A 112,732-nucleotide genomic window follows, 5' to 3' on the forward strand; every position below is an offset into this window, starting at 1 on the left:
GGCCGTTCCGAAACCGAGCTCGCTCAGAATTTCATGCGTGTGTTCGCCGAGGGCAGGCGCCGGCCCGCCGATGCGGCCGGGCGTTCGCGAAAACTTCACGGGAGGGTTGGGCAGCCTCTGGCGCCCGTCGGCGGTTTCCAGCGTCGACCAGAAGCCGACATCGGCGAGGTGAGCGTCCGTCATCACGTCGTCGACGCTCTGCATCGGCGCCACCGGAATCTCGGCGGCCTCGAAAAGCGCGCACCATTCCGACGCCGGCCGGCGCATCAACTCTGCATCGATAAGAGCGAAATAGTCTTCCAGATTGGACGAGCGTGCGCCGAGCGTGGCAAAGCGCGGATCCGTGAGCAGGTCCGGCCGGTCGATGATCTCGACGAAACGGCGCCAGTGCTTGTCGTTGTAGATCAGCACGCACAGATCGTCGGTGGCGGTGCGGTGCGGCCTGCGCAGGCCGAAAGCGTCGCGGCGACGGCGGGAGAGGTGCAGGGGATGCTGGCGCATGTCGAGCAGGCTTTGCTGGCCTTGGAAGTGCTCGACCCCAACGCGCCGCGCAAACTGCTGCCGAGGTTGCAGCGTCTGGCTTCGCGAGCAGAACTCACGCACGACGAGGTGCAGATTTTGCGCGGGGTGTGCACCGCCGTACTGCGCAAAGTGCCGAAGGGCTGATGCCGCCGCATGGAAAATCAGGGTTCAATACACTGACCTTTCCCTTCACTAGCTGTAAAGCGACCGATCCATGCTGCAACGATTGCGTGAGACCATCCAGATCATCTTGGAGCGCGACCCTGCCGCGCGTTCGACCTGGGAGGTTGTCACCTGTTATCCGGGCCTGCACGCCTTGCTGTTTCACAGCATGGCGCATGCCTGCTGGAAGCGCGGCTGGCACTGGCTCGGGCGGTGGATTTCGCATTGGGGGCGCTGGCTCACCGGCATCGAGATTCATCCCGGCGCCACCATTGGTCGGCGCGTGTTCATCGACCACGGCATGGGCGTGGTCATCGGTGAAACGGCGGAAATCGGCGACGACTGCACCATCTACCAAGGCGTGACGCTGGGCGGCACCTCGCTCTATAAGGGCGCGAAACGGCACCCCACTCTGGAAGCGGGCGTGGTGGTCGGCGCCGGGGCGCAAGTGCTCGGCGGCTTCACCGTGGGCGAGGGCGCGCGCATCGGCTCGAACGCGGTGGTCGTCAAGGCGGTTCCAGCCGGGGCGACCGCTGTGGGCAACCCCGCGCGCATCCTCCAGAAAGAAGTGGATCAGCAGCGCGAGGCCACGGCAGCGCGCATGGGGTTTTCCGCCTATGCCGTCACTCAGAACGGCGACGACCCGCAATCACGCGCGGTGCTCGGGCTGATCGACCATGCCGCGCAGCTCGAACATCAGGTCGCGCTGCTCTGGCAAGCGCTTGAGCGTCACGGCGTTTGCCCGGCCGAAACCTGTCCGCCCGAGGCGCTGCGTACCGAGCATTTCGATAAAGCCAAGCTGGAAAAACTGGTGGAGTGAAGGCGGCAGGGCTGCGCCTTGCGCGCAGGATGATCGCCGCGTCAATGCCGATGAAGAGCGCGACGGTCGCGCAGCATGTGCTCTAGCTCATTCAGGCTGGTGGTACGCACGGCAAAAAGTCGGATCGTTTCGGCAGAGCTGCCGTTTGAGCCGAAGAGGAAATTGAGAATTTGTTTCACTAAGCCCATGATGGCACCGATGTAAGTCTAGGGTTAACCCGTATTCTAAGGGGCGCCTGGCTTTATTGCTGGGCTGCCCCCTCGAGGTGGAAACCGCTCCGTGCGCAATGGGCGATGAAAAGGAACCGACTCATGAGACTTTTGATCTGGCTCACGCTGGCCTGTCTTTGTCTGAGCGCTTGCGCTGCGCCGGGTGCGTCGGCTGATCATCATTCCGGCGTGATCCTTTACGGTGAACTGGACGAGGGCATCCAAATCCATCCGTAGAACCGACCAGCAAATCTCTCAGGCCGTCGCGCAACTCAACACGGTGACCCAGCACAACGCCTCGGCTTCAGAAGAACTGGCCGCGACGGCGGAAGACTTGAGCGAGCAGGCGAAGTTTCTCGAAAAAGCCATGGTGCAGTTCCGCCTGAATGGCGAGCGCGTTCCCGTCGTGCTGTCGCGTGCAGAGCGCAAGCGGCAAGGCGCACAGGAGATGCCGGGCACGGGTTCGCTGGCCAGCGAAGGAGGATTCACCGCGTTCTGATGGGAAGAGTACTGCGGGAAGGGTGCAGTGATGCTGCAACGCAACATGCAATAGCCCTGATCGCGCAGCTTGTTGGCAAGCAGGCTAAGATCAGGGTTATCCCTTATTCTTTTGCGGCTGTTCCCACAAGGAATCACCCGCACCTCATCATGAATCACTTCAAGCATTTTCTCGACACACTCCTGTCCAGCATCGAGACGCACCAGAGCGCGGACGAACACTATCTTGCCCAATCCGTCGACGCCTGTGACTTCGAACGCCGCGTGCGCGAGTTGGAAATGCGCGGCTCTCATACCCAAGATTGGACCTGGGCCGATGTGGCGCGAAACCAAACGGAGCGCCATTCATGGTGACGTCGTTTGCTGCAGCGCAGCACGACTCGGTGTGCGCGTCTGCGGCGTCTGCGCCGTGGCTGGCTCTGTCCGAAGGCTGGGTAGGGTCGGTCCATGCGGTCAGTCGGCAGGTGCTTTACTGGCCGTTCGACGCGCTGCGAGATCAGTACGCCACTGCCGTGCGTGCGGGGCTGATCGAGCGCTCGCTCATCGCGTCTTCCCAGTTCGAGCGCAAAACCGCGGCACTGGAGCAGGCCTTGCTCGGCAGCTATGCCCGGCAGGTCTGATTGCTGAGAGCGCCCCCAGACCTGCCGCGTTCGCGCCAGGCCCCCCGAGGGGGATGAGGCCCGCGGCTCCAAGCTGCCCTGCGGCGGCTTGGACGGAGTCGAATCCGAGCGGCTTGCAAGCCGCGAGGTGGACAAGAAAACTTGGGGCGGCCCTGCGTTTTCTCATGAGCGGCTCACGTAGACAATCAGACTGAAATGCCGGTGAAGGGCTTGACCTCGGTGAGCACGAAGCTGGATTTCACGTCTTCGACGCTTTCGTGTTTGAGCAGGGTTTCGAGCACGAAGTGGGCGTAGTGCTCCATGTCTTGCACATGCACGCGCAGCAGGTAGTCCATCTCGCCGGTCATCGCCAGGCATTCCACCACCTCGGGCCAGCCTTGAACGGCGGCGCGAAAAAGGTCTTGCGGCGAACGCTGGTTGCTGGCACGGTGTTTTTCCAGGCGGACACTGAGCAGGGCGCTCAGGCTGAGGCCGAGTGCGCGCGGGCTGACGATGGCGCGATAGCCCTCGATGACCCCGATCTGCTCCAGCCGCCGGATGCGTCGCTGAACGGCCGAGGCGGAAAGCCCGATCTGCTCGGCCAGCTTTTCCTGCGTCAGTCGTGCATCGGTCTGCAGCAGGGCCAGCAGCTTGCGGTCGATGCGGTCGATGTCTTCAGTCGGGGGTTTGCGCATGACGGGCGGGCTCACAGATCGGTGCGCAGAGTCCACAATTCGGGAAACAGCACGGTGTCGAGCATCTTGCGCAAATAAGGCACGCCGCCGGTGCCGCCGGTGCCACGCTTGAAGCCGATGACGCGTTCGACGGTGGTGACGTGGCGGAAGCGCCAGAGGCGAAACGCATCTTCGAGATCGACCAGTTCTTCGCCGAGCTGGTACAGGTCCCAGTGATCTTCGGGCGAGCGGTATACCGTCAGCCAGGCTTGCTCCACTTCTGCGTGGGCGGAATACGGTTGCGCCCAGTCGCGATCGAGGTGGGTCTGGGGAATGGGCAGGCCGCGGCGGGCGAGCAGGCGCAGGGCTTCGTCGTATAGGCTAGGCGCGCGCCAGGCGGCCTCTACCGTGGCGAGGTGGTCCGGCCGGTGGGCATGCGGGCGCAGCATGGCCGCATTTTTGTTGCCCAGCCGGAATTCGATGCATCGATATTGCCAGCTTTGAAAACCGCTGGAACTGGCCAGATACGGCCGCAGCGCGGTGTATTCGCTGGGCGTCATGGTGGCGAGAACGTCCCAGGCGTGGACGAGTTGCTCCATGATGCGTGACACGCGCGACAGCATCTTGAACGCCGGCTGCAGCGCGTCGGCGCGCACGCAATCGAGCGCGGCGTGCAGCTCATGCAGCATCAGCTTCATCCAGAGTTCGCTGGTCTGGTGCTGAATGATGAACAGCATCTCGTTGTGCGTGGGCGAGAGCGGATGCTGCGCGCCGAGTAGCTCGTCGAGATGCAGGTAGTCGCCATAGCTCATCGACTGCGAAAAATCGAGTTGCGCGCCTTCCTCGCGCACGATCTCCTCGCCTCTGGCTGCTGGCTGAGCGGCGCTCATGTCACTGCTCCCTTGCGGGCGAATCGCGCTTCTCGCCAGACGCCGCTGTCGAGTACTTCGTGCAGCGTCTGCACGGCGTCGAACACATCGACGTAGCGCAGGTAAAGGGGAGTGAAGCCAAAGCGCAGCAGGTCGGGGTCGCCCCGGGTTTTGTCTCCGGCGCGGAAGTCGCCGATCACCCCGCGGGCGATCAGGGCCTGCATCACGGCGTAGCCGTCGCCGTCGAAGGTCAGCGAGACCTGACTGCCGCGCCGGGCGGCGTCGAGCGGGGTGGCGACGCTGAGCGGGTGCGCGCTCAGTTGCTCGTGAACGAGGCGGATGAGCAGGTCGCTGAGCGCCACAGACTTGCGACGCAGCGCCTGCATGCCGCCCATGGGCTCGGCGGCGAGCAGCGTGTCCACGCCGCAATCGAGCGCGGCTAGCGAGAGCAAGGTCGGCGTGCCGCAGAGGTAACGCGCAATGCCCTGAGCGGGCCGGTAGTCGGGGGTGAAAACGAAGGGCGCCGCGTGGCCGTGCCAGCCCGACAGCGGCTGCTCCACCCGGTTGACATGGCGCGCATGCACCCAGACAAAGGCGGGCGCACCCGGGCCGCCGTTGAGGTATTTGTAGCCGCAGCCGATGGCGAAATCGGCTTGCGCGCCGTTGAGATCGACCGGCACCGCCCCGGCGGAATGCGCCAGATCCCACACGGTCAATGCACCCGCCGCATGGGCCGCTGCGGTGACAGTGGCCATGTCGTACAGCGCACCGCTGCGATAGTTCACCTGCGTGAGCAGGAGCACGGCCACGTCGTCGCGCAGGCGGCCGAGGGCCTGCCCCTGCTCCACGAGTTCGAGCTGCATGCCGTGCTGCGCGGCGAGCGACTGGGCCATATAGAGATCGGTCGGAAAATTTTCCCGCTCGGAAACGATGACGCGGCGCTGCGGCGCATCGGCGCGGGCGATGGCCAGCGCGGCGCTGAGCACTTTGTACAGATTGATGGAGGTGGAGTCGGTCACCACCAGTTCGTCGGGCGCGGCGCCCACGAGGCGGGCGATCTTGTTGCCCACGCGTCGGGGCAGATCGATCCAGCCCGCCGTGTTCCAGCTGCGAATCAGGCCTTCGCCCCATTCCTCGGTGAGCACGGTCTGCACCCGCGCGGCGGTTGCCCGGGGCAGGGCGCCGAGCGAATTGCCGTCGAGGTAGATGACGCCGTCGGGCAGGGTGAATTGCTCGCGCAGCGGGGCGAGGGAATCGGCGGCGTCGAGCGCGAGGCTGTCTTGGCGTTGTAGCGTTGTCATAGGCACAGGAAGGAGGGTGAGATCAAAGTTCGCGCAGTACGGCGCGCACCGGCGAGGCGCAGGCGCCTTGCAACTTCAGGGGGAGGGCGATCAGTTCATAGTCGCCTTCGGGAACGTCATCGAGCACGAGGTTTTCGAGCACGCGCAGCTCATGTCGCGAGAGTTGGGCGTGGCTGTCCAGCGTCTTGCTGCTTGCGGGATCGACCGACGGGGTGTCGAGCCCGATGAGGGTCACGCCTTGCGCGGCCAGCCAGCTCACTGTTGCGGGGGCGAACGCAGCAAATTCCTCCGACCAGACCGTCAGCGCGCGGTGGCGAGTGCGCACCAACACGCGCGGGGGCAGGTTTGCTGCGGCATGTTGCAGATGGGCGATGTCGATCAGGGCGCCGCAATTCAGAGCGTGAATCACCCGGCATGGGCCCAGATACGGCGCAAGGCCTACCGCGTCGATGCTCGCGCCGCCGTTCGCGTAGTGCAGCGGCGCGTCCGCATGTGCGCCGACATGGGGCGAAAACCGCACAGCGCTGAGATTGACCGGGCAGCCGGGTCCGAGCCGCGCCGTCCACTCCAGAGAAAACGGCTCGTCGCCCGGAAACACCGGGGCGGAGGGCGAGACGGTCGGGGAGATGTCCCATACGCGGCTCCTGGGCGGGCGGTTCATGGGCGGGCCTTCGCTCGGATTGGATAGTGGGTTGCGGATGTGTGCAGCTTATCGGATCGTACGGGCTAATGCGCGCAGGATTTTCCCGCAATACGCCAAAATGGCGCGAGTTTTGCTGAAACCCTGCGCGAGTGCTGGCCTACAGTTTGTGCATTCCAAAAAAAGGAGACAGCCGCATGAATACCTTGAATACCTCCTCCGCCTCGAACCCCATGGGCACCGACGGCTTCGAGTTTGTCGAGTATGCCGCGCCGGAGCCTGAAAAGCTCGGCGCCCTGTTCGCCCAACTCGGCTTTCGCGCGGTGGCCCGCCATCGTCACAAGAACGTGACCTTGTGGCGCCAGGGCGGCATCAACTTCATCGTCAACGCCGAGCCAGACTCGTTCGCGCAGCGCTTCGCCCGGTTGCACGGACCCAGCATCTGCGCCATTGCCTTCCGTGTGCACGACGCCAACGCCGCCTACAAGCGCGCGCTGGAACTGGGCGCCTGGGGCTTCGACAGCCGCAGCGGCCCGATGGAGCTGAATATCCCGGCGATCAAGGGCATCGGCGACAGCCTGATCTACTTCGTCGATCGCTGGCGCGGCAAGGATGGGCGCGACGGCGGCATCGGCGACATCTCGATTTACGACGTGGACTTCGAGCCAGTGAACGATGCTGCGGCGGAGCACGTGGGCGCTGGCCTGACCACCATCGACCACCTCACCCACAACGTGCACCGCGGCCGCATGGGCGAATGGGCGGATTTCTACACCCGGCTGTTCAACTTCCGCGAAATCCGCTACTTCGACATCGAGGGCCAGGTGACCGGGGTGAAGAGCAAGGCCATGACCAGCCCCTGCGGCAAGATCCGCATCCCCATCAACGAGGAGGGGCAGGAGAAAGCGGGACAAATTCAGGAGTATCTCGACCGCTATCACGGCGAAGGCATCCAGCACATTGCGCTGGCCACCGATGACATCTACGCCACGGTGGAAGGCCTGCGTCGCGCCGGGGTGGAGTTTCTCGGCACGCCCGACACGTACTACGAACTGCTCGACAAACGCCTGCCCGGCCACGGTGAAGCGGTGGAGCGTCTGCGTGCCGATCGCATCCTGCTCGACGGCACGACGCAACCTGAAAAACGCCTGTTGCTGCAAATCTTCACCCAGACCGTCATCGGCCCGATCTTTTTCGAGATCATCCAGCGCAAAGGCGACCAGGGCTTCGGCGAGGGAAACTTCAAGGCGCTGTTCGAAAGCATCGAACTCGACCAGATGCGCCGCGGCGTGCTGGAAACGCAGAACGCCTGAGGATGGGGGCGATCATGTCCAGCGTTCCGGTGACTTACGGCGAAGCCAGCATCACCCCGCGCGGTGACTACGCGCATTGCGATGCCGACTACACCTGCGCGCAGCAATGGGCGCGCTACACCCCGCAAGAGCACGAGTTGTTCGCGCGGCTCTATGCGCGGCAGATGGCGCTGTTGCCGGGGCGGGCTTGCGAGGAGTTTGTGCGGGCTTTGCCGCATCTGCAGGCGCGCAGCAGCATTCCGCGTTTTGACGACATCAACGTCCGTCTGAAAGCGGCGACGGACTGGGAAATCGTGGCCGTGCCGGGGCTGATTCCCGAAGCGGCGTTTTTCAGCCTGCTGGCGGCGAGGCGCTTTCCGGTGACGGTGTGGTTGCGCAAGCCAGAGGAGTTCGACTACATCGTCGAGCCCGATCTGTTTCACGATCTGTTCGGCCATGTGCCGCTGTTGTTCGAGCCCCGGTTTGCCGACTATATGCAGGCGTTCGGTGCGGGCGGGCTCAAGGCGCAGGGGCAGCACGCGCTGCAGTTTCTGGCGCGGCTGTACTGGTACACGGTGGAGTTCGGCTTGATTCGTACACCGCAAGGGTTGCGGATTTATGGTGCGGGTATTCTGTCATCGGGCGGCGAGGTGGAACACAGTCTGCACAGTCCGCAAGCGCGGCGCGTGCGCTTTGATCTGCTGCGGCTGCTGCGCAGCCGCTATCGCATCGATTCGTATCAGGCGACCTATTTCATCATCGACAACTTCCAGCAATTGTTCGATGCGACGGCGCCCGACTTCACCCCGCTCTACGACCAAGCCGCCGCGTTGCCGGAGATCGAGGCTGGGGCGCTGCTGCCCGGCGAGGTGGACGAAAAGGTCAGCGCCGAAACGGTCTGAGGCGGTCTGGCAGGAGGGTCTATTCGGCGTCGGGCTGACGCGCAGGCGCGGCGCGCGCGAAGGCGTCCAACTCGTCGCATTCTGCGCAGATGCGCTCAACGGTACTCAGTCCCGCCAGGCTGCAGCCAAAGCGGCGGGCATTGAACAACTGCGGAACGAGGCAGCAGTCGGCCAGGGTGGGCGTATCGCCGTGGCTGAAGCGGCCGGTGCGCGGGTCGCTTGCGAGCATTTTCTCCACGGCCTGGAGCCCGCGCTCGACCCAGTGGCAATACCACTCGGCTTTCTGCGCCTCGCTCAGATCGAAGGTACGGGTGAGGTGCTGCAGCACGCGCAGATTGTTGATGGGATGGATGTCGCAGGCGATGGTCTGGGCGATGGCGCGAATGCGCGCGCGGTCTGCCGCCGATCCCGGCAGCAGCGGCGGGCTGGGGTGGGTCTCGTCCAGGTACTCGATGATGGCCAGGGACTGGTTCAGGATCTGGCCGTCATCGTCCAGAGTGGGCACGGTTTCGTTGGGGTTGATCGCGGCATAGCCAGCGGCGTGTTGCTGGCCGCCGTCACGCAGCAGATGCACCGGCACCGATTCGAAGGCCAGCCCCTTGAGGTGCAGCGCAATGCGAACCCGATAAGCCGCGGAACTGCGAAAGTAGGTGTAGAGCTTCATTCCGGCAGCGCCTGCACGCGGTTGCGGATGCTGCCGAACAGGCTCAAACCCCGGTCATCGTGCATGCTGATCTCTACCCCATCGCCGTCGCGCAGAAAGGGCGTGACGGCTTCGCCCTGTTCGATGGCCTCGTAGGTGCGCACCTCGGCGATGCAGGCATAGCCCACGCCGCCGTGCTCGACCTTGGAGCCCCACAGCCCGCCCTGCTTGTTCGACACCGTGCCCGAGCCGATGATCGTGCCCGCAGCCAGGCGGCGGGTCTTGGCCGCATGCACGATGAGTTGGGCGAAGTCGAAGGTCATGTCCACCCCGGCATTCGGGTGACCGAAGCGCTGGCCGTTGACCTCCACCCGCAGGGGCAGATGCAGCTTGTGGTCGCGCCACGCCGCGCCGAGTTCGTCGGGCGTGAGCGCCACCGGGCTGAATGCCGACGCGGGTTTGCTCTGGAAGAAGCCAAAGCCCTTGGCCAGTTCCGCCGGAATGAGATGGCGCAGCGACACGTCGTTGACCAGCAGCACCAGGCGGATGGCCAGCGCCGCCTGCGCGGGCGTGGCGCCCAGCGGCACCTCCCCGGTGATGACGGCTACCTCGGCCTCGAAGTCGATGCCCCAGCTCTCCTTGGCCACGATGGGGTCGCAGGGGCCGATGAAGCTGTCGGAGCCGCCTTGGTACATCAGCGGGTCGGTGTAGAAGGTGGCGGGCACCTCGGCTTTGCGCGCCTTGCGCACCAGCTCGACATGGTTGATGTAGGCCGAACCGTCGGCCCATTGGAAGGCGCGGGGCAGGGGCGAGTGGCAGGCGGTAGCCTCGAAGGGCTGGGTGTGCCGTGCTGTTCCGGCTTGCAGGGCCAGCGCCGCATCGCGTAGCAGCGGGGCGCAGCGCGCCCAGTCGTCGAGCGCGGCCTGCAGGGTCGGGGCGATGTCGGGCACCGGCTGGCAGAGCGTCAGGGTGTCGTTGACCACGACGAGTCGGCCGTCCGGGGCCGAAGTTTTCAGCGTGGCCAGCCTCACTGGAACAACTCCTTGTAGCGGCCGTCGTGCATCCAGGCGGCATGCTTCGGGGCTTTGCGGGTCTGGTTCCATTCTTCGAGCATGTCCCACTTCACGGCATCGAGTGCGGCCAGCATTTTGGGACTGGCGGTATTGCACGCTAATTCCAGGCGGTGGCCGTTGGGGTCGAAGAAGTAGATGGACTGGAACAGCGCATGGTCGGTCGGGCCGAGCACGTCGATTCCGGCGTTCTGCAGGCGCTGCTTGGCAGCGAGAAGTTCGTCCATCGAGCCGACTTCCAGCGCGAGGTGCTGGGTCCAGACGGGGGTGTTGGGGTCGCGCCCCATCTCGGGCTGGGTGGGCAGCTCGAAGAAGGCCAGGATATTGCCCTGGCCCGCGTCGAGAAAGATGTGCATGTAGGGATCGGCTTCGCCTGTGGAGGGCACGGTGTCTTCGGCGATGCACAGCACCAGTTTCATGTCCAGATGCTGCTCGTACCAGCGTGCGGTCTGCAGCGCGTCTTTGCAGCGGTAGGCAACATGATGGATCTTTTGGACCAACATGATGAGTCTCCTGTTTTGTTTACTTTCAAACTCTAGTCCCAAAACAGTCGGTTTGCAGGCCCGCGGGAGACTACTGCAGCATGAAGGTCTGATACTCCAGCTTGCGGAACAGGCGCTGCAGCAACATCATGCCCAGCATCAGCGTGAGGAGCAGGGCCACGCCGAAGCCGTAGCCGAAGAAGGCCGGGCCAAGGTGGATGGAGAGCATGCTCAGCGCAAAATTCAGCACGGTGAGCGTGGCGGTGATGACCACCACATCGCGCCTGCGGTCGAGGTAATAGAACACGTTGAGCACGGCCAGCAACATCACCTGAAAGCTCGCCGCCACGGCCTGCACCAGAAACAGCGGGATGTAGAGGCTGCTGATGCCGATCCACGAAAACAGCGCCGGCACGAAGGTGTAGACCGCTAACAACGTGAGCGCCTGTACCTTGAGAATTTGATAGAGCCCTTCGCGCACCACGCCCTGCATGCCGTCGTGATAGCGGGCGATGTCTTGCAGCGCGCCGCCTTCGCGCACGGCGGTGTAGAACTTGTCGTACCACTCGACGAAGTCGGTCTCGAACTTCACCAGAAAAATGCCCATGCCCGGGATGACGCACAGATAGGCGAGAAACACGGGCAGGTCGTAGATGGTCGAGGCGCGCAGCGGCCCGATGACCGGGGTGGACGTGCCGGTGGTGAACCAGAAGGTGAGCTTGTCCGCCCACACGCCCAAGTTGTAAAGCACCCCGCCCGCGATGAGCGAGAGATACATCTGCCGCGGGCGGAAACAGGCCAGCGTGATGGGGCGAACCACGGGAAAGTTGCGGAGCACCAGCCACAGCATCAGCACCCACATGACAAACTGCCCGCCGATAAACCCGAGCAGCAGGCCGTCGAGCCCCCAGGGGCGGGCGAAGTACGACAGCAGCACCGAGATGCCGTAGCCCAGCGCATACAGGCCGACGATGGCGCGGTACTGCTTTAGGCCCGAGAGGAACACGGTGGTGATCCACAGATTCGACAGCAGCGTGAGCCCGACCACGATGAGCACTCGGTACAGATTGCCCACGCCGTCAAACCCCAGCAGCGCCACCAGCCAGCCCAAGGCGCCGCTTACTGCCGTGGTCACGAGCACCACCCCGAAATAGGCCGGAGCGATGTCGTCCTTGCGCTTCTCGAACAGCCGGTCGGCCACCCACCGGGTGAAGCCCAGTTGCAGCCCACCGGTGAGAATGAGCGAGGCCATGATGAGATAGGTCACCGTCACCTGGAACTGGGTGATGAGCGTGTCGGGCGTGACCACGCCGAGCGACAGCACGCCCACCGCGATGAGGCCGATGATGGAAAACACCCACGGCCCGGAGCTGATGATGGACGCATAGGTATAGGCACGCAGCAGCCCGAGGTAGGACTCGGAGCGCAGCAGCTTGCGCAGTTCGAAACCGATGCCGGCCATTTATGTTGCCCCCACGTTCGGGCTGCGCCCTCTCTGCCCCCCGAGGGGGCTGCCGCCGTCTTGAGGCGGCCCGGCGACGGCGGCGGGTTCTCTTTCGGTGTGCAGTGCAGTTTGGGGCGCAGCCGCATCGACCGCGAGGGGCGGCTCGTCCAGCGGCGGCTCGCCGCGCAGCCAGGTGGCGACTGCGCCGACTTCATCGCTCAGCCCTGCGTCGCGGGCGGCGCTGCGTTGCAGGGCGTCGTCGTACACCGCGCGGTAGTTGTCGAACATCATGGGTTGGGTGTAGTAGCGCTCGACCCGGGCGATGCCTGCGGCGCTGGCGGCTTGCCAGCGGGCCGTGTCGCCCAGCAGTTCGGCGCAGGCTTCGCCCAGCGCCTGCGCGTCGGCGATGCCGACCACGGCGCCTGAGGCGCCCAGCGCTTCGTCTTCCGCGCCCAGACCGTAGATGAGCTGACGGCACGAGCCCACGTCGGTAGTGACCGAGGGCACGCCCCCGGCATAGCCTTCGAGCATGACCAGCGGCAGCGCCTCGCTGATGGACGACAGCACCACTAGCCCGATTTTGGGCATGAGCTCGGTGAGTTTCTGGAAGCCGAGGAACTTGAGGGTGTCGCCCAGTTGCAGACTCTCGGCGAGATCGTGGCACTCGCGGGCATATTCCGGGTGCTCGTCCTCCGGCCCGGCGATCCAGCCTTCGAGCCCAGGCAGGCGGTTGCTGGCCACGCGCACCGCGCGGATGAAGGTCTTGATGTCCTTGATCGGCACCACCCGGCCGATGAGGCACATCACCAGCGGGGGCGAAGCAGGGCGCAAGGCGCGGGTCGCGGCGAAGGGCGGCACGTTGATGCCGTTGGCGATGCAGCAGGTGGTGATGGGGTTGGCGCCGTCGGCGATCTGTCGCAGGCGGTTGGTTTCGTATAGCGCAATGACGGGATCGGCGGCGTCGTAGCACATGCGGCCCAGCGACTCGAACAGACGAATCCAGAGCTGGCGGAAGTAGCCGGCCTCGCCCGCGGTACGTTCGAGCACCGGGGTGTTGTCGCTGATCCAGTTGGCCGAGAACAGGTCGATGCGCCGTTCCTTGGTGTAGATGCCGTGCTCAGACAGCACCAGCGGCTTGTTGTAGAGCCGCGCGAGCACCGCGCCCAGATACCCGGCGTAGCCGGTGGAGACGGTGTGATAGATGCGGGCGCGTGGCAGTTCGCGGGCCAGCGTCGCCAGCGTCCAGATGGGGGTGTGCATGGTGCGCACCGTCCAGAAGTAATCGACGAAAGACGGATCGGTGCAGCGAAGTTGGTACTGGGCGGTGAGGTAGCCCCACGATTGATGCGAGTGCAGAAAGTAGTGCAGATCGAGCTTGTCCTGCATGGCCTCAAGGCTGGCGCGCAGCACTTCGGCGCGGCTGGCGGCGTCTTGGCCATCACGAATCAGGGTGTGCAGGTTTTCCACCAGTTCGGCGGTCGCGGCGTCGCCGCGTTCTTCGCGCGCGGCGGGCAGCACCGCGTCGCTGAACAGATAGTGATGGGTGAGCCCGACCACATTGGGCGGCATCTGGTAGCGCGGCTTGCCATAGTCTTCCTCGCGCGAGCCGAGAAACACCAGATGAAAGCGCAGGTGCGGAAATCCGCTGACGATCTGGTGCACCCAGCTCGACACGCCGCCCGAGACATAGGGGTAAGTGCCTTCGAGCAGCAGCATGACGTCGATCTCAAAGGGGGCTTCGCGGCCCTCGGGTTGCGTGTCGGTGAAGTCGGGTTGCGTCATGGGCAGGGAGAAGATCAGCTCAGCAGCAGGCGGTCGGCATCGCTCAGTGGGCCGGGCGCCGGGGTGGGCTCGGCAGGGCGCGGCCTACTTCCAGGGCGCTGCGCGGCGGGCGCGTCGGAGATAACCGGCTCGCTGCGAGTCGGGGTTTCGGTCTGCCAGACCCGCACCACGGGACGCAGCCGGGGGGCCACCTGCCGAGTGCCCAGCGGTTGCAGCACGCCGGTGATGCGGCCGAATCGCCGCTCGATCCATTCCAGCTCCGCGGCGTAAGGGCGCCACAGCGTCGGGCTGGCGCCTTCCGAGGCGAGATGTTCGAGCACCTCGCGGGCCGCATCGGTCTTGCCCGCGGCCAGAGACAGGCGCAGGAACATCATCTGCAGGCCGGTGTCTTGTGGCAGCGCGTCGCGGGCGATCGTGCAGTAGTGCAAGGCCTGCTGCAAGGCGAAGTCGCGCAGATCGCCCTGGGCCAGGCCCTGATAGATGAACTCCATCTGCAACTCGGCCACGCGCTGCGCAGCACGCGCCAGTGCCGCTCCGCTGGGCGCGGTCTGGCGCACAACTTCGACTTCGCGCAGGGCGTCCTGCAGACTGTCGGTCAGCCGCTGCTCCCAAGTATTGCTGATGCCGTAGGCCAGCAAGCGGATTTCTTCATCGGGGTCGGACAGCAGCTTGCGCAGCACCGGCAGGGTCATGCGCGGCGACATTTCGCGCAGCGCCAGCACGGCGCGAATGCGCTGGGCCTGCGGCTGGCTCTGGTCGCGGGCAATGCGCGCGGTCTGGCCTGCGGGCAAGTCGCGGCGCTGGTCGTCGTCGATATGCGAGACGGAGAACACCTGCAGCGATGGCGCTTCGCGCAGGTGCTCGGTGGCCTGGTGGCGCATGGGCAGCCACTGCGCCAGCCGCGCGGCGATCAGCAGGCCGAACACGCCGACGACCGGAAAGAAAAACGCCAGCAAGGTCAAAAGGGCGAGTGACAGCCGCTTGGGTTTGCGCAGCTCGGCGGGCAGCAGCGTCCACAGCAGCAGCCCGACCAGCACGGCCGCAGCACCATGCACCGCCCAGAACAGCAGCAGGTCCGTGTCGTCGCGGCTGACCAGCAGCCAGGCCGCCACCGTCTCCAGCAGGACGATGAGCGAGCCGAGCTTGTAGAACAGGGGATTCATGAGGTCTTGGTTTCCGCGGCGGCGCTGCTCAGCAGGCGGCGCAACTCCAGGAAGCTGGGGGCGCCCGAGACTTCGAGAAAATCCAGGTCGAAGGCCTGATCGGGGCGCTGGTTGCTGCGGCTGAGAATCTGCACGAGCTGGCTCGCCATGTCGCGGCGGTAATTCGCCAGCCCGCCGGAACTCAACAAGGGCAGCAGCACGATCAGCGCGGGTTTGCCGCCCCGGCCCTTGAGCGTCCAGGTGGAGCTCTCCACCGGCTGCAGACCGGCGAACTCGGCCAGCGCGTCGTCGCTCACACGGCCTTGCCCGCTCCACACTGCGCAGTAGCTGCGCAGCTTGAAGTTCTGCCCTAGGTTGCTGAGCTGCGCCCACTCTTGCTGCAGGCCGATGGGCGCCTGCACCCAGGCCGAGCGCACATCTTCCACGCTGAGTTCGAGCTGGCTGAAATCGAGATAGGACGCGCACAGTACCTGCAGGCGCTGCAGATTGTTTTCCTCGAACGACATGAAGGGCATGGTGTGCACCGCCAGCAGGGCATCGACCTCGTCGTATTCGTCGAGCCGCAGCGGGGCGGCGAAGACCCAGGGGTTGCTGCCGTCGGTTTCGTTCAGATGCGCTTGGGCGATGTGCACCGACTGATGCGTTTCCAGAATGCGGTTGATCAGCACCTCGCCGGGATCGAGCGGGGGCAGGGTTTGGCCCAGTGAAGCGGCCAGCCGCCATTGCAGCCCCTGCGGGCCGATTTCGCGCACAAAGATGCCCGCCTCGACCAGGCGGCACGACTGGCTGAGCAGCTGCAGAAAGGCGCGCGGGTCGGGCAGGGGCGCGGGCGTCGGCAGGCCGGGTGTGGCTGCAGGGGCGGCCAGCGCCGGGCGGTTGCCCTGGAAGGTGAAGGTGCGGCGCAGGTCGAGCAGGGCGTCGCGCAGGGTCATGGGACGGTCGGTGAGCTCCTGCTCCAAGGTGGACAGCGCTTCCTTGATGACGAACAGGCGGCGCTTGGTGCGCTCCAGCCGCGCCGTCAGGTCTTTGGTGACTTCGCGGTGCAGCACCTGCCGGTTACGGAAGGCCGCGCCGAACTCACCCAGAATCAGGGTCATCAGCATGCCGCCGAGAAAGAACTCGGCCGGAAATTCCGCGGCGGGGGCGTTATGGAACAGCGCAGGGGAGAACTTCCAGAACGCCGCGTAAAACCCCACGCCGAACAGCCCATACCCGGCGCCGTAGCGCACCGCGATCAGCCAGGGGCCGAACCAGGCCCAGGGAAAACCGGCGTGAGCGCCCAGCGGATCATCCGGTCTGAGCTTGGCGCCCAGCCACAGCACCAGCACCGGCAGCAGCACGGCTTCGAACATCGCCATCAGCCGCCCCGACTGCGTATTCGGCCGCCAGTAGCGCAGCCATTGCCAGCGCATGCGCGCCGACTCGCTGCGCATGCGGCGGCTGACGCGGGTGGAGAGATTGTCGAGTTTCATGCGGCGGTAAGAAAGGCGCTGGGCGCTGAGCGCGTCAGGGCTTGGCGGCGGGTTTTTCGACCGAGGCCGTCACGCGGATGCCGCGCAGCAGCGCTTCGATCTGCGACTGCCCGACCGCGGCCAGCGCCTGATAGCCCCAGCCCGAGCGGCCGCCGCTGGCGCTCCAGATCACCTGGCCTGTTGGCACGTCGGTGACTTGCAGCGTGATGCCCACCGCGGGCTCGCTGTCCACCCCGGTTTTGTAACGCCATTCGGTGACCGTGCCGGAGAGCGCATAGCGTGCACCTTGCTGCTTGGCCCAGGCCAGCGCCTGCGCTGTGGTCACCGCGGGCTCGGCCTCCAGCGGGTTGTCGGTGGATTTCTGCGGATAGACCACCACGTCGCGCAAGCCCTTTTGCTGCAGCAGCGAGACGGTGATGGCCTGCGCCCTGCGCTCGACCAGCGGCAAATCGGTGGCGTTGCTCAGCGGCAGCACGGCGAACTTGGCATCGGCCGGCACCGAGAGCGACTGGCCGGGCAGGGCGGTGACGGCGCAGCCCGCGAGCAGCATCACGGCGGCGCCGGCCAGACCGAGCGCGGCGCGGCGGGCGGGGGAGTGTGGAGTGGGGGATGGGGACATGGAACTCTCCTGCTTCATCGGGGTGAAAAGAACGCGGTCATCGACCGAACCACAAACGGTACTGCAGACTCCACTGCCGGTTCAGGCCCGAGGTGTTCTGCTGGCGCTGGTAACTCAAAGACAGTTGATCGGGCCCGAACACCGGGCCGTGCAGCCCCAGGTTCAGGTTATTGGTCAGCCCCAACCGGCGTGATTGCAGCACATCGACCTCGGCATAGGGCATCCAGCGGCGGGTGTAGGTGTCGTTGTGCGCCATATTGAAGCCGAAACCCAGGCCGTACACATCGTCGCCCGCCGGGATGAAAAACGCGGCATTGGGCGCGGCGCCGCCCGGAACCAGCGGCGCGTAGTCGGGCAGCGGCGGCCCGGCGTTGGCGCTGAATTGATTGGAATAGCCCAGCAGCTTCACACTGAGATCGGGCTCGCTGCGGCGAAACCAAAAGCCCAATTCGAATTGCGTGCTCGCGCCATGCCCCAGCGGATTGCCGCGGCGGGTGTCATACGACATCACCGCGGTGCTGACATTGGCCCACATCCGCCCGAAATCGCGCGACAGTCGCAGCGCCAACCGGTCGCGCGCGCCTGCGATCTGCAGCGGGCCGGATTCATCGGCCACGGCGTTGTGTTCCGCTTCAAGCTGCGCCCGTACCTGACCCGGAAGCTGCGTGCCGCCCTCAATGCGCCAGCCACTCAAGCGACCCACGGCGGTGTTGTGCGTGAGCGTGCCGCCGAGTTGCGAACGCTCGCCCTGCCACTGCAGGCCGAGCTCCGCGTCGCTCCAGGTGGACGGCACGCCGACCAGCGCCGCGGTGTTGTTGCTGTGCATGGACTGGCGGCTGGCTTGCGCCTGCAGCCGCCACTGCCCGCCGAGTTGCAGCGCCAGCCGCAGCACCGGCCCCTGGCGGATCACGTTGTCGATCTGGCGATGCTCCAGCGTAACGGTGGCGCGGTGCGCCAGCGCGAGTTGCTGCTCGGCGGTCTGCCGGGCCAGGGCTCGCAGCGCGGGGTTGTCCTGGCCGCGCTCGGCGGCCGTCTCCAGCACTTTTTCGGCGGTGGCCAGGGCCTGCAGCGGCCGACCGGCAACGCGCTCGGCCTCCGCCCGGTCTTGCGGCAGCAGATGGCGGGCCGCGCCTTGTTGCAACAGCCGATTGACAGCCTCGCGGTCGCCCGCGCGCAAGGCCATCTGCAGCTCGATGGATTGCCGCGCCGCCGGAGTGAGCACGCGCCGCGCCAGCCACCAGCGGGCGGCTGAATTGGTGTCCAGGCGCAGCAGCCAGTCGGCAATCGCGGCGTTGGCTTGCAGGGTTTGCGGGCCGGTCAGATCGCCGCTGCGCAGCTTGTCGCGCAACTGACCGAGCAGCGCCTGTTGACCCGCGCCATCGAGCCGGGCGTGACTCAGGCGCAGACGGGCGAGCAGTGCGTTCAGGTCTTGATCAGTGGTTTTATCCTCGGATTTTTTCCCGCTCGCGGCGGCTTTTTGCAGCAGCGCCCACGATTGGTTATAGGCCGCCTGCGCGCGGCGGCTGTCACCGGCCTGCGCCAGCAGATCACCGTAGTTGAGCAGCCAGAGCGCATCGGTCTTTTTACGGGGGTAGAGCTGTTGACCGTAGCGCACGGCGGCGGCGTTATCGCCCAGGGTTTGCGCCGCGGCGGAAAGCACGTCGAGGCCATCGGGCAGGCCTTGCAGGCTGCGGCTGTAGAGCGCCACGTCTTGCCGCAGGGCGTCGAGCTGGTTGACGTCGATCAGCATCCACAGCAGGGCGATCTGGTTATCGGTATTGCCGGGCGAAAGACGCAGGGCCTCGTGCAGATCGGCCAGCGCCCGGTCGGTACGGCCCAGCGCGCGCCAGACCTGCGCGCGTGCGGCGTACATCTGCGGCTGCTGGCGCAGCGGCGCGCCCGCGGCACTGCCCAGCACGACGCGTTCCCACTCGGCGATGCCTTGGGCGCTGGGCTGACGCACCAGCGATTGCAGCCACAACAGCGCCAGCGCCTCCGACGGGGCCTTGGCCCAGGCCTGCGGCAGCAGACGCAGCGCGGCGGCGTCGCCCTGCGATTTTTGCGTGAGCATGATGAAGCGTTGCAGCTGATAGGGCTTGATGCGGTCGCGCAGTTGTGGGTTGTTCCAGATGCTGCCGTAGGCGCTTTGCGCGCTGCGTTGTTCGCCCATGTCCCAGGCGATGTCGCCCAGCAGCCCCTGGTGCGCAGCGAGCAAATCGACATCGTTGCAACGCGGGGTTTGGGCGGCAGCGCTGCCATCGGTGATGACGGCAGCAGCCGGTGTGCTGCGGCAGGGCGTGTCGTCTGGGAGGTGCTGGGTTTGCTCGAGCGTCTGCCGGGCTTGCTCGAACTGCCCGTTTTGCAGCAGGGCGATGGCGTAGTCGATACTGCCGCGCAGGCTAAGCGCCCCGCGCTTCAGCGCCTCGGCGTACGTCGCCAGCGAAGTGTCCACCTCGCCCATATTGCCCAGCAGCCAAGCCAGGGAGGTGAGCACCTCGGGCTGCTTGACCGCGGCTTGGCGCAGAATGCTCACCGCTTTTTCAGGATGGCCGCGTACCTCCAGCGCCTGGGCGTATTGCAGCCACTCGTCTGTGGTGAGCGTGGTGTGCGCGGCGCGCTGTTCCCAATAGGCGTCCAGGCCGCTGCTCGAATGCAGCGCGAGCGCCAGCCGACGCAGTTCGTCGAGGGCGTGGCGTGTGAACTCGGCGCGCAGCAGGGCGATCCACTGTTGCATGGCGGCGTCGGGCTGGCCGCTCCACTCCAGCACCTGGGCGCGGCGTTCGGCCCAAGTGCGGCTGCCCGGCTGCTGCGCCAGCGCGGCGTCGGCGATGTGCACCGCGCCGCGCAGATCGCCCCCGGCCAGCAGCACTTGCCAGGCCAGTTCGCGCTGCGCCGGGGTGAGGGCCTTGCCCAGCGCGGCGGCGGGCAGGTCGAGATCGACGGCTTTGCGCAGCCAATCACCCGCCTCGGCGGGCTGGTTGGCGCCCAGTGCCAGCTTCACCATGAACCACGCCATCTGCGGCGCAACCGCGCCGCTACCCAGCGCCGCAGCGGTCTGGCGATAGGCCTGCGTCGGATCGCCGGAGGCCAGCAAGGCGCGGGCGGCCTGCTCGATGAGTTGCTCGCGCTCGGCCTCAGTCACCCGGGTCTTGGCGGTGGCGAACAAGACCTGCGCCGCCAGTGGCTCGGCGTGCACGCCCACCAGCAGACGCGCAGCCTGTAGTGCAGCGGCGGGCGGCAGCGGCAGAAAGCGGGTCACCATGCCGGTGAGCCGCTGCACGGCTTGCGGCTCGTCGAGGCCTTGCAGCAGCACCAGGGTGTCGCGCCATTCGTTGAAGTTGGCGGGTTGGGTGCGCTGCAGCAGCGCGGAGAGGGCCTGCCGGGCCTGCGCCTCTTCCGTGGCGTGCCCCAGGGCGCGGGCATCGAACCAGCGGGCCTTCCAGATTTGCAGCCGAAGGGCGTCGGCCTGCGGGGTGTGTACCGAACGCAGGGTGTCGAGGGCTTGTTGCGACTTGCCAATGTGCATATAGCGCTGCGCCAGCATCAGGCGCAGGTCGATATTGCCGCCGCGCAGATCGACGAGATGGCGCAGGTAGTCGATGGCCAGCCCGTCGTCGGCGCTGGTGCTCAGCAGCCGCATCAGGTTCTGCCCCGGATAGACCAGCGCGAGCGTTGCGGCGCACAACAGGCCCAGCCCCAGCAAGGCACCACGCGGAAATAGACGACTGCGCTGCGGATCGTCTGGAGAGATGTGCAGCGGGTCGCGGGTGGCGGGGCGGGTTTTTTCCAGCATTGAGGCGGATTGTCGGTCAGCGCGCGGTCGTTTAGGCCCGCTTCAGCGTGAGATCGACGGTGGCGCCGCTGCTGCTGACCCGCACCGCTGCGGCCGCCTGCTCGACTTTCGCCCCTTTGGCCTCCTGCACGCTCCAGCCGGAGGGCAGTTGAAACAGGGCTTCGACGGGCAGATGCCCTTGCAGGCTGATTTGTACGCTGCGGTCGTTTTGCACGGCCCAGCGGGTGACGTCGGCATTGGCCTCGATCAGACGCGGGACAGTCGCGGCCAGGGACTGACCCGCGGCTTGGCTACGCAGCACGGCCTGTCCAGCCGTCGCGTGCAGATAACGCTGCTGTTCATGCTCGTTCCAGCCGACGATGTTCTGGCAGTTGGCCAGTGCGGGCGTGGCGGCGGTGACGGGCTGGGTCCACTGGCGCATTTCTGCCCCGCTGCGCAGACGCCAGCCACCGGCCAGCAACCGGGCCACCGTCGCTTGCCGCCAGTCGTTCACGCTGCGGAAGTATTGGTGGCCGTAAATCGCATGCAACGGTTGTTTGAGCACCCATTGATAGACCGTATGCAGACTTTTCGCCCCTGCCGCCTTGGTCACGATGTAGGGGTGGTAATACAGATCGATGGGCTTGATGCGGCGCGGCGAGTCGGTCATCTGATAGCTCTCGACCACGCGCTCGAAGCCGAAATAAGGCCCCTGCCAGTTATGCGTAAAAACCTCCTCGTTCGACTGCGCGGCATAGACCTGAAAATACTTGCCCTTGGGAATGCCCATGGGCCAGACATCAGACAGCGTGGGCCGGGTCTTGCTGATGGGGGCGCCGCCGCCGTTGATATTGCCCAGCCCGGTTTCATAGGCCATGGCCACGGCCTCATCGGGCGGATTGCAGTCGCCAGGCCAGAGAATCATGTTGCATTTCTTGCCGGGCGGGCAGAGCTTGTCGTCGATGTATTGCGCAGCGTCGACCACATTGCTCTTGGTGCTGAAGGTGTAGTTGGGCAGCGGCAGGTAATTGCCGTAAGGGAAGTTTTTGGTTTCCTTGCCGCGGCTGTGGGTCTCGCTTGCTGCAACCCAGTTGAACGGGTGCGACCAGGTGTGGCTGCCGACTTCCACCCAAGGCAGGGCGTACATGCGCTTGGCCCATTTCTGCGACTGGTCGGCCAGTTTGGGATACAGCCCGTCGTGGCTGATTTCGCCGACGATCACCGAGGCCAGGGTGGGCACCTTGTATTTTTCGAGGAATTCGCTCACCAGCACTTCGCAGGCCAGCGGCGAGCCGGGCTGGTCGCAGGCGTTGGGCCAACCGTCGCCGTCGAAGTGCACAAAGAAAACGCGGCGACCGGTGCGGGTGGTCACGTCGGGCATGGGGTCTGCGCCCACGCGCAGCGCCGCGCGGAAAAACTCGATCGGCTCGATTGACCAGCGCGTGCCGGTGTTGCCCGGTAGATTGAACACGCCGAACCCGCCCAGCGCATATCCGCCCCAAGGCGTGATGGCGGCGCCGTCCATGCTCCGGCCATCGCCGCCGGTGGCGCGCAGCCAGACCTGCGATCCGGCACTGGCGGTCAGTTGCACCGTGTCTTGCGGGCTGATGAGTGGGATGACTTCGCCGTTGGGCGTGCCGGGTTGGCGCTGTACCTTGATCGGCGCGTTCAGCGGCTCCCCGACGTGTTCGCCGAGATCGTCGAGCACATCGAGATCGGCGTAGCCCAGCACGGCCACGGGCACGCTTTCCTCCTTGGCGCGCTTGAGCAGAGTGCGGATGTCCGGTGGAATCTTGCCGTCATCGGGGTAGAGCACCACGGCGGCATAGCGGCCCGCCAGCGGTTCGGTGATGGCGGGGGCGCCGACATAGCGATATTCAGGAACCAGGCCGAGATATTCCAGCGGCATGGCGCCGTAAAGGTGCGCGCTCTGCGCCTGCAGCTCCGGGCTGTCGCCCTGTTCGCAGGAATGCAGCAACAGCACGCGGCGCGGCACCAGCTCGACTGTGCCCACACCCAGGCTTTCCAGCGTGGGGTCGGCCACCCAGGGAATGAGCCCTTGCGCGGCGATTTGCTGCGCCGTCTGCCGGGCAGCAGCGCGGTCTTGCGGGGCGCAATAGTCGATGGCGATGCACGGCAGCTTGAACTGGCTGCGCATGTCGCCAAAGCGGGCGAGCAGCCACTCGCGGTCGTCGGTCTTCACTTCGACGTAGGCGGATTCGGCTTGATTCCAGCCGCGATAGAGCGATTCGGCGGCCACGGCCAGAATGCTCGGCGCCAGGGTGGCGTCGACCAGCTCGAAGCCGCGGTTGAGCATCAGGCGAATGCCCGGATAGGCGGCAACCAGGCCGCGCAGGGTTTCCGCCAGCGCCTTGGCCTGTTGTTGCTGCGCCTGCGTGCTTTTAGCCAGCAGTTGATAGGAGTCGAGGGTGTCGAGGAAAAAGGCGCGAAAGCCCGCGTCCCACAGCGGTTTGACGATGCGCTCGCGCAGGAATTGCGGCCAGCCGACGGCGGTCTGGTCGACCACCCTCGAACCCCAGGCGGCGTTCGACGTCGGCAGCCAAGCCTTGGGCATGTCGGCGTAGTAGGGCCGATCCGCAGTGACTTCGCCCACCGAGACATAGGCCAGCGCCAGGGTGTGCGGCCCCAGCGCGGAGACCATTTTTGTATCTTGCGCCAGGGCATGCTGCGGTTCGAGCACCACCCAGTCGAAGGCGCGCAGATCGTCCACCGGAATGCGGGCGCCGTAGTAAAAAGCGACTGCGGGCGGCGTGGTGTTGCCGCCCTGCAGGCAGTCGGGGCAATTTCCGCAAGTGCAGGCGGCGTTCTGGGCCAGGGCTCGGCCGGCAGTGGCACCGAGCAAGCCCAAGCCCAACAGGCCTCTGCGGCCCAAAGGGTTGGCAAGCAGGCGGCTTTGCGCAAGAGATTGGAGAAATTGGCGGCGTTGCATGAGGAATTTCAGGGTGGACGACACACGTTCAAAGCGCGCCTTGAAGTGAACCGTTCTGTGATCTATACGGACTATGTCCTCAATTTTCCATGAGTTTTGAGAGCGCTTATAGGGTTTGCCTGGGGATTTGGCCTGGAACTGTGATTTTTTACGCTTACGGCATAGTTTGAAGGAGTTTTGATGGCGGCGTTCCCCATGCAGGCGATGGGCTGGATCGATACCCACGCCCATCTCGATGCCGCCGAGTTTGGCGGACGGGCGCGGGAGGTGGCTGCTCATGCCCGGCAGGCGGGGGTGGTGGGCGGGGTGATTCCGGCCGTCGAGCGCAGCAATTTCGACACAGTGCGCGAGCTTGCGCAGACCTGTGGGTGGGCCTATGCCCTGGGCATTCACCCGCTCTACGTCGACCGGGCGCAAGAGGCCGATCTGGAGGTGCTGCGGCACAGCGTGGGCCAGGCGTTGGTCGATCCGCGTTTTGTCGGTCTGGGCGAGATCGGGCTGGATTTTTTCGTCCCCGGAATCGACCTCGAAAAACAGCAGCGTTTCTATCAGGCGCAGTTGCGCATCGCCCGCGACTTTGATTTGCCGGTGATTCTGCATGTGCGCAAATCGCAGGACGCCTTGCTCGCCGGACTGCGCCGCGCGGGCTTCGGGGCAGGACGGCCCGCAGGCATCGCCCATGCCTTCAACGGCAGCCTGCAGCAGGCGCAGGGCTTCATCAATTTGGGTTTTTCGCTGGGATTCGGCGGCGCCATGACCTTCGAGCGCGCGCTCAACATCCGCCGTCTGGCGGCCGAGGTGCCCGAGACCGCGCCGGTGCTCGAGACCGATGCGCCCGATATCCCGCCGGTCTGGCTTTACCGTCCGCGCGAGGCGCGCGACGACGCGCCTCCGACCCCCAACTCGCCCGAACAGTTGCCCCGCATCGCGCAAACCCTGGCCATGCTGCGCGGCTGGTCGCCGGAACAAACGGCCCGGCAGACCACGGCGAACGCCCTGCGCGCCTTGCCGCGCTTGGCCGTCGCGTTGAACCTCGGGATCGAATCTGGGGCTTGATTTTTGAAGTCTTGACCGTATCTGCTTGCAGGTTTTTTCTTTTCTTTTTCCGCACGCACCATGAGCACTGAACAAACTACTCCTGCCCCTGCCGCCGCGCATACCCACGCCTTTCAGGCTGAAGTGCGGCAACTGCTGCACCTCGTCACCCATTCGCTCTATTCCAACCGCGACATCTTTTTGCGTGAGCTGATTTCCAACGCCTCCGACGCCTGCGACAAACTGCGCTTTCAGGCCATCGACGACGCCTCGTTGATGGAGGGCGATGCCGATCTGCGCATCCGCATTGCGGTGGACCCCGAGCAGCGCACCCTCACCATCAGCGACAACGGCATCGGCCTGAGCCTGGAAGAAGCGGTCGAGCATCTGGGCACCATCGCCAAGTCGGGCACGCGCGAGTTCATGCAAAAACTTGGCGACAAACAAAAGCCCGATACGGCGTTGATCGGACAGTTCGGCGTGGGCTTCTACTCCGGCTTCATGGTGGCCGAGCGCATCACCGTCGAGTCGCGCCGGGCCGGCATGACGGAGGCCGAGGGCGTGCGCTGGGAGTCCGACGGCACGGGCGAGTTCACGGTGGAAACCATCACCCGCGCCAAGCGGGGCACCGATGTCATCCTGCACCTGCGCGCCGATGCCGACGACACGCCGCACGAGGACAAGATTGACAAATACTTGCGGGTGTGGACGCTCAAAGACCTCATCGGCAAATACTCCGACCATATCTCCCTGCCTATCGAAATGCGCAAGGAGAACTGGGACGCCGAGCAGAGCAAATACGTCGCCACTGACGAGTGGGAGCAAATCAACAGCGCTGCGGCGCTGTGGACGCGCAGCAAGTCCGAGATCACCGAAGAACAATATCTCGAGTTCTACAAACAACTCAGCGGCGACAGTCAGCCGCCGCTGCGCTGGACGCATAACCGCGTTGAAGGCCGCAGCGAATACACCCAGTTGCTCTACATCCCGGCCAAGGCGCCGATGGACTTGTGGGACCGGCAGCAGAAAGCCGGGGTCAAGCTGTATGTCAAGCGCGTATTCATTACCGATGACGCCGAAAGTCTGATGCCCACCTATCTGCGCTTCGTGCGCGGGGTGATCGACAGCGCCGATCTGCCGCTGAATGTGTCGCGTGAAATGCTGCAGGAAAGCCGCGATGTGCGCGCCATCCGTGAAGGCTCGGTCAAGCGCGTGTTGTCCATGCTCGAGGACCTGGCGGGCAGCGAAGACCAGGCCGAGCGCGATAAATACGCCGCGTTCTGGACCGAGTTTGGCGCGGTGCTCAAGGAAGGTTTAGGCGAAGATTTCAGCAACCGCGAGCGCCTGGCCAAGCTGTTGCGTGCGGCCTCCACGCACACCGAAGAGGATGCGCCGAGCGTGTCACTGGCCGACTATGTTGCGCGGATGAAAGAGGGCCAGAAAGCCATTTACTACATCACCGCCGAGACGCCGAAAATCGCCCGCTCCAGCCCACAGCTCGAAATTTTCCGCAAGAAGGGCATCGAGGTGCTGCTGCTCACCGACCGGGTGGACGAATGGATGTTGGGTTTCCTCAATGAGTTCGACGGCAAGCCGCTGCAATCGGTAGCGCGCGGGGCCGTCGATCTCAGCGACATCAAAGGCGCAGAGGACAAGGCCGACGAGGCCAAGGACGACAAAGAGCCGTCTGCCGATCATCAGGCCCTGATCGAGCGCTTCAAGCAGGCTTTGGGCGAGCGGGTGAAAGAGGTGCGCATTTCCAAGCGGCTGGTCGATTCTCCGGCCTGTCTGGTCGCCGCCGACGATGGCATGAGCGCGCATCTGGCGCGCTTGCTCAAGCAGGCCGGGCGCGACGAAATGCCCTCGACCCAACCGGTGCTGGAGATCAACCCGGCGCATGTGCTGGTCAAGCGCGTGGCGACTGACGATGCCCATGCCGACGATCTGGCTCAGGTGGTGTTCGATCAGGCCTTGCTGGCCGAAGGGGGCCAACTCGACGATCCGGCGGCTTATGTTCGCCGGGTCAACGCTTTGCTGGCGGGCTGAGCCGGGGTATCCCGGGCTGAACACTTCTCCCGGGTTGGCTGTGGCCCGACCGGGGGTTCTCAGCTTGGTTTCAGCTCACCCAGCTCACCACGCTGAGCATGGCCAGCAGCAGCATCCACAGCAGCACCGAGCGCCACACCAGCCCCACCACATTGCGTAAATGCGCGGGCTGGGGAATGGCACCGGGCATCGTGGCTGCAAGGCCGCTCATGCCCAGATCGCCGTTCTCACCTTCCTGGGTCCAGCCGGGCTCTGTCGGGGCGGCGGGCGCGGCAGCGGCTGTTGCGCCGAGCCGAATGCCTACCGCGCCCGCGGCAGAGGCCAGCATCCCCCCGGTATTGCGATTGGCCCAGAGCTGCGAATAGCCGCGCCAGACATCGACGGCATCCTCGAAATTGCCGACGATGGCGTAACCGCTGGCGGTCAGGCGGGCGGGCGCCCAGTCGAGCAGGTCGAAGGCTTTTTGCGAAAAGCTCTGCAGCGCAGGGCTGGCTTCGCTGTCGGTCTGATTCCATTTGCCCGCTACATAGTCGCTAAGGCGATACAGCACGGCGCCCGCCGGGCCGATGGGCAGAATGAACCAGAAAAACACGCCCAGCACATAGCGTTGCACCGACACCAAGGCATGTTCGATGGTTTGCTGGGTGACATCGCTGGTGCTCATGTCCACGGTATCGAGCGCTTTCCACTGTTTGAGCAGGCTGCGCGCGGTGGCGGCATCGTTGTGATTGAGCGCGTCCTGGATGTCCGTGAAGTAGTGGCTGAACTGGCGAAAACCGAGGGTGAAATACAGCACCGCCACATTCCACGCCAGGGCCAGCAGCAGGCTGTAGTGCAGCGCGACGAGATAAATCGCCAGTGTGATCAAGGCGGGCAGCAACACGGCGATGAACCAAGCCGCGACGCCGTGATGCGGCCGTCCCGCATCGAAGTTGCGCGCGGCAACATCGGCCAGACTCTGGCGCAGCCGATACACGGCGCTGCCGCGGCCCAGGGGTTTGAGTTGCTCGACAAGCAGGGCGATCAGAACGGAGAGAAAAGCCATGCATCTATCCTAAGGCAACCCTGAACAAGCCTTTTGCGCCTCGCAGCTTCGTTGGGCCGTGTCGTTGGGCTGTGCGGGAAGGGCTGGGCTTGGCCTTACGCAACCAGCAAGCGGTACAAATTGCGCAGCATGGCGGCCGTCGCGCCCCAGATGACGTAGCGCTGCCCGTTTGCGACATAGGGCATGACCAGAAAGCGGCGCCGCACGGCAACAGGGTTGGGCGCAACATCGTTGCCCGGCCTCCACTCCCTAAGCTCGTGATGCCGGGGGTTCATCAGGAAAGCCAGCGGTACTTCGAAGACCTCGCTGACCTCGTCGGGTTGAGGCTGCAGGTTTTCAGCGGCGGGAATGAGCGCCACCACGGGGGTGACGGCGTAACGCGATGCAGTGCAATACAGCGGCAGCGTGCCGAGCACTTCGGCCCCCGCCGGGCGCAGGCCGATTTCCTCATGGGCCTCGCGTAGTGCGGTGGCGGCAGGATGAATGTCCTGGCGGTCGCAGCGCCCGCCGGGGAAACTGATCTGGCCGGCATGTTCGTGCAGGTGGAGATTGCGGCGGGTGAGCAGCACCTGCAGGCCTTCGGCGCGTGGTACCAGTGGAATGAGAACGGCGGCGCCTCGCAGCGCTTGGGAACTCAGGCGTAGTGAATCTTCAAACAGCTCCGGTGTCCACGCGGTGGGTGAGGCAAAGCGGCGCCGCAGCCAATCCGGCTCAAGCCGCTCCGGGGCGACGGCGGGCAGACCGTCATCGCGGCCGATCAGGTCAGCGCTTTCGGGGTCGATGGGCGTGAGGCGAAGAGTGGACACGTTTGATGTAGCAAACAAAAAAGCCGACGTGCAGTGCAAGTCGGCTTCGGCGGTGACCCGGCAGGGCCGGTATGACCAGGGACAAACGCTGATTAGGCCTCTGCAGTTGCGTTTGCCTGAGCCGCGGCGGCAGACTTGAGCACCAGTTTTTCCTTGATGCGTGCGGACTTGCCGGAGCGGCTGCGCAGGTAGTACAGCTTGGCGCGGCGCACATCACCACGACGCTTGACTTCGATCGACGCGATCTGCGGCGAATACAGCTGGAACGTACGCTCCACGCCTTCGCCGGCCGAGATTTTGCGCACGATGAAGCTGGAATTCAGCCCACGATTACGCTTGGCGATCACCACGCCCTCGTAGGCCTGGTTACGTTTGCGGTTGCCTTCAACCACCTTGACGGACACGATGACGGTGTCGCCCGGGTTGAACTGCGGAAAAGTTTTGCCAGCGCTGACGCGGGCGATTTCTTCCTGCTCCAGAGTTGCGATCAGATTCATTTCATGCTCTCCAATGATCTTGCCGTGCCGGTGTGGGTCAGTTGTGGTTGCCGCAGCGCTGATGATGCACTAACAAGTGCAGTTAGCCTAGCGGCTAGGCCAGCAGAGGATCAAACCTGAAGAGTATACCCCAGAGCAGCCAGAAATCGCAGATCTTTCTGGCTCAACTGGTTGGCAGCCTGCATCTGCGCGATCAGGTCAGGGCGCCGCTGCAAGGTCAGGCGCAAAGACTGTTCCCTGCGCCATTGAGCGATGCGGGCATGATCGCCGCTGAGCAGGGCTTCGGGCACGCCGTGGCCCTGATAGTGCTCGGGCCGCGTGTAATGCGGACAGTCGAGCAGACCGTTGGAAAAGCTGTCCTGCTGGGCTGAATCGGCGCTGCCCAGCACGCCTGGCAGCAATCGGCAGACGGCATCGAGCAGCGCCAGGGCCGGAATCTCACCGCCCGAGAGCACGAAGTCGCCCAAGCTGATCTCCGCGTCCACCCGGCGGTCGATCAGGCGTTGATCCACACCTTCGTAGCGGGCGCAAAGCAAGGTCACGCCACCGGATTGGGCCAGGTCTTCCACGAGTCGCTGGTCGAAGCGCCGTCCGGTCGGCGAAAACAGCCAAACCGGGGCTTGCGGGTGCGATGCAAGACGCCGGTCGTCGGCGATGGCGTCTAGCGCTTGTTCCAGCGGCTCGGCCAGCATGACCATGCCGGGGCCGCCGCCGTAGGGACGGTCATCGATGGTTCGGTGCGCATCGGTGGTGAAATCGCGCGGATTCCAGCATTGCAGTTGCAACTGTCCCGAGTCGAAGGCGCGGCGCGATACGCCGTGGTACTTCAGCGGCTCGAAATAGGCGGGAAACAGGCTGATGACATCAAAGCGCAGCATGGGGCGGGTCAGTCGTAACTGGCGTCCCACAGGGCGATGATGGTCTTCGCGGGCAGATCGACCGACACGATGTAAGCCTCGACGAAGGGAATCAGCCGTTCGCGCGGTTTGGCGTCCGCGCTGGTCTGCGGAATCTGCACGCGCAAAACGGCGTGGGCGGCGCTTTCCATCAAGCCAATGACGCGGCCGAGATCGGCCCCTTCCGGGCTGCGTACCTCGCAGCCGATCAGGTCGGCCCAATAGAACTCGCCCTCGTCAGGTGGGGGAAAGTCGGCACGTCGCACGGCGATCTGACGCCCGCGCAGCGCTTCGGCGCCGCTACGGTCTTCCGGTCCTTCGAGCAGTGCGACCAGGGCGCTGCCGTGACGCCGAACCAGACGTACCGCAATCGGCGTGGGCTCGTTTTCAAAGCCTGGACGGCTGAGCCACCAGGTCTTGGATTTGAGCAACGCGGTCGCTTGCGGGGCGTCCGGGGCGACCTTCACCCAGCCGCGCACGCCCCAGGCGTCGAGGATATGCCCCACGAGGTAAAGATCGTCTGGAATGGCCACGTTACAAGCCGGTGCGCGAATGAAAAATGCAAGTAAAAAGCGGGACGACTTTTCAGCCGACCCGCTGCAGGCAAAACCCGTCAGGCTGACCGATCAAGCAGACTTCTGCGCGGTTTTCACCAGGCGCTGCACGGTCGGGGAGACCTGTGCGCCCACGCTGGTCCAGTGGTTCAGACGCTCGGTCGCAATGTGCAGGGGCACTTCGGCGCCACGGGCAACCGGGTTGTAATAACCCAGGCGCTCGATGTAGCGACCATCACGACGGCTACGTGAATCGGTGGCGACGATGTGGTAGAAGGGGTGTGCCTTGGCACCGGCACGGGTCAGACGGATCACAACCATTTTGCTTCCTTGTCAAAAGAATGAGAGCCAACGAGGGGGTCGTGGGCCATGTGTTTGGGCATCGCTTGGGTCAAGCGCTGGCAACCAACCGCGTGGAACCAGGCTTTCTGGGTAGGTGCCTTGCAGCAAATACCGGTGTTGTAGGGCAGCCGTCCGTCGGACGAGTATTGCCTTCAAAAACTTGGGGCGCGGCGCTCGAATAAACTCGCCATTATAAACATGCCCATCTCCCATATTGCACTTCATGCCTGAATTCACCATTCGCGCCGCCGCTGCGGCAGATGTACCCGCTGTCACCGCCATTTATGAACACCATGTTCTGCATGGCACAGGCACCTTCGAAACCCTGGCGCCTGACGAGGCCGAGATGCTGCGCCGTCTGCAGGAAGTGCAGTCGCGCGGGCTGCCTTGGTTGGTCGCCGTGCGCGGCCAGGAGATCATCGGCTACGCCTATGCCAACTGGTTTCGAGCGCGCGAGGCTTTCCGGTTTACGGTCGAAGACTCCATCTACATTGCCCCGAACGGCTTGCGTCAAGGGGTTGGCGGCCAGTTGCTTGATGCCTTGATCGACTCATGTACCCGGAGCGGGATGCGGCAGATGCTGGCTGTCATCGGAGATTCCGCAAACGCCGGTTCAATCGGTCTGCACCGGGCGCGTGGGTTCGAGGAACTGGGGCGCATGCCGGCAGTTGGCTGGAAATTTGATCGCTGGCTCGATGTCGTGTTCATGCAATGCGCGCTGGGTGCGGGCGCCGAAACCTCTCCGATTTGACGGCCCGCCATGACTGCTCAGACCGGGTTCAAAAATAAATTCACCGCCGCTTTACTGGCTCTGCTGACCGGCGTGCTTGGCGGTCACCGCTTTTACCTGCGCGGCTTGCGAGATCCGTGGGCCTGGCTGCACGGCCCCTTGTTTCTATTGGGTTTGCTTGGGGTTTGGCGCTTTGTCGCCCATCGTCAAGATGACCCGCTGACTTGGGCTTTGCTGGCGGTTTTTGTTGCCGTGGTGATCGCTGTGGTGGTGCAGACCCTGGTGATCGGCCTCACTCCGGACGCCAAATGGGATGCGCGCTGGAACGCGGCGGCTGACCGTCGCAGTCAGAACGGCTGGGGCCCGGTGCTGATCGTGATCTTTGCGCTGTTCATGAGCGTGGGTTCGCTCACCGGTGGGCTCGCCTATGTGCTGCAGCGATTCTTTGGCGGCAGTTGAGCTCTCACCCCGCTGTGGGGGGGATCAGACGTGGCCGATGTCGGTAGCCCCGCGCCGGCCAATCCAAGCACGGCTTGGATGCGATCTTCCACATTGGCTTCCGCTCCCAGCTGGCCGTCGATGATGAGCATTGCCAAGCCATGTGTAATCGACCACAAATACAGCGCGGCGTCAGGTACTTTCTCGGGGGGCAAGCGCAGGCTCAACCCGGCGCTGAGCTTGTCATAGGTTAGCTGCCTGAGTTGCCTGATCGGCCCAGAGGCGTTTGAGGCCAAGCGAAACCCTTCGCCAAACATGAGTCGATACAGATTGGGGTTTGTGCAGGCAAAACGAATATAGGCCGTGCCAGTCTCGCGCATGCGACCTTTGGCGTTGGTTGGCGCTTCTTTGAGTTGATGCGCAAACTCGGTAAACCCTTGCTCCACGAGAGCAAGCGTGAGGGCATCGAGATTGGCGAAATGGTGATAGACCGAAGGTGCGGCCACGCCCACGCGACGCGCAATCTCGCGAACACTCAGTGACGCCGGACCTGACTCTTCCAGCAGCACTCGTGCGCTGGCCAATAGCGCGGCTCGCAAGTCGCCGTGGTGATAAGAGCGGGCTGGCTTGGAATACGGACGTGTCACATCACAGCTTTCTTTACTTGTAATACTAACGGCGTTAGGATTTGTGGCGCCCATGATGCTTGCCTTTATTTTCTGGATGCCCTGCCATGAACTACCTTCAGCACATACCGACCTATGTCTATGTCGTTTTCATCGTATTGATGTGGATGGGTGTTGCCCGCTGCTATCCCCGCAGCATTCGGGTCGAGCGCTTGACACTCATGCCGACGCTCATCGTCATTCTGGCTGTGCGCGCTTACCTGCAATTGTTTCCTCAACCCGGCCTGATTGACCTGGCTGCTTGCATTTTGGGTACGGCTGTTGGCATTCGGATTGGCTGGCAGCACGCTCGGGGCTGGGTGGTGCAAGTGAATCTGGAGACGCGGCGGCTTGCCGTGCCCGGCGACATCCTGATGTTGGGCATTATTTTCGGGGCATTTGTGTTCGAGTTCGCGCTGCATTTTGGAATTGCGACGCACGCGGCGTGGATTGAGTTGCCGGTTGCGCAACCAGGGGCCGCATTCATCTGGGCATGGTTAGCCGGTATGACTGTGGGGCGCAATGTCAACTTGGGTCTGCGTTATCGTGCCGCCGTGCAGTCGGCTGCAAAATTGTCGGAGGTTCATTGACCATTGCTGCTCGATTTCGCGAAACGAAATGGGGTCTGACCTGCGCCTGAACCTATCTCACAGCGGCCCGAGTTTTTCGATCGCCTGACCTTCGGCGACGCGCTGTTCGGCCAGTTCGGTGACGCGCGTGCCGTCGATGCGGCCTTCCAGCCAGATTTCGGCCAGCGGGGCCAGCACGAAGGCGCGCTGTGCTATACGCGGATGGGGCAAGGTCAGACGTTCGCTTTGGCGTTGCAGACTGCCGTAGAGCAGAAGGTCGAGATCGAGGGTGCGTGGGGCGTTGATTTCGCCGCTGGGGCGCTGGCGGCCGAGGTCGGATTCGATGCGCAGCAGCGCGTCGAGCAAGGCGTCGGGCGATAGGGCGGTGCGCACCAGAATGACGGCGTTCCAGTAATCGGGGCCGCTGGCGTGTTGCGGTGCGGTGCGGTAGAGGCTGGAGCGGGCGGCGACGCGCGTCAGCGGCAGGGCATCGATGGCTTGCACCGCAGCACGCAGGGTGGCTGCGCCGTCGCCCAGATTGGCGCCAAGGGCGACGAACGCTTCGACGTCATCGGCGCAGGACATCGCGTTTCACTCGGAACTGTCGTTGCTGGCGCCGTCGGCAGGGTTCGCTTCAGACGGCTTTTTGCGCCGCCGCCTCCGCCGGGGTTTGCTGGCTGCGCTGGGCTGCGGCGCGGTGGCGAGCATGTCGGCACGGCCCTCGGCGTCGGCGAACTGGAAAGCCTCCCACCATTGCACCAACTCCGGCTCGGCCTGGCCGCTGCGCGCGCGCAGGCTGAGAAAGTCGTAGGCGGCGCGAAACCGTGGGTGTTCGACCAGACTATTGGCATAGCGCGGGGTGCGGCGTTCGAAGCGCGATTGCAGTGACCAGATTTCGCGCATGTCGGTGGCGATGCGCCGCTGGATGGCCAGGCGCTCGGCCTGGGCGGCCAGCACTTCGTCAGCGGCCTGATCGAGCGCCATGAGGGGGGCGATGCCTTCGGCCAGCAACGCGTTCCAGCGTTGCTCCACGTCATGCCAAAGCAGGCAGGCGAAGAGGAAGCTGGGGCTGGCGGTCTTGCCTTGGGCGATGCGCTCGTCGGTGTCTTGCAGCGCATTGGTGATGAAGCGCTCGCCCTCGGGTTTTTCCAGCACGGGATCGAGCAGCGGCAGCAGGCCGTGATGCAGGCCCAGGCGGCGCAGTTGTTGCAGCGAGGCGACCGCATGGCCGGTCTGCAGCAGCTTGATGGTCTCGTCGAACAGGCGAGCGGCCGGCACATTGGCGAGCAAATCGGCGCTGGGGCCGATGGGCGCGAGCGTGGCCGGGTCGATATCGAAGCCGAGTTTGGCGGCGAAGCGGGCGATGCGCAGCATGCGCACCGGGTCTTCGCGGTAGCGGGCAGCGGGGTCGCCGATCATGCGCAGGCGCCGCTCTTTGAGGTCTTTCATGCCCCGGTGGTAGTCGACCACCACGTCGCGGATCGGGTCGTAATAGAGCGCGTTGATGGTGAAGTCGCGGCGCTCGGCATCGTCGTCGAGCGTGCCCCAGACGTTGTCGCGCAGCACGCGGCCGCTGCTGTCTACCGCCAGGGTCTTGTCGGCCAGGGCGCGGCGCGAGGTGCGCTCGTTGCCGTCCACAGACTCGGCGGCTTGCGCATCGTGCAGGGCGCGGTAGGTGGAGACCTCGATGATGTCGCGGCCATACATGACGTGCACGATGCGAAAGCGTCGGCCGATGATGAAAGCGCGCTTGAACAGCGGTTTGACCTGCTCGGGTGTGGCATTGGTGGCGACGTCGAAGTCTTTGGGCTTGAGGCCCAGCAGCAGGTCACGCACCGCGCCGCCGACGATGTAGGCCTCGAAACCCGCCTGCTGCAGGGTCTGCACGGTGTTGCGGGCGTTCTGCGAAAGGCGGCTGGCGTCGATTTGGTGCTGGGAGCGGGGCAGGTCGCGGCGTTGGCCACGGTTTTGCGGGTTGGTTTCGGCTTTGTTCGCGGTGAACAGGCGGCTGATGAATTTACGGATCATGTCAACAACTGAAGTGTGGGCCAGCCTTTTTCCTGGGCGACGGCGGCCAGCAAGGGGTCTGGATGGACGACCACGGGGTGGGTGGCGTGTTCGAGCAGGGGGCGATCATTGATGGAGTCGCTGTAGAACCAGATCTGGTCGAAGTCGTCCCAGCCCAGTCCTTGCGCGGCCAGCCATTGTTCGGTGCGAACGATCTTGCCTTCGCGGAACGAGGGAATGCCCACCCAGTTGCCGGTGTAGCGGCCCTGCGCGTCGCGTTCGAGTTCGACGCCGATGAGGTGCTCGACGCCGAAGGCGTCGGCGATGGGGCGGGTGACGAAGGTATTGGTCGCAGTCACGATGCAGCACAGATCGCCTGCGGCTTTGTGACGGTCGACCAGTTGCTGCGCGGCCGGTTGCATTTGCGGCTGCACGACGTCGCGCATGAAACCGGCATGCGCGGCGTGCAGTTCGTCGAGGTCGCGCCCGGCAATCGGCTGCAGGGCGAAACGCAGATAGGCGGCGAGATCGAGGGTGCCGGCCTTGTACTGCCGATAGAACGCCTCGTTCTGCTGGCGGTGTTGCTCGGCATCGACCCAGCCCAGCTCGGCAACGTACTGCCCGAAGGCATGGTCGGAGTCGAAAGGAATCAGCGTGTTGTCGAGATCGAAGAGGGCGAGCTTGCGCATGGAGTGTGAAGGCTGGGTCTGTAGGGGTCAGCCTGAAACGGATTCGGGCGACGCCGCGTGCAGCAATTGCGGCTGTGCGGCCAGCAGCGATTTGAGCAGAGGCACGGTGGCCGGTCGCTGCGCGGCCAAAGCATAGCGGTCAAACGCGGCCATCAGCACACCCAGCTGTGACAGGTCGCGGCTGAGGTGGGTCAGCATGTAGTGCAGCAATTCGGGGCTGAGTGAGTAGCCGCGTTCGTGCGCCAGGCGCTGAAGCACTCGGGCGCGCACGGCGTCGTCGGGCGCTTGCAGGCGCAGCGCCAGCCCCCAGCTCAGGCGGGTGCGCAGGTCGGTGCGCAGGGGCAGCGCGGCTGGGGCGGCGTTGCCGCAGGCGAGAAAGGCGAGCTCGGCCGAGCGGGCGGCGTTGTATAGGCCGAACAGCCAGTCCTGCTGCCAGTCGGAAAGCTGCTGCGCGTCGTCCACCGCCAGCAGGCCACCGGCATGCTGGGCGAGCAGATCGGTGACATCGGGCCAGGCCGAGGCGGGGGTTTGCGGGGTGAGCAGCAGCGCCCAACGTCCTTGTTTTTGGAGCTCGTGGCAGGCGGCCCACAGCAGGTGGCTTTTGCCGCTGCCGGTCTCGCCCCAGAGATACAGCGCACTGTGGCGGCGCTGTTGCAGCAGATCATGCAGGGCTTGCAGCGCCAGCGCATTTTCGGGCTGAACGCCGGGATCGAAATTGTCGAAGCTGCGTTCATCCTGCCATTCCAGCGGCAGAATCTGCTGGCGCGTGGTTTGCAGCATGGGTCAGACGAACAGCGCGCTCTGCCGGTACCAGGCCAGCAGGCGGCGCACCACGACCAGCAGCACGGCGCCCGCGGGCAGGGCCAGCAAAATGCCCCAGAAGCCGAACAGGGTGCCGAAGGCCAGCAGAATGAAAATCACCAGCAGGGGATGCAGACCAATGCTCTCGCCGACGAACTTCGGGGTGATGTACATGCTTTCGATCAACTGGCCGATGCCATACACGATGGCCACGGCAATCACGCCGTACCAGCTCAGAAATTGCAGCGCCCCGGCCAGCAGTGCTAGCAGCAGGCCCAGGCCGAAGCCTACATAAGGGACGAATACCGCCAGCCCGGTGAAGATGCCCACGGGCAGGGCCAGATTGAACCCGGCAATCACCAGGCCGAGGGAGTAATAAAACGCCAGAATCAGCATGACCAGCAACTGTCCGCGCAGATACTGGCCGAGGATGACGTCGCAGTCGTGAAAAAAACTCAGCACGGCGTCGCGGTGTTTGGGGGGGATCAGACCGCGAATTCGCACCAGCGTTGGCTTCCAGTCGAGCAGCAGATAAAAGGCCACGACCGGAATCAGCGTCAGATTGCCCAACAGGACCAGCAGACTTATGCCGCCAGTGCTGGCTGAGCGCAGCAGCAGCCCGGCCCAGTCTTCTCCGTGCGCGGACAGGTATTTGGACAGGGTCTGCTGCACGCTGGCGGTATCGAACTTCACATGAATGTCGAATCGCGCCAGCAGCGGGGTGCCCCAGTTGATGATGGTCTGGAGCAGCAGCGGGAATTTTTCGCGGATTAAGGGCACGATTTCCGTGACCACAGGCACCAGCAAGAGAAAAAGGCCGACGAAAAGACCAATGGCCACGATGATCGCCGCCGCAGCGCCCAGCGCACGCGGAATGCGTCGCCGCTTGAGTCGCTCGACCAGCGGATGCAGCACGTAGGCCAGCGTCAGCCCGACGAGAAAGGGCATCAGGATGCTGCCGAGCAGCCAGATCAGCCAGAGCGCGACAAGGCCGATGCCCAGCCAGATGAGGGCATTCTTGACGGGAGGGGTCAGGAGCATGGGAGCGGTCGGGGCGTCGGGGAAAAAGGCTTGCGCAACGGCGCCAGCGTCGGAGCGAAGCAGCAGGCGCGGGCGCGCTCTCGATAAAATCTGCGCCTTGGCATTTTATGCGGGGCGGGTGCTGCGCCCCCGTTCCTCTTCCTCTGCTGCCCATCATGCAAAAAACTCCCCTGACTTATCGCGACGCCGGTGTGGATATCGACGCTGGAGATGCGCTGGTCGATGCGATCAAGCCCCTGGCCCGGCGCACGCTGCGCGACGGCGTGCTGGCGGGTATCGGCGGCTTCGGGGCGCTGTTCGAGGTGCCCAAGCGCTATCGCGAGCCGGTGCTGGTGTCGGGCACGGATGGCGTGGGCACCAAGCTCAAACTCGCGTTCGAGTGGAACCGACACGACACGGTGGGTATCGATCTGGTGGCGATGAGCGTCAACGATGTGTTGGTTCAGGGTGCCGAGCCGCTGTTCTTTCTCGACTATTTCGCCTGCGGCAAGCTGGCGGTGCAGACCGCCACGCAAGTAATCGGCGGCGTGGCGCAAGGGTGCGAGCAGGCCGGTTGTGCGCTCATCGGCGGCGAGACCGCGGAAATGCCTGGAATGTATCCGGCGGGCGAATATGACCTGGCGGGTTTTGCCGTGGGCGCGGTGGAGAAGAGCGGCATCATCGACGGCCGCACCATTGGCGCGGGCGACCGGGTCATCGGCCTGGCGTCGAGCGGCGCGCATTCCAACGGCTATTCGCTGGTGCGCAAGATCATCGCTCGCAGCGGGCCAGGTGAGCTGCCGACGACACTGGACGGACAGGATTTCCGCAGCGCGGTGATGGCGCCGACGCGCATTTACTGCAAATCGGTGCTGAAGGCGCTGGCACAGCACACCATCAAGGGCATGGCCCATATCACCGGCGGGGGTTTGAGCGAAAACATTCCGCGCGTGCTGCCCGAAAATGTGCAATGCGTGCTCGACCCTTCCACCTGGGGCCAGACCGAGCTGTTTGCCTGGCTGCAACGCGAAGGCGGCGTGGATGACGCCGAAATGCGCCGCACCTTCAATTGCGGCGTGGGCTTCGTCCTGGTGGTGGCCGCGGCCGAGGCCGAGGCCGTACTCGCCACCCTGCGCGCCGAAGGGGAGACCGGCTGGATCATCGGGGAGATTCAGCCGCGTCCTCATGCCGATGCGCATCAGGTGCGCTACACGGCCTGAATTCAGGCTTTACTGAAACGCGACTTCGTCGAAGCTGCGCAGCTTGCGGCTGTGCAGCCGCCCCATGGTCTGCTGACGCAGCCGCGCGATGGCGCGCAGGCCGATGCGCAGATGCTGCTCGACTTGCTGGCGATAAAACTGGTCGGCCATGCCCGGCAGCTTGAGCTCGCCATGCAGCGGCTTGTCGCTCACACACAGCAAGGTGCCGTAGGGCACGCGGAAGCGAAAACCGTTGGCGGCCACCGTGGCGCTTTCCATGTCGAGCGCAATCGCCCGGCTCTGGCTGAAGCGCCGATCGGGGCCGGGGTAGGGCAGTAGTTCCCAGTTGCGGTTGTCGGTGCTGGCCACGGTGCCAGTGCGCAGCACGCGCTTGAGTTCGTAGCCGTGCAACTGGGTGATGTCGGCCACGGCGCCTTCGAGCGCCTGTTGCACCTCGGCGAGCGGCGGAATGGGCACCCACAGCGGCAGTTCCTCGTCGAGCACGTGGTCTTCACGCACATAGCCATGCGCCAGCACGTAGTCGCCCAGGCGCTGCGAGTTGCGCAGTCCGGCGCAGTGGCCGAGCATGATCCAGGCGTGCGGCCGCAGCACGGCGATGTGGTCGGTGATGTTTTTCGCATTGGCCGGGCCGACGCCGATATTGACCAGGGTGATGCCGCCGTGACCCGGCAGGATGAGGTGATACGCCGGCATCTGCGGCAGTCGGGTGGAGGCCTGTCCCTCGGTTCGCGCCGCGCCCTGGGCGGTGGCCCGGTGGGTGATGACGTTGCCGGGTTCGACGAAGGCGGTGTAGGGCGCGTCGTCGTCGGTCGCAGACGCGGCGGGCTGGCTCATCAGAGCATGCGCCATGCGCACGAATTCATCGACGTAGAACTGGTAGTTGGTGAACAGCACGAAGTTCTGGAAGTGTTCGGGCGCGGTGCCGGTGTAGTGCTGCAGGCGGTGCAGCGAGTAGTCGATGCGCGGAGCGGTAAACAAGGCCAGCGGCATGGGCTGGTCGTTTGGCGTGTCGTGGGTGCCGTTGGCAATGCCGTCGTCCATCGCGGCCAGATCGGGCAGATCGAAAATATCGCGCAGTTGCTGGCGCTGCTCGACGCTGAGATGGCCTTCGACATGCGCCTGACCCGCAAAGCTGAAATGCAGCGGAACTGGCTGTTCACCCACCCCGATTTCCAGCGCAACGCCGTGGTTGGTCAGCAGCAACTGGAACTGGGCGAGCAGATAGTCGGCGAACAGATCCGGCCGGGTGAGGGTGGTTTCGTAAACGCCGGGAGCGGCAACAAACCCGTAAGCCAGTCGCGAGTCAGGGTGAGCGACGCTGTCGATGCGTACCCGCACCACCGGATAGCAAGCCCGCACGCGGCCGGGCGGCAGCGTGCCCGCGATGAACTCGGCCAGCTTGTCGCGCAGATGGGTGACGGCGGCGGTATAGAGGGCCTGCATCTGATCGAGCGCGGCTTGCGCATCGGTGAAGACGGCGCTGGCGGTCGGGGCGGGGCAATGCAGGGCGTGAGGGCGGTGCGACATGTTGCGGGCTGATGGCGAGAGGTAGCGAGAGGTGGCGGAACGATGGCCGGTATTGTCCACCCGGAGTTTTTCACATCACCACACACCGCTGCACGGCAAGCACCCAAGAATGCAATATGCTTGCTCGGTTGCCCCTATCTTCCTTGTTTCGGTTTTATTTCCATGCGCATCCTGAGCTGGTTTTTGCGGTTGGTGGTCTTCCTGCTTTTGTTCGGTCTGGCGCTGAACAATCTGGAGACCGTGACCCTGCACCTGCTGTTCGGCACCGAGTGGCGCACGCCCATGATCGTGCTGCTGCTCGTGGTGTTCGCCCTCGGCGCGGTGCTGGGCGCGCTGGCGCTGCTGCCTTCGTGGATGCGGCACCGCAAACAGGTCCGGCTGGCGCGCAACAGTGAGCCGCCGCCCAAACCGTCTGCTGCCACCGCCGTCGCCCCGGCCGATTTCCCGCAGCATCCGATCGACAGGCCGATCGATGGAGTTTGATCTTTGGTGGCTGCTGATCCTGCCCCTGATGTTCGCGCTGGGGTGGCTGGCGGCGCGCGTGGACCTGCGGCAGGTGGGCAAGGAGCGCGCCCTGCGGCGTGATGCCCCGCAGGCCTACTACCGCGGTCTCAACCACTTGCTCAACGAGCAGCAGGACAAGGCCATCGACGCCTTCATCGAAGCCATGACCGCCGATCCCGATACCGTCGATCTGCACTTTGCGCTGGGCAATCTGTTTCGCCGCCGTGGGGAATATGAGCGCGCGGTGCGGGTACACCAGAACCTGCTCGCCCGCGCCGACCTGCCGCGAGAAGCACGTGAACGTGCGCAACTTGCCCTGGCGCAGGATTTTTTCAAGGCCGGGCTGCTCGACCGCGCCGAATCCGCCTACGAAGATCTGCGCCGCAGCGTCTATGCCTCGCAGGCGCTGACGGCGCTGCTGCAGATCAGCGAGCGCACCCAAGACTGGAACAAGGCCATTGCGCGTGCCGGCGAACTGGAGCTGCGCGCCACCGGCGCCTATCAGCGGCAGATTGCGCAATATTGGTGCGAGCTGGCCGTGCAACATCACGCGGCAGGGCGGGCGCAGCAAGCCCAGCAGTCGCTCGACGCCGCGCTGCAGGCCGCGCCTCAGGGCGTGCGGCCGCGCTTGCTGCGTGCACAGTGGGCGCAGCAGCACGGTGAACTGGAATCGGCTTTGCGCATACTGGAATCCATCGATCTGGTGCAGCCTGAATTCATTGCGCTGGCGGCGGTGCAGATCGCCCAACTGCGTCAGCAGCTCGGGCAGGTGGCCGAAGGGCTGATGTGGTTGCGTCAGCGTTTGCAGCAGACCCCGGCCATCGACCTGCTCGACGCCGTGCTGCTGCTCGACCCCGATCCCGCCTCGCAGGCCCGGTGCGCGCAGGACTATCTGCAGTCGCATCGCAGCCTACTGGCGCTCAAGCGCGTGCTCGAACACCCCACGCCCGGCGCCACCGTGCCCGAAGCGGCAGCCGCCATGCAGGGCGCGGTGGACAATGCCTTGCGCAGTCGCCAGCGCTACCGCTGCGCGGCCTGCGGCTTCGAGGCGCGGCAATATTTCTGGCACTGTCCAGGCTGTCAGGGGTGGGAGACTTATCCGCCCCGTCGCCTGGAAGAACTCTCCCTTCTTGGATCATGAACGCAGAACAACTCGCCCAATCCCGTGTGCTCATCGTCGGTGACGTCATGCTCGACCGTTACTGGTTCGGTTCGACCGATCGCATTTCTCCCGAGGCGCCGGTGCCCGTGGTGCGCGTGCAGCGCGACGAAGACCGAGTGGGCGGCGCGGCCAACGTGGCGCTCAACGCCGCCGTGCTGGGGGCGCAGGCCACGCTGCTGTCGGTGGTCGGGGCGGACGAGCCGGGCCGCAAGCTGGTCACGCTGCTGGTCGACACCCCCATCCGCAACGCCATGCGGCAAGACCCCACGCTCAAGACCACGGTCAAGTTGCGGGTGGTGTCGCGCCAGCAGCAGCTTATCCGTCTGGATTTCGAGCACAAGCCCGATCACGAAGTGCTCGCCGCGATGATGGAGCGCTACGAGCAGGAACTGGCCTTCCACGACGTGGTGCTGCTGTCGGACTATGGCAAAGGCGGCCTCGAACACCTCGACCAGATGATGAATCTCGCACGCACCCAGGGCAAGACCATTCTGGTCGATCCTAAGGGCCGCGACTACAGCCGTTACGCCGGCGCCACCCTGCTGACGCCCAACCGCGCCGAGCTGGCGCAAGTGGTGGGCGACTGGAGCAGCGAGCAAGACCTCACCGCGCGTGCGCAGGGCCTGCGCAAAAAACTCAGCCTCAAGGCGCTGTTGCTGACGCGCTCGGAAGAAGGCATGAGTCTGTATACCGAGACCGGTGAACTGCATATTCCCACCGAGGCCAAAGAGGTGTATGACGTTTCAGGCGCGGGCGACACGGTAATTGCCACGGTGGCCGTGATGCTCGGCGCAGGGCTTTCCATGGAAGACGCGGTGCGCACAGCCAACCGGGCGGCGGGCATTGTGGTCGGCAAGTTGGGTACCGCCAGCGTGACGCCGAAGGAACTTTGGGGAACGACATGAGAGTCATCGTCACAGGTGCGGCCGGTTTCATCGGCAGCAATCTCGTCAAAGGGCTCAATGCCCGCGGCATTACCGAGGTGATCGCGGTGGACAACCTCACCCGCGGCGACAAGTTTCACAACCTGGTGGACTTGCAGATCTGCGACTACCTCGACAAGACGGTGTTCTTCGAGCAGTTCGCCAGCGGCCACTACGGCAAGGTCGAGGCCGTGTTTCACCAGGGCGCCTGTTCCGACACCATGGAACACGATGGCCGCTACATGCTCGACAACAACTACCGCAGCAGCCGCATGCTGCTCGACGCTGGTCAGAAGCAGGGCGTGCGCCTGCTCTATGCGTCCAGCGCCGCCACCTACGGCGCCAGCAGCGTGTTTCGCGAGTCGCCCGAGTTCGAGCGCCCGCTCAACGTCTATGGCTACTCCAAGATGTTGTTCGATCAGGTCGTGCGGCGCGTGCTGCCGCATGCCACAACGCAGATCGCGGGCTTTCGCTATTTCAACGTGTACGGCCCGCGCGAACAGCACAAGGGGCGCATGGCGTCGGTGGCGTTTCATCACTTCAACCAATACCGCGAACACGGCCAGGTCAAGCTTTTTGGCGAATATCAGGGCTACGGCCCCGGTTTGCAGGAACGCGATTTCGTCTGGATCGACGATGTGGCGGCCGTCAATCTCTGGTTCTTCGATCACCCGGGCAAGAGCGGTATTTTCAACCTTGGCTCGGGTCGTGCGCAGCCGTTCAACGATGTGGCGCAAACCGTGGTCAACACCCTGCGGCAGGAGGCTGGGCAACCGGCTTTGAGTCTGGCGGAATTGGTGGATTGCGGCGAGATTGCCTACATACCTTTTCCCGATGCGCTGGTCGGAAAATACCAATGTCACACCCAGGCCGACCTTAGCCATTTGCGCGCGGCGGGCTGCACCCATCACTTCGCCACGGTGGAAGAAGGCACCGCGCAATACATGCGCGCGCTGCTTGCCGCGTCCTGATCAACTCCGCTGCGCTTGCCGTGCGGCGTCGCGCAGCATCACCAGTAAAAGCCCCATGCCCGCGAGCATCACCACTGCTGTGATGACCAGCGCGCTGCGGTAGCTCCCCGTTTGCGCGGCAATCGAACCGGCCATCGCCGGGGCGACAATTTGCGCCACGCCGTAGCTCAAAGTCAGCCGGGCCATGGCCTTGGCGGGGTTGTCGGGAAAGCTGCGGCCGATCAGCGTGAGCGTGAGACTGACGATGCCCACGAACGTGCCGCCGTACAGCACGGCGCTGAGCAGATTCAGCGGCAGATTGAGCGTCATCGCGGGCAGGATGATGGAGACGGTCTGCAGCCCGAACGCCAGCAGCAAGGCCTGGAGCTCGCCCATGCTGCGCGCCAGCCGATCCCATACAAAGCTCGACGGCGCCGCGGCAAGCCCCACGATCACCCAGACCCAGCCGCCCTTGTCCGCCAGCGCAGGCAGTTTGTCGAGAATGGCGACGATAAAGGTCGCGCTGATCACATAGCCGAAACCGGCGCAGAAATAGACGGCGATGAACAAAGCCATCCAGCGCCTCGGGGGCGGAACGACAGCGGTTTTTGCACCAGCGCCCCCCAAGGGCCCGGATGCCGCGGGCGAGGGCAACCATAGCCAGGCGGGCACGAAAAACACCAGACCGAGCAAGCCCAGCCCCATCCATTGCTGCGCCCAGCCGAGCCGATCCATCATGGCGCCAACGGCCAGACCCGAGACCACGACGCCCAGCCCCAGCCCGGTGAAATGCAGACCCAGCTCGGGCCGGTGACCGTGGCGGATCAGCCAGTTCAACGCCAGGCCCGAGGCCAGCAGCAGCCCCGCCGTACTCGACAGCCCGGAGACAAACCGCAGCACCGCCCAGACAGCGGTGTTGTCGGTGAAGCCCAGTGCGGCGGTCGTCACCACGGCCAGCACCAGCCCGATGCGATACATCACGAACTTCTGCCGCAAATTGCCCACCGCCGCGGCAATGAGTGCGCCGGTGATGTAACCGGCGTAATTGAAGGTCGCCAGCCAGCCCGCTGCCAGGTTGGTGAGACCGGCCTCGCGGTGCATCACCGGCAGCATGGGGGTGTAGGCAAAGCGCGCGAGCCCCACCGTGAGGATGAGGGCGCAGATGCCTGCGAACAGCACACGCAGGCGCGCGCCGTTGCTGGCGATCGGATGGGGGGATTGGCGGGTTGGCATGAAGGGGCGCAGAGCTTGCGGCGCTCGTAGCGCTCGCAGCAGATGCTACCCCCAGCCCCCTGCAAGCGGCTTACATCAGCACATGTTCGCCGGCATTGTTCTGGCCGAGGATGATGTAGTTGACCTTGCGGATGTCGGCGAGTTGCGTGCCCCCGGCATAGGAAATGGAGCTTTGCAGGTCTTCCTCCATTTCGCGCAGGGTGTCGGCCAGGCGGCCCTTGAGCGGCTCCAGAATGCGTTTGCCCTCGACGTTGCGGTAGGCGCCCTTGTTGTATTCGGAGGCGCTGCCGTAATACTCCTTGAACAACTGGCCATCGACTTCCACAATCTTTCCCGGCGACTCTTCGTGACCGGCCAGCATGGAGCCGATCATCACCATGCTGGCGCCGAAGCGCACGCTCTTGGCGATGTCGCCATGTTCGCGGATGCCGCCGTCGGCGATGATGGGTTTGGTCGCCACTCGCGCACACCACTTCAGCGCCGAGAGCTGCCATCCGCCGGTGCCGAAGCCGGTTTTCATGCGGGTGATGCACACCTTGCCCGGGCCGATGCCCACTTTGGTCGCATCGGCGCCCCAGGCTTCGAGATCGATCACCGCCTCGGGGGTGCCGATATTTCCGGCAATGACAAAGGCTTGCGGCAGCTTGTGTTTGATGTGCGCGATCATGCGCTGCACGCTGTCGGCATGACCGTGGGCGATGTCGATGGTGATGTAGTCGGCGCCCGTGCCTTCTGCGGCGAGTTGGTCGATGAGCGCCTTGTCGTCTTCCTTGACGCCCAGCGAGATCGAGATGAACAAATCGGCATCGCGCATCTGGCGGGCGAAGGCCGCGACATCCACATCGAAGCGGTGCATCACATAAAAGTAGCCATTGGCCGCCAGCCAGCGACAGACGTTGGCATCGACCACGGTTTTCATATTGGCCGGCACCACCGGCAGGCGAAAGCGCCGCCCGCCAAACTCGGTTGACGGGTCGCACTGGCTGCGGCTCTCCACCCGGCATTTGCGCGGCAACAGCAGAATGTTGTCGTAGTCGAAGATGTCCATCACAGTCTCCAGAAGCGGCGCACGTTGGCAGCGCGCACAAAAAACCGGGCGGCAAGAAATTTGCAGCCCGGTGACTCATTCTAGGCCGATGCACACCGCTTCGGCACCCTAGAATTCCGCAATGTCTGCCCTCATCCAACAACTCAATCCCGAGCAGCGCGCCGCTGTCCCCCTGCCTGCTGAAAATGCTCTGATCCTCGCCGGCGCCGGGAGCGGCAAAACGCGGGTGCTCACCACACGCATTGCCTGGCTGATTTCCACCGGGCAAGTCACGCCCGCAGGCATTCTGGCCGTGACCTTCACCAATAAGGCGGCGAAGGAAATGATGGCGCGGTTGTCGGCGCAACTGCCCATCCCGGTGCGGGGTATGTGGATCGGCACTTTTCACGGTCTGTGCAACCGCTTTCTGCGGGCGCACTGGCGCGAGGCTGGGTTGCCGCAGACTTTTCAGATTCTCGACATCCAGGATCAGCTCGCCAGCATCAAACGGCTGCTCAAGGCGCTGAATGTGGACGATGAACGCCACCCGCCCAAGCAGGTGCAATGGTTCATCAACGGCGCCAAAGATCAGGGTCTGCGTCCGGGCGATGTGGAAGCGCGCGATCCGCAAAGTCGACAACTGGCCGAGATCTATCTGGCCTACGAGGCGCAATGCACGCGCGACGGCGTGGCCGATTTTGCCGAGCTGTTGCTGCGTTCCTACGAGATTCTGCGCGACAACGCCGCCATCCGTTCGCATTACCGCCAGCGCTTCCGGCACATCCTGGTGGACGAGTTTCAGGACACCAACCGCCTGCAATACCAGTGGCTCAAACTGCTCGCCGGACCGGAGGACGCGCAGGGCGCTTGCGTGTTTGCCGTGGGCGACGACGATCAGAGCATCTATGCCTTTCGGGGGGCGCATGCTGGCAATATGGACGATTACCAGCGCGAGTTTCGTGTCCGTCACCTGATCAAACTGGAGCGCAATTACCGCTCGCACGGCCACATTCTCGACAGCGCCAACACCCTGATCGCCAACAACGCCCGCCGCCTGGGCAAGAACCTGCGCACCGAAGCAGGGGCGGGCGAGCCGGTACGTGTGTTCGAGGCGCCGAGCGACTATGCCGAAGCCCAGTGGCTGATCGAGGAAATCCGGCAATTGCTGCGCGAGGGGCTCGTGCATAGCGAGATCGCCGTGCTGTATCGCGCCAACGCGCTGTCGCGGGTCATCGAAGGGGCGCTGTTCAATGCCGGGTTGCCTTACCGCGTGTATGGCGGTCTGCGGTTTTTCGAGCGAGCGGAGGTCAAGCATGCGCTGGCCTACCTGCGCCTGCTCGACAACCCGCAGGACGACACCGCCTTCCTGCGCGTGGTCAACTTCCCCGCGCGCGGCATCGGCGCGCGCACTCTGGAGCAGTTGCAAGACGCCGCCCGTCTGCGCGCCACGCCGCTGAGCGAAGCCGTGGACGCCCTCGGAGGGCGTGGTGCAGCCAGCCTGCAGGCCTTTCTCGATCTGGTCGCGCAGATGCGCTTTCAGACCGCCGCGATGAGCCTGCCCGAACTGGTGCGCCATGTGCTCGAAGCCAGCGGCCTCAACGCCCACTACCGCGAGGAACGCGAGGGTCAGGAGCGGCTGGAAAACTTGGAGGAACTGGTCAACGCCGCTGCCGCCTTCGTCACCCAGGAAGGCTTTGGCCTACAGGCGACGGCGCAGCAGCGTCAGGCGCTTGGAGCCGCGCCCGACAGCTTCGCCGCCACAGACGGCATCGATCCCGCCACCGGCGAAACCCTCTCGCCGCTGACCGCCTTTCTCACCCACGCCGCGCTCGAAGCCGGTGACAACCAGGCGCAGAACGGACAGGACGCCATTCAGATGATGACCGTCCACGCCGCCAAGGGACTGGAGTTCGACGCCGTGTTCATTACCGGGCTGGAAGAAGGCTTGTTCCCGCACGAAAACGCGCTGAGCGAAACCGATGGCGTGGAAGAAGAGCGTCGGCTGATGTATGTGGCCATCACCCGCGCGCGCAAGCGTCTCTACCTCAGTCTGGCCCAGACCCGCATGCTCCACGGCCAGACGCGCTACAACCTGCGCAGCCGGTTCTTCGACGAACTGCCGGCCGAATCGCTCAAGTGGCTCAGTGCCAAACAGCCGGGGTTCGGCGGCGGTTTCGGTACCGATCAGCACAGCAGTTGGAGTTACACCCCGAAAGTGTCGGTGCCGTCGTTCACGCCAGCGACTTCCAACGCCGGATCACCCTCAAGCACTGGGTTTTCTCCGGCAGGCGTGAGGGGAGCAAGTTCGTCAGGAGCACGCCCGCACGGCCTGCGCATCGGTCAGGCCGTGTTTCACAACAAATTCGGTGAGGGCGTCGTGCTCAGCTTGGAAGGCAACGGCGAAGACGCCAGAGCCCAAGTCAAGTTCAACCGGCACGGCGCAAAGTGGCTCGCGCTGAACATCGCCAAACTCACGCCAGTGAATTAGGGGCAGTCTGCACAACTGCTTGCATGAGGCGGCTGAACCAGCCGCCTCATGCAAGGTTTTCGACCGCTAAGCGCTGACATGCCCTGTTTTCGGCCTGGAAAATAAAAAGGCCTCACAGCGTAAGCTGCAAGGCCTTGATTTTCTTCTGTATTCTGTGGCTCCTCGACCTGGGCTCGAACCAGGGACCTACGGATTAACAGTCCGGCGCTCTACCGACTGAGCTATCGAGGAACAGCAAAGCAAAAGACTATACCGCGCAATCAATCTGACGTCAATAGATTTCGCAGTGATGCGCGAAGACGCTCAGTCGAACACTGGCGTTTCCACCCCGAGAACCTTGTGCAGTTTCGGGCTAGTGGTGGTGTATTGCAGGTGGATTTTTTTCTCCGGGAAGATGAAGGGCGCTGCGCCGAATGCGGCGAGGGCGGCTTCATGGAAACCGGAGAGGATGAGTTTCTTTTTGCCGGGATAGGTGTTGATATCTCCCACCGCAAAAATACCGGGGATGCTGGTCTGGAATTTTTCGGTGTCGACGACGAGTTGCTTGCGCTCGATTTCCAGCCCCCATTCCGCGATGGGGCCTAGTTTGGGAGACAGGCCGAAAAAGACCAGCAACATATCGAGCGGCAGGCGGCGAGTGATGCCGTCGTTGCCTGTGACCTTGATCATGTGAAGCTGACCCTCAGCGTTTTCTTCGTAGCCGCTGACCTGGCCGACGAGGAATTGCATCTCGTGCTGTTCGCAAAGGGCGTGCATTTGCGCGACGGATGCGGGGGCGGCGCGAAAGCCGTCGCGACGATGAATGAGTGTGACGCTTTCCGGCTTGTTCTCGCTGGACTGAACGAAGTGCAGCGCCCAGTCGAGTGCCGAGTCGCCGCCGCCCACGATGACCAGGTTTTTGTTGGCGAACTGCGCCGGATTGCGAACCCGGTAGAACAACTGGCTGCCTTCGAATTTATCGAGTCCGTCTACCTTGAGGGTCCGGGGCTGGAAAGAGCCCACCCCGGCGGCGATGAACACGGTTTTGGTAAGCAGCCGGGTGGATTTGGTGGTTTCCACGAGGAAGCGGCCATCGGCCTGGCGTTCCAGCACAGTGACTTCCTGCCCGAGGTGGAGGGTGGCGCCGAAGGGTTCGATCTGCTTGAGCAGGTTGTCGGTCAGCTCCTGCCCGGTACATACCGGCACGGCGGGAATGTCGTAAATCGGTTTGTCGGGGTAGAGCTCGACACATTGCCCGCCCGGGTGAGCCAGGGTGTCGATGACGTGGGCCTTGATCTCCAGCAAGCCGAGCTCGAACACCTGGAACAGGCCGACCGGGCCAGCGCCGATGATGACGGCGTCCGTTTCAATGATGTCGGCCGCGACTGAAACGGGAGAGGCGTTGGATAGGTCCATGCGAGAGGGGCTTGAGAAATAGATCAAGGCGGCAACACGGCCGCCGATGGAGTTAGAACGTGTGCGGTGAGCAGATCAGCGCTGCAGGAATTGCAGTTTGTCGGGCTTGTCTTTCCACTCGTCCGCGTCATCGGGTGCGGCTTTGCGTTTGGTGATGCTGGGCCACTGGCGAGACAACTCGGCGTTGAGCTTGATGAAGGCTTGCTGATCGCCCGGCACGTCTTCTTCGGCGTAGATGGCATTGGCCGGACACTCGGGCACGCACACGGCGCAGTCAATGCATTCGTCGGGGTCGATGGCGAGGAAGTTGGGGCCTTCACGGAAGCAGTCCACCGGGCAGACGTCAACGCAGTCGGTGTATTTGCAGCGGATGCAGTTTTCAGTAACGACGAAAGTCATTTGCGGAACCGGATGTATCAAAGGGTCAAAATTTTAACTGGCGTGGCCAGGTCGGCTCTGCATCAGATCAAAACCCGGCTATCGCAGGGGTGAGGCCATGAAAAAACCACCGCGCCCGGCAGGCAGGCAACGGTGGTCGAGTGGTGGCAACGCGCTCAGGTTTTGCGCGAAGTCGCTGCGACCAGCGGCGCGGCCGGCGCACTGCGCGTGCGTTGGCCCATGCGCTGCCACAACTCGAAGCCGATCATGCCAGCGACCATGCTGCTGAAAAACAGCCATTCCTGCCAGGTCGAGGCGGCCAACGATGCGAGCGAGGGCCCCGGGCACAGGCCGGTCATGCCCCAGCCGATGCCGAAAATGGCACTGCCCAGAATGAGCTTTCCGGTGATGCCCCGGGTCGATGGAAAGGCGATTTTTTCGCCGACGAGCGATCGGGCGCGTCGTTGCGCCAGTTGCATGGGCACCAGTGCGACGACCACCGCAGTGACCATGACGAGAATCAGGCTCGGGTCCCAAGGCCCGGCGATGTCGAGAAAGGCAATGACCTTGGCGGGATCGGTCATGCCCGAAACGAGAAGGCCGATACCGAACACGATGCCGCTGAGAAAGGCGAGGGTTTTCATGGCTCAGGCCCCTCCGAGGATGTGGCGCATGACGAACGTGGTCGCCATGCCCATGCCGATGAAGGTGCCCACTGCCGCCATCGAGCGCGGCGAAAACCGGGACAGCCCGCAGACGCCATGGCCGCTGGCACAGCCCGAGCCCAGCCGGGTGCCGAAGCCCACAATCAATCCGCCGATCGCAATCACCGGCCACGACTCGCCGTAATGTGCGCCGGGCACCGGGCGGAACATCACCCAGATGAACGAAGCAGCGATCAGTCCGCCGAGAAACCACAGCCGCCATGGCGTGGGGCGTTTGGCCTGCAGGGCTTCGTTGATGGCGCCGCCGAAAATGCCGCTGATCCCGGCGATCTTGCCGCCGCCCAGCGCCATGGCGCCCGCTGCCGCGCCAATCAGCGCCCCGCCGAGAATGGCGGTGCCGGGCGTGAAATGCGCCCAATCGATGTTGAACATTTGTCTCTCCTTCGTGACATGGGCATGTTTGTCTCTGGTTTTATTGACGCCAGCCAGTATTCTGGTCAGGCCGTTTGCCGTACCGCGCCGACATGCAAGCGTCGCGGCACCAACTCATTTGCCAGGCGGTTCGTTGCCGCCGTGGCAGTAAATCTGATAGAGGGTCATCAGCACCGCGCTGGCTGCCGGGCTGGCCAGGCTGTAATACACCCGCTTGCCCTCGCGACGGGTTTTCACCAGGCCTTGCGCACGCAGCACGGTGAGCTGCTGCGAGAGCGTGGGCTGGCTGACGTCGCAGGCCACCTCCAGGTCGCTGACGCAGATCTCCCCGCGGTTGATCTGACACAAAATAAGCAAACGGTCAGGATTGCCCAGGGTTTTCAACAAGGCGCCCGCCTGTTCCGAGTTGCGCCGCATGAGCTCGACGCTGGGAATCTCAAAATCTTGCGTGCTTGACATTGACATGGCTCACTTAATCAGGTAACTCCTAATGGAAAAACAATATATGCTTTTCTATAGTGTTTCTGCAACGCATTCCGCCTAGGAGATACCCGTATGAGTACGCAGACCCCCACCGTTCAGAGCTGGTTTCACGCGCCCACCTTTACGGCGACCCATTGCATCATCGACCCCGAAACTCGCCATTGCGCAATTCTCGACAGCGTGCTCGACTTCGACTACGCCTCGGGTCGCACCAAAACCGACTTCGCCGACCAGATCGCCGCCTACGTGCGCGAGCAGGGGCTCACGGTGGACTGGCTGCTGGAAAGTCATGCCCATGCCGACCATCTCTCCGCCGCGCCGTATCTCAAAAAGCTGTTCGGCGGCCAGATTGCGATTGGCGAACACATTCAGGACGTGCAGAAAGTGTTCAGCCAGGTGTTCAACGACAGCACCATGCCCACCGACGGTTCGCCCTTCGATCATCTGTTCAAGGACGGTGAGACCTTTGCCATTGGCAAGCTGCAAGCCCGGGTGATGCATACCCCCGGCCACACGCCCGCCTGCGTCACTTATCTCGTGGGCGACAGCGCCTTTGTCGGCGATACTCTGTTCATGCCTGACTACGGCACGGCGCGCTGCGACTTTCCGGGCGGCGACGCGCATGTGCTTTACCAATCGGTGCACAAGCTCTACAGCCTGCCGCCGCAGACCAAGCTCTACCTTTGCCACGACTACATGCCCGGCGGACGCGACCCCATCTGGCAGACCACGGTGCAGGCCGAGCGTGAGGGCAATGTCCAGCTCAATGCGCAGACCACCGAGGAGGAGTTCGTCGCTTTCCGCAAAAAGCGCGACGCCACGCTGAACATGCCCGCGCTCATCCTGCCCTCGGTGCAGGTCAATGTGCGCGCCGGTGAAATGCCCAAACCCGAAGCCAACGGGGTCAGCTATCTCAAGCTGCCGGTGAACGCGCTGTAAACCATGTCGGAGCGGGTCCGGGCTGGTTAGACTGCTGGGCTTTTGCCTGTCTTCTGATCCGCCATGACCGCTGCCGATACCGCTTCCCAGAATCCGTATGCCAACCCGCAGGCCGCCGCTCGGCGGGTGCTGCAGGCGCTCAGCGCCGAGCTGCAGCTTCCTGCGCAGCAGATTCAGTCGGCCATCGAACTGATGGATAGCGGGGCCACGGTGCCCTTCATTGCCCGCTATCGCAAAGAGGTGACGGGCGGTATGAGCGACGACCACCTGCGCACGCTAGAAGAGCGCCTGCTCTATCTGCGCGAACTCGAAGACCGCCGCGCCGTGGTGCTGCAGTCCATCGCCGAGCAAGGCAAGCTCACGCCCGAACTGCAGGCCGCCATCAGCGCGACTGGGCAAAAGCAGGAACTCGAAGACCTTTACCTGCCCTACAAGCCGCGCCGCGTCACTCGGGCGCAAAAGGCCCGCGAGGCCGGGCTGGAGCCGCTGGCCGATCTGCTCTGGCTGCAGCCGCAGACCGATCCGCTGCAGGCGGCGGCGGGTTTCGTCCGCCCGCAGGACAGCACCGAGGCGGCAGATACCTCCACCCCGCAGGCCTGCCTCGACGGCGCCCGCGACATTCTGAGTGAACGCTGGGCCGAAGCCCCGGCGGTGGTCGCCCCGATGCGTGAATGGCTGTGGCAGACCGGCCACCTGATCAGCCAGTTGCGCGCCGGAAAAGAGCAAGAAGGCGCCAAATTCCGCGACTATTTCGACTACGCCGAGCCGCTGGACAAAGTGCCTTCGCACCGCGCCCTGGCCGTGTTGCGCGGGCGGGCGCAAGAGGTGCTCGATGCCCGCATCGACCTGCCGCCCATGCCCGAAGGCACGGCCGCACCGACGCTGGCTGCCCTGGCCGAGGGACGTCTGGCCGTGCTGCTGGGCTGGAGCCATCAGGGCCGCGCCGCAGACGACTGGTTGCGCCGCGCGATACAGTGGACCTGGAAGGTCAAACTCTCCCTCACGCTGGAGCGCGAGTTGCTGTCGCGCCTGCGCGAAAAATCCGAGGCGGTCGCCATCGATGTATTCGGTGCCAATTTGCGCGACCTGCTGCTGGCCGCCCCTGCCGGGCCGAAGGTGGTCATGGGACTCGACCCTGGCATTCGTACCGGGGTGAAAGTCGCCGTGGTCGACGCTACCGGCAAACTGCTCGATACCGCCACGGTTTACCCCTTCGAACCGCGGCGCGACGTGCAAGGTGCACTCGCCACTCTGGCGGCGCTGGTGCAACGCCACGGCGTGCAACTCATCTCCATTGGCAACGGCACCGCCAGCCGCGAAACCGATCTGCTCGCCGCCGAACTGCTGCGCAACGCCAACCAGCCTGGCTTGACCAAGCTCACCGTGAGCGAGGCCGGCGCCTCGGTGTATTCGGCCAGCAGTCTGGCCAGCCGCGAGTTTCCCGATCTGGACGTGAGCCTGCGCGGCGCGGTGTCCATCGCCCGCCGGGTGCAAGACCCGCTGGCCGAACTGGTGAAGATCGACCCCAAGAGCATCGGCGTCGGCCAGTATCAACATGACGTGAACCAGACCGCGCTGTCGCGCAAGCTCGACGCCATCGTCGAAGACTGCGTGAACGCCGTCGGCGTCGACCTGAACACCGCCTCGGCGCCGCTGCTGGCCCGCGTGGCCGGCCTGAGCGCGCGCATTGCCGAGCAAATCGTGCTGCACCGCGACCAGACCGGCGCTTTCGCCAACCGCGAGGCACTCAAGACGGTGCGCGGCCTGGGCGACAAAACCTTCGAGCAGGCCGCGGGCTTTCTGCGCATCAATGGCGGCGACAACCCGCTGGACCGCACTGGCGTGCATCCTGAGAGCTATCCGCTGGTGGAAAAGGTGCTGGCTGCGGCAGGCCAGCCGATCAGCCTGTTGATGGGCAATCGGGATGCGCTGCAGCGCCTGCGTCCCGAGCAGTTCGTGGACGACCGCTTCGGCGCGTTCACCGTGCGCGATGTGTTGGCCGAGCTGGAAAAACCCGGCCGCGATCCGCGCCCCGAATTCCGCACGGCCAAGCTGCTCGATGGCGTGCACGATATCAAGCAACTCGAAGCAGGCATGCAGCTCGAAGGCACGGTTACCAATGTCACCGCGTTTGGCGCGTTCGTCGATCTGGGCGTGCATCAGGACGGGCTGGTGCATGTCTCGCAAATGGCGCAGCGCTTCGTGAACGACGCCCGCGAGGTGGTCAAGACGGGCGACATCGTCAAGGTGCGTGTGGTTGAGGTGGATGTAGCGCGCAAGCGCATCGCGCTGTCGATGCGCCCGGTCGACCCCGCGCGCGATGCGGCGAGGGATGCGGCGCGTCCGCAGAGCGGGCAGGGCCAGTCCCGCCCGCGTGAACGCCAAGAGAGTGGCCGCACGGGCAGCCACCGCACTGGCGCCGCACCGTCCCCGCAGAACACCGCCATGGCGGCCGCCTTCGCCAAACTCAAGCGCTGAGGATGCGCCTGTTTGCCGTGTCAGATCAACTGCCTTGACACCGTCGCGCTTGAAAATATCCTCCTGACGCCGTATCTACAGGGCAGTTCAAGACGGAGGATTCCATGCGGATCGAAAAACTCACCACCCAGTTTCAGGAGGCATTGGCCGAGGCGCAATCGCTTGCGGTCAATCACGGCAACGCCTATATCGAGCCGGTGCATTTGCTGCACGCTTTGCTCGGCCAGGACGGCCCCAAAGCGCTGCTCGCACGCGCCGGGGTGAATGTGCCGGGGTTGACGGCAGCCACCGCGCAGGCCATCGATCGTCTGCCCGAGGTCGAAGGCACCGATGGCAATGTGCAAGTCAGCCGCGAGCTCAATGGCCTGCTCAACCTCACCGAGAAAGAAGCCACCAAGCGCAACGATCAGTTCGTCGCCAGCGAGTTGTTTTTGCTTGCTGTGGCCGACGACAAGGGTGAGGCCGGGCGCATCGCGCGTGAAAACGGCCTCTCCCGCAAGTCGCTGGAGTCGGCCATCGAGGCGGTGCGCGGCGGGCAGAACGTCAACAGCGCCGAGGCCGAAGGTGCGCGCGAATCGCTGAAAAAATACACCATCGACCTCACCGAGCGCGCGCGCCAGGGCAAGCTCGATCCGGTGATCGGCCGAGACGACGAAATTCGCCGTGCCATCCAGGTGCTGCAGCGCCGCACCAAAAACAACCCGGTGCTGATCGGCGAGCCGGGCGTGGGCAAGACGGCCATTGTCGAAGGGCTGGCGCAGCGCATCGTCAACGACGAGGTGCCCGACAGCCTACGCGGCAAACGCCTGTTGGTGCTCGATATCGCCTTGCTGTTGGCCGGGGCCAAGTTTCGCGGCGAGTTCGAGGAGCGGCTGAAAAACGTGCTCAAGGAGTTGTCGCAAGACGCCGGGCAGACCATCGTGTTCATCGACGAGATTCACACCATGGTCGGTGCGGGCAAGGGCGAAGGCGCGATGGATGCGGGCAATATGCTCAAACCGGCGCTGGCGCGCGGCGAACTGCATTGCATCGGCGCGACCACGCTCGACGAATACCGCAAATACATCGAGAAGGACGCCGCGCTGGAGCGCCGCTTTCAGAAGGTGATGGTCGATGAGCCCAGCGTGGAAGACACCATCGCCATCCTGCGCGGCCTGCAGGAGAAGTACGAGGTGCACCACGGGGTAGAAATCACCGACCCGGCCATCGTCGCCGCGGCGGAGTTGAGCCACCGCTACATCACCGACCGCTTTCTGCCCGACAAGGCCATCGACCTGATCGACGAGGCCGCGGCCAAGATCAAGATCGAGATCGACTCCAAGCCGGAGGCGATGGACAAGCTCGATCGCCGGCGCATCCAGCTCAAGATCGAGCGCGAGGCGGTGAAGCGCGAGAAGGATGAAGCCTCCCAAAAACGCCTGGCGCTGATCGAGGAAGAACTCGCCAAGCTCGACCGCGAATACGCCGACCTCGACGAAATCTGGAAGGCCGAAAAGGCCGCGGTGCAGGGTTCCGCTGCGATCAAGGAAGAGATCGACAAGATCCGTTTCGAGATCGAGGAACTCAAGCGCAAGGGCGATTTCAACAAGGTGGCCGAGCTGCAATACGGCCGCCTGCCGGAGCTGGAGCGCAAGCTGCATGAGGCGCAGGCCAAGGAAACCGCGGACGGCGACCAGCCGCAGGCGCGGCGCCTGCTGCGCACCCAGGTGGGCGCGGAGGAAATCGCCGAGGTCGTGTCACGCGCGACCGGCATTCCGGTGTCCAAGCTGGTGCAGGGCGAGCGCGACAAGCTGGTCCATATGGAAGAGCGCCTGCACCGCCGCGTGGTGGGGCAGGACGAGGCGATTCGCGCGGTGTCCGACGCCATTCGCCGCTCGCGCGCCGGTCTGTCCGATCCGCGCAGGCCCTATGGTTCTTTCCTCTTCCTCGGCCCGACGGGCGTGGGCAAGACCGAACTGACCAAGGGACTGGCCGAGTTCCTGTTCGACACCGACGAGCACATCGTGCGCCTCGACATGAGCGAGTTCATGGAGAAGCATTCGGTTGCCCGTCTCATCGGTGCGCCGCCGGGTTATGTGGGCTATGACGAAGGCGGTTACCTCACCGAAGCCGTGCGCCGCAAGCCCTACAGCGTGGTGCTGTTCGACGAGGTAGAGAAAGCGCATCCGGACGTGTTCAACGTGCTGCTGCAGGTGCTCGACGACGGGCGGCTCACCGACGGTCAGGGCCGCACCGTCGACTTCAAGAACACGGTGATCGTGATGACCAGCAATCTGGGCTCGCATCAGATCATGGCGATGAGCGGCCAACCGCAGCAGGCCATCCGCGATGCGGTGTGGGAGGAGGTGAAGGCGCATTTCCGTCCGGAGTTTCTCAACCGCATCGACGAGGTGGTGGTGTTCCACGCTCTGGGTGAGAAAGAGATCGCGGATATCGCCCGCATCCAGTTGCGCGGTCTGGAAGGGCGACTGGCGCAGCTCGATATGCGGCTGGATGTCAGCAGCGAAGCACTGGCCGAGATTGCCCGAGAAGGCTTCGATCCGGTGTTTGGCGCGCGGCCGCTCAAGCGGGCCATTCAGCAGCGCATCGAGAACCCGCTGGCCAAGCTGATTCTCGAAGGCCGCTTCGGTCCGAAGGACGTGATTCCGGTCAACCTCAAAAACGGCCAGATCGTGTTCGAACGTGGCTGAACACCGGCCAGAGTGACCGGCTGAAGGGCGGAGCGTTCAGCTTTTCAGCCACTTGAGGAAGTCGGCATAGGCCTTCGGGCTGCCGACTTCCCATCCGGTGAGGCCCAGGGCTTTGTTGGCCCGATCCGAAGCGGCGCCGAGCAAATCGGCGCGCACTTTGGCCACCGAGTCCTCCGGCACGCTTGGGGCGGCCAGCACTGCCCACATGGGCATGGGCTGATGCTGCAACAACACGCCGCCCTCGGCCAGCCACTGCTTAGAAACCACGGGGGTCACCACCCCGATGGCCGCAACATGCATGTCGCGCATCAGACCTGTGACCGCATTCTGCGTTTTGACGTGGACAACTTTGGGCAGCTGCTTGGCATGCCCCAGCCACAGCTTTTGCGCAATCATGTCCACCAGGCTGCCCTTTTGCGGCGCAAGCAACACCGCCGACGGCGAATTCCACACCGCGTCGGGTGAGATACAGGTCTCCGGCACAGCGGTGCTGAGCCCGAGCACGCTCAGACTGCCGCCGCCAACGAGAATTTTCCCGGCCTGATTGGGACATTGCCGGGCGATCAGATCGGTGCCGAAGTGCATCGTGTCTTTGCCCACGGCAACCAGCTGCCAGCCCTTGGCCAGCAGGGCGGCGGTCAGGTTGGGCGGTTTGACAAAGGCAAAGCTGTAGCGGCTCGCGTCGGAACTCGCCTCCGCGGTCTTGAGGTTGAAGTTCGGCAACCACAATACCTTGCGGTTGACCGCGTTGCTGACGACATCGCTGAGTGTCTGCCCGATGACATTCAGGGCTTGTTGGTTCTCAGCGGCCAGTCCAAACTGAAAGCCCATGAGCAAGGGCGCTGCGGATGCGACCGCAGGCGTCGGCGCGGCCTCGGCCTGGCGGGCCGCCAGGCCACCGCAGAACAAGCTGACCAGCAGCATGCCCACGGCGGCAAATGAGAGGATGGGGCGCGTTTGCCCTGGCTCTGTGTGCAGATGGGAAGAGAACATGATGTGGTGGGGCCCCGTGGACAGTCAGGCGACTTGTGAGCGTTGAATTGCACCGGGAAGTGGCGCAACGGGTCGGCTTCGATGTCAGTGCGCTGCTGTAATACATTGAATGAGACGCCTCACTTTACAGTTGGGCTGAGTTTGGCCGATCAGGAGTTTCCCTGGGGCTGACAGAATGTGAAGTCTGTGCATGCATGTGTTTGCGCCGAACTCGCACGATGTCGGCAGACTCCACCACAGCACAGAAACAAAGATCGGGAGCCTGGGGGAATGGTTGCTTTCAAATGGATGTTGATGAGCGCGCTGGTTCTGGCGTTCTCAGGTTGTGCCCAGCAGCCGCATGAACAGAAATGGGCGATGGACTACATCGGTCCGAAAATCATGCAGCCGCTGCAATTCACCGATATGGCTTCGAGCAGCGGCAAGCTGGAGTCGTCCAAGGACTTTCTCGGCAAGGTGGTGGTGCTGTATTTCGGCTACACCCACTGCCCGGACGTCTGCCCGACCACCATGGCGCACCTCGCCCGCGCCGAGCAGTTGCTCGGGCCGCAGGGTAAGGACGTGCAGGTGATCTTCGTCACGGTCGATCCCAAGCGCGATACGCCCAAGGTGCTCGATGCCTATGTGCACGCCTTCATGTCCAGCGCCATCGGTCTGAGCGGCACCGTGGCGCAGACCAAAACGCTGGCGGGTCGCTATCACGTCAGCTATTCCTACGGCAAACCTGATGCGCATGGCAACTATGTGGTCAACCACAGTGCGGCGATCTATGTGTTCGGCCCCCACGGCAATGGCCGCTTGATCGGCACCGAACTCACGCCGTCCGAAGGCATCGCCCACGACGTGCACCAGCTTCTTGCCGACGCCCACAAAAGCTGGTGGCAAAAGCTGGTTTGACGGCGCTGATCTGACGGCGATTAAGCGCTGCCGCCGCGTGCGAAGCCCTTGACCTGCAAGGGACGATGCGTGTCATTGACCACCATCACACGTTGTCCCGGCGGCAGGGCGGTCAGGGGCAATGCGTGATGATCGAGCGGGGCGATATGCAGCACATTGATCGCCATCAGCGGCGCTTGAGGCGCGCTGGCCGCGTGAACCGTGAGTGCCGCGGTGGCCAGGGTGGTCAGCCCACCGGCCAGCAGGGCTTTGAGAAGGGCGCGCTTGGACATGGCACACTCCAGATGCAGTCAGAGCGCTTTGGAGTGGTTGGGTGACGTTTGGTTGCGTCTTGCCCGGTAAAGAGTTGTGACGCGAGTTGTGACGCTCAGCCGAGCCCCGACGCGGCACAATGCGAGCCTGTTTGAAAACGAACGTTTTTTGCGAAATTCACCATGACGTTGCCTCCCATCTTGTCTCAATCTCGATTCCTGTCGCGCCGCCTCGTTTTGCTGGGAGCGCTGGCCTTGCCGCTGGCGGGCTGCGGGCACCACAACAACCAGACCTGGCAGCTCAGCAACATCACCGGCGTGATGCCCAATCTCGAATTCAATCTCACCAACGATCTGGGGCAGAAGGTCACGGCGGAGAACTACAAGGGCAAGGTTGTTTTGCTCTACTTCGGCTACACCCATTGCCCGGATGTTTGTCCGACCACCATGCAGCTCATGTCGAATGTGGTGCAGCAGCTTGGCCCGGAGGGCAAGGATGTCCGTATCCTGTTCGTCAGCGTGGACCCCAAGCGCGACTCCAACACCATACTCAAGGCGTACACCGCGGCATTCAGCCCCAACGCCGTCGGCCTGACCGGCACCATCAAACAGATCGATGATTTGACTCGGCGCTATCGCGTGGCCTTCAGCTATGGCAAGCCCGATGCGCAGGGGAACTATGTGGTGGATCACAGCGCGGGGGTTTACATTTTTGGTCGCAGTGGACGCATTCATCTGCTGGGTTCTGACACCAATCCTCCCGCCGCGTTTGTGCACGACCTCAAGCAACTGATCGCCGACGAGGGCTGACGCAACCGTGCGTTAATGCCAGGAATGAAAAAGGCCCGGAATTCCAGGCCTTTTCCATGGGCGACAACCGCGCTATTTCGCTGCCCCACTCGCCGATGGCTCAGCCTGCAGCGAGCGCATCACCGCAGCGGCGGGGTCTTCCTCCTCAGCGGCTGGTGCACTGCCACCTTCGGCCGGGGCAGCCTCTGATGCACCAAAGCTCGGTGGGGCGATGGACTCATAGCTGTTGTCATCAGACGGCCCAATGATCTGCACCTTGTTGATATCGACTGCAGCATGATGGTCCAGGCCGCTGGTGACCAGACCCGGGAAGACAATGATCAGGCCAACCATGATGATCTGGATCAGCACGAAGGGCACCGCACCCCAGTAGATCTGTCCGGTGGTCACGCGGGCGATGCGCTTGCCGGTCTCCTTGTCGGTGTAGTCGTCCTTGGCCGCGACGCTGCGCAGGTAGAACAGCGCAAACCCGAAGGGCGGGTGCATGAACGAGGTCTGCATATTCACCGCCAGCAGCACGCCGAACCAAATCAGGTCGATACCCAGCTTCTCCGCGACAGGGCCAAGCAGCGGAATGATGATGAACGACAGCTCGAAAAAGTCGAGGAAGAAGGCCAGTACGAACACCAGAATGTTCACGACGATGAGGAAGCCCAGCACACCGCCCGGCAGACTGGTGAGCAGATGCTCCACCCAGACGCGGCCATCGAGTCCCTGGAACACCAGGTTGAACACCGTGGAGCCGATGAGGATGAACAACACGAAGGTGGAGAGCTTGGTCGTGGTGTTGAGCGCCTGCTTGAGCAGATCGATATTGAGCCGCTTGCGACTAAACGCCATGATCAGCGCGCCCACGGCGCCCATCGCGCCGCCTTCGGTGGGCGTGGCCACGCCCAGGAAAATGGTGCCCAACACGAGGAAGATCAGCGTGAGCGGCGGCACCAGAGCAAAGGTCACGCGTTCGGCCATCTGCGACAACAGATTGAGTCGGAAGGCTCGGTTGAGCAGCGACAGCACCAGCGAAAGAATCACGCCGAAGGTCATGGCCACGACGATGGTTTCATCCGTCGCAGCAATCACTTCGTGCCCCGCGCGCCAGCTCAGCAGCGCGCTGTAGTTGCGGGCCAGCACGATGCTGGAAATCAACACCACACCGAACAGAATGCCCAGCGAACGCAGGCCGCTATCGCCGTTGGGCTCGCGAATGGTGCGGGCCTCGGGTGGCAGCGCCGGCGCCCATTGCGGCTTAATCAAGGTCACGCCCACGACGTAAGCGAGGTATAAACCCGTGAGCGCGAATCCGGGGATGAACGCACCCTTGTACATATCGCCCACGCTGCGGCCGAGCTGATCGGCCATGACGATGAGCACCAGCGACGGCGGGATGATCTGCGCCAGCGTGCCCGAAGCGGCGATCACCCCCGAGGCCAGACGGCGGTCATAGCCGTAGCGCAGCATGATGGGCAGCGAGATCAGGCCCATCGAAATCACCGAAGCCGCCACCACGCCCGTGGTTGCCGCCAGCAGCGCACCGACAAAAATCACCGCGATCGCCAGACCGCCGCGAATCGGGCCGAACAACTGGCCGATGGTTTCCAGCAGGTCTTCGGCCATGCCGCTGCGCTCGAGCAGCAGGCCCATGAAGGTGAAGAAGGGAATGGCCAGCAGGGTGTCGTTCTGCATGATGCCGATGATGCGCAGCGGAATGGCTTCGAGCAGCGCCTGCGGCATCAGCCCGAGTTCCACGCCGATAAAACCGAACAGCAGGCCGCAGGCTGCCAGGCTGAACGCCACCGGAAAGCCGACCAGCAAAAACAGCACCAGCGCCGCGAACATGATGGGCGCGATATTTGCAATGAGAAAGGCAGTCATTTATTGGGCCTCTTTCGTCTTTTGCGCCAGAACGAATTCAGCCAGTTCTTCTTCTGCCGTTTTTTCGTTTTTCTTCACGAGCGGGTCGTCGATCAGCCCGCGCAAAAATGCCACGCGCTTGATCAGCTCGGACACGCCCTGCAGCCCGAGCAGCGAGAAGCCAATGGGCACGAGGATGTAAACCGGCCAGCGGATCAGCCCGCCGGCATTGCTCGACATCTCGCCCGAGGCGATGGCGTTGATCACCGTGGGCAGCGACAGCCGCACGGTTTCAACCACGAAGGGAAACAGAAAGAACACGATGCCGATGATGTCGATCCAGTTGCGCCCGCGCGGCGAGAGCTTGCTGGAGAGCACGTCGATGCGCACATGCTCGTTGTGCAAAAACGTATAGCCGGCCGCCAGGAGAAACACCGCGGCGAACAGATACCACTGAATTTCCAGAAAGGCATTCGAGCTGTAGTCGAAGACTTTGCGTACGACCGCATTGAGTGCGCTGATGATGGCCGAAGCAAGAATGAGCCAGAGGGCAAAGCGGCCCACGCGCTCATTGAGCCAGTCAATCCCGCGGGATAGGGCAAGTAAGGCGTTCAAGACATCTCCCGATTGTTTTGTGAACGAGTCGTTGACGGCTGTTTGTTCAGAGAAGTGTCATGGCAAGGCTTTATCGCATGACAGAGATGAAACAGTCCGCGCCAGAAGTATAAAGATGTAACAGACGCGAACTGAAATTTCCGGGCTCGGGTTTGCCCGCAGGGGAGGGGGTGAAGCAGTCTTGCGCGCGGCGGCGGTAATCGCCGCGGCGTGCAAAGAGGGATAAGAGGCGGCGGCGCTCAGGCGCGCACGTCAATGCCCGGAGTGCCCGCTTTCAATAGGCCGATGACGGCGGCTTGGGCAAAGCCTTCGTCGCGGAAGACGCGCAGCACCTCGTCAACCTGCTCCGGCGCGCAGCTCACGAGCAGGCCGCCGGAGGTCTGCGGATCGGTGAGCAGCGTTTGAGCCAGCGGCGGCAGATCGGCGGCAAGCGCGACTTCGCCGCCATAACTGGCCCAGTTGCGGCGCGATGCGCCTGTGATGTGGCCGGCGCTCGCCAGCTCCGCCACGCCTTCGATGAGGGGCACATCGGCGAAGCGCACGTCCGCCCGCAGTCCCGAGCCGCGGCAGACTTCCAGCAGATGGCCGAGCAGGCCGAAACCGGTGACGTCGGTCAGGGCATGCACGCCGGGCAGCAGGGCCAATTGCTTGCCGGGGGTGTTGAGCTGCGTGGTGTTGGCAATCATGCGCGCGTAGCCCGCGGCATCGAGCGCTTCGCTTTTGAGCGCAGCCGACTGAATGCCTACGCCCAGCGGTTTGCCCAGCACGATCACGTCGCCGGGTCGGGCGCTGTCGTTGCGGCGGATGTGGCTGGGGTGCGCCAGACCCATGACCACCAGTCCGTAAATGGCCTCGACCGAATCGATGCTGTGCCCCCCCGCAATGGGAATGCCGGCCTGCGCGCAAACGGTTTCGCCGCCCCGCAAAATGTCCCCCACGATATCCAGCGGCACCACGCCGATGGGCATGCCCACGAGCGCCAGCGCCATGATGGGCGTTCCGCCCATGGCGTAGATGTCGGAAATGGCGTTGGTCGCGGCGATCCGTCCGAAGTCGAAGGGATCGTCCACGATGGGCATGAAGAAATCGGTCGTGGCAATCAGCGCCTGTTCGGGGTTGAGCAGATACACCGCCGCATCATCCGCAGACTCGTTGCCGACCAGCAGGGCCTCAGGCCTGGGCAGTAGCGGCGCGTGCTTTTTCAGGATTTCGGACAGGACGCCCGGCGCAATCTTGCAGCCACAACCGCCGCCATGCGACAGCGAGGTGAGGCGGGGGGCGGCGGTTGCGGCAGGGGTGTTGGGAGCTGAGTTCATGGGAATGGGGTCTGTGGATCAGCCAGCAGAAGAAACAAAAGAATCGTCCTGCCAGTTCTGGCAGAACTGCAAAAAGCGTTGCAGCGGCTGGGAGAAGGTCTTTTTCTGGTGATGCACGATGTAGAGCGTGCGGTGCATGGGCGGCAGCGGGCTGCGCACGGTGACGAGGTGGCCGTGATCCAGCGCATCGCGCACCAGTCGGCGGGGAATACAGGTCAGCCCCAGGCCGGCGATGGCCGCGCCGCGTATGGCTTCCGAACTACCCAGCACCATGGCCCGCTCGAAGCCGTGCAAATGTTCGAGCAGCAGGGTTTCGACGGTTTCGCGGGTGCCCGAACCCGGCTCACGCAGCAGCCAGCGGGCTGTGCGCAACTCGTCCAGACTGACCTCACGGCCCGCCAGAGGACTGTCAGGGGCGCAAACCACGACCAGCGCATCACGCAGCCACGGTGCAATGGCCAGGTCGTCGCGGTGACAGGCGCCTTCGACGAGCCCGAGATCGACCTCGAACTGCGCCACGGCCTCGGCGATGGCCTGGGTGTTGCCCACACGCAGACAGAACTGCGCAGCGGGAAACTCACGGCAGAACTCCGCCATGATGCCCGGCAGAATGGCGTTGCCCACGGTGCTGCTCGCGCCGATGCGCAGCGCCGCTGCGCCCGCGCTGAACAGCGCTTCGATGCCGCGGGTCTGGTCGAGGATGGCCATGGCGCGGGGCAACAGCAGGCGGCCGGAGTCATTGAGCACCAGCCGTTTGCCGACCCGGTCGAAGACGCGCTCGCCGAGCTGCGCTTCCAGTTCCGCCAGCGCCGCACTGACGGCGGACTGCGACATCGACAGGGTGTCGCCTGCGGCGGTGGCACTGCGGCTGTGCGCAATCTCCACCAGCACTTCCATTTGCCGCAAGGTCAGTCGCATGAGTTTGATCTATTCGTTGGATTGATTTCAAGCCAAGCATAAACCAGACGGCTTGAATAGCCACGCGGCCGCGACAGAAAAAATTGCCTTCCGTGTCGGAACTTTGGGGCAGGGGAAAAGTCTGAGATGTTGACGAAAAAGATCGGGATTTGTAGAATTGGCCCACTAGTTTCGTCGGGTATTTTCCATTCCGGCACTGTGTAATGTCTGCTGCAAGCCTGCCCAAGGCGGTCGCCCTGACGTTGCAACTGGCCATCATTCATGTTGAGGAGAGCCGCCATGCGACTGACCACCAAAGGACGTTTTGCCGTAACCGCGATGATCGACGTGGCCATGCGTCAACATCTCGGCCCCGTAACTCTGGCCGGCATCAGCCAGCGCCAGCATATTTCCCTTTCTTATCTGGAGCAGCTGTTCGGCAAACTGCGCCGTCATGAGCTGGTGGATTCCGTGCGCGGCCCTGGTGGCGGCTACACGCTCTCGCGCAAATCTGAAGAAATCAGCATTGCCGACATCATCATCGCCGTGGACGAGCCTCTCGACGCCACTCAGTGCGGCGGCAAAGAAAATTGCAACGGGGAAGACAACGGCCCCTGCATGACGCACGACCTCTGGGCGCAGCTCAATGCCAAGATGGTGGAGTTTCTCGATTCGGTCAACCTCAAAGGGTTGGTCGAGCAGAACCTTGCCAAGGGGGTCACTGTGGAAGAAGTAGCCATCACCCGTAAACCCGTGTCTCCGCTGCCGGTGACGGCCAAGCCGATCAAGGTCAAGGCGCCGAACTCGGTGTTCAACCTCGCGCAGACTTTGAATTAAGCCTGGTTTCAAGAGATTTGAGCCCGGCGCTGCGCGCCGGGTACGTGTCGGGTGCATTCCGCGATGAATTTTCGCCGATAACAAGCACACATCCTGAGCATTTCCACTGAGCATTCCCACCATGTCCACCACGCCTCATCTTCCGATTTACATGGACTACGCCGCAACCACGCCCGTGGACCCGCGGGTGGTCGATGCCATGATTCCCTGGCTGCGCGAGCATTTCGGCAACCCGGCGTCTCGTAGTCATGCCTGGGGCTGGGAGGCGGAGGCTGCGGTGGAAAAGGCTCGCGAGCAGGTGGCCGCGCTGATCAACGCCGACGCCAAGGAAATCATCTGGACGTCCGGTGCCACCGAGTCGAACAACCTCGCCATCAAGGGCACTGCGGAGTTCTATCAAGGCAAGGGCAAGCACATCGTCACCGTCAAGACAGAGCACAAGGCGGTGCTCGATACCGTGCGCGAAATGGAGCGCCGGGGTTTTGAGGCCACCTATCTCGACGTGCAGCCCAACGGTCTGCTCGACCTCGACGTATTCAAGGCGGCGCTGCGGCCCGACACCATTCTGGTTTCGGTCATGCTGGTCAACAACGAGATCGGCGTGATTCAGGACATTCCGGAAATCGGCCGCATCTGCCGCGAGCGCGGCATCATTTTTCATGTCGACGCGGCGCAGGCCACCGGCAAGATGGTGATCGATCTGCAAACTTGGCCCGTCGATCTGATGAGCCTGGCTTCGCACAAGACTTATGGCCCCAAGGGCATCGGTGCGTTGTATGTGCGGCGCAAGCCGCGGGTGCGCTTGATTCCGCAAATGCACGGCGGCGGACACGAGCGCGGCCTGCGCTCGGGCACGCTGCCCACGCATCAGATCGTGGGCATGGGCGAGGCGTTTCGCATTGCCAAGGCCGAACTCGGCGCGAGCATCGAGCGCGCCCGCATGCTGCAGCAGCGCCTGCTCGACGGCCTCAAAGACATCGAAGAGGTTTATGTGAACGGCGATTTGGAGCGCCGCGTGCCGCACAACCTCAACATCAGTTTCAACTACGTCGAGGGCGAATCGCTGATCATGGCGATCAAGGGCATTGCAGTATCCAGCGGCTCGGCCTGCACTTCCGCCAGCCTGGAGCCCTCGTATGTGTTGCGCGCCCTGGGCCGCAGCGATGAGCTGGCGCATTCCTCGCTGCGCATGACCATCGGTCGTTACACGACCGAAGAGGAAATCGACTCCGCCGTGCGTCAGCTGCGCGAGAGCGTGGCCAAGCTGCGTGATCTTTCGCCCCTCTGGGACATGTACAAGGAAGGCATCGACATCAGCACCATCCAGTGGGCGGCGCACTGAACTCCTTGCGGCTAAGCGCCTATCTGCATCAGGGTTGTGCAAATAGCCGACAATAGAGATCGGAATTATTGGATGTGTCGTTCGCCGCTTCCGGCGAGCGCTTTGAGGAGGACAAGATCATGGCTTACAGTGACAAAGTGGTGGACCACTATGAAAACCCGCGTAACGTGGGCTCTTTTGCCAAGGACGACCCGCAGGTCGGCACCGGCATGGTGGGCGCTCCGGCGTGTGGCGATGTGATGAAGCTGCAGATCCGCGTCAACGATCAAGGCGTGATCGAAGATGCCCGCTTCAAAACCTACGGCTGCGGTTCGGCCATAGCCTCGTCTTCGCTGGTGACCGAGTGGGTCAAGGGCAAGACGCTCGATCAAGCGCTTGAAATTCGCAACAGCCAGATCGCCGAAGAACTGGCGCTGCCGCCGGTCAAGATTCATTGCTCCATCCTGGCCGAAGACGCCATCAAGGCCGCAGTGAGCGATTACCAGCAGCGTCATGGTCGTAATGCCGGGCAAGCGCTAGCCTCTGAGCAGGCCCAGGCAGCCTGAGCGCGCTCAATTAGACGTAGACCAAGGGAATCGAGGGAACCGAAGATGTCAGTCACATTGACCGAGCGCGCGGCCGAGCAGGTGCAGCGCCATCTCGCCAAGCGGGGTGCGGGGCTGGGAGTGCGCCTGGGCATCAAGACCACCGGCTGCTCCGGCATGGCCTACAAGCTCGAATTCGTCGATCAAGCGTCTGAGGAAGATCAGGTGTTCGACAGCCACGGCGTCAAGATTCTGGTCGATCCCAAGAGCCTGGCCTACGTGGACGGCACCGAGCTTGATTTCGTGCGCCAGGGTTTGAACGAAGGCTTCCAGTTCAACAACCCCAACGAAAAAGATCGCTGCGGCTGCGGCGAGTCGTTCCGGGTTTGAGCGGCTTCGGCGCCTTGCTCATGGACGTCGCTCGGCGCCTTTGATCTGATGGATCTCGCTCAGTCTTATTTCGCCCTGTTCGGCCTTCCCGAAACCTTTTCCCTCGACGCAGCGCAGTTGGAACGGGCCCGGCTCGCGGTGCAGTCGCAAGTGCATCCCGACCGATTCGCCTCCGGCTCAGATCGCGACAAGCGTCTGGCCATGCAAATGGCAGCGCAGGCCAACGCGGCCTACCTCACCCTCAAGAACCCGGTTCAGCGCGCGTCCTACCTGTGCGAGCGGCGTGGTGTGGCGGTGCAGGCGGAGAACAACACCGCCATGCCCACCGAATTTCTGATGCAGCAGATGCAATGGCGCGAAGCGCTCGATGAGTTGCGGGAAGCGGCCGATGCAAGCGGGCTTCATGCCTTGCAGGTCGAGGTGCAGGCGCAGCGCGCTCAGCGCATCGAAGTCATTCGTCAGGCGCTCGATGAACAGAACGTCCCTCAAGCGGCCGCCGAGCAGGTGCGCGCCCTGTTGTTTCTCGACCGTTTTGTCGAAGAGCTGCGGCGCACAGCCGATGCTTTGCCGCAGCCTTCCGTTTGATGCCCGCTTGATGCCTGTTTGATACTCGATTGATTTCATTTCCTCGCTCCGGCACTTCAAGTCAACCTCGGCCGAGCTGAGCGATTACCTCCCTTTTGCCATGGCCCTGTTGCAAATCTCCGAACCTGGACAATCGCCCGACCCGCACCAGCACCGACGTGCCGTGGGCATTGATCTGGGCACCACGCATTCACTTGTCGCCGCCGTGCTCAGCGGCACACCGCAATGTCTGCCCGACGCGCTGGGAGAGGTGCTGCTGCCCTCCGTGGTGCACTACCACGCTGATGGCCGCGCCGAAGTGGGCCTGCGCGCGCGTGAAGAGCAGGCGCTCGATCCGGCCAATACCCTCGTTTCGGTCAAACGCTATATGGGTCGCAGCCCGAGCGATCTGCCGCCGACGGCGCTCGCGCATTACCGCATCAATCACGATGCGCGCATGGTCCGATTCCAGACCGCCGCTGGCGAGATGACGCCGGTTCAAGTCTCGGCCGACATCCTGCGCGTGCTGCGCTGGCGCGCCGAAGACACGCTGGGCGGCGAGCTGGTCGGTGCGGTGATCACCGTGCCCGCCTACTTCGACGATGCCCAGCGCCAGGCGACCAAGGACGCCGCGCAACTCGCGGGTTTGCATGTGCTGCGCCTTATCAACGAACCCACGGCCGCGGCGCTGGCCTACGGGCTCGATCATGGCGCCGAAGGTCTGTATGTCATTTACGACCTGGGCGGAGGTACCTTCGATCTTTCCGTGCTGCGGCTGAGCAAAGGAGTGTTCGAGGTGGTCGCCACCAGCGGCGACACAGCGCTGGGCGGTGACGATTTCGACCAGCGCATCGAGGCGCTGATGCGGCAGCAGGCCGGCAATCCCGAGCTGTCAGCCAGCCTGCAACGGCGGTGGCGCATGGCCGCACGCCAAGCCAAAGAAGCGCTGAGCGCGGCCAGCTCGGTGGAATACACCGTGGCACTGGCCGATGGGGCCTCTCACACCGGCACTTTGCAGCGCGACGATTTCGAGCAGGCCAGCGCCGATCTGGTGCAACGCACCCTCGCGCTGTTGCGGCGCGCTTTGAGCGACGCGCGGGTCAGTGCCTCAGACGTGCAGGGCGTGGTGCTCGTGGGCGGCGCCACGCGCATGCCCATGATTCGCCAGGCGGTTGCGCGCGTCATGGGCAAGGCGCCGCTCACCGATCTCAATCCTGACGAAGTGGTGGCGCTGGGCGCAGCCATTCAGGCCAACGCGCTGGCGGGCAATGCCGGGGCCGACGATGTATTGCTGCTCGACGTCATTCCCCTGTCGCTCGGCGTCGAGACCATGGGCGGGCTGGTCGAGCACATTCTGCCGCGCAACAGCACCATTCCACAGGCGCGAGCACAAGATTTCACAACCTTCCGCGACGGGCAGACCGCCATGGCCATTCATGTGGTGCAGGGCGAGCGCGAACTGGTGAGCGACTGTCGTTCGCTAGCGCGCTTCGAGCTGCGCGGCATTCCGCCCATGGTGGCGGGCGCCGCGCGTATCCGCGTGACCTTCGCGGTCGATGCCGACGGTCTGCTCGAAGTCAACGCACAAGAGCTGACCACCGGCGTGCAGGCCCAGGTGCAGGTCAAACCGGCTTACGGCCTGGACGACGCGCAAATCGCGCAGATGCTGCACGACAGCGTGGCCCACGCCCAAGACGACCGCGACGCCCGCATGCTGCAGGAAGCGCGGGTGGACGCCCAGGCCCTGCTGGCCGCCACACGCAACGCCATGCAGCTCGACCGCGACCTGCTGAGCGAGCAGGAAGTCGCGCAGATTCACACCGACATGGCCGCTCTGGCGCAGGCCGAACAAGGCGGCGACATCGATCAGATCCGCCTCGCCACCGAGGCGCTGACGCGGCAGACCGATGCGTTTGCCGAGCGGCGCATGAACCGCAGCATTCAACGCGCGCTGGCGGGTCAATCCGTCGATCAGATCGCGCAGCTCACCGACACGCCGTCCAGCACGGCGTCCTGAGACTTTTCTCGATTATCCCCATGCCCATCATCACGGTTCTGCCGCATCCCGAATACTGCCCGCAAGGCAAACAAGTCAGCGCCGGGCGCGGCACCTCGATTTGCGAGGCCCTGCTGGAAAACGGCGTGCCCATCGAACACGCCTGCGACATGCAATGCGCCTGCACCACCTGTCATGTGGTGGTGCGCAAGGGCTATGACAGCTTGGGCGAACTCGACGAAAGCGAAGAAGATCTGCTCGACCGCGCCTGGGGACTGGAGCCCACCTCGCGTCTATCCTGCCAGGCCATTCTGGCTGACGAAGACGTGACCATCGAGATTCCGAAATACTCGATTAATCACGCCAAGGAACACGGCTGAGCCGTCGCGGTTCACCGCCGACGGATCAGATCGGGCGGCGGGCCCTTGGCGCCTGATAGACGGCTTAGCAGCAGACGATAGATGTCCAGGTCGAAGCCGCCGCTCTTGGTCTCGTGTCGGCTCTCCATCAACTCGGCCACATCGGTTTCGCAACGCGCCGTGCCCAGATGCCGCCATTGGTCGAATACATGCACCTCGGTGCGATCCTGCTCAAGGCTGTGCTCGCGCAGACCGACGGGCCCGGCGTAAGGCCAAGCACGCAGCCGTTCCGCAGCCAGCGCCAGCTGCAGGCGGGCGTGATGCCGCTCGGCTGATTCGAGGCCGCAGCACACCCCCTTGCACTGACCGATTTGCTGCGCGAAGCAGCGGCCCTTGCCCGATTCAAGCCCCACCGCCTGCGGGCACAGCGCGTGGCGCTGGACGAGGGCGCGTAAGGCCTCGACAGCCTGTCGCTTGCTCCGGTAACAGCCATACAACTGCGGGAAAAATCGCGGATCGAGTTCGTCACCGCGCATCAGCGTGAGCAGCGGCCGAGCCACGGGATCTTCCGCCAACCGCCATGCACAAAGCTGTCGCTCACGGCGCAGTTGCCGGTTGAGCAGGGGCTGTAGCTCTTTAATGAGCCGCATCTCCAGCAGCAGGGCGCCAAACTCACCCGCCGTCTCGCGCCATTCGACCCGCCGCACCTCCTGCGCCAGGCGCAATTCCCGCGCGTCGCGGTGATCCGCCTGAAAGTGCGACAGCACCCGGGCGCGCAGGCGCACGCTCTTGCCGATATAGAGCGGTACTTCACCTTCGCCGTAGAACAGATAGACCCCGGGCGCTTCGGGAATGTCGTCCACCGGGGTTTCCAGATGCGGCGGCAGGCTCGCACTGCCGCACAACAACTCCTGCGCGGCAGTCTGCACCGCAGCGGTACCCAGTTCCGTCTGGGCGATATGCAGCCATTGATGCAGTAGCTCGACATCGCCCATCGCCCGATGGCGCGCCGTGGTGTGCAGCCCGTGGCGGCGCATGATGGCGTCCAGCCCATGCCCGCGGGCCTGCGGGTAGAGCTTGCGCGAGAGGCGCACGGTGCACAGAGTTTTCACCCGCAGATCCACCCCTTCGCGCGCCGCGGCCTGTTTCAGAAAACCGTGGTCGAAGCGCACGTTATGCGCCACGAGCACGGCCCCGTCCAGCACGGCGAGCAGTTCGGGCAGCACCTCGCCAAACGCCGGAGCCCCCGCCACCATGGCGTCGTCGATACCGGTGAGCTGCTGGATGAAAGGCGGAATGCGCTGTCCCGGATTGAGCAGCCGACTCCACTTCGCCACCACTTCCCCCTGCTCAACCCGCATGACCGCCACTTCGGTGATGCGATCGAGCACCGGGTTAGAGCCGGTGGTTTCGAGATCGAGTAGAACGTAGCAGGGCAGCATGGCTGGAATTGTCGGGGAAACGGGAATAAAAAAACCGCAGCCGAGGCCGCGGTTTTCTGGGTTGGGGCGGGTCAGAACTTCCAGCCCACCGATACGCCCAGAGTGTTCTGGGACATGGACAGGTCCTCGGTGCCACCGGGGCCATAAGGCGGCGGTGCGAGATTGCCAGTCACGTCGCTCTTGAAGGCGTGGATGTAATCGGCCGAGACTTCCATCGTGTTGCTTACAGCGTAGGTCATGCCCAGCGTGAGGTGATCCTTGATCACCCCAGGAGCAATGGTGTTGAAGAACACATTCTGCGAGGTGACCGGATTGTCGCTGTGGTTCCACCCGGCGCGCACCGTCAAAGCCTGGTCGACCGCATAAGCCACGCCGAGTTTGACAACGGTGATGTTTTTCCAGCCGAAGCCAGGGCCATTCGGGGCGCCAAGGGGGTTCTGCAGAAAGGTGGTCGATGTGTTGCCGATCGCGCTGACGTCGCTGTAGAGAATGCGTTCAACATCACCAGCAACCGTCAGCGGGCCAGTTTTCCAGGCAAAGCCGATACCGTAATTCGCCGGAATATCAAAGCTGCCGCTGTCAGCAAACAGACCGCTGTATTTGCTGAATTTGCTCATGTGCGTCTTGGGCTGATAGGTGGCGCCAAGCGAGAAACCGGGTGCCAGTTCGCCAATCCAGCCGATGCGCACGCCGACGCCATTGGAGGAATCGTGTCCGTTATCCGTCAGATTCGAGGGGGATTGCGATGCCATAGAAAAAGCACCCAGGCCATTTGCTCGGAAGGTTTGATGCACCAGATTCACTGCCACGCCGATGGTTTGAGTCGGCGTTACGCGCCAGGCGAAACTGGGCGAAATGAACATCTGTTGCAGATCGACGCCGGCGCCATTGGCCAGACCCGTCATGGATCCGCCGATGTTGCTGTAGCCCGAGTTCATCCCGCCGTTGCCATACAAGCTCACGCCAGCCGACATGGTCGGGTTGATCATGTAGTTGGCGCCGATTTCCGGGATGATGAAGTTCTGCTGATCATTGCCGCTGTAGGTCGTGCCGTTGATTTTGGCCTCACGGTTCGGGCGGAACAGACTGAGCCCACCGTCAACACGATTACCGATCAGGGCCATGCCAGCCGGGTTGGTAGCGGCGGCCAGCGCGTCTTGTGGCAGGGCGATGCCCACGCCGCCCATGCCGTTGGCCTTCACGCTGAAGCCGGGCTGGAAGTACCCGTCGGTCGCGTGCGCTGCCGGAAGGGCGATGCCGGCCAGGGCCAGCGAGAGTGCCAGTTTTTTCAGATGCATTCTTTTGTCTCCTACCGAGCGAGCAGCCCGGCCTCCATAGGTGGTTGATGGCGCCGCTCCAACACGGCGATGACTCGAAATACTGATTTGAGTATTTGAGGCTGAGGTGATGTTAGGAGGACATGCGCATACACCACATTGTGTTTAGTGTTGATTGCGCGACTGTGTGAATTGTTGTAGGAATCCGGAAAAGCCGCACAAAATACTGCATAGAGTATTCGTGCGGTGAGTGTGCGGTATCTGTATTGCGTCCAGCTTCAGGCTGCTCAGTTAACTCAGGCTGTGGGCGGCACATAGCCTTGCGGCATTTCGGCGCCTTCGCCGAAAAAGTATTTTTCCATCTGCCGCGCCAGGTATTGGCGGGCGCGGGCATCGGCCAGGTTGAGGCGGTTTTCATTCACCAGCATGGTTTGGTGTTTGAGCCAGGCGGCCCAGGCCTCTTTGGAGACGTTGTTGTAGATGCGTGCGCCGAGTTCGCCGGGGTAGGGAGCGAAATCGAGGCCTTCAGCCTCGCGGCCGAGTTTGATGCAGTGAATCGTGCGTGCCATGAAAGTGTCCTTTATTGAGGTTTCAACCGAGATGTTTGACCAGCACACGCGAGCGTCGCTGGTCGTCGTAGCGCAGGCGGCGCTCGGGCGGCAGCCATTCGCGCTCGACCAGCACGAAGCCCCGCTTGAGAAACCAGTGCATGGTGCGGGTGGTGAGCACAAAAATGCTGTGCAGTCCCAGCGCCCGAGCGCGTTGTTCGATGTGTTTGAGGATGCGCTCGCCATCGCCCTGACCTTGGGCGGACGGGTGAACGGTGAGCGCGGCCATTTCGCCGGTTTTCTGCTCGGCGTAGGGGTAGAGCGCGGCGCAGCCGAAGATGATGCCGTCGTGCTCCAGTACGGTGTAGTAGCTGATGTCGCGTTCGATTTCGGTGCGGCTACGTTTGACCAGCACGCCTTGTTCTTCCAGCGGCTCGATGAGTTGCAGGATGCCGCCCACGTCGTCGGCCGTGGCTTGCCGCAGATGTTCGAGATGCTCGTCGGCGATCATGGTGCCCACGCCGTCGTGGGTGAAGAGTTCGAGCAGCAGCGAGCCGTCGATGGCAAACGGCACGATGTGCGCTCGCGTCACGCCGCCGCGCACGGCGCGCACCGCGTGGCGCAAATAAAACGCGGTGTCGGTGGGCTGTTGCGGATCGGGCAGGCGCGACAGCAGGCTCTCGGCCTGCGCGACGGTCAGTTCGGGGATGAGGTTGTGCGCATCGTCGATCACGCCGTCCACCTCGGTGATCAGCACGAGCTTTTCCGCCTTGATGGCCGCGCCCACGCTGCTGGCCACGTCTTCCATGCTGAGGTTGAAGGCCTCGCCCGTAGGCGAGTAGCCGAAGGGCGACATTAGCACGACCGCGCCATATTCCAGCGCGCGCTGAATGGTGGGCGCATCGACCTTGCGGACCAGCCCGGTGTGCTGGAAATCAAGGCCGTCGATCACGCCTACGGGGCGGGCGATGATGAAGTTGCCCGACACCACGCGTACGGTGGCGCCGGCCATCGGCGTGTTGGGCAGGCCTTGCGAGAACGTGGCTTCGATCTCGAAGCGCAACTGGCCTGCGGCTTCCTGCGCGGCATCGAGCGCGACTTCATCGGTCACCCGCATGCCATGCGAGTAGCGCGCGCCCACGCCCTTTTCGCGCAACTGCGCTTCGACCTGCGGACGAAAGCCGTGCACCAGCACGATGCGCACGCCCATCGCGGTGAGCAGCGCAACATCCTGCACCAGCGCATTGAGGCGTCCGGCCGCGATCAATTCGCCGGCGATGGCGACCACAAAGGTCTTGCCGCGATGGGCATGGATGTAAGGCGCGACGGAGCGCAGCCAATCGACGAATTGCTCTTGCTGGGCGATCATGGCCCGATTATCCGAAAATGTCGAGTTGCTTTTGTTTTTGATGTCTTCCATGCCCGAATCCACCGCCGCCCGACCCCCACGCCAGCGCCTTGCTGCCGCGCCGCGCAAGCCTGTGGCGGCGACGCCCGTGGGCGAAGTGCGCTTTCCTGAAGATCTGCCGGTTTCGCTGCGGCGCGAGGACATCGCGCGTGCGCTGCGCGAGCATCAGGTGGTGATCGTCTGCGGCGAAACCGGATCGGGCAAGACCACGCAGTTGCCCAAGATCGCGCTGTCCATCGGGCGCGGGCTGGGAGCGGGCGGAACGGGGCTGATCGGTCACACCCAGCCGCGGCGGCTGGCGGCGGTGAGCATCGCCCGGCGGATTGCGCAAGAACTCGGCAGCGAGCTGGGCGCGATTGCCGGATACAAGGTGCGCTTCAACGACCGACTGCAGCCCGGTGCGTCGATCAAGCTGATGACCGACGGCATCTTGCTGGCGGAAACCCAGACCGACCCGCTGCTGCGTGCCTACGACACCCTGATCATCGACGAGGCGCATGAGCGCAGCCTGAACATCGACGTGCTGCTGGGCTACCTCAAACAGTTGCTGCCGCGCCGTCCTGATCTGAAGGTGATCGTGACCTCGGCCACCATCGATGCGCAGCGGTTTGCGGAGCACTTTGCCGATGTTTCGGGCAGCCTTGCTCCAGTCATCGAAGTTTCGGGGCGGCTGTATCCGGTGGAAGTGCGTTGGCGTCCGTTCGGCATCGACAAGGGTGATGACCGCGACCAGTCTGCGGCGATCTGCGATGCGGTGGACGAGCTTTGGCGGCTCGGCTCCGGCGACATTCTGGTGTTTCTGCCTGGCGAGCGCGAAATCCGCGAAGCCGAGGCGGCGCTGCGCAAACACCATCTCGACACCAAGCGCGTCGGCGTGGAGATCCTGCCGCTGTACGCCCGCCTGTCGCAGGCCGAGCAAGACCGCGTGTTCTCCTCGGGCGGCGCACGGCGCATCGTGCTGGCGACCAATGTGGCCGAGACCTCGCTCACCGTGCCTGGCATCCGCTACGTCATCGACGCTGGTCTGGCGCGGGTGAAACGCTACAGCTACCGCAACAAGGTGGAAATGCTGCAGGTCGAGCCCATCAGCCAGGCGGCGGCGCAGCAACGCGCGGGCCGTTGCGGCCGGGTGGCCAACGGCGTGTGCATCCGGCTGTACGACGAAGCCGAGTTCGCCGAGCGGCCGCGCTTCACCACGCCGGAGATCCAGCGGTCTTCGCTGGCCGCCGTCATTCTGCGCATGAAGGCGCTGGGGCTGGATTCCATCGAGCAGTTTCCGTTCATCGAGCCGCCGCCGGGCAAGGCGATTGCCGACGGCTACCAGCTGCTCACCGAACTGGGCGCGGTGGACGACCGCAATGCGCTCACCCCTCTGGGCCGCGAGCTTGCCCGACTGCCGCTGGACCCGCGTATCGGCCGCATGATTCTCGAAGCCCGCAACCGCGAGGCGCTGACCGAAGTGCTGATCATCGCCGCGGCGCTTTCGGTGCAAGACCCGCGCGAACGTCCCGCCGAGGCGCAGCAGGCAGCCGATGAAGCGCATCGCAAGTTCAGCGACGAGCGCTCCGAATTTCTCGGCTGGCTCAAGCTCTGGGCGCATTACCACGCGGCCATTGCCCACAAAAAATCGCAGCGCAAATTGTGGGGCGAACTGCGTGGTCAGTATCTGTCGCCGCTGCGCCTGCGCGAATGGCATGACGTGCACAGCCAGCTCCACACCCTGGTAGCCGAGCAGGGCTGGCGGCTCAACACGACCGAAGCCACCTTTGAGCAGATTCATTGCGCTTTGCTCAGCGGCCTGCTCGGCAACGTGGGCTACAAGGGCGATGACGATGCCCAGTACCTAGGCGCGAGAGGCATTCGCTTTGCCATCCATCCGTCGTCGCCGCTGGGGCGCAAGGCCGGGCGGTGGATCATGGCGGCGGAGCTGGTGGAAACCACGCGGCTGTACGCCCGCGGCGTAGCGCGCATCGAGCCGCTGTGGCTGGAGCGCGTGGGCGCGCACCTGCTCAAGACCAGCCTGCTCGATCCGCATTGGGAAAAGAAGCCAGCGCAAGTCACTGCCTTCGAGCGCGCGACGCTGTACGGACTGGTGGTTTACAACCAGCGACGGGTGGATTTCGGCCGTTTCGACCCCAAGCAGGCGCGCGAGATCTTTCTGCGCGAGGCCCTGGTGGCGGGCGAGTGGGACTGCCGCTGGCCGTTTTTCCAGCACAACCAGGCGCTGATCTCCGACATCGAACGTCTCGAACACAAGGCGCGGCGGCTCGACGTGCTGGTGGACGAAGAACTGATCTACGCCTTCTACGACCAGCAAGTGCCCGACGAAGTGCACGGCGGCGCTAGTTTCGACCGCTGGTATCGCGATGCGGTGCGGGCCGAGCCGAAGCTGCTGTTCCTGCAGCGCGACGAGTTGATGCGCCACGAAGCGGCCGGCATCACCACCGAGACGTTTCCCAACCGCCTTAAGCTCGGCGCGCTGGAACTGCAGCTCGACTACACCTTCGACCCCGGCGGCGCGCGCGACGGCGTCACATTGCAGGCGCCGCTGGCCGCGCTCAACCAGATACCGGCGCAGCGGCTGCAATGGCTGGTGCCGGGGCTGCTGAAGGAAAAGATTCTGGCGCTGCTCAAAAGTCTGCCGCAGCGCCCGCGTTCGCGCCTCGTGCCGCTGCCGCAAACCGCCGAGGCGTTCGCCGCGCAGCTCACGACGGCCGAGCGATTTGGCCAGGGCGATCTGCTCGACGCCTTGCGCGATCTGGTGCGCGAGCACACCGGGCTGGCGCTGCAGCGCACCGATTTCAAGCTCGAAACCCTCGGGCCTCATCTGTTTTTCAACGTGCAGGTGATCGACGCCCACGGACGGCGCATCGACGTCGGGCGAGACATTGACAAACTGCGCTCCAATCACGGCCAGGCTTCACGCAGCGCGTTCGCCGAACTGGCCAAGCTGCGCACCGGGCTGTCGCCGCAAAAAAGCGCCAAGGCACCGTCCGAAGCCCCGGCGCCTCCCCGCGCGACGCCCGGCGCGGCGGCCGCAGCACCGAGCGAGGCGCCCATCAATGTGCCCACCGATGCGCTGCAAGGACTGACCGATTGGACCTTCGACGCTCTGCCCGAACTGCTGGAACTACGCCGGGGCGCGCACACCCTGATCGGCTTTCCCGCCCTGGTGGACAAGGGCGCTGCGGTCGATGTGGAGGTGTTCGACACTGCCGAGGAAGCCGCGCGGTTGAATCGCGGCGGCCTGCGCCGTCTGTTCGCCCTGCAGCTGCGCGATCAGATCAAGCATGCAGAAAAAAATCTGCCCGGATTCCAGCAGGCGGCGATGCAGTTCATGTCGCTGGGCACGGCTGAACTGTTGCGCGCGCAGATTGTGGATGCGGCGCTCGACCGGGCCTTTCTCGCCGAGCCGCTGCCTGCCGACAAGCCCGCCTTCGCCCAACGCTTGAGTGAGGGCAAGCCTCGCTTTCAACTGCTGGCCGCCGAAATGGCGCGGCTGGCGGCGCAGATTCTGGATGAATACGCGCAAGTGCAGAAAAAACTCGCCGCGTTCAAGAACCAGCCCGCGCTGCACGCCGACATCCGCGCCCAGCTGCAGGCCTTGTTGCCCCCGCGTTTCATCGCCGAAACGCCGCCCGCGCAAATCGCGCACTTTCCCCGCTATCTGCAGGCCATCGGGCGGCGGCTGGATAAATTTCGCACCGATCCGGCCCGTGATGCGCAACTCGGCACCCAGCTCGCCCCTTGGCTCACCCGCTGGCAGCGCGAGGCGGCGAGCTATCACGGGCACCTGCCGCCACGCCTGCAAGAGCTGCGCTGGCTGCTCGAAGAATTGCGGGTGTCGCTGTTCGCCCAAGAACTGCGCACGCCCATGCCGGTATCGCTCAAGCGTCTGGAAAAAGTCTGGGCGCAGTGGCAGGGCTGATCCCAGACTGTCCATTAGGCGGGGCTTTGCCCCTACACGGGCGCTGGCGGGCGGTTTGGGGCGTCTTGGCCCCCGCGCTTCGCGCCCACAGCGACGGCTATGGGCTTGTCGCGCAGGGGCCAATCCATCCCCAAGCCGCCGCGCCATCATTCCGTGTCCTAATGAACAATCTGGGCTGATCCGGGAATACCCTCGACAATGTATAGATACTTCTTGATACATCTCAAGGCGGGGTGAGGGCGCAGTTTCTAGCATGGTCATCATGTCGAGTTCCATCCTTCCCCTATCCGGCGCCCCCAATCAGATGCCGAAGCTCCCTGCTGAAGCGACCGGCTGCTATCACTGCAGCCTGCCTTTGGGCGACGCGCCGGTGCGCATGGAATTGGACGGGCAGTGGCGCAGCTTTTGCTGCCAGGGCTGTGCGGCGGCCGCCGAGATCATCGTGCAGGGCGGGTTGTGCGCCTATTACGACCGCCGCACCGCAGGCGAAGGCGCGCTGGCCGCGCTGCCGCGCGAAGAGATCGACAAACTCCATCAACAGTGGATGGCGCTGGCCGACCCGGCGTTTCTCTCTGCCTATGCCACGTCGCTGGGCGAGGGCCGGTGGAGCACTCAGATTGCGGTCGATGGCATTCATTGCGGCGCCTGCGTCTGGCTGATCGAGCAGCGGCTGCGGGCCATTCCGGGCGTGCTCGCCGCCACGGTGAACTACTCCACCCGCCGCGTGGCGTTGCAGTGGGACGCCAACACCGTACAACTGGCTCAGGTGTTTCAGGCGCTGGCCGAGGTGGGTTATCGCCCGCTGCCCAACGCGCGTCACCAAAGCGAGCTCAACCACCGCCGCGCCCGTCGTCTGGCCATATTGCGCACCCTCGTGGCCTGGCTGGCGATGATGCAGGTGATGATGTTCGCCTGGCCGGGCTACCTCGATGCCGAGGGGCTCAACGCGGCAGAGCAGGGCATTTTCCAGTGGGGCAGCCTGGCGCTTACCTTGCCCGCCTTGCTTTTTTCCGGCTGGCCTTTCCTCATGGGGGCGCTGCGCGACGTGCGCAACCGTCGCCTGGGGATGGACGTGCCCGTCACTCTCGGTCTGTGGAGCGCGTTTGCCGCCAGTGTGTGGAGCGTGCTGCACGGCCAGAGCCATGTGTATTTTGATTCGGTGGTGATGTTTCTTGCTCTGTTGCTCACCGCGCGCCTGATCGAAGACGGCCTGCGCCAGCGCAGCCTGAACGCGGCCGAGGAACTGATGGAACAACTGCCCGCCGCCGTGCGGGTGCGAGCCAGCGGCGAAGAAGAGTGGCGCAGCGTGGCCATCACCCAGGTGCGTGCGGGCGATGAGGTGGAGTTGCCCAGCGGCAGCGCCGCCGCGGTGGACGGCGTGGTGATCTCGGGCGCGTCATTAGTGGACGAAGCCCTGCTCACCGGTGAGAGCCGCGCAGTGCCCAAACAGGCGGGCGATGCCATTCTGGCGGGCAGCATGAACCGGCAATCGCCGCTGATCGTGCGGGCCACGCAAACCGGCGCGGGCACGCGCATCGCGCAGATGGTCGAGCTGATGCAGCATGCGCTGGCCAGCAAGCCGCGCTCGGCCCAGTTGGCCGACATCGCCGCGCAATGGTTCACGCTGGGTTTGCTGGCGGTGGCTGCGCTTACCGTGCTGCTGTGGTGGTGGCTCGATCCGGCGCGCATCGTGCCAACACTGGTGGCCGTGCTGGTGGTGAGCTGTCCCTGTGCCTTGTCGCTGGCGGTGCCTGCGGCGCTGGCGGCGTCCACCGCGCAACTCTCGCGGCACGGCGTGCTGCTCGCTCGCGGTCACGCGCTCGACCGTGCGCCGCAGGTCGATCTCTGGTTGTTCGACAAGACCGGCACGCTGACCACGGCCGAACCCGTTGTCTCGGCCGTGCGCCTGCTCGATCCGTCCTACAGCCGTGAACAGGTGCTGGCGCTGGCGCGCGCGCTGGAGCAGGGGGTGCAGCATCCGCTCGCGCGGGCGTTCATGGCGTCCGCCGGGCAGGACGATGCCGTAGAAACGGTGCAGGATTTGCGCGTTGTGCCGCATGGCGGCATGCAGGGCGTGTGGCAGGGACAGACGCTGCGGCTGGGGCATGCAGCCTTCTCGGGTGTGGCGCAGGCGCAGCCGCCCGAAGCCAGCGATATTCCGCTTACCCGGCTTGGCCTGAGCCTCGATGGGCGGGCGCTGGCCGTGTTCGACATCGCCGAAACGCTGCGCCCCGGTGCGCAGGAGGCCTTGCAGTCGCTGCAAGCCGCTGGCGCGGAGGTTGCGGTGTTGTCGGGTGATGCGGTACGCACCGTTCAGGCCTGGGCCGAGCGGCTCGGCGTGGCGCGCGCCGAGGGCGGCCTGAGCCCGGAGGACAAGCTCGAACGCGTGCGCCAATGGCGCGCGCAGGGGCGGGTGGTGGCGATGGTGGGTGACGGGGTGAACGATGCCCCGGTGCTGGCGGCAGCCGATCTCTCGGTGAGCTTTGCCGGCGCCGCGCCGATTGCCCGGGCCGGGGCCGATGTCATCTTGCATCACCCGGACATGCGCGCCTTGCCGCGGCTGGTCGCCACCGGACGGCGCACGGTGGGCGTGATGCGGCAGAACCTGATCTGGGCCGTGGTCTACAACCTGCTGGCGATTCCGCTGGCGGTGGCGGGCTTCATCACCCCGGTCTGGGCGGCGGTTGGCATGAGTACCTCCTCGCTGCTGGTGGTGCTCAATGCAGCCCGCCTGGCGCGCCGCGATCGTGCTGCGCCCAATCTTTGAAAGTGCGTGATGGAAGGCTCTCTGCTCATTCTCATCCCCATCAGTGTGCTGCTGGTGCTGCTCATCGTGGGGGTGCTGTGGTGGGCGGCGCGCAGCGGTCAGTTCGACGATATGGAAGGCCCGGCCCACGCCATTTTGATGGACGACGATAAACCCAAACCTGAGTCTTTACCCCAGAAAGAGGCAGAGAAATCCGCCGACGGGGAAGGGCCGCAACAACGGACTTGATCTGCACATTGTGGCAAGGTGTCGCATTGACAGCGCAGCGACCCCGGCCTCTTCCTAGTGCTTACCCTTACGAAATGAAATGTGTTGATACATGTCAATTCAGTGTGTCCATAAGTAAATGACCATACTCTACATTACGGTTCGTTACTTCTTATCAACAGGTGGAGCAGATGAGCGATCTGACGCTTAAACAGACTTACAACTACGCGCTGGTGCGCAAATTCACCGTCATGACTCTGGTTTGGGCCGTGGTGGGCATGCTGGTTGGCGTGTTCATTGCGGTGCAACTGGTCTTTCCCGACATGACCTACGGCATGGAGTGGCTGAGCTGGGGGCGTTTGCGTCCGCTGCACACCAATGCGGTGATTTTCGGTTTTGGCGGTACGGCGCTGTTCGCGACCTCTTACTACATCGTGCAGCGCACTTGTCAGGTGCCGCTGTTCGCGCCCAAGCTGGCTGAGTTCACCTTCTGGGGGTGGACGGCGGTCATCGTGCTGTGCGCCATCACCTATCCGCTGGGCATCACCAGCGGCAAGGAATACGCGGAACAGGAATGGCCGATCAGCCTGCTGATCGTGGTCACCTGGGTCGCCTATGCCATCGTGTTCTTCGGCACAGTGTTCAAGCGCAAAACCCCGCACATCTATGTGGCGAACTGGTTCTTCGGCGCCTACATCATCACCATTGCGCTGCTCTATATCGTCAACAATATCAAGCTGCCCATCAGCCTGCTCTCGTGGAAGAGCTACTCGGTGTACGGCGGTGCGCAGGACGCGATGATCCAGTGGTGGTACGGCCACAACGCCGTGGGCTTTTTCCTCACCACCTCCTTCCTGGGCATGATGTATTACTTCATTCCCAAGCAGGCCGAGCGTCCGGTGTATTCCTACCGTCTGTCGATCGTGCACTTCTGGGCGCTGATCTTCACTTATATGTGGGCCGGCCCGCACCACCTGCTCTACACCGCGCTGCCCGACTGGACGCAGTCGCTGGGGATGGTGTTCTCGCTCATCCTGCTGGCGCCGAGCTGGGGTGGCATGATCAACGGCATGATGACTCTGTCGGGCGCCTGGTACAAGCTGCGCGAAGATCCCATCCTCAAGTTCCTGATCACCGCGCTGTCGTTCTACGGCATGTCCACCTTCGAAGGGCCGATGCTCTCCGTCAAGACGGTGAGCGCGCTGGGTCACTACACCGACTGGATCATCGGCCATGTGCATTCCGGCGCCATGGGCTGGGTGGGCATGATCACCATGGGCAGCCTGTACTACCTGATTCCGCGCCTGTGGGGCCAGACTCAGATGTGGAGCAAGCGCCTCATCGAAGTCCACTTCTGGACGGCGACCATCGGCGTGGTGCTCTACATCGCCTCGCTGTGGGTGGCTGGTGTGACCGAAGGACTGATGTGGCGCGCCATGCAGGCTGACGGTTCGCTGACCTACAGCTTCATCGAGAGCGTCAAGGCGGTCATTCCTCTCTACGTCATTCGCGCCATCGGCGGCTCGATCTATCTCTTCGGCATGTGCCTGATGGTCTACAACGCCTATCGCACCATCCGCCAGGGCAAGCCCGTCGACGCGCCGGTGCCCGCACTGAGCGTGGCCCACGCCTGATCACGATTCGGAGATATTCATGGCAACTTTTAATCACGAGACCATCGAGAAGAACGTGGGTCTGATGATCGTGCTGGTGGCAATCGTCGTCAGCATCGCCGGGCTGGTTCAGCTCGTGCCCCTGTTCTTCGACAAGAGCACGACCCAGCCCATTCCTGGCGTCAAGCCTTATACCGCCTTGCAGCTCGAAGGTCGCGACGTGTATCTGGCCGAGGGCTGCTACCTCTGTCACTCACAGATGATCCGCCCGCTGCGCGCCGAGGTCGAGCGCTACGGCCACTACTCGGTGGCGGGTGAGTCGGTTTACGACCATCCCTTCCAGTGGGGCAGCAAGCGTACCGGCCCCGATCTGGCCCGCGTCGGCGGCAAGTATTCCGACGAGTGGCAGCGCCTGCACCTGCGTCAACCGCGCGATCTGGTGCCCGAGAGCATCATGCCGGCTTACACCTGGCTGCAGCACCAGCCTGCCGAGGCCAATCAGATCCAGGCCAAGATGCGCGCCATGAAAACTCTGGGCGTGCCTTACACCGAAGCCGAGATCGCTGCGGCGCCGCAAGAGCTCGAAGGCAAGACCAAGGAAGACGCGCTGATCGCCTACCTGCAGGGCTTGGGCACGGCGCTGAGCAATTACAAGTCCAAGGCCAACTACATCAACTACTGAGGAAGCGCCATGTCCTTCGGCTCGATCGTTCTCGTGCTCTCCATGGTGGTCTTCGCCGGCATCGTCTGGTGGGCGTTTTCGCCCCGGTTCAAAAAGACGCATGAAAAGGACGGAATGATCCCTTTCCTCGATTCCAAGAATCACCCGCCCGAGTCTTTCGACAAGGGCGATGAGTCCAAGACCTCCGACAAGACCAAATCATGAACCAGTTCTATTCCCCCGGGTGGGCCTTCTGGATCGGCGGCGTCACCATTGTTTCCATCGTTGCCCTGTTCCTTTTTCTGCGCGGTACAGCACGGCAAACCGTGTTTCGCGACAAGGCGGGCAATCCCATCGCCACGACCGGCCATGTCTGGGACGGTGATCTGCAGGAGTTCAACAACCCCTTGCCGCGCTGGTGGATGGGGCTGTTCATTCTGACGCTCATTTTTGCAGTGATCTACCTGTCGCTCTACGGCGGCCTGGCGTTTTACAAGGGCATCCTCGGGTATTCCAGCGACAAGATGTACCAGCAGGAATCGGCCGCATTCGATGCGCGCATTGAGCCCCTGTATGCGGCCTACATGAAAACGCCGATTCCCGAACTTGCCGCCAACCCCACGGCCATGGCCACTGGTCAGCGCATGTTTCTGACCTATTGCTCCCAGTGTCATGGATCAGACGCGGGGGGCACCAAGGGCTTTCCCAACCTGACCGTCCACAACGCAAATGCCTGGCTGTACGGCAACAGCCCCGAGGTTTTGGTGGAAACCCTTACCAACGGCCGCTTGGGCATGATGCCGCCGATGGAGGCCGCGGTTGGCGGCAAACCCGGCGTGCTCGCCGTGGCTAATTATGTGCGCAGCCTCAGCGGCATGAAGCACGATGCCCAACTGGCGGCTCAGGGCAAGCCCTTGTTCGCCACGGCCTGCGCGGCTTGCCACGGCGCCGACGGCACGGGCAACAAGGCTCTGGGCGCCCCCGATCTGGCCGACCCCAAGCGGCAGGGGCTGTTCGGGTCGAGCATCGAAACCATTTCGCACACCATTGAGAAGGGTCGTGCCGGCCAGATGCCTGCGCAGAAAGACTTTCTCTCGCCCGAAAAGATTCACTTACTTGCGGCCTACGTTTACAGCATCAGTCATGGTGCGCAAGCGGCGAAGTAAGTCCAGTCCTCGATTCTTTTCATTCTCTGACCCACATCGGGGCGCAAGATCAAATGCGCCCCGATGCCGCTTGAGTCAGTCCCGTATTTTTCAGCCCGGAACGTGCGATGAACGCCAAGGCGCCAGAACCCAGCGACGACGATATTTCAGCCTCTGAAGAGTGGCTGTACGAGGTTCGCAAAAAAATCTACTCCCGCTCCGTCACCGGTTGGTTCAATAACTGGCGGGTGTTCATGGTGGTGTTCACCCAGGCGCTGTTCTACGGCTTGCCTTGGTTGCAGTGGGATGGCCGTCAGGCCGTGCTGCTCGATCTGTCCACCCGGAAGTTCTACTTTTTCGGCATGATTCTGTGGCCGCAGGATGTGATCTTCCTCGCTCTGCTGCTGATCATCTCGGCCTACGGTTTGTTTTTGTTCACGGCCATCGCTGGGCGACTGTTTTGCGGCTATGCCTGCCCGCAAACGGTGTACACCGAAATTTTCATGTGGATCGAGCGCAAGGTCGAGGGCGACCGGCTGGCACGCATCCGCCTCGACGGCTCCGATTGGAATGCCCGCAAGATCGGCAAAAAAGCGCTCAAGCACGGGTTGTGGATTGCAGTGGCCTTGTGGACGGGCTTCACCTTCGTGGGCTACTTCACGCCCATTCTGACCTTGGCCGGTCAGGTCATCAGCGCAAGCCTTGGCCCCTGGCAGACGTTCTGGATTTTGTTCTACGGTTTCGCCACCTATGGCAACGCCGGGTTCATGCGCGAGCAGGTCTGCAAGTACATGTGCCCTTATGCCCGCTTTCAGTCGGTGATGATCGACAAGGACACGCTCATCGTCACCTACGACACCGAACGGGGCGAGCCGCGCGGCAAACGGGGCAAACATGTCGACCCGCGCGCGCAAGGCAAGGGCGATTGCGTGGACTGCAGCATCTGCGTGCAAGTCTGCCCGACGGGCATCGATATCCGCGATGGCCTGCAATACATGTGCATCGGCTGCGGCGCCTGTGTCGATGCCTGCGATCAGGTCATGGACAAGGTGGGTTATCCGCGCGGGCTGATTCGCTACTCCAGCGAAAACGCCATGAAGAACAAGTGGAGCAAGCGCCAGCAGTGGGCGCATCTGCTGCGACCGCGCATTCTTATTTACTCGGCGTTGCTGCTCATCATGGTGGGGCTGTTCGTCGGCGGGCTGGCTACGCGCAATCCCTTAAAGATGAATGTGATGCGTGATCGTGGCGTGCTGTCGCGCGAAATTCCCGGTGGTCTGGTCGAGAACGTCTATCAGATCCAGCTGATGAACACTACGGAAAAAGCGCGAAAGATTCGCGTCGAGGTCAAGGGCCTGGAGGGCGTGGCGGTGCATGATCGAAATGCTTACGAGTTGCCCGCATCGACCAATATTCTCGAGCCGCTGGAAGTGACTATTCCGGTCGACAATGCGAAGAAGGGCGTTTACAAAATCGAGATCATTGCCACATCGGAAGGCGAAAAGCCGATCTCTGCGTCGAGCAAGACCACCTTCATCGTCCCTTGAACACCCCCGAACCGCAGGAGAAGTTTCCATGCAAACCGCCGCTTCCGGCCCCTGGTACCGTGAGCCATGGCCCTGGTTTTTGATCGCGCTTCCCCTGATCGCGGTTTTGGCCAGTGTCTACACCATCTACCTTGCCAGCCGCACCCCCGACAGCCTGGTGACCGACCACTACTACAAAAAGGGGCTCGCGGTAGGCGGCGACATTCAGCGCGAGCGACATGCCCAGGCCCTGCATCTTTCGGGACAGATCTCGATCGCAGCCGGGCGCATTGACCTCAAGCTCAACCAGCAGATCGCTCCCAACACCCTGCACTTGATGTTGCGTCATCCTTTGTCCAAGCAGAAAGACGTGCAGATCGACTTGCACCGCGGCGCCTCAGGTACTTACAGCGCCTTCTCCCCACCCCTTGAGCCCGTGCGTTACCGCGTGCATGTGGAAACGGCAAACTGGCGCCTGGCGGGTGTCTGGATTCCGGGGACGACGCTGACGCTCGAACCGGGTGTCTGAACAAAACAAAGGGGCTCCTCTCGGAGCCCCTAAATTCACTGGCTATCGCTCAGAGTGATCAGGTTTGCGGCATCAACAATTCAGCGAGGGCGCGGCGATCCGTGATGCGGATCTGGCGCTGCGCCACATGAATCAACCCCGCGGAGTGAAACTTGGACATCAGACGGCTGACCGTCTCCAGTTTCAAGCCGAGATAACTGCCAATCTCTTCGCGGCTCATGCGCAAGACGAATTCATCTGGCGACAGGCCACGGGCCTTGAAGCGTTCGGACAAGTCGAGCAGAAAGCGGGCCAGCCGCTCATCTGCATGCATGCTGCCCAGAGAAAACTGATCTTGCTGCGCCCGCACCAACTTGCCGCCGACGATGCAATGCAACTGATGCTGCAGCGCGGGCAGGTCGCGCGTGGTGGTTTCCAGCGCACGCAGATCGATTTCGCAGGCTTCGCTGTCTTCGAGCGCGACCGTGTCGGTGAAATAGGTGTGCTGCCCCAGACCCTCCAGGCCCATCAACTCACCCGGAATGTGGAAACCGACAATCTGCTCGCGTCCGTCGGAGCTGGTGACATACGATTTGAAAGATCCTGCATGCACCGAATACACCTTGGTCATGGCCTGGCCGGTGCTGAAAAGCGCTTCGCCCTTCTGCACCCGCACGGTTGCCTGAATTACGTCTCGGATACGCCCCATCTCCGACGGCTGCAGCGCAATCGGCAGGCAGAACTTACTTTGAAAGCACACATCGCAAGGATGGGGTTTTTCCATCTGCGTGGCGGTGGGGGTCGGGGTCGATTTCATAGATTTGGATGTCGCGATATTTGCTTCAGTTGATGTTTACAGAATACAGCAGAACACCATGAATACAACCATTCCACTGACCCTGTTGTTGATGGGCCTCACAGGCGGGCTGCACTGCGCCGCCATGTGCGGGGGACTGGTGGTGGCCTCCGAGCGCGCATCCACAGAACATGTGCTCCTTCCGGCGCGTCGGTTGTTTCAAAATCAGCTGCAATTACAGGGCGCACGGGTGTTGTCCTACACCATTTTGGGGGGAATCGCAGGTTTGATCGGGGCTGGGGTGTGGGCCGCAAGCGCGCGGCCGGTGCAACTGAGCCTTTTTACCCTTGGCAACCTGGTGCTCGTTGCGGTGGGCCTATGGATGATCCTGCAACAGGTGCTTTCACCGCGCTGGCTGGCCTGGCAGCAGAAGTGGCTCGGCGGCAGTTGGGTTGGGCGCGGATTGACCCGGTTGACTCAGCCCTTGCTATCGCGGCTGCTGCCCTTCAACACCTTTCCCAAACGGCTTGGCGCCGGGCTACTCTGGGGTTTGCTGCCTTGTGGACTGGTGTATTCCGCGCTTTCTCTGGCGTTTCTCAGCGCCACGGCTTGGGAGGGTGCCCTGGCCATGCTGGCCTTCGGCCTGGGCACTCTGCCGCATATGCTGTTTGCCGGTCACACGCTGCGTTGGGTAAGTCAGCGCACCAATCAGCGCTGGTTTCACTTGGCTGCCGGTGCGTTGCTCTTGCTGTTTGCCGCCTATGGCTTCTGGAAACTGTTCCATGCGGGCAGCGAATTGCCGATGGGCGGCTGCGCCTGAGCGAGCCCCAGCTTTTAGGCGATGTCGAAGGTGTGAATCTGGAAGTGCCCGGCGCGCAGGTCTGCGAAGTAGCGCTGCAATGTTTGCGCCACGCTGCGAAAGGCGATCTGCTCCCAGGGAATGTCCGCTTCGTGAAAAAGCTGGACATCGAGACTCTCTTCTCCCGCTTGCCATTGGGGCTGGGTGAGTTGCCCCCGGTAAAAGAAATAGACCTGATTCGCGGGCAGCACGTTGATGACCGCGTAAAGACCCTTCAACGCCACTTCGGCACCGGCTTCTTCACGGGTCTCGCGAAGGGCGCCCACTTCGGTGCTTTCGCCAATTTCCATAAAACCCGCGGGCAAGGTCCACAAACCATAGCGCGGCTCGATCGCCCGCTTGCAAAGCAGTACCTGTTGCCCCCAGGCCGGTATGACGCCGACGATGTTGCGCGGATTTTCATACTGGATGTGCCCGCAGGCCGGGCAAACCGCGCGCGGACGGGAATCGCCTTCAGGCACGCGGTAGATCACCGGGGAGCCGCAGGCGGTGCAATGGCGTATGGGAGGATTGTGCATGGGGGCTTGGCTGAGTGCAGAAGGGCAGTTTATTTTCAAACCCAATGCGCTGCCAACTCGGTACCGTCAACGTACAAAAGTCCTAAACGCGTTGATGGCTATAGGGCTTTTGCACTTCTGTGCACTGCCGAAAACGATTAGATGGTGCCGGGAGCGGGACTCGAACCCGCACGCTTTTAAGGGCGCTGGATTTTGAATCCAGTGCGTCTACCGATTCCGCCATCCCGGCTGGGAGATCAGGCATTCGTGCATTTGCGCCTGACGGAAAGCAAAACGGGGAATCGAAATCCCCCGTCTGTACTTTCTGCAATTTTGGTGCCCAGAAGAGGACTCGAACCTCCACGCCTCGCAGCGCTAGTACCTGAAACTAGTGCGTCTACCAATTCCGCCATCTGGGCAACGAAGCTGAACATCTTAGCATAAAGTTCGTGCTTGTAAAGACTGGGCCGCGCTTTTGAGGCTGATCGGGGTCCGCGGTGATAATGCAGTAGTCAGAACAATGTTTGGCATCATCTCCATGCGGCACCAAGGCCGCGACTCTGCAGTGGTCTGCAGTCAAGAAAAGGATCTTCCGTGATTGTTGAAGGTATCGTGCGCGGTCATCGCGATGGTCATGGCTTTGTCACGCCCGATGATGGCGGCCCCGATGTTTATCTTCCGCCGCAGCAGATGCGCACTGTGCTACATCTGGACAGGGTGCGAGTACGTGTGGGCAAGCCCGATCGGCGGGGGCGGACTGAAGGGCAGATCATCGGCATTCTGGAACGGAGCACGCGCCCCATCATCGGGCGTTTGTTGCAAGAGGGCGGAACGTGGTTGCTGGCGCCCGAGGACAAGCGCTATGTGCAGGACATTCTGATATCGCCCGATGCCATTGGCAAGGCGCGTGCTGGTCAGGTGGTGAGCGCTGAAATCACCCAGCCGCCGCTGCCCAACGTGCAGCCGGTCGGGCGGGTGCTGGAGGTGTTGGGGGAACTCGATGACCCCGGCATGGAGATTGAAATTGCGGTGCGCAAATACGGCGTACCGCATTTGTTTTCGAGCGGCGCGCTGCGCGAAAGCGCGGCTTTGCCTGACGCGGTGCGTGATGCCGACTCGGCCGGGCGCATCGATTTGCGCGATGTGGCGCTGGTGACCATCGACGGCGAGGACGCGCGGGATTTCGACGATGCGGTGTATTGCGAGCCCGCGAAGATCGGTCGCGCCAAGGGCTGGCGTTTGCTGGTGGCGATTGCCGATGTCTCGCATTACGTGCGCGAAGGGACGGAGCTCGATGCGGATGCGCTGGAGCGTGCGACCTCGGTGTATTTTCCGCGGCGCGTGATTCCCATGCTGCCGGAAAAGCTGAGCAATGGCCTGTGCTCACTGAACCCTCAGGTGGATCGTCTGTGCATGGTGTGCGACGCGCTGATCTCCGCGCAGGGTGAGCTCAAGGCCTATCAGTTTTATCCCGCGGTGATGCGTTCGCAGGCGCGACTGACCTACACGGAGGTTGCAGACATCTTGTCGAACACGGCAGGAAAGCTGGCGCGCGAGCGTGCGCCGCTGGTGCCACATCTGCTCAATCTGCATGCCGTGTTTCACGCCTTGCTCAAGTCGCGGCAGGTTCGGGGCGCGCTCGATCTCGATATTCCCGAAACGCAGATTGTGGTGAATGCCGCGGGCAAGATCGAGGCCATCGTGCCGCGACATCGCAACGACGCGCACCGGCTGATCGAGGAATGCATGCTGGCAGCCAATGTGTGTGCCGCTGATTTTCTGGAACGCAACAAACAGCTTGCGCTCTATCGCGTTCACGAAGGCCCCACGCCCGAAAAGCTCGAAACACTGCGCACCCTGCTGCGCAATCTCGGGCGCACGCTGGGCAGCAAAGGTGCGAGGCGCTGGCGCAGTCCATCGAGGAGCGGCCGGACGCCCTACAGATTCAGACGCTTCTGCTGCGTTCCATGCAGCAGGCCATTTATACGCCGCACAACAGCGGGCATTTCGGCCTGGCCTATCCCGCCTACACCCATTTCACCAGCCCGATCCGTCGCTATCCCGATCTGCTCACGCATCGCGGCATCAAGGCCATTCTGCACGGTACGCATTACACCCCGAAGTTCAGCGAACGCATCGAACTCAATCGTGGCGAGCAGAACGCGCGCCGCGCGCCGCAGCGTCAGCTTGCAAGCGTGGCTCCGGCTGCTCCGGTATCCAAGGAGCAGGCTAAGGACATGCCGATCTGGGAGGCGGCCGGGGTGCATTGCTCGTCCAATGAGCGTCGTGCCGACGAGGCCAGCCGCGATGTCGAGAGCTGGTTGAAGTGCTGGTATATGCGCGACAAGCTCGGCGAGGAGTACGCGGGCACGATCACCGCAGTGACCGGCTTTGGCCTTTTTGTGCAACTCGATGCCCTGTTTGTCGAAGGCCTGGTGCATGTCTCGGAAATTGGCGCGGATTACTTTCGCTACGACGAAGCGCGTGGCGAGTTGCGCGGTGAACGCACCGGTATTCGTTACGCCTTGGGCGGGCGTCTGCTCGTGCAGGTCAGCCGGGTCGATCTGGATGGCCGCAAGATTGACTTCCGTCTGGTGCGCGAAGGCGGCAAGTCCAGCCCGTCTAACAAGCCTTTACCGACTTCCGGAGAGATCAAGGGCGTCGACGAAGATGTGTTTGCGCTGAATCCGCAAATGTCGGCTGGTGTGCGCAAATCCCGGACGTCGTCAAACGGAGTGGGCAAAGGAGTGGCCAAATCGGGCGGCAAGAGCCAGCGGGGCCCCGTGGAGGCCGCGATTAAAACCGCGGCCGCGCCAAGTGCCAACGGCAAGGCAGCGAAGGGAAAATCGTCCGCAGATCGCAAGACTGGCAAGTCGACCAGCCCGCGCAAACGGGCCCGCTGAGCCGCTTGCAGCCTGCGCCGTTCTAGCTCGACAGGTGCAAAGTCTCAAACGACGGGTGGTACGACGGGCGTAGCCGAAGCAACGGTGCGCTTATTGGGCCGCGTTTTGAGTCGGCCTCGGTCTGAAAGCCGCATCCAACTGCGCAACGCGATCATGCTGGCCAGGATCATGGGGAAAGAGCCTGGAATCCACAGGATCAGGCCGCCAAGGTGTTGGTCAGTCAATGGGTCGAGGCTCAGCGCGCGTCCGCAAATTTCATAAATCGGGTAGTAGTCGGTCATGCTCAGAGCGAGGATCGCGCCCCATACCATGGTCGGCAGCATGCTCAGCAGAGGTAGAAAAACCCGCTTTCCCGGCGAGAGATGGGCAGGCGGATTGGGACGGGTATCGAGAACCAGCCACCAGAACAAAAGACCATCAAGCGCCATACTCCAGTTCATCAACCGGTAGGTCGGCGCATTGAGCATGACAAAGGGGTGAAAAGACGGAATCAGCCAGAGCAATGCCATGCCGCCAAACAATAACGCGGCGAAGTAAGGGTTGAACAGCACGAGCTTGGTCGCCCGTACAACTGCGTTGCGCTGAAAAGGCTTCAGCCAGCGCACCCTGATGCTCACGGGAATGCCGGCTCGCAGCACAGCGAGCGGATAGCTCCACATCATGAGCAGCGGCGCGAAATCATGCAGCGAAATTTGCTGCGAGATATGCACGAAAAACTGATGTTCGGCGTAGTAGTCCCAGCGGGTTTGGAAGGCCTGCCACATCAGCACCCATCCCAGCCAGAACCGAACCTGGCGCGAGACTGAAATCTTCCGTCTGCGGCAGCCGCGCACATAGAGAACAGCCGCAGTCGCCAACAGGACGAGGGCCGTTGGAGACAGTTCCCAGGGTATGAACCAACGCAGCAGGGAGTCCATGTGTGGAAGGGAAAAAGAAAGTGCAATTCGCGATAAGAGACGCACTTTAACGCGCGGCGACAGTCTCGAGGTCGAGAGGCCGACAAGACATGAAAAACCCGGCGCGAGGCCGGCTTGACAAAGGGGGCGAACCGTTCAGTCGATGGTGCGCAGAACGTCCCGAAGGGTCGACATGATCTGATCGATCTGGCCGCGCTCGATGATGAGCGGCGGCGACAGCGCAAGGGTGTCGCCCGTGTACCGCACCAGCAGGCCGCGTGCGTAGCAGCCGACAAACGCTTCAAAGGCCCGTTTGCCCACGCCGACAGGCCGCGACTCCAGTTCGATGGCGCCGATCAGCCCGATATTGCGCAGGTCTTTGACGTGTCGCACGTCTCGCAGGGCGTGCAGAGCTTCCTGCCAGTAGTGTGCAATGCCGTCGTCCTGCACGCGGGTGAGCAGCTGGTCGCGCTTGTAAATCTTTTGCGCCGCGACGGCAGCGGCCATGGCTAGAGGATGGCCCGAATAGGTGTAACCGTGGAAAAATTCGACGGTGCCGTCCGGAGATCCGTTCACGACCGTGTCGTAAATGCCATTACGCACGAACACGGCGCCCAGCGGCACCGCCGCATTGTTCACCGCCTTGGCAGTGGTGATGATGTCGGGCGTGACCTTGAAATACTGTGCGGCAAACGGCGTGCCCAGCCGACCATAGCCGGTGATGACCTCATCGAAAATCAACAGAATGCCGTGTTTGTCGCATATCGCGCGCAGCCGTTCCAGATACCCCTTGGGCGGCACGAGCACACCGGTTGACCCAGCGACGGGCTCGACGATCACGGCGGCGATATTGCTCGCATCATGCAGCGCCACAATGCGTTCGAGCTCATCGGCAAGGTGTCCGCCCCATTCCGGTACGCCCCGCGAAAACGCCTGATGGTCAGGCGCGTAAGTGTGGGGCAGATGATCCACATTGGGCAGCAGCGAACCGCGGAAGGTCTTGCGATTCGCCACCATACCGCCCACGGAGATGCCCCCGAATCCCACGCCGTGATAGCCGCGCTCACGCCCGATGAACAGGGTGCGCGTTCCGTCACCGCGCGCCCGGTGATAGGCCAGGGCGATCTTCAGGGCCGAGTCCACCGACTCGGAGCCGGAGTTGGTGAAAAACACCTTTTTCAGATCGGCGGGAGCGATTTCGGCCAGCAGATTTGCCGCCTCGAACTGCACAGGGTGGCCCATCTGGAATGGGGGGGCATAGTCCATCTCCTGCGCCTGATGGGCAATGGCCGCGCTGATCTCCGGTCGGCCGTGGCCTGCGTTGACGCACCATAGGCCCGATGTGCCGTCCAGAATTTGACGTCCGTCGTGAGAGCGGTAATACATGCCTTGCGCACTGACGAGCAATCGGGGGGCGGCCTTGAACTGTCGGTTGGCAGTGAACGGCATCCAGAGCTGGTCCATCGACGGTAGCTCGGTCACTGCGCCAGAACGCTGAAGTTCGGCTTGATCCATGAAACTCTCCTGTGAACGGGGATATGTGTGGCTCCGGTGTTTCGGTCTGTGCCCCCTCAAATATAGCGAAGGCGTTGTGAAGTAGCGGCACCGCGCCAAAAAGAAAAAGCCCCGCAGGGCGGGGCTTTTTCGGTGAAGCAGTCAGCTCTAAGTCGGCAGCTTTCTTGAAACAGCTTACTTAGTGACCATGTGGGTACCGACAACCTCGACCACCGTGCGGCGGTTGGGGGCTTGGCATTCCACTTGGCTCTTGAAGGAGCCCTTGCAGCTCTTGGGATCGACGCGGAAGTCGGTCTTGCCCTTGCCTTCGACGTAGATCTTATCAGCCGGAACACCCTGGCTCACCAGATAAGCCTTCACGGCTTCAGCACGGCGAACGGAGAGCTTCTGGTTGTAAGCCACGCTGCCGAAGCTGTCGGTGTAGCCGGTGGCGATCACGACTTCCAGATTGATGGCCTTGATCTTGCCAGCCAGATCATCGAGCTTTTCCTTGCCAGCGGGCAGCAGAACAGCCTTGTTGAACTGGAAGAAGGCGTCGGCGTTGTAGGTGACCTTTTCGCTCACAGGCACAGGGGCCGGAGCGGGGGCGGGGGCGGGCGCAGGCGCGGCGGCAGGTGCGGGGGCAGGCGCCGGAGCAGGTTCAGCCTTGGCCACGACAGGCAGGCCACAAGCTTCGCTGGAGGCGGTTGCCGGCGTCCAGAAGTTGTCTTGCCAGCACAGCTTGTTGTCGCCGTTCATCCAGGTCAGACCGTACGGGTCTTGCCAGTTGTTGATGCTGCGAGCCTCACCGGCATGGGCAGCCGCCAGCGAAGATGTTGCGAGAACCGCAGCTGCGAACAATTTTGCGATTTTTTTGGGGTGGATCATGTTATTTCCTCTCGGTCGTTGATCGTTCATCGCAGCCAGAACTGCGTGTTGCCATAATAAGCGCCAGGATGCTTTGGGGTGTGAGCAATTGCCGCTTGAACTCGTTCACTGCCCGAGAACCCGACACCTGACGCATTCACTACTAGTAAACCCGAAGACATTGTGCCACAGCGTCTGTGACGTTCAATTGCTGAAACGATTCGTTTACGTTATGCCCCGAGGTGCGCATACCGACGTTGCGGTTTCGCAACATTAGCGTGATTTTTCTGCTCCACATTCCGTCATCCATTTCGCTGCTGCGCTGAAACCGGACCACGAAATACGGGCTGCTAACATCGTTCGCTTGACTGGGGGCGTGTCTGTTAGATGGGCGACGCCCGGTTTGTCGGGCCCGGTCTGGTCGCTCCGACGTCTGATCTATTGCTGCGAAGCACTCACTCATGTCCGTTTTTGCCAAAGAAACCCTGCCAATCAGCCTAGAGACGGAAATGCGTCGCTCCTACCTCGACTACGCGATGAGCGTGATCGTGGGTCGTGCACTTCCCGATGTGCGAGATGGCCTCAAGCCGGTTCATCGGCGCGTGCTGTATGCGATGCACGAATTGAGCAATGCCTGGAACCGGCCTTACAAAAAGTCGGCGCGCATCGTGGGTGACGTGATCGGTAAATACCACCCGCACGGTGACCAGTCGGTGTACGACACCATCGTGCGCATGGCGCAGGATTTTTCCTTGCGCTACATGCTGGTGGACGGACAGGGCAACTTCGGCTCGGTGGACGGCGACAACGCCGCGGCCATGCGCTACACCGAAATCCGGCTGTCGAAGATCGCGCACGAAATGCTGGCCGACATCGACAAGGAAACCGTCGATTTCGGCCCCAACTATGACGGCTCCGAGCAGGAGCCGCTGCTGTTGCCTGCGCGTCTGCCCAATTTGCTGATCAATGGCTCGTCGGGCATTGCGGTGGGCATGGCCACCAATATTCCGCCGCATAACCTGGGCGAGGTGCTCGACGCCTGTTTGCATTTGTTGCGCAACCCCGGGGCGACGATCGAGGAGTTGATGGAGCGCGTGCCTGCGCCCGACTTCCCGACAGCGGGCATCATCTATGGCACTTCGGGTGTGCGCGACGCTTACCGCACTGGACGCGGTCGGGTGGTGATGCGGGCGCGTTGCCACTTTGAAGATCTTGAAAAGGGTCAGCGTCAGGCCATCATCGTTGACGAGTTGCCGTACCAGGTCAACAAACGCACCTTGCTTGAGCGCATCGCCGAGCTGGTGCAAGAGAAAAAGATCGAGGGCATCAGCCACATCCAGGACGAGTCCGACAAATCGGGCATGCGCGTGGTCATCGAACTCAAGCGCGGCGAAGTGCCTGAGGTGGTGCTCAATAATCTGTACAAGCAGACCCAGCTGCAAGACACCTTTGGCGTCAACATGGTGGCGCTGGTGGATGGTCAGCCGCGTTTGCTCAACCTGCAGCAGATGATCGCGGCCTTTTTGTCGCACCGCCGCGAGATCATCACCCGCCGCACGGTGTTCGACCTACGCAAAGCGCGTGAACGTGGGCATGTGCTCGAAGGTCTGGCTGTGGCGCTGGCCAATGTCGATCGCATGATCGAACTCATCAAGGCCGCGCCCACGCCGCCGGTGGCCAAGGAACGTCTGCTGGCGCAGGCCTGGGAGCCGGGCGAGGCGCGCGCCATGCTGTCGCGCGTGGAGGGTGACATCACCCAGTTCCAACCCGACGATCTCGACGCGCGTTACGGCCTAAAACCCGACGGTTATTACCTCAGCGAGACGCAGGCGCAGGAAATCCTGCAGATGCGGCTGCAGCGCCTGACCGGCCTGGAGCAGGACAAGATCGTGAGCGAATACAAGGACGTCATGGAACAGATCGCCGATCTGCTCGACATCCTTGCCAAGCCTGAGCGCATGACCGAAATCATCACCACCGAAATGAGCACCTTGCGTGCCGAGTTCGGCGATGCGCGCCGTTCGCACATCGAGGTCAATGCTTACGACATCGACGTCGAAGACCTCATCACCCCGCAAGACCTGGTGGTCACCATCTCGCATTCGGGCTACGTCAAGAGCCAGCCTCTGGCGGAATACCGTGCGCAGCGCCGCGGCGGCCGGGGCAAGCTGGCCACGGGCACCAAGGAAGACGACTGGGTCGAGCAACTGTTCGTGGCCAACACCCACGACATGCTGCTGTGCTTCTCCAACCGGGGCCGGGTGTACTGGATGAAGGTATACGAGTCTCCGATGGGCGGACGCGGCTCGCGCGGCAAACCTCTGGTCAATCTGTTTCCGTTGCAGGCGGGTGAGAAGATCACCACCGTACTGCCGGTCAAGGCCTTCGACGAGCAGCACTATGTGTTCATGGCGACCGCGCGCGGCACGGTGAAAAAGACGCCGCTGACGGCGTTTGCCAACCGTCGTACCGCGGGCATCATCGCGGTCGGGCTCGATGACGACGACTACCTCATCGGTGCGGCCATTACCGATGGTCAGCACGACGTCATGTTGTTCTCGGATGCGGGCAAGGCGGTGCGTTTCGACGAGGCCGACGTACGCCCGATGGGCCGCGAGGCGCGCGGGGTGCGCGGCATGCAGCTTGAAGCCGATCAGTCCGTCATTGCCTTGCTGGTGGCCGAAGACGAAACCCAGAGCGTGCTCACCGCCACGGAAAACGGCTTCGGCAAGCGCACGTCCATCACCGAGTACACCCGTCATGGGCGCGGTACCAAGGGCATGATCGCCATCCAGACTTCGGAGCGCAACGGCAAGGTGGTGGCGGCCTGCCTGGTGCGCACCAGCGATGAAATCATGCTCATCACCGATACCGGTGTGCTGGTGCGCACGCGGGTGGAAGAGATTCGTGAAATGGGCCGGGCGACGCAGGGGGTCACCCTGATCGCGCTCGACGCCAAGGCGCATCTCATCCAGGTGCAACCGGTGGTGGAGGCGGACGACGACGAGTTGCCCCCGACCGAGCCGCCCCCGGCGGAAGACGGCGGCGCCGACACGGCCGCGGAGTGAGCCGAGATGGTCAAGCAACGCCCCTATAACTTCTCCGCCGGGCCGGCCGCCATTCCTGAAGAGGTGCTGGAACAGGCCGCGGCCGAGATGCTCGACTGGCACGGCTGCGGCATGAGCGTGATGGAAATGAGCCACCGCGGGCCGCAGTTCGAGTCCATCATCGCGCAGGCCGAGGCCGATCTGCGCGAGTTGCTGCAGATCCCTGACGACTACGCCGTGCTGTTCATGCAAGGCGGGGCGATTGCGGAGAACGCCATTGTTCCGCTGAATCTATCGCGCGGGGCCAAGGCCGACTATGTGGTGACCGGAAGCTGGTCGCAAAAAAGCCAGCAGGAAGCGCGTAAATACTGCGATGTGCACTTGAGCGCCAGCGCCCACGACGATCAAGGCTACGGCAGCATTCCCGACAACGCCGCCTGGAGCATTCGCCCCGACGCGCAATATCTGCACGTCTGCACCAACGAAACCATCGACGGGGTGGAGTTTCACTTCGTGCCCGAGAGCCGCGGCGTGCCGCTGGTGGCCGATATGTCCTCGCATCTGTTGTCGCGTGCAGTGGAGGTGTCGCGCTACGCCTGCATCTATGGCGGTGCGCAAAAGAACATCGGCCCGGCAGGACTCACTCTGGTCATTGTTCGCCGCGATCTGCTGGGCCATGCCCTGCCGCATTGCCCCAGCGCGTTCGACTATGCCGTGGTGGCGGCCAATCATTCCATGTTCAACACGCCGCCCACTTACGCGATCTACATCGCCGGACTGGTGTTGCAGTGGATCAAGCGTCAGCGTTTCGATGGGCTTGAAGGGTTGGCCGCGGTGGAAGCGCGCAATATTGCCAAGGCGCATCTGCTGTATGACGCGCTCGACGGCTCGCAGCTTTACGAAACCCGCGTGTCGCGCGATTGCCGCTCGCGCATGAATGTGCCGTTTCATCTGCGTGATACCGCTTTGAACACCGCTTTCCTGCAAGGCGCCGAGGCGGCTGGGCTGCTGCAACTCAAGGGGCACAAGTCGGTGGGCGGCATGCGGGCCTCGATCTACAACGCCATGCCGCTTGAAGGCGTGCAGGCGCTGGTGAACTACTTGCAAGACTTTGAAAAACGCCACGGCTGAAATCCGATGAGCCAAGATTCCCAAGATGACCTGAGCCCCTGGCGTGACCAGATCGACGCCCTCGACAAACAGATTCTGGCGCTGCTCAACCAGCGGGCCGAAGCCGCGCAGCAGATCGGCCATATCAAGCAGCGCTTGAACATGCCGGTGTTCCGCCCCGAGCGTGAACGTCAGGTGATCGAAAAGCTGCATGAGCACAATGCTGGGCCGCTGCGCAATGCCGGCGTGAGCGCCATCTGGCGCGAAGTCATGTCGGCCTGCCGCGCTCTGGAGGCGCCGCAGCGCGTGGCGTATCTGGGCCCTGCGGGCACGTTCAGCGAGCAGGCGGCGCGGCGGTTCTTCGGTGCCAGTGCGCAAGGCTTTCCCTGCGCGACCATCGACGATGTGTTTCGCAGCTATCTGAGTGGTGAGAGCGAGTTCGCCATCGTGCCGGTGGAAAACAGTACCGAAGGCGCGGTGGCGCGCAGCATGGACCTGCTGCTGGCGCATCCGGTGCATCTGTGCGGCGAGGTCAGTTTGCCGGTGCGGCATTTCCTGATGCGGCAGATGCCCGATCTACAGGGCATCCAGACGGTCGCTGCGCACCCCCAAGCTTTGGCCCAGTGCGCGGGCTGGCTACGTGCGCATCTGCCCAATGCTGAAATTCGACCCGTATCGAGCAATGCCGAGGGCGCCCGGCTGGCTGCGGAAGACGCCAGCATCGCCGGGATCGCCGCCGAGGCGACCGCGGTGCTTTACGGTCTGCACATCGCCGCGCGCGCCATTCAGGACGAGGCGCAGAACACCACGCGCTTTGTCGTGCTCGGCGCGGCGCAGCCCGAACCCACCGGGTCCGACCGCACCAGCCTCATCCTCTCCGTGCCCAACCGCGCCGGTGCGGTGTACGACCTGCTCAAACCGCTGGCCGCGCATGGGGTGAGCATGACCCGGTTCGAGTCGCGCCCGGCGCGCTCGGGCGAATGGGAATACGCTTTTTATATCGACGTCGAAGGGCACCAAGACGAACCCCGTGTGGCAACCGCGTTGCGCGAGCTGCAAGGAGTGTGCGCGATGTACAAGTGCCTGGGCTCCTACCCCATCGATAAAAAACCACGCGACAACTGAGCTGAGCACGGCTCGCATCTCCCGAGAGTTTGAACATGTCAGAACAACACGCCACCCAAGCCCGCTGGGGCGCCGATTACGTCCAGGCCATTTCACCTTACGTCGGGGGCAAGCCCATCGCCGAAGTCGCGCGGCAGTTTGGTTTGCAGCCCGAGCGCATCGTCAAGCTGGCCTCGAATGAAAACCCGCTGGGCATGTCGCCCAAGGCGCGTGAGGCCATCGTGGCCGCGATGGCCGATAGCACCCGCTACCCCGACAACGACGGCTACGCGCTGAAACAGGCGCTGGCCAGCAAGCTGAGTGTGCCGGCCGAGTGGATCACCCTCGGCCATGGTTCGAGCGACCTGCTGGAAATGGCTGCGCGCGCCTTGCTGACCGACGCCGATGCCGGCATGTATTCGCGCTACAGCTTCATCGTTTACACGCAAGCGGTGCAGGGCGTGGGGGCAACGCATCAGGTCGTGCCCGACCGCGATTTTGGTCACGACCTGCCCGCCATGCTGGCCGCCATCACCCCGCAGACCAAGCTGATCTTCGTGGCAAACCCCAACAATCCAACCGGCACGTTTTTGCCGGCTGACGAGTTGCACGACTTTCTGCGCAAGGTGCCGCCGCACATCGCCGTGGTGCTCGACGAAGCCTATGTGGAATACATCGAACCCGCGCTGCGTTACGACAGCATGGCTTGGGTGCGCGAATTTCCCAATCTGATTGTTTCGCGCACCTTTTCCAAGGCTTACGGCCTGGCGGGCCTGCGCATGGGCTACGGCGTGTCGCAGCCGGCGCTGACCGATGTGCTCAACCGGGTGCGCTCGGCCTTCAACACCAGCACGCTAGGACAGGCCGCGGCGCTTGCCGCGCTGGACGATCTGGCTTTCATCGATCAGGCCTATGCGGTCAACCGGGCCGGTCAGGCGCAGCTGGCTGCGGCGTTCGATGAGCTGGGCCTGCGCTACATCCCCTCGCAAGGCAACTTCATTCTGGTGAAGGTGGGCGATGACGCAAAGGCTGGCGCGCGATTGAATCTGGCGCTGTTGCAGCGCGGCGTGATCGCCCGTCCGGTGGACAACTACGGACTGCCCCAATGGCTGCGCATTTCGGTGGGTACCGAGGCGGAAAACGCTACCTGCATCGCCGCACTGCGCGACCACTATGCCGCAAGCTGAGGCCATGGACACTGTGATCGGCGACGAAGCCTCTGTACAGTTCGAGCGTCTGGCCATTCTCGGGGTCGGTCTGCTCGGCGGCTCGTTCGCCTTGGCTGCGCGTCGAGCCAAGCTGGCGCGGCGCGTCGTGGGCTACAGCAAGTCGCCCACGACCACCCGCACCGCGCTGGAACGCGGCATCATCGACGAAGAGGCTGATTCGGCGCTGCGTGCGGTGCATGGCGCCGATCTCGTGCTGCTGGCCGTGCCGGTGGTGTCCACCGGCGATCTGCTCAAGCAGTTGCGGCACGGGCTGGAGCCCCACGCCCTGGTGATGGACGTCGGCAGCACCAAGGGCAATGTGGTGGCGGCGGCGCAGTCGCAACTCGGCGCGCGGCAAAGCCAGTTCGTGCCCTGCCACCCAATAGCGGGTAAGGAAAAGAGCGGGGTGCTGCATGCCGAAGCCGGTTTGTTCGACGGCAAGCGCGTGGTCATCACGCCGCTTGCGGCCAACAGCGACAGCTTTGTGGACATCGCCACCCAGGCGTGGGAGTCGATCGGCGGCGTGGTCTCGGTGATGTCGCCCGAAGAGCACGATGCGGCCTTTGCCGCCGTCAGCCACCTGCCGCATCTGCTGGCGTTCAGCTATGTGTATGCGCTCTCCAGCCAGCCGCAGGGCAGCGCCTTTTTGCAACTGGCCGGACCGGGGTTTCGCGACTTCAGCCGCATCGCCGGGGGCGATCCGCACATGTGGCGCGACGTGCTGCAGGCCAATCGCGACGAAGTGCTGCGGCAACTGCAACTCTACAAACAGGCGCTGGCGGGTTTCGAGGCGCAGATTCAGCAGGGCAACTGGAGCGCGGTCGAGGCGCTGATTCGCCGCGCCAGCCAGGTGCGGCAGGGCTGGGACGCTCCGGCGTCGTCCGATGATGAAGTCTGAAGCGCGCGATCTGCCGCCGCTCATCGGCGCGGGCGGACGGGTGAAGCTGCCCGGTTCCAAGAGCATTTCCAATCGCGTCCTGCTGCTCGCCGCGCTGGCCGAGGGGCAGACCGAGATCACCGGCCTGCTCGATTCCGACGACACCCGCGTTATGCTCGCTGCGCTGCAAGCGCTGGGCATTGCCGTGCGGCGCGAGGGCCAGACGGCTCATGTGCAGGGCGGGGCAGGGCGCTTTCCGGCAGCGCAGGCCGATCTGTTCATGGGCAACGCGGGCACCGCGATCCGGCCGCTGACCGCCGCGCTGGCGCTGCTGGGGGGAGACTATGCGCTGCACGGCGTGCCCCGCATGCATGAACGCCCGATCGGCGATCTGGTCGATGCGCTGCGGCAGTTCGGTTGCGACATCCGCTACACCGGGCAGGAAGGCTATCCGCCGCTGCACATCGGGGCCAGCCATTTCCGCCTGAATGGCGACGTGGCCGTGCGCGGCGATGTCTCCAGCCAGTTTCTCACCGCCCTGTTGCTGGCGCTGCCACTCAAGGCGAGCGATCACGACATCGCCATTGCGGTGCAGGGCGAGCTGATTTCCAAACCCTATATCGAGATCACCCTCAACCTGCTGCGGCGCTTTGGCGTGCAGGTGCAACGCACCGGGTGGGAACGGTTTGTCATTCCTGCGGGCAGTCGCTTGCGCAGCCCTGGCCGCATCGCCGTGGAGGGCGATGCTTCGTCGGCGTCTTACTTTCTGGCGGCGGGCGTGCTGGGTCAATGGCACGGCAAGGGCGCGCCGGTGCGGGTGGAGGGCGTGGGGCGCGACAGCATTCAGGGCGACGTGGCGTTTGCGCGCGTGCTCGAAGACCTCGGCGCCCAGGTGCGCTGGGGCGACGACTTTATCGAAACCGACGGCCTGCAAGCCGGATTGACCGCGCTGCGCGGCGGCGACATCGACTGTCTGGCCATTCCCGACGCGGCCATGACCCTGGCGATTACCGCGCTGTTCGCCGACGCGCCCACCACGCTGACCGCCATCGGCAGTTGGCGCGTGAAAGAAACCGACCGCATCCACGCCATGGCCACCGAGTTGACCAAGCTCGGGGCGCAGGTCGAATCCGGCCCCGACTGGCTGCGTGTGCATCCCTTGCCCGCAGCGCAGTGGCGCAGTGCGGCCATCGCCACTTACGACGATCACCGCATGGCCATGTGTTTTTCGCTCGCCAGCTTCGGCCATGCCGACATCCGCATTCTCGATCCGGGCTGTGTGGCCAAGACCTACCCCGGCTATTTCGACGACTTTGCCCGCATTGCCCGGCCCGTGCCGGTCATCGCCATCGACGGCCCCACCGCCTCCGGCAAAGGCAGTATCGCCACCGCCGTGGCCGAGGCGCTGGGCTTCGATTGCCTCGACTCGGGCGTGCTCTACCGCCTCATCGCCTGGGAGGCATTGCAGCAGGGCGTGCCGCTGGACGACAGCGACGCGCTGGCCCGGCTCGCGGCCGATCTGCCCGTGACCTTTACTGCGGGCGGCATCGTCCTGAACGGACAAGTTTTCGACGCGGCACAACTTCGCACCGAAGCCGTCGGGCAAGCCGCTTCGACCATCGCCGCCATTCCCTCCGTGCGCGAAGCCTTGTTTGCCTTGCAGCGCAGCTTTCGCCGCGCGCCGGGGCTCGTGGCCGATGGTCGAGACATGGGCACTGTCGTCTTTCCAGACGCCCCCCTCAAGGTCTTCCTCACCGCCAGTGCCCACAGTCGCGCCGAGCGCCGGTATAAGCAATTGATTTCACAAGGGATTCCCGCTATACTAGCCGACGTTTTTGCGGAGCTTGAGTTGCGCGACGCACGCGATACCCAGCGTGACGTGGCTGCGCTGAAGCCCGCGCCAGACGCCCAACTGCTTGACAGCACCGATTTGAGCCTTGAGCAAACGGTTGAAGCTGTGTTGGCTTTGTGGCGTCAATCCGTCTGAACGCGCGCCCTGCGCGTCTCAGTTTTTTCTCTCTCCAACCCCACGGTCTTTCGTGGTTTGAAGGTCTTAACTCAATGTCCTCTGTCTCCCCAAGTGCTGCTTCCACCGAGTCGTTTGCCGCACTGTTTGAAGAATCCCTGCAATCACGCGACATGCGCACCGGCGAAGTCATTACCGCCGAAGTCGTGGCGGTCGATCAGAACTTTGTCGTGGTCAACGCCGGGCTGAAGTCCGACGCCTACATCCCCATCGAAGAGTTCCACAACGATCAGGGTGAAGCCGACGTTCACGTCGGCGATTTCGTCTCGGTTGCCATCGACGCGCTGGAAAACGGCCGCGGCGACACCGTGCTGTCGCGCGACAAGGCCAAGCGCCTGGCCTCCTGGCTGTCGCTGGAGAAGGCACTGGAAACCGGCGAATTCGTCGAAGGCACCACGACCGGCAAGGTCAAGGGCGGCCTGACCGTCATGGTCAACGGCATTCGCGCCTTCCTGCCCGGCTCGCTGCTCGACACGCGGCCGGTGAAAGACACCACGCCGTACGAGAACAAGACCATGGAGTTCAAGGTCATCAAGCTCGACCGCAAACGCAATAACGTGGTGCTGTCGCGCCGCGCCGTGGTCGAAGCCAGCCAAGGCGAAGAACGCGCCAAACTGCTCGAAACCCTGCAAGAAGGCTCGCTGGTCACCGGCGTGGTCAAGAACATCACCGACTACGGCGCCTTCGTCGACCTCGGCGGCATCGACGGCCTGCTGCACATCACCGATCTGGCCTGGCGTCGTGTGCGTCACCCCAGCGAAGTGGTCACCCCCGGTCAGGAAGTCACGGCCAAAGTGCTCAAGTTCGACGCCGAGAAGGGCCGCGTTTCCCTGGGCCTCAAGCAGATGGGCGACGACCCGTGGCATGGCGTTTCGCGCCGTTACCCCGCGGGCACGCGTCTGTTCGGTAAGATCACCAACATCGCCGAGTACGGTGCGTTCGTCGAGATCGAGCCGGGCATCGAAGGCCTGGTGCACGTCTCCGAAATGGACTGGACCAACAAAAACGTCGCTCCGAGCAAAGTGGTGCAACTGGGCGACGAGGTCGAAGTGCAAGTGCTGGAAATCGACGAAGACCGTCGCCGCATCAGCCTGGGCATGAAGCAGTGCCGCGCCAACCCCTGGGACGAATTCGCCGCCAACCACAAGCGTGGCGACAAGGTTGCCGGCCCGGTCAAGTCGATCACCGATTTTGGCGTGTTCATCGGCCTGCCCGGTGGCATCGACGGCCTCATCCACCTGTCCGACCTGTCCTGGAACGACACCGGCGAGTCGGAAGTGCGCAACTACAAGAAGGGCCAGGACGTCGAAGCCGTGGTGCTGGCCATCGACATCGAGCGCGAGCGCATTTCGCTGGGTATCAAGCAGATGCTCGACGATCCGTTCATGTCGTTTGCCGCGCTGAATGACAAGGGCAAGATCGTCGAAGGCACCGTGAAAGCGGTGGACCCCAAGGGCGCCACCATCGATCTGGGCAGCGACATCGAAGGCTATTTGCGTGCTTCCGAGATCTCGCGCGAGCGCGTCGAAGACGCCCGCAACGTGCTCAAGGAAGGCGATCAAGTCTCTGCGGTCGTCGTCAACATCGACCGCAAAACCCGCAACATCCAGTTGTCGGTCAAGGCGAAAGACGCCGCCGAACAGCAGGAAGCCATGGACCGTCTGGCGGGCGACACCCGCGAAGCCGGTACCACCAACCTCGGTGCGCTGCTGCGCGCCAAGATGGACAAAGGCTCCTGATCAGTTGCGTTGCTCGTTTGCATTGATCGACTCGCCCGTGCGGGCTGCTGTGTTGGGTAGCGTCGAACTTGGCGCAAACCCAACGCGGTCCTGATGTGCGGCGGCCTACGGTGTTCACCGGGGCCGCCGTTTTCACCTTTACCCCTTATGACTCGCTCTGATCTCGTTGAAATCCTGGCCGCTCAGTTTCCTCAACTGACCCACCGCGACGCTGAACTGTCTGTGAAGACCATTCTCGACGCGTTGGCGCAGGCCCTCGATGACGGGCATCGTGTCGAAATCCGGGGCTTCGGCAGCTTCAGCGTCAGCCATCGTTCGGCCCGCATCGGGCGCAATCCGCGCTCGGGTGAGCAGGTGGCCGTGCCCGAGAAGCGCATCCCGCATTTCAAGCCGGGCAAGACTCTGCGTGAACTGGTGGATTACCAGACCGAAGAGCGCAAGGTGGATGGGCGAAACCAGCCCGAGAACGTCGTCGATTGAGCGTGCTTTAGCGGTCGATTCTGACGGCTGAACCCTAGGAGTCTGTCGGACTTGAGGATCGCGGGCTGCAAAATGGCGCTGCGGCGCCCTGCGCCAGCGGCTTTTTGCTCCATAGCGACGGCTATGGAGCGGCAAATCCGCCGCCACAGGGCATCCACACCGCCATTTTTCGCCATCCACGCCCCAAGCCCGACAGACTCCTAGTCCCGTGCCCTGCGAAGGGCACGGGACTTTTTTATGGGGCAGTCGGCAAACGCGCGATCTGCTCTTTCACCTTGACCAGCAGCGCCTGGAAATCGCTTAGACGCTCGTGCTCCTGCGCCACCACGGCCGCCGGAGCGCGATCGACGAAACTGGCGTTGGAGAGCTTGCCTTGTGCCTTGGCGATTTCGGCTTGCAGACGCTGCGCCTCCTTGCCCAGACGCGCGTGCTCCGCTGCGGCGTCCACCTCGACGAACAGGGCGAACTGCGTGGCGCCCAGCGCGGTGGTAGGCGCGGATTGCGTGGCAGCTTTCCAAGCGGTCTCGTCGGCGAACACCTTGACCTCCGACACTTTGGCCAGGGCTTGCAGGGCGGGGCGGTGGCGCTCGATCAAGCTCACGTCGCCGCAGGCCAGCAGCGGCAGACGCTGCGCCGGTGAAACGCCCAGTTCGCCGCGTAGATTGCGGCAGGCGTCGACCAGTTGCTTGAAGGCGGCGATTTCCGCTTCGGCAGCAGCGTCGATCTTTTCGGGTTGCGCCAGCGGGTAGGGCGCCACGGCCAGGCTGGCGCCGCTGCGCCCGGCCAGCGGCGCGACGGTCTGCCAGAGTTCTTCGGTGATGAAGGGCATGATGGGGTGGGCCAGACGCAGCACGGCCTCCAGCGTGCGCACCAGGGTGCGACGGGCGGCGCGCTGTTGCTGCGGCGTGCCGTGGGCGATCTGGGTCTTGGCGATTTCCAGATACCAGTCGCAATACTCATCCCAGACGAATTGGTAGATGGCCTGGGCGGCGAAGTCCAGGCGGTAGTCGGCAAAGCCCTGCGCCACCTGCTGTTCGGTGCGCTGCAGTTGCGAGGCGATCCAGCGGTCGGCGGCGCTGAAGTGCATATAGCCGTCGGGGCCGCAGTCGCCGTCGCTGAAGTGCATATAGCCGTCGGGGCCGCAGTCGCCGTCGCCGGACCGCTCCAAGGCGGCGACCGCCCCCTCGGGGGGCAGCGAGCCTTGGCGAGCGTGGGGGCTGTTGCCTACGCCACATTGATCCATGCCACGGTCGAAGGCTTCGAGTCCATCGACCTGCATCAGCACAAAGCGCGTGGCGTTCCACAGCTTGTTGCAAAAGTTGCGGTAGCCCTCGCAGCGCTTGGTGTCGAAGTTGATATTGCGGCCCAGCGTGGCCATCGAGGCAAAGGTGAAGCGCAGGGCGTCAGCGCCGTAGGCGGGAATGCCGCCCGGGAATTCCTTCTCGGTGGCCTTGCGCACTGCGGGTGCGGTTTCGGGTTTGCGCAGGCCAGTGGTGCGTTTGTCGAGCAGGGGGGCGAGTTCGATGCCGTCGATCAGATCGACCGGGTCGAGCACATTGCCCTCGCTCTTGCTCATTTTCTTGCCGTGCGCGTCGAGCACCAGACCGTGGATGTAAACGTGCTTGAACGGCACCTTGCCGGTGAAGTGGGTGGTCATCATGATCATCCGGGCAACCCAGAAGAAAATGATGTCGAAGCCTGTGACCAGCACCGAGGAGGGCAGGAACAGGTCCATCTCCTTCGTCGGCTCGGGCCAGCCCAGGGTGGAGAAGGGCACCAGCGCGGAGGAATACCAGGTGTCGAGCACGTCCGGGTCTCGGGTGAGCGAGCGGTTGTAGCCCGCGGCGGACGCCTTGTCGCGCGCCTCGGCTTCGCTGCGGGCGACAAAAATTTCGCCGTTCTCGCCGTACCACGCCGGTATCTGGTGGCCCCACCAAAGCTGGCGCGAAATGCACCAGTCCTGAATATTGGCCATCCACTGGTTGTAAGTGTTCACCCAGTTTTCGGGGACGAACTTCACCTCGCCGTCGGCCACCGCGTCGATGGCCTTTTGCGCAATGCTCTTGCCGTCCGGGCCGGGCTTGGTGGTGGCCACGAACCACTGGTCGGTGAGCATGGGCTCGACGATCTGGCCGGTGCGCGCACAGACCGGCACCATGTTTTTGTGCGGCACCGCTTTTTCGAGAAAGCCCTGGGCTTCCAGGTCTTTGAGCAGCGCCTTGCGCGCGGCGTAGCGGTCGAGCCCCTGGTACGCGGCAGGGCCGTTTTCATTGATGCGCGCGTCGTCGGTGAAGATGGTGATCAGCGGAATGTCGTGGCGCAGCGCGCAGGCGTAATCGTTGAAGTCGTGCGCGCCGGTGATTTTCACGCAGCCCGAGCCGAAATCGCGCTCGACGAAGCCATCGGCGATGATGGGAATCTTGCGGTCGCACAGCGGCAGATCGACATACTTGCCGATGAACTTGGCGTAGCGTTCATCTTCTGGATGCACCGCCAGCGCGCCGTCGGCCATCATGGTTTCGGGCCGGGTGGTGGCGATGTGCATGCCGCGCACGCCGTCGATGGGCCCGTCGCTGAACGGGTAGAGGATGTGCCACATGAAGCCGTCGTGCTCCTGGCTTTCCACCTCCAGATCGCTCACCGCGCTCTTGAGCACCGGGTCCCAGTTCACCAGCCGCTTGCCGCGATAGATCAAGCCTTGTTCGTAAAGCTGCACGAAGGTCTCCACCACGGCCTTGGACAGCTTTTCGTCCATGGTGAAGTACTCGTGCTCCCAGCTCACCGAGTCGCCCATGCGGCGCATCTGGCCGGTGATGGTGTTGCCCGACTGCTGCTTCCATTCCCACACTTTTTCGACAAACTTGTCGCGCCCCAGGTCGTGGCGGCTCAGTCCCGCAGCCTGCAATTGCCGCTCCACCACGATCTGCGTGGCAATGCCCGCATGGTCCATGCCCGGCACCCATAGGGTGTTGTCGCCGCGCATGCGGTGGTAGCGCACCAGAGTATCCATCACCGTCTGGTTGAACGCATGGCCCATGTGCAGCGTGCCCGTGACGTTGGGCGGCGGCAGTTGCACGCAGAACGACGGTTTGGCGGCGTCCAGCGTGGGGGCGAACACGCCCAGCTCCTCCCAGCGCTGAGTCCAGCGGGCTTCGATGTTGTGGGGCTCAAACGATTTGGCGAGTTCGGTCATGGGAATGTGCGGGTGCGCGGCGGCTTGTCGCGGTTCGGATGAAATGCGCTGGGCACGGCAAATGACGCGACGCCCAAGCAAAGCGCCCGATTTTACGGGCGCGCGTCGCGCCGTTCTACACTCAATAAATGTCTTGTCCCGATTCCAGCCGTTCCGCAAGGTATTCGCTCTGGCGAGGCCTCCTCGCCGCGGTATCTGGTCTGTATCTGGCCGGAGCGCTCAGCGGTTGCGCCGCATTGCTGCCGCGCGGCGAGGCGCAGACCAGCAAGCCCTGGAGCAACTTCTCCCAGGCGCATGCCGCGTATGAACGGATTACGCCTTACCGCACCACAACCGCCCAGTTGCGTCAGGAGGGCATCGACCCTTTGACCACGCCCAATATCACCATCCTGAACTACGCCGATATCGTGCGGCGGCTGCTGCCGCCCTCGGGCAATGACTTGGC

At 63.5% G+C, this 112,732-nt stretch carries 101 protein-coding genes, 3 tRNA genes and 2 pseudogenes (1 of these 106 cut by a window edge); 52 read left to right on the forward strand and 54 right to left on the reverse strand.

Annotated elements, in window-relative coordinates; genetic code table 11:
- Positions 1 to 501, reverse strand: a 501-nt coding sequence (locus ABT24_RS00460) for a CoA transferase (RefSeq protein ID WP_286737282.1), incomplete at its 3' end; no start/stop codon positions are given.
- On the opposite strand from ABT24_RS00460, the gene ABT24_RS00465 reads away from it, so the two are divergent.
- The 5 genes from ABT24_RS00465 (at position 490) to ABT24_RS00485 (ending at position 2,831) form a co-directional block, all read left to right on the forward strand.
- Positions 490 to 666, forward strand: a complete 177-nt coding sequence (locus ABT24_RS00465; protein WP_286737283.1) for a hypothetical protein — start codon at positions 490 to 492, stop codon at positions 664 to 666. The genes ABT24_RS00460 and ABT24_RS00465 overlap by 12 nt on opposite strands.
- A gap of 70 nt (positions 667 to 736) precedes the next feature.
- The gene (cysE, locus tag ABT24_RS00470; protein ID WP_013105289.1) at positions 737 to 1,504 is read left to right on the forward strand and encodes a serine O-acetyltransferase; all 768 of its coding nucleotides are present in this window, start codon (positions 737 to 739) and stop codon (positions 1,502 to 1,504) included.
- Positions 1,505 to 1,993: 489 nt separating this feature from the next.
- Positions 1,994 to 2,212, forward strand: a complete 219-nt coding sequence (locus ABT24_RS00475) for a hypothetical protein (protein WP_502689006.1) — start codon at positions 1,994 to 1,996, stop codon at positions 2,210 to 2,212.
- Between the two features lie 149 nt (positions 2,213 to 2,361).
- Entirely contained in the window at positions 2,362 to 2,565 is a 204-nt protein-coding gene (locus tag ABT24_RS00480) for a DUF3563 family protein (RefSeq protein WP_276727370.1), read from the forward strand.
- Positions 2,559 to 2,831 carry a hypothetical protein gene (locus ABT24_RS00485; RefSeq protein WP_276727367.1) on the forward strand — a complete coding sequence of 91 codons (273 nt, stop codon included), beginning with the start codon at positions 2,559 to 2,561 and terminating at the stop codon, positions 2,829 to 2,831. Before ABT24_RS00480 ends, ABT24_RS00485 begins: the two co-directional genes overlap by 7 nt.
- Positions 2,832 to 3,016: 185 nt before the next feature.
- On the opposite strand, the gene ABT24_RS00490 is transcribed toward ABT24_RS00485, so the two are convergent.
- The 4 genes from ABT24_RS00490 to kynB are packed head-to-tail and all read right to left on the reverse strand — an operon-like array spanning position 3,017 to position 6,315.
- Positions 3,017 to 3,505, reverse strand: a complete 489-nt coding sequence (locus ABT24_RS00490; protein WP_013105293.1) for an Lrp/AsnC family transcriptional regulator — start codon at positions 3,503 to 3,505, stop codon at positions 3,017 to 3,019.
- Positions 3,506 to 3,516: 11 nt separating this feature from the next.
- Entirely contained in the window at positions 3,517 to 4,374 is an 858-nt protein-coding gene (gene kynA, locus ABT24_RS00495) for a tryptophan 2,3-dioxygenase (protein WP_276727364.1), read from the reverse strand.
- Positions 4,371 to 5,654, reverse strand: coding sequence for a kynureninase (gene kynU / locus ABT24_RS00500; protein ID WP_276727361.1), 1,284 nt, complete (start codon positions 5,652 to 5,654; stop codon positions 4,371 to 4,373). Before kynU ends, kynA begins: the two co-directional genes overlap by 4 nt.
- A 22-nt stretch (positions 5,655 to 5,676) precedes the next feature.
- Positions 5,677 to 6,315, reverse strand: coding sequence for an arylformamidase (gene kynB, locus ABT24_RS00505; protein ID WP_276727357.1), 639 nt, complete (start codon positions 6,313 to 6,315; stop codon positions 5,677 to 5,679).
- A 176-nt stretch (positions 6,316 to 6,491) separates the two neighbouring features.
- Here kynB and hppD point away from each other — a divergent pair, with 176 nt between their 5' ends.
- Together hppD and phhA are read left to right on the forward strand one after the other, a co-directional pair.
- Positions 6,492 to 7,607, forward strand: coding sequence for a 4-hydroxyphenylpyruvate dioxygenase (gene hppD, locus ABT24_RS00510; RefSeq protein WP_276727354.1), 1,116 nt, complete (start codon positions 6,492 to 6,494; stop codon positions 7,605 to 7,607).
- Positions 7,608 to 7,621: 14 nt separating this feature from the next.
- Positions 7,622 to 8,488, forward strand: coding sequence for a phenylalanine 4-monooxygenase (gene phhA / locus ABT24_RS00515; protein WP_276727352.1), 867 nt, complete (start codon positions 7,622 to 7,624; stop codon positions 8,486 to 8,488).
- Between the two features lie 19 nt (positions 8,489 to 8,507).
- Here phhA and maiA read toward each other — a convergent pair whose 3' ends face one another.
- The 10 genes from maiA to ABT24_RS00565 all read right to left on the reverse strand — a co-directional run bounded on the left by maiA (position 8,508) and on the right by ABT24_RS00565 (position 23,885).
- On the reverse strand, positions 8,508 to 9,152 hold the full coding sequence (gene maiA, locus ABT24_RS00520) for a maleylacetoacetate isomerase (RefSeq protein WP_013122706.1): 645 nt from the start codon (positions 9,150 to 9,152) through the stop codon (positions 8,508 to 8,510).
- A complete protein-coding gene (locus tag ABT24_RS00525; RefSeq protein WP_276727348.1) occupies positions 9,149 to 10,162 on the reverse strand; it encodes a fumarylacetoacetate hydrolase family protein in 1,014 nt (337 codons plus the stop codon). The genes maiA and ABT24_RS00525 overlap by 4 nt, the downstream gene beginning before the upstream one ends.
- Positions 10,159 to 10,704, reverse strand: a complete 546-nt coding sequence (locus ABT24_RS00530) for a VOC family protein (protein ID WP_276727345.1) — start codon at positions 10,702 to 10,704, stop codon at positions 10,159 to 10,161. The genes ABT24_RS00525 and ABT24_RS00530 overlap by 4 nt, the downstream gene beginning before the upstream one ends.
- 70 nt (positions 10,705 to 10,774) lie before the next feature.
- Complete coding sequence (gene pelG / locus ABT24_RS00535; RefSeq protein ID WP_013122709.1) at positions 10,775 to 12,145, reverse strand: exopolysaccharide Pel transporter PelG; 1,371 nt, start codon at positions 12,143 to 12,145, stop codon at positions 10,775 to 10,777.
- The gene (gene pelF, locus ABT24_RS00540) at positions 12,146 to 13,909 is read right to left on the reverse strand and encodes a GT4 family glycosyltransferase PelF (protein WP_286737284.1); all 1,764 of its coding nucleotides are present in this window, start codon (positions 13,907 to 13,909) and stop codon (positions 12,146 to 12,148) included.
- A 14-nt stretch (positions 13,910 to 13,923) separates the two neighbouring features.
- Positions 13,924 to 15,072: a HEAT repeat domain-containing protein gene (locus tag ABT24_RS00545; protein WP_276727338.1), complete on the reverse strand. Its 1,149-nt coding sequence runs from the start codon at positions 15,070 to 15,072 to the stop codon at positions 13,924 to 13,926.
- On the reverse strand, positions 15,069 to 16,544 hold the full coding sequence (locus tag ABT24_RS00550) for a hypothetical protein (RefSeq protein WP_276727335.1): 1,476 nt from the start codon (positions 16,542 to 16,544) through the stop codon (positions 15,069 to 15,071). The genes ABT24_RS00545 and ABT24_RS00550 overlap by 4 nt, the downstream gene beginning before the upstream one ends.
- 34 nt (positions 16,545 to 16,578) lie before the next feature.
- Positions 16,579 to 17,163: an LpoB-related protein gene (locus ABT24_RS00555; protein ID WP_276727332.1), complete on the reverse strand. Its 585-nt coding sequence runs from the start codon at positions 17,161 to 17,163 to the stop codon at positions 16,579 to 16,581.
- Between the two features lie 37 nt (positions 17,164 to 17,200).
- Positions 17,201 to 20,956, reverse strand: a complete 3,756-nt coding sequence (locus ABT24_RS00560; protein ID WP_276727329.1) for a tetratricopeptide repeat protein — start codon at positions 20,954 to 20,956, stop codon at positions 17,201 to 17,203.
- A 31-nt stretch (positions 20,957 to 20,987) separates the two neighbouring features.
- Positions 20,988 to 23,885: a bifunctional glycoside hydrolase/polysaccharide deacetylase family protein gene (locus ABT24_RS00565; RefSeq protein WP_276727325.1), complete on the reverse strand. Its 2,898-nt coding sequence runs from the start codon at positions 23,883 to 23,885 to the stop codon at positions 20,988 to 20,990.
- 180 nt (positions 23,886 to 24,065) lie between these two features.
- On the opposite strand from ABT24_RS00565, the gene ABT24_RS00570 reads away from it, so the two are divergent.
- Both ABT24_RS00570 and htpG read left to right on the forward strand, forming a co-directional pair.
- Positions 24,066 to 24,941, forward strand: coding sequence for a TatD family hydrolase (locus tag ABT24_RS00570; RefSeq protein WP_276727322.1), 876 nt, complete (start codon positions 24,066 to 24,068; stop codon positions 24,939 to 24,941).
- Positions 24,942 to 25,001: 60 nt separating this feature from the next.
- The gene (gene htpG / locus ABT24_RS00575) at positions 25,002 to 26,966 is read left to right on the forward strand and encodes a molecular chaperone HtpG (protein ID WP_276727319.1); all 1,965 of its coding nucleotides are present in this window, start codon (positions 25,002 to 25,004) and stop codon (positions 26,964 to 26,966) included.
- Positions 26,967 to 27,036: 70 nt separating this feature from the next.
- Here the strand turns inward: htpG and ABT24_RS00580 are convergent, their stop codons facing one another.
- From ABT24_RS00580 to rpsP, 6 genes are all read right to left on the reverse strand, one after another.
- Positions 27,037 to 28,011 carry a CobD/CbiB family protein gene (locus ABT24_RS00580; protein WP_286737285.1) on the reverse strand — a complete coding sequence of 325 codons (975 nt, stop codon included), beginning with the start codon at positions 28,009 to 28,011 and terminating at the stop codon, positions 27,037 to 27,039.
- A gap of 95 nt (positions 28,012 to 28,106) precedes the next feature.
- Positions 28,107 to 28,817, reverse strand: a complete 711-nt coding sequence (locus ABT24_RS00585) for a CoA pyrophosphatase (RefSeq protein WP_276727313.1) — start codon at positions 28,815 to 28,817, stop codon at positions 28,107 to 28,109.
- A gap of 92 nt (positions 28,818 to 28,909) precedes the next feature.
- Entirely contained in the window at positions 28,910 to 29,314 is a 405-nt protein-coding gene (rplS, locus tag ABT24_RS00590; protein ID WP_013105313.1) for a 50S ribosomal protein L19, read from the reverse strand.
- Positions 29,315 to 29,424: 110 nt separating this feature from the next.
- Entirely contained in the window at positions 29,425 to 30,189 is a 765-nt protein-coding gene (gene trmD, locus ABT24_RS00595; RefSeq protein WP_232054353.1) for a tRNA (guanosine(37)-N1)-methyltransferase TrmD, read from the reverse strand.
- A gap of 11 nt (positions 30,190 to 30,200) precedes the next feature.
- The gene (rimM, locus tag ABT24_RS00600; RefSeq protein WP_276727310.1) at positions 30,201 to 30,743 is read right to left on the reverse strand and encodes a ribosome maturation factor RimM; all 543 of its coding nucleotides are present in this window, start codon (positions 30,741 to 30,743) and stop codon (positions 30,201 to 30,203) included.
- Between the two features lie 93 nt (positions 30,744 to 30,836).
- On the reverse strand, positions 30,837 to 31,085 hold the full coding sequence (gene rpsP, locus ABT24_RS00605; RefSeq protein WP_013105316.1) for a 30S ribosomal protein S16: 249 nt from the start codon (positions 31,083 to 31,085) through the stop codon (positions 30,837 to 30,839).
- Between the two features lie 244 nt (positions 31,086 to 31,329).
- Here rpsP and ABT24_RS00610 point away from each other — a divergent pair, with 244 nt between their 5' ends.
- Both ABT24_RS00610 and ABT24_RS00615 read left to right on the forward strand, forming a co-directional pair.
- A complete protein-coding gene (locus ABT24_RS00610; protein WP_276727307.1) occupies positions 31,330 to 31,857 on the forward strand; it encodes a GNAT family N-acetyltransferase in 528 nt (175 codons plus the stop codon).
- A gap of 9 nt (positions 31,858 to 31,866) precedes the next feature.
- Positions 31,867 to 32,295 carry a TM2 domain-containing protein gene (locus tag ABT24_RS00615; protein ID WP_276727304.1) on the forward strand — a complete coding sequence of 143 codons (429 nt, stop codon included), beginning with the start codon at positions 31,867 to 31,869 and terminating at the stop codon, positions 32,293 to 32,295.
- Here the strand turns inward: ABT24_RS00615 and ABT24_RS00620 are convergent.
- Positions 32,262 to 32,975: a TetR/AcrR family transcriptional regulator gene (locus ABT24_RS00620; RefSeq protein WP_276727302.1), complete on the reverse strand. Its 714-nt coding sequence runs from the start codon at positions 32,973 to 32,975 to the stop codon at positions 32,262 to 32,264. The genes ABT24_RS00615 and ABT24_RS00620 overlap by 34 nt on opposite strands.
- A gap of 32 nt (positions 32,976 to 33,007) precedes the next feature.
- Between ABT24_RS00620 and ABT24_RS00625 the strand changes: the two genes are divergently transcribed.
- Entirely contained in the window at positions 33,008 to 33,529 is a 522-nt protein-coding gene (locus ABT24_RS00625; protein ID WP_276727300.1) for a hypothetical protein, read from the forward strand.
- Positions 33,530 to 33,586: 57 nt separating this feature from the next.
- Here the strand turns inward: ABT24_RS00625 and folK are convergent, their stop codons facing one another.
- Genes folK through ABT24_RS00650 form a run of 5 tightly spaced genes read right to left on the reverse strand, consistent with a single transcriptional unit; the run spans position 33,587 to position 38,046 of the window.
- Entirely contained in the window at positions 33,587 to 34,093 is a 507-nt protein-coding gene (gene folK / locus ABT24_RS00630; RefSeq protein ID WP_276727298.1) for a 2-amino-4-hydroxy-6-hydroxymethyldihydropteridine diphosphokinase, read from the reverse strand.
- A gap of 6 nt (positions 34,094 to 34,099) precedes the next feature.
- Positions 34,100 to 35,536: a polynucleotide adenylyltransferase PcnB gene (gene pcnB, locus ABT24_RS00635; protein WP_276727294.1), complete on the reverse strand. Its 1,437-nt coding sequence runs from the start codon at positions 35,534 to 35,536 to the stop codon at positions 34,100 to 34,102.
- Positions 35,533 to 36,204: a histidinol-phosphatase gene (locus ABT24_RS00640; RefSeq protein ID WP_156053085.1), complete on the reverse strand. Its 672-nt coding sequence runs from the start codon at positions 36,202 to 36,204 to the stop codon at positions 35,533 to 35,535. The genes pcnB and ABT24_RS00640 overlap by 4 nt, the downstream gene beginning before the upstream one ends.
- Before the next feature lie 27 nt (positions 36,205 to 36,231).
- Positions 36,232 to 36,984: a DnaA regulatory inactivator Hda gene (gene hda / locus ABT24_RS00645; RefSeq protein WP_276727291.1), complete on the reverse strand. Its 753-nt coding sequence runs from the start codon at positions 36,982 to 36,984 to the stop codon at positions 36,232 to 36,234.
- A gap of 3 nt (positions 36,985 to 36,987) precedes the next feature.
- Entirely contained in the window at positions 36,988 to 38,046 is a 1,059-nt protein-coding gene (locus ABT24_RS00650; RefSeq protein ID WP_276727287.1) for an AI-2E family transporter, read from the reverse strand.
- 155 nt (positions 38,047 to 38,201) lie between these two features.
- On the opposite strand from ABT24_RS00650, the gene purM reads away from it, so the two are divergent.
- On the forward strand, positions 38,202 to 39,245 hold the full coding sequence (purM, locus tag ABT24_RS00655) for a phosphoribosylformylglycinamidine cyclo-ligase (protein ID WP_276727284.1): 1,044 nt from the start codon (positions 38,202 to 38,204) through the stop codon (positions 39,243 to 39,245).
- Between the two features lie 9 nt (positions 39,246 to 39,254).
- On the opposite strand, the gene ABT24_RS00660 is transcribed toward purM, so the two are convergent.
- Complete coding sequence (locus tag ABT24_RS00660; protein ID WP_276727281.1) at positions 39,255 to 40,772, reverse strand: AMP nucleosidase; 1,518 nt, start codon at positions 40,770 to 40,772, stop codon at positions 39,255 to 39,257.
- Between the two features lie 162 nt (positions 40,773 to 40,934).
- On the opposite strand from ABT24_RS00660, the gene ABT24_RS00665 reads away from it, so the two are divergent.
- Genes ABT24_RS00665 through rfaD form a run of 4 tightly spaced genes read left to right on the forward strand, consistent with a single transcriptional unit; the run spans position 40,935 to position 44,332 of the window.
- On the forward strand, positions 40,935 to 41,255 hold the full coding sequence (locus tag ABT24_RS00665; RefSeq protein WP_013105326.1) for a LapA family protein: 321 nt from the start codon (positions 40,935 to 40,937) through the stop codon (positions 41,253 to 41,255).
- Positions 41,245 to 42,417, forward strand: a complete 1,173-nt coding sequence (lapB, locus tag ABT24_RS00670; RefSeq protein WP_276727277.1) for a lipopolysaccharide assembly protein LapB — start codon at positions 41,245 to 41,247, stop codon at positions 42,415 to 42,417. The genes ABT24_RS00665 and lapB overlap by 11 nt, the downstream gene beginning before the upstream one ends.
- Positions 42,414 to 43,343 (forward strand): D-glycero-beta-D-manno-heptose-7-phosphate kinase, encoded by a 930-nt coding sequence (gene rfaE1, locus ABT24_RS00675; RefSeq protein WP_156053079.1) that lies wholly within the window; start codon positions 42,414 to 42,416, stop codon positions 43,341 to 43,343. Before lapB ends, rfaE1 begins: the two co-directional genes overlap by 4 nt.
- Entirely contained in the window at positions 43,340 to 44,332 is a 993-nt protein-coding gene (rfaD, locus tag ABT24_RS00680) for an ADP-glyceromanno-heptose 6-epimerase (RefSeq protein ID WP_276727274.1), read from the forward strand. The genes rfaE1 and rfaD overlap by 4 nt, the downstream gene beginning before the upstream one ends.
- Here the strand turns inward: rfaD and ABT24_RS00685 are convergent, their stop codons facing one another.
- Together ABT24_RS00685 and ABT24_RS00690 are read right to left on the reverse strand one after the other, a co-directional pair.
- Complete coding sequence (locus ABT24_RS00685) at positions 44,333 to 45,544, reverse strand: YbfB/YjiJ family MFS transporter (protein WP_276727270.1); 1,212 nt, start codon at positions 45,542 to 45,544, stop codon at positions 44,333 to 44,335. It lies immediately after the preceding gene.
- 70 nt (positions 45,545 to 45,614) lie between these two features.
- Positions 45,615 to 46,592, reverse strand: a complete 978-nt coding sequence (locus tag ABT24_RS00690; RefSeq protein WP_276727267.1) for a GMP reductase — start codon at positions 46,590 to 46,592, stop codon at positions 45,615 to 45,617.
- A gap of 121 nt (positions 46,593 to 46,713) precedes the next feature.
- On the opposite strand from ABT24_RS00690, the gene ABT24_RS00695 reads away from it, so the two are divergent.
- Positions 46,714 to 49,059, forward strand: coding sequence for a UvrD-helicase domain-containing protein (locus tag ABT24_RS00695; RefSeq protein ID WP_286737286.1), 2,346 nt, complete (start codon positions 46,714 to 46,716; stop codon positions 49,057 to 49,059).
- A gap of 155 nt (positions 49,060 to 49,214) precedes the next feature.
- On the opposite strand, the gene ABT24_RS00700 is transcribed toward ABT24_RS00695, so the two are convergent.
- The 6 genes from ABT24_RS00700 to ABT24_RS00725 all read right to left on the reverse strand — a co-directional run bounded on the left by ABT24_RS00700 (position 49,215) and on the right by ABT24_RS00725 (position 52,394).
- A tRNA-Asn gene (locus ABT24_RS00700) sits at positions 49,215 to 49,290 on the reverse strand.
- 72 nt (positions 49,291 to 49,362) lie between these two features.
- Complete coding sequence (locus tag ABT24_RS00705) at positions 49,363 to 50,454, reverse strand: NAD(P)/FAD-dependent oxidoreductase (protein WP_156053075.1); 1,092 nt, start codon at positions 50,452 to 50,454, stop codon at positions 49,363 to 49,365.
- A 75-nt stretch (positions 50,455 to 50,529) separates the two neighbouring features.
- Entirely contained in the window at positions 50,530 to 50,853 is a 324-nt protein-coding gene (gene fdxA, locus ABT24_RS00710; protein WP_013122740.1) for a ferredoxin FdxA, read from the reverse strand.
- 155 nt (positions 50,854 to 51,008) lie between these two features.
- A complete protein-coding gene (locus tag ABT24_RS00715; RefSeq protein WP_276727262.1) occupies positions 51,009 to 51,476 on the reverse strand; it encodes a DUF6691 family protein in 468 nt (155 codons plus the stop codon).
- A gap of 3 nt (positions 51,477 to 51,479) precedes the next feature.
- Positions 51,480 to 51,929, reverse strand: coding sequence for a YeeE/YedE family protein (locus ABT24_RS00720; RefSeq protein WP_276727259.1), 450 nt, complete (start codon positions 51,927 to 51,929; stop codon positions 51,480 to 51,482).
- A 114-nt stretch (positions 51,930 to 52,043) separates the two neighbouring features.
- A complete protein-coding gene (locus ABT24_RS00725) occupies positions 52,044 to 52,394 on the reverse strand; it encodes an ArsR/SmtB family transcription factor (RefSeq protein WP_013105356.1) in 351 nt (116 codons plus the stop codon).
- A gap of 90 nt (positions 52,395 to 52,484) precedes the next feature.
- On the opposite strand from ABT24_RS00725, the gene ABT24_RS00730 reads away from it, so the two are divergent.
- The 3 genes from ABT24_RS00730 to clpB all read left to right on the forward strand — a co-directional run bounded on the left by ABT24_RS00730 (position 52,485) and on the right by clpB (position 58,519).
- Positions 52,485 to 53,351 carry an MBL fold metallo-hydrolase gene (locus ABT24_RS00730; protein ID WP_013105357.1) on the forward strand — a complete coding sequence of 289 codons (867 nt, stop codon included), beginning with the start codon at positions 52,485 to 52,487 and terminating at the stop codon, positions 53,349 to 53,351.
- Positions 53,352 to 53,414: 63 nt separating this feature from the next.
- Complete coding sequence (locus ABT24_RS00735) at positions 53,415 to 55,829, forward strand: Tex family protein (RefSeq protein WP_276727256.1); 2,415 nt, start codon at positions 53,415 to 53,417, stop codon at positions 55,827 to 55,829.
- A 104-nt stretch (positions 55,830 to 55,933) separates the two neighbouring features.
- Positions 55,934 to 58,519: an ATP-dependent chaperone ClpB gene (gene clpB, locus ABT24_RS00740; RefSeq protein WP_013105359.1), complete on the forward strand. Its 2,586-nt coding sequence runs from the start codon at positions 55,934 to 55,936 to the stop codon at positions 58,517 to 58,519.
- 36 nt (positions 58,520 to 58,555) lie between these two features.
- Here the strand turns inward: clpB and ABT24_RS00745 are convergent, their stop codons facing one another.
- On the reverse strand, positions 58,556 to 59,512 hold the full coding sequence (locus ABT24_RS00745) for a substrate-binding domain-containing protein (protein WP_276727253.1): 957 nt from the start codon (positions 59,510 to 59,512) through the stop codon (positions 58,556 to 58,558).
- 270 nt (positions 59,513 to 59,782) lie between these two features.
- On the opposite strand from ABT24_RS00745, the gene ABT24_RS00750 reads away from it, so the two are divergent.
- Positions 59,783 to 60,409, forward strand: coding sequence for an SCO family protein (locus tag ABT24_RS00750; RefSeq protein WP_276727250.1), 627 nt, complete (start codon positions 59,783 to 59,785; stop codon positions 60,407 to 60,409).
- Between the two features lie 20 nt (positions 60,410 to 60,429).
- Here ABT24_RS00750 and ABT24_RS00755 read toward each other — a convergent pair whose 3' ends face one another.
- Positions 60,430 to 60,681, reverse strand: a complete 252-nt coding sequence (locus ABT24_RS00755; RefSeq protein WP_013105362.1) for a hypothetical protein — start codon at positions 60,679 to 60,681, stop codon at positions 60,430 to 60,432.
- A 162-nt stretch (positions 60,682 to 60,843) separates the two neighbouring features.
- On the opposite strand from ABT24_RS00755, the gene ABT24_RS00760 reads away from it, so the two are divergent.
- Positions 60,844 to 61,470 (forward strand): SCO family protein, encoded by a 627-nt coding sequence (locus tag ABT24_RS00760; protein WP_013105363.1) that lies wholly within the window; start codon positions 60,844 to 60,846, stop codon positions 61,468 to 61,470.
- Positions 61,471 to 61,542: 72 nt separating this feature from the next.
- On the opposite strand, the gene ABT24_RS00765 is transcribed toward ABT24_RS00760, so the two are convergent.
- From ABT24_RS00765 to ABT24_RS00780, 4 genes are all read right to left on the reverse strand, one after another.
- Positions 61,543 to 63,342, reverse strand: coding sequence for a TRAP transporter large permease (locus ABT24_RS00765; RefSeq protein ID WP_286737287.1), 1,800 nt, complete (start codon positions 63,340 to 63,342; stop codon positions 61,543 to 61,545).
- A complete protein-coding gene (locus tag ABT24_RS00770; protein ID WP_013122750.1) occupies positions 63,343 to 63,936 on the reverse strand; it encodes a TRAP transporter small permease subunit in 594 nt (197 codons plus the stop codon).
- Between the two features lie 239 nt (positions 63,937 to 64,175).
- Positions 64,176 to 65,252: a selenide, water dikinase SelD gene (selD, locus tag ABT24_RS00775; RefSeq protein WP_276727245.1), complete on the reverse strand. Its 1,077-nt coding sequence runs from the start codon at positions 65,250 to 65,252 to the stop codon at positions 64,176 to 64,178.
- An 18-nt stretch (positions 65,253 to 65,270) separates the two neighbouring features.
- Positions 65,271 to 66,170, reverse strand: coding sequence for a LysR family transcriptional regulator (locus ABT24_RS00780; RefSeq protein ID WP_276727242.1), 900 nt, complete (start codon positions 66,168 to 66,170; stop codon positions 65,271 to 65,273).
- Positions 66,171 to 66,449: 279 nt separating this feature from the next.
- On the opposite strand from ABT24_RS00780, the gene iscR reads away from it, so the two are divergent.
- The 7 genes from iscR (at position 66,450) to fdx (ending at position 72,182) form a co-directional block, all read left to right on the forward strand.
- On the forward strand, positions 66,450 to 66,986 hold the full coding sequence (gene iscR / locus ABT24_RS00785) for a Fe-S cluster assembly transcriptional regulator IscR (protein WP_013105368.1): 537 nt from the start codon (positions 66,450 to 66,452) through the stop codon (positions 66,984 to 66,986).
- Positions 66,987 to 67,107: 121 nt separating this feature from the next.
- Entirely contained in the window at positions 67,108 to 68,328 is a 1,221-nt protein-coding gene (locus ABT24_RS00790) for an IscS subfamily cysteine desulfurase (RefSeq protein WP_276727238.1), read from the forward strand.
- Positions 68,329 to 68,447: 119 nt separating this feature from the next.
- Complete coding sequence (iscU, locus tag ABT24_RS00795; RefSeq protein ID WP_276727235.1) at positions 68,448 to 68,873, forward strand: Fe-S cluster assembly scaffold IscU; 426 nt, start codon at positions 68,448 to 68,450, stop codon at positions 68,871 to 68,873.
- A 45-nt stretch (positions 68,874 to 68,918) separates the two neighbouring features.
- Positions 68,919 to 69,242: an iron-sulfur cluster assembly protein IscA gene (iscA, locus tag ABT24_RS00800; RefSeq protein WP_013105371.1), complete on the forward strand. Its 324-nt coding sequence runs from the start codon at positions 68,919 to 68,921 to the stop codon at positions 69,240 to 69,242.
- Positions 69,243 to 69,290: 48 nt separating this feature from the next.
- Entirely contained in the window at positions 69,291 to 69,827 is a 537-nt protein-coding gene (hscB, locus tag ABT24_RS00805) for a Fe-S protein assembly co-chaperone HscB (RefSeq protein WP_276727231.1), read from the forward strand.
- A gap of 100 nt (positions 69,828 to 69,927) precedes the next feature.
- On the forward strand, positions 69,928 to 71,823 hold the full coding sequence (gene hscA / locus ABT24_RS00810) for a Fe-S protein assembly chaperone HscA (protein ID WP_276727228.1): 1,896 nt from the start codon (positions 69,928 to 69,930) through the stop codon (positions 71,821 to 71,823).
- A 20-nt stretch (positions 71,824 to 71,843) separates the two neighbouring features.
- A complete protein-coding gene (gene fdx, locus ABT24_RS00815) occupies positions 71,844 to 72,182 on the forward strand; it encodes an ISC system 2Fe-2S type ferredoxin (protein WP_013105374.1) in 339 nt (112 codons plus the stop codon).
- Positions 72,183 to 72,193: 11 nt separating this feature from the next.
- Here fdx and ABT24_RS00820 read toward each other — a convergent pair whose 3' ends face one another.
- The 4 genes from ABT24_RS00820 to argA form a co-directional block, all read right to left on the reverse strand.
- A complete protein-coding gene (locus tag ABT24_RS00820) occupies positions 72,194 to 73,603 on the reverse strand; it encodes an exonuclease domain-containing protein (RefSeq protein ID WP_276727224.1) in 1,410 nt (469 codons plus the stop codon).
- A 71-nt stretch (positions 73,604 to 73,674) separates the two neighbouring features.
- Entirely contained in the window at positions 73,675 to 74,805 is a 1,131-nt protein-coding gene (locus ABT24_RS00825; protein WP_286737288.1) for an OmpP1/FadL family transporter, read from the reverse strand.
- Between the two features lie 371 nt (positions 74,806 to 75,176).
- Positions 75,177 to 75,449 (reverse strand): oxidative damage protection protein, encoded by a 273-nt coding sequence (locus ABT24_RS00830; protein ID WP_013105378.1) that lies wholly within the window; start codon positions 75,447 to 75,449, stop codon positions 75,177 to 75,179.
- Positions 75,450 to 75,471: 22 nt separating this feature from the next.
- Positions 75,472 to 76,797: an amino-acid N-acetyltransferase gene (argA, locus tag ABT24_RS00835; RefSeq protein WP_276727217.1), complete on the reverse strand. Its 1,326-nt coding sequence runs from the start codon at positions 76,795 to 76,797 to the stop codon at positions 75,472 to 75,474.
- Between the two features lie 49 nt (positions 76,798 to 76,846).
- Between argA and hrpA the strand changes: the two genes are divergently transcribed.
- From hrpA to ABT24_RS00880, 9 genes are all read left to right on the forward strand, one after another.
- Positions 76,847 to 80,764, forward strand: a complete 3,918-nt coding sequence (hrpA, locus tag ABT24_RS00840) for an ATP-dependent RNA helicase HrpA (protein ID WP_276727214.1) — start codon at positions 76,847 to 76,849, stop codon at positions 80,762 to 80,764.
- Between the two features lie 262 nt (positions 80,765 to 81,026).
- Entirely contained in the window at positions 81,027 to 83,531 is a 2,505-nt protein-coding gene (locus ABT24_RS00845; protein WP_276727211.1) for a heavy metal translocating P-type ATPase, read from the forward strand.
- A gap of 9 nt (positions 83,532 to 83,540) precedes the next feature.
- Positions 83,541 to 83,759 carry a cbb3-type cytochrome oxidase assembly protein CcoS gene (gene ccoS / locus ABT24_RS00850; protein WP_276727208.1) on the forward strand — a complete coding sequence of 73 codons (219 nt, stop codon included), beginning with the start codon at positions 83,541 to 83,543 and terminating at the stop codon, positions 83,757 to 83,759.
- 170 nt (positions 83,760 to 83,929) lie between these two features.
- Positions 83,930 to 85,372, forward strand: coding sequence for a cytochrome-c oxidase, cbb3-type subunit I (ccoN, locus tag ABT24_RS00855; RefSeq protein WP_013122762.1), 1,443 nt, complete (start codon positions 83,930 to 83,932; stop codon positions 85,370 to 85,372).
- Positions 85,373 to 85,391: 19 nt separating this feature from the next.
- Positions 85,392 to 86,033 (forward strand): cytochrome-c oxidase, cbb3-type subunit II, encoded by a 642-nt coding sequence (ccoO, locus tag ABT24_RS00860; RefSeq protein WP_013105384.1) that lies wholly within the window; start codon positions 85,392 to 85,394, stop codon positions 86,031 to 86,033.
- A 9-nt stretch (positions 86,034 to 86,042) separates the two neighbouring features.
- Positions 86,043 to 86,237, forward strand: a complete 195-nt coding sequence (locus ABT24_RS00865) for a CcoQ/FixQ family Cbb3-type cytochrome c oxidase assembly chaperone (protein ID WP_013105385.1) — start codon at positions 86,043 to 86,045, stop codon at positions 86,235 to 86,237.
- A complete protein-coding gene (gene ccoP, locus ABT24_RS00870) occupies positions 86,234 to 87,178 on the forward strand; it encodes a cytochrome-c oxidase, cbb3-type subunit III (protein WP_276727206.1) in 945 nt (314 codons plus the stop codon). The genes ABT24_RS00865 and ccoP overlap by 4 nt, the downstream gene beginning before the upstream one ends.
- 107 nt (positions 87,179 to 87,285) lie before the next feature.
- Entirely contained in the window at positions 87,286 to 88,704 is a 1,419-nt protein-coding gene (gene ccoG / locus ABT24_RS00875; protein ID WP_276727204.1) for a cytochrome c oxidase accessory protein CcoG, read from the forward strand.
- 28 nt (positions 88,705 to 88,732) lie between these two features.
- A complete protein-coding gene (locus tag ABT24_RS00880; RefSeq protein WP_286737289.1) occupies positions 88,733 to 89,212 on the forward strand; it encodes a FixH family protein in 480 nt (159 codons plus the stop codon).
- 58 nt (positions 89,213 to 89,270) lie between these two features.
- Here the strand turns inward: ABT24_RS00880 and ABT24_RS00885 are convergent, their stop codons facing one another.
- Positions 89,271 to 90,008 carry a helix-turn-helix domain-containing protein gene (locus ABT24_RS00885; RefSeq protein ID WP_013122765.1) on the reverse strand — a complete coding sequence of 246 codons (738 nt, stop codon included), beginning with the start codon at positions 90,006 to 90,008 and terminating at the stop codon, positions 89,271 to 89,273.
- Positions 90,009 to 90,066: 58 nt separating this feature from the next.
- Here ABT24_RS00885 and ABT24_RS00890 point away from each other — a divergent pair, with 58 nt between their 5' ends.
- Positions 90,067 to 90,807, forward strand: coding sequence for a sulfite exporter TauE/SafE family protein (locus tag ABT24_RS00890; RefSeq protein WP_276727200.1), 741 nt, complete (start codon positions 90,067 to 90,069; stop codon positions 90,805 to 90,807).
- 14 nt (positions 90,808 to 90,821) lie between these two features.
- On the opposite strand, the gene ABT24_RS00895 is transcribed toward ABT24_RS00890, so the two are convergent.
- The 3 genes from ABT24_RS00895 to ABT24_RS00905 form a co-directional block, all read right to left on the reverse strand.
- Positions 90,822 to 91,364, reverse strand: a complete 543-nt coding sequence (locus ABT24_RS00895) for an NUDIX hydrolase (RefSeq protein WP_013105391.1) — start codon at positions 91,362 to 91,364, stop codon at positions 90,822 to 90,824.
- 142 nt (positions 91,365 to 91,506) lie between these two features.
- Positions 91,507 to 91,593: transfer RNA gene (locus ABT24_RS00900), tRNA-Leu, on the reverse strand.
- A gap of 84 nt (positions 91,594 to 91,677) precedes the next feature.
- A tRNA-Leu gene (locus ABT24_RS00905) sits at positions 91,678 to 91,762 on the reverse strand.
- 193 nt (positions 91,763 to 91,955) lie between these two features.
- On the opposite strand from ABT24_RS00905, the pseudogene ABT24_RS15590 reads away from it, so the two are divergent.
- The 3 genes and pseudogenes from ABT24_RS15590 to ABT24_RS15600 all read left to right on the forward strand — a co-directional run.
- Positions 91,956 to 93,164 (forward strand): annotated as a pseudogene (locus ABT24_RS15590) (ribonuclease R family protein); the annotation flags it as partial.
- A 53-nt stretch (positions 93,165 to 93,217) separates the two neighbouring features.
- Positions 93,218 to 93,385 (forward strand): annotated as a pseudogene (locus tag ABT24_RS15595) (RNB domain-containing ribonuclease); the annotation flags it as partial.
- Between the two features lie 294 nt (positions 93,386 to 93,679).
- Complete coding sequence (locus ABT24_RS15600) at positions 93,680 to 94,246, forward strand: S1 RNA-binding domain-containing protein (RefSeq protein ID WP_353743810.1); 567 nt, start codon at positions 93,680 to 93,682, stop codon at positions 94,244 to 94,246.
- Positions 94,247 to 94,290: 44 nt separating this feature from the next.
- Here the strand turns inward: ABT24_RS15600 and ABT24_RS00915 are convergent, their stop codons facing one another.
- The 3 genes from ABT24_RS00915 to ompA form a co-directional block, all read right to left on the reverse strand.
- Positions 94,291 to 95,163, reverse strand: coding sequence for a cytochrome c oxidase assembly protein (locus ABT24_RS00915; RefSeq protein WP_276727196.1), 873 nt, complete (start codon positions 95,161 to 95,163; stop codon positions 94,291 to 94,293).
- Positions 95,164 to 95,298: 135 nt separating this feature from the next.
- Positions 95,299 to 96,657, reverse strand: coding sequence for an omega-aminotransferase AptA (gene aptA / locus ABT24_RS00920; RefSeq protein ID WP_423837793.1), 1,359 nt, complete (start codon positions 96,655 to 96,657; stop codon positions 95,299 to 95,301).
- 174 nt (positions 96,658 to 96,831) lie between these two features.
- Positions 96,832 to 97,524 carry an outer membrane protein OmpA gene (gene ompA, locus ABT24_RS00925; RefSeq protein ID WP_013106252.1) on the reverse strand — a complete coding sequence of 231 codons (693 nt, stop codon included), beginning with the start codon at positions 97,522 to 97,524 and terminating at the stop codon, positions 96,832 to 96,834.
- Positions 97,525 to 97,964: 440 nt separating this feature from the next.
- On the opposite strand from ompA, the gene gyrA reads away from it, so the two are divergent.
- From gyrA to ABT24_RS00965, 8 genes are all read left to right on the forward strand, one after another.
- Positions 97,965 to 100,571, forward strand: a complete 2,607-nt coding sequence (gene gyrA, locus ABT24_RS00930) for a DNA gyrase subunit A (protein ID WP_276727192.1) — start codon at positions 97,965 to 97,967, stop codon at positions 100,569 to 100,571.
- A gap of 6 nt (positions 100,572 to 100,577) precedes the next feature.
- Positions 100,578 to 101,681 carry a 3-phosphoserine/phosphohydroxythreonine transaminase gene (gene serC, locus ABT24_RS00935; RefSeq protein WP_276727190.1) on the forward strand — a complete coding sequence of 368 codons (1,104 nt, stop codon included), beginning with the start codon at positions 100,578 to 100,580 and terminating at the stop codon, positions 101,679 to 101,681.
- Between the two features lie 6 nt (positions 101,682 to 101,687).
- Positions 101,688 to 102,785 (forward strand): prephenate dehydratase, encoded by a 1,098-nt coding sequence (gene pheA / locus ABT24_RS00940; protein ID WP_013106249.1) that lies wholly within the window; start codon positions 101,688 to 101,690, stop codon positions 102,783 to 102,785.
- A 35-nt stretch (positions 102,786 to 102,820) separates the two neighbouring features.
- Positions 102,821 to 103,951: a histidinol-phosphate transaminase gene (gene hisC, locus ABT24_RS00945; protein WP_276727188.1), complete on the forward strand. Its 1,131-nt coding sequence runs from the start codon at positions 102,821 to 102,823 to the stop codon at positions 103,949 to 103,951.
- Between the two features lie 4 nt (positions 103,952 to 103,955).
- Entirely contained in the window at positions 103,956 to 104,870 is a 915-nt protein-coding gene (locus tag ABT24_RS00950; RefSeq protein ID WP_013123467.1) for a prephenate dehydrogenase, read from the forward strand.
- Entirely contained in the window at positions 104,857 to 106,836 is a 1,980-nt protein-coding gene (locus tag ABT24_RS00955; protein WP_276727186.1) for a bifunctional 3-phosphoshikimate 1-carboxyvinyltransferase/cytidylate kinase, read from the forward strand. The genes ABT24_RS00950 and ABT24_RS00955 overlap by 14 nt, the downstream gene beginning before the upstream one ends.
- 74 nt (positions 106,837 to 106,910) lie before the next feature.
- A complete protein-coding gene (rpsA, locus tag ABT24_RS00960) occupies positions 106,911 to 108,614 on the forward strand; it encodes a 30S ribosomal protein S1 (protein WP_013106245.1) in 1,704 nt (567 codons plus the stop codon).
- A 147-nt stretch (positions 108,615 to 108,761) separates the two neighbouring features.
- Positions 108,762 to 109,094, forward strand: coding sequence for an integration host factor subunit beta (locus ABT24_RS00965; protein WP_276727184.1), 333 nt, complete (start codon positions 108,762 to 108,764; stop codon positions 109,092 to 109,094).
- A 235-nt stretch (positions 109,095 to 109,329) separates the two neighbouring features.
- On the opposite strand, the gene ABT24_RS00970 is transcribed toward ABT24_RS00965, so the two are convergent.
- Positions 109,330 to 112,287, reverse strand: coding sequence for a valine--tRNA ligase (locus ABT24_RS00970; protein ID WP_276727182.1), 2,958 nt, complete (start codon positions 112,285 to 112,287; stop codon positions 109,330 to 109,332).
- Between the two features lie 128 nt (positions 112,288 to 112,415).
- On the opposite strand from ABT24_RS00970, the gene ABT24_RS00975 reads away from it, so the two are divergent.
- Positions 112,416 to 112,732 carry the 5' portion of a hypothetical protein gene (locus ABT24_RS00975; protein ID WP_276727179.1) on the forward strand. Its footprint extends 295 nt past the window's final position, so the window shows 317 of its 612 coding nt (coding positions 1-317); it begins with the start codon at positions 112,416 to 112,418; the stop codon falls past the right edge of the window.

The organism is Thiomonas sp. SCN 64-16 (genome assembly GCF_001725585.1).
Lineage (GTDB): Bacteria > Pseudomonadota > Gammaproteobacteria > Burkholderiales > Burkholderiaceae_C > Thiomonas > Thiomonas arsenitoxydans.

What these genes read in the sequence shown, in the direction of transcription:
- ABT24_RS00465 (WP_286737283.1), top strand. Translation starts at nt 490, where the DNA reads ATGCTGGCGCATGTCGAGCAGGCTTTGCTGGCCTTGGAAGTGCTCGAC.
- cysE (WP_013105289.1), top strand. Translation starts at nt 737, where the DNA reads ATGCTGCAACGATTGCGTGAGACCATCCAGATCATCTTGGAGCGCGAC.
- ABT24_RS00480 (WP_276727370.1), top strand. Translation starts at nt 2,362, where the DNA reads ATGAATCACTTCAAGCATTTTCTCGACACACTCCTGTCCAGCATCGAG.
- ABT24_RS00485 (WP_276727367.1), top strand. Translation starts at nt 2,559, where the DNA reads ATGGTGACGTCGTTTGCTGCAGCGCAGCACGACTCGGTGTGCGCGTCT.
- ABT24_RS00490 (WP_013105293.1), bottom strand. Translation starts at nt 3,505, where the DNA reads ATGCGCAAACCCCCGACTGAAGACATCGACCGCATCGACCGCAAGCTG.
- kynA (WP_276727364.1), bottom strand. Translation starts at nt 4,374, where the DNA reads ATGAGCGCCGCTCAGCCAGCAGCCAGAGGCGAGGAGATCGTGCGCGAG.
- kynU (WP_276727361.1), bottom strand. Translation starts at nt 5,654, where the DNA reads ATGACAACGCTACAACGCCAAGACAGCCTCGCGCTCGACGCCGCCGAT.
- kynB (WP_276727357.1), bottom strand. Translation starts at nt 6,315, where the DNA reads ATGAACCGCCCGCCCAGGAGCCGCGTATGGGACATCTCCCCGACCGTC.
- hppD (WP_276727354.1), top strand. Translation starts at nt 6,492, where the DNA reads ATGAATACCTTGAATACCTCCTCCGCCTCGAACCCCATGGGCACCGAC.
- phhA (WP_276727352.1), top strand. Translation starts at nt 7,622, where the DNA reads ATGTCCAGCGTTCCGGTGACTTACGGCGAAGCCAGCATCACCCCGCGC.
- maiA (WP_013122706.1), bottom strand. Translation starts at nt 9,152, where the DNA reads ATGAAGCTCTACACCTACTTTCGCAGTTCCGCGGCTTATCGGGTTCGC.
- ABT24_RS00530 (WP_276727345.1), bottom strand. Translation starts at nt 10,704, where the DNA reads ATGTTGGTCCAAAAGATCCATCATGTTGCCTACCGCTGCAAAGACGCG.
- pelG (WP_013122709.1), bottom strand. Translation starts at nt 12,145, where the DNA reads ATGGCCGGCATCGGTTTCGAACTGCGCAAGCTGCTGCGCTCCGAGTCC.
- pelF (WP_286737284.1), bottom strand. Translation starts at nt 13,909, where the DNA reads ATGACGCAACCCGACTTCACCGACACGCAACCCGAGGGCCGCGAAGCC.
- ABT24_RS00545 (WP_276727338.1), bottom strand. Translation starts at nt 15,072, where the DNA reads ATGAATCCCCTGTTCTACAAGCTCGGCTCGCTCATCGTCCTGCTGGAG.
- ABT24_RS00550 (WP_276727335.1), bottom strand. Translation starts at nt 16,544, where the DNA reads ATGAAACTCGACAATCTCTCCACCCGCGTCAGCCGCCGCATGCGCAGC.
- ABT24_RS00555 (WP_276727332.1), bottom strand. Translation starts at nt 17,163, where the DNA reads ATGTCCCCATCCCCCACTCCACACTCCCCCGCCCGCCGCGCCGCGCTC.
- ABT24_RS00560 (WP_276727329.1), bottom strand. Translation starts at nt 20,956, where the DNA reads ATGCTGGAAAAAACCCGCCCCGCCACCCGCGACCCGCTGCACATCTCT.
- ABT24_RS00565 (WP_276727325.1), bottom strand. Translation starts at nt 23,885, where the DNA reads ATGCAACGCCGCCAATTTCTCCAATCTCTTGCGCAAAGCCGCCTGCTT.
- ABT24_RS00570 (WP_276727322.1), top strand. Translation starts at nt 24,066, where the DNA reads ATGGCGGCGTTCCCCATGCAGGCGATGGGCTGGATCGATACCCACGCC.
- htpG (WP_276727319.1), top strand. Translation starts at nt 25,002, where the DNA reads ATGAGCACTGAACAAACTACTCCTGCCCCTGCCGCCGCGCATACCCAC.
- ABT24_RS00580 (WP_286737285.1), bottom strand. Translation starts at nt 28,011, where the DNA reads ATGGCTTTTCTCTCCGTTCTGATCGCCCTGCTTGTCGAGCAACTCAAA.
- rplS (WP_013105313.1), bottom strand. Translation starts at nt 29,314, where the DNA reads ATGAATCTGATCGCAACTCTGGAGCAGGAAGAAATCGCCCGCGTCAGC.
- rpsP (WP_013105316.1), bottom strand. Translation starts at nt 31,085, where the DNA reads ATGGTTGTGATCCGTCTGACCCGTGCCGGTGCCAAGGCACACCCCTTC.
- ABT24_RS00610 (WP_276727307.1), top strand. Translation starts at nt 31,330, where the DNA reads ATGCCTGAATTCACCATTCGCGCCGCCGCTGCGGCAGATGTACCCGCT.
- ABT24_RS00615 (WP_276727304.1), top strand. Translation starts at nt 31,867, where the DNA reads ATGACTGCTCAGACCGGGTTCAAAAATAAATTCACCGCCGCTTTACTG.
- ABT24_RS00620 (WP_276727302.1), bottom strand. Translation starts at nt 32,975, where the DNA reads ATGGGCGCCACAAATCCTAACGCCGTTAGTATTACAAGTAAAGAAAGC.
- ABT24_RS00625 (WP_276727300.1), top strand. Translation starts at nt 33,008, where the DNA reads ATGAACTACCTTCAGCACATACCGACCTATGTCTATGTCGTTTTCATC.
- folK (WP_276727298.1), bottom strand. Translation starts at nt 34,093, where the DNA reads ATGTCCTGCGCCGATGACGTCGAAGCGTTCGTCGCCCTTGGCGCCAAT.
- pcnB (WP_276727294.1), bottom strand. Translation starts at nt 35,536, where the DNA reads ATGATCCGTAAATTCATCAGCCGCCTGTTCACCGCGAACAAAGCCGAA.
- ABT24_RS00640 (WP_156053085.1), bottom strand. Translation starts at nt 36,204, where the DNA reads ATGCGCAAGCTCGCCCTCTTCGATCTCGACAACACGCTGATTCCTTTC.
- hda (WP_276727291.1), bottom strand. Translation starts at nt 36,984, where the DNA reads ATGCTGCAAACCACGCGCCAGCAGATTCTGCCGCTGGAATGGCAGGAT.
- ABT24_RS00650 (WP_276727287.1), bottom strand. Translation starts at nt 38,046, where the DNA reads ATGCTCCTGACCCCTCCCGTCAAGAATGCCCTCATCTGGCTGGGCATC.
- purM (WP_276727284.1), top strand. Translation starts at nt 38,202, where the DNA reads ATGCAAAAAACTCCCCTGACTTATCGCGACGCCGGTGTGGATATCGAC.
- ABT24_RS00660 (WP_276727281.1), bottom strand. Translation starts at nt 40,772, where the DNA reads ATGTCGCACCGCCCTCACGCCCTGCATTGCCCCGCCCCGACCGCCAGC.
- ABT24_RS00665 (WP_013105326.1), top strand. Translation starts at nt 40,935, where the DNA reads ATGCGCATCCTGAGCTGGTTTTTGCGGTTGGTGGTCTTCCTGCTTTTG.
- lapB (WP_276727277.1), top strand. Translation starts at nt 41,245, where the DNA reads ATGGAGTTTGATCTTTGGTGGCTGCTGATCCTGCCCCTGATGTTCGCG.
- rfaE1 (WP_156053079.1), top strand. Translation starts at nt 42,414, where the DNA reads ATGAACGCAGAACAACTCGCCCAATCCCGTGTGCTCATCGTCGGTGAC.
- rfaD (WP_276727274.1), top strand. Translation starts at nt 43,340, where the DNA reads ATGAGAGTCATCGTCACAGGTGCGGCCGGTTTCATCGGCAGCAATCTC.
- ABT24_RS00685 (WP_276727270.1), bottom strand. Translation starts at nt 45,544, where the DNA reads ATGCCAACCCGCCAATCCCCCCATCCGATCGCCAGCAACGGCGCGCGC.
- ABT24_RS00690 (WP_276727267.1), bottom strand. Translation starts at nt 46,592, where the DNA reads ATGGACATCTTCGACTACGACAACATTCTGCTGTTGCCGCGCAAATGC.
- ABT24_RS00695 (WP_286737286.1), top strand. Translation starts at nt 46,714, where the DNA reads ATGTCTGCCCTCATCCAACAACTCAATCCCGAGCAGCGCGCCGCTGTC.
- ABT24_RS00705 (WP_156053075.1), bottom strand. Translation starts at nt 50,454, where the DNA reads ATGGACCTATCCAACGCCTCTCCCGTTTCAGTCGCGGCCGACATCATT.
- fdxA (WP_013122740.1), bottom strand. Translation starts at nt 50,853, where the DNA reads ATGACTTTCGTCGTTACTGAAAACTGCATCCGCTGCAAATACACCGAC.
- ABT24_RS00715 (WP_276727262.1), bottom strand. Translation starts at nt 51,476, where the DNA reads ATGAAAACCCTCGCCTTTCTCAGCGGCATCGTGTTCGGTATCGGCCTT.
- ABT24_RS00720 (WP_276727259.1), bottom strand. Translation starts at nt 51,929, where the DNA reads ATGTTCAACATCGATTGGGCGCATTTCACGCCCGGCACCGCCATTCTC.
- ABT24_RS00725 (WP_013105356.1), bottom strand. Translation starts at nt 52,394, where the DNA reads ATGTCAATGTCAAGCACGCAAGATTTTGAGATTCCCAGCGTCGAGCTC.
- ABT24_RS00730 (WP_013105357.1), top strand. Translation starts at nt 52,485, where the DNA reads ATGAGTACGCAGACCCCCACCGTTCAGAGCTGGTTTCACGCGCCCACC.
- ABT24_RS00735 (WP_276727256.1), top strand. Translation starts at nt 53,415, where the DNA reads ATGACCGCTGCCGATACCGCTTCCCAGAATCCGTATGCCAACCCGCAG.
- clpB (WP_013105359.1), top strand. Translation starts at nt 55,934, where the DNA reads ATGCGGATCGAAAAACTCACCACCCAGTTTCAGGAGGCATTGGCCGAG.
- ABT24_RS00745 (WP_276727253.1), bottom strand. Translation starts at nt 59,512, where the DNA reads ATGTTCTCTTCCCATCTGCACACAGAGCCAGGGCAAACGCGCCCCATC.
- ABT24_RS00750 (WP_276727250.1), top strand. Translation starts at nt 59,783, where the DNA reads ATGGTTGCTTTCAAATGGATGTTGATGAGCGCGCTGGTTCTGGCGTTC.
- ABT24_RS00755 (WP_013105362.1), bottom strand. Translation starts at nt 60,681, where the DNA reads ATGTCCAAGCGCGCCCTTCTCAAAGCCCTGCTGGCCGGTGGGCTGACC.
- ABT24_RS00760 (WP_013105363.1), top strand. Translation starts at nt 60,844, where the DNA reads ATGACGTTGCCTCCCATCTTGTCTCAATCTCGATTCCTGTCGCGCCGC.
- ABT24_RS00765 (WP_286737287.1), bottom strand. Translation starts at nt 63,342, where the DNA reads ATGACTGCCTTTCTCATTGCAAATATCGCGCCCATCATGTTCGCGGCG.
- selD (WP_276727245.1), bottom strand. Translation starts at nt 65,252, where the DNA reads ATGAACTCAGCTCCCAACACCCCTGCCGCAACCGCCGCCCCCCGCCTC.
- ABT24_RS00780 (WP_276727242.1), bottom strand. Translation starts at nt 66,170, where the DNA reads ATGCGACTGACCTTGCGGCAAATGGAAGTGCTGGTGGAGATTGCGCAC.
- iscR (WP_013105368.1), top strand. Translation starts at nt 66,450, where the DNA reads ATGCGACTGACCACCAAAGGACGTTTTGCCGTAACCGCGATGATCGAC.
- ABT24_RS00790 (WP_276727238.1), top strand. Translation starts at nt 67,108, where the DNA reads ATGTCCACCACGCCTCATCTTCCGATTTACATGGACTACGCCGCAACC.
- iscU (WP_276727235.1), top strand. Translation starts at nt 68,448, where the DNA reads ATGGCTTACAGTGACAAAGTGGTGGACCACTATGAAAACCCGCGTAAC.
- iscA (WP_013105371.1), top strand. Translation starts at nt 68,919, where the DNA reads ATGTCAGTCACATTGACCGAGCGCGCGGCCGAGCAGGTGCAGCGCCAT.
- hscB (WP_276727231.1), top strand. Translation starts at nt 69,291, where the DNA reads ATGGATCTCGCTCAGTCTTATTTCGCCCTGTTCGGCCTTCCCGAAACC.
- hscA (WP_276727228.1), top strand. Translation starts at nt 69,928, where the DNA reads ATGGCCCTGTTGCAAATCTCCGAACCTGGACAATCGCCCGACCCGCAC.
- fdx (WP_013105374.1), top strand. Translation starts at nt 71,844, where the DNA reads ATGCCCATCATCACGGTTCTGCCGCATCCCGAATACTGCCCGCAAGGC.
- ABT24_RS00820 (WP_276727224.1), bottom strand. Translation starts at nt 73,603, where the DNA reads ATGCTGCCCTGCTACGTTCTACTCGATCTCGAAACCACCGGCTCTAAC.
- ABT24_RS00830 (WP_013105378.1), bottom strand. Translation starts at nt 75,449, where the DNA reads ATGGCACGCACGATTCACTGCATCAAACTCGGCCGCGAGGCTGAAGGC.
- argA (WP_276727217.1), bottom strand. Translation starts at nt 76,797, where the DNA reads ATGATCGCCCAGCAAGAGCAATTCGTCGATTGGCTGCGCTCCGTCGCG.
- hrpA (WP_276727214.1), top strand. Translation starts at nt 76,847, where the DNA reads ATGCCCGAATCCACCGCCGCCCGACCCCCACGCCAGCGCCTTGCTGCC.
- ABT24_RS00845 (WP_276727211.1), top strand. Translation starts at nt 81,027, where the DNA reads ATGTCGAGTTCCATCCTTCCCCTATCCGGCGCCCCCAATCAGATGCCG.
- ccoS (WP_276727208.1), top strand. Translation starts at nt 83,541, where the DNA reads ATGGAAGGCTCTCTGCTCATTCTCATCCCCATCAGTGTGCTGCTGGTG.
- ccoN (WP_013122762.1), top strand. Translation starts at nt 83,930, where the DNA reads ATGAGCGATCTGACGCTTAAACAGACTTACAACTACGCGCTGGTGCGC.
- ccoO (WP_013105384.1), top strand. Translation starts at nt 85,392, where the DNA reads ATGGCAACTTTTAATCACGAGACCATCGAGAAGAACGTGGGTCTGATG.
- ABT24_RS00865 (WP_013105385.1), top strand. Translation starts at nt 86,043, where the DNA reads ATGTCCTTCGGCTCGATCGTTCTCGTGCTCTCCATGGTGGTCTTCGCC.
- ccoP (WP_276727206.1), top strand. Translation starts at nt 86,234, where the DNA reads ATGAACCAGTTCTATTCCCCCGGGTGGGCCTTCTGGATCGGCGGCGTC.
- ccoG (WP_276727204.1), top strand. Translation starts at nt 87,286, where the DNA reads ATGAACGCCAAGGCGCCAGAACCCAGCGACGACGATATTTCAGCCTCT.
- ABT24_RS00880 (WP_286737289.1), top strand. Translation starts at nt 88,733, where the DNA reads ATGCAAACCGCCGCTTCCGGCCCCTGGTACCGTGAGCCATGGCCCTGG.
- ABT24_RS00885 (WP_013122765.1), bottom strand. Translation starts at nt 90,008, where the DNA reads ATGAAATCGACCCCGACCCCCACCGCCACGCAGATGGAAAAACCCCAT.
- ABT24_RS00890 (WP_276727200.1), top strand. Translation starts at nt 90,067, where the DNA reads ATGAATACAACCATTCCACTGACCCTGTTGTTGATGGGCCTCACAGGC.
- ABT24_RS00895 (WP_013105391.1), bottom strand. Translation starts at nt 91,364, where the DNA reads ATGCACAATCCTCCCATACGCCATTGCACCGCCTGCGGCTCCCCGGTG.
- ABT24_RS15600 (WP_353743810.1), top strand. Translation starts at nt 93,680, where the DNA reads ATGCGCGACAAGCTCGGCGAGGAGTACGCGGGCACGATCACCGCAGTG.
- ABT24_RS00915 (WP_276727196.1), bottom strand. Translation starts at nt 95,163, where the DNA reads ATGGACTCCCTGCTGCGTTGGTTCATACCCTGGGAACTGTCTCCAACG.
- aptA (WP_423837793.1), bottom strand. Translation starts at nt 96,657, where the DNA reads ATGGATCAAGCCGAACTTCAGCGTTCTGGCGCAGTGACCGAGCTACCG.
- ompA (WP_013106252.1), bottom strand. Translation starts at nt 97,524, where the DNA reads ATGATCCACCCCAAAAAAATCGCAAAATTGTTCGCAGCTGCGGTTCTC.
- gyrA (WP_276727192.1), top strand. Translation starts at nt 97,965, where the DNA reads ATGTCCGTTTTTGCCAAAGAAACCCTGCCAATCAGCCTAGAGACGGAA.
- serC (WP_276727190.1), top strand. Translation starts at nt 100,578, where the DNA reads ATGGTCAAGCAACGCCCCTATAACTTCTCCGCCGGGCCGGCCGCCATT.
- pheA (WP_013106249.1), top strand. Translation starts at nt 101,688, where the DNA reads ATGAGCCAAGATTCCCAAGATGACCTGAGCCCCTGGCGTGACCAGATC.
- hisC (WP_276727188.1), top strand. Translation starts at nt 102,821, where the DNA reads ATGTCAGAACAACACGCCACCCAAGCCCGCTGGGGCGCCGATTACGTC.
- ABT24_RS00950 (WP_013123467.1), top strand. Translation starts at nt 103,956, where the DNA reads ATGGACACTGTGATCGGCGACGAAGCCTCTGTACAGTTCGAGCGTCTG.
- ABT24_RS00955 (WP_276727186.1), top strand. Translation starts at nt 104,857, where the DNA reads ATGATGAAGTCTGAAGCGCGCGATCTGCCGCCGCTCATCGGCGCGGGC.
- rpsA (WP_013106245.1), top strand. Translation starts at nt 106,911, where the DNA reads ATGTCCTCTGTCTCCCCAAGTGCTGCTTCCACCGAGTCGTTTGCCGCA.
- ABT24_RS00965 (WP_276727184.1), top strand. Translation starts at nt 108,762, where the DNA reads ATGACTCGCTCTGATCTCGTTGAAATCCTGGCCGCTCAGTTTCCTCAA.
- ABT24_RS00970 (WP_276727182.1), bottom strand. Translation starts at nt 112,287, where the DNA reads ATGACCGAACTCGCCAAATCGTTTGAGCCCCACAACATCGAAGCCCGC.